The 84,515-nt window shown below is 65.8% G+C and carries 69 protein-coding genes, 1 pseudogene and 1 riboswitch (1 of these 71 cut by a window edge); of the genes and pseudogenes, 40 read left to right on the top strand and 30 right to left on the bottom strand.

Annotation, left to right across the window (positions count from 1 at the left end; translation table 11 throughout):
* Nucleotides 1-554: 554 nt before the first annotated feature.
* The 5 genes from J7J08_RS08830 to J7J08_RS08810 form a co-directional block, all read right to left on the bottom strand.
* A complete protein-coding gene (locus tag J7J08_RS08830) occupies nt 555-1,364 on the bottom strand; it encodes a hypothetical protein (RefSeq protein ID WP_214904097.1) in 810 nt (269 codons plus the stop codon).
* 242 nt (nt 1,365-1,606) lie between these two features.
* A complete protein-coding gene (locus tag J7J08_RS08825) occupies nt 1,607-3,997 on the bottom strand; it encodes a hypothetical protein (protein ID WP_214904094.1) in 2,391 nt (796 codons plus the stop codon).
* A 908-nt stretch (nt 3,998-4,905) separates the two neighbouring features.
* A complete protein-coding gene (locus J7J08_RS08820; protein WP_214904091.1) occupies nt 4,906-6,894 on the bottom strand; it encodes a UvrD-helicase domain-containing protein in 1,989 nt (662 codons plus the stop codon).
* Nucleotides 6,891-9,161 (bottom strand): AAA family ATPase, encoded by a 2,271-nt coding sequence (locus tag J7J08_RS08815; protein WP_343237720.1) that lies wholly within the window; start codon nt 9,159-9,161, stop codon nt 6,891-6,893. Before J7J08_RS08815 ends, J7J08_RS08820 begins: the two co-directional genes overlap by 4 nt.
* A 675-nt stretch (nt 9,162-9,836) precedes the next feature.
* Nucleotides 9,837-10,169 carry a helix-turn-helix domain-containing protein gene (locus J7J08_RS08810; RefSeq protein WP_214904085.1) on the bottom strand — a complete coding sequence of 111 codons (333 nt, stop codon included), beginning with the start codon at nt 10,167-10,169 and terminating at the stop codon, nt 9,837-9,839.
* Between the two features lie 123 nt (nt 10,170-10,292).
* Here J7J08_RS08810 and J7J08_RS08805 point away from each other — a divergent pair, with 123 nt between their 5' ends.
* The 7 genes and pseudogenes from J7J08_RS08805 to J7J08_RS08780 all read left to right on the top strand — a co-directional run bounded on the left by J7J08_RS08805 (nt 10,293) and on the right by J7J08_RS08780 (nt 18,127).
* Complete coding sequence (locus J7J08_RS08805) at nt 10,293-11,276, top strand: NADPH:quinone reductase (RefSeq protein WP_285230673.1); 984 nt, start codon at nt 10,293-10,295, stop codon at nt 11,274-11,276.
* Between the two features lie 230 nt (nt 11,277-11,506).
* Nucleotides 11,507-11,887, top strand: a complete 381-nt coding sequence (locus J7J08_RS08800) for a DUF4180 domain-containing protein (RefSeq protein WP_214904079.1) — start codon at nt 11,507-11,509, stop codon at nt 11,885-11,887.
* A 28-nt stretch (nt 11,888-11,915) separates the two neighbouring features.
* Nucleotides 11,916-12,854 (top strand): annotated as a pseudogene (gene chrA / locus J7J08_RS08795) (chromate efflux transporter); the annotation flags it as partial.
* Nucleotides 12,781-13,173: a chromate transporter gene (locus J7J08_RS13390; RefSeq protein WP_251006532.1), complete on the top strand. Its 393-nt coding sequence runs from the start codon at nt 12,781-12,783 to the stop codon at nt 13,171-13,173. The pseudogene chrA and the gene J7J08_RS13390, both read left to right, overlap by 74 nt.
* Before the next feature lie 105 nt (nt 13,174-13,278).
* Entirely contained in the window at nt 13,279-13,911 is a 633-nt protein-coding gene (locus J7J08_RS08790) for a TetR/AcrR family transcriptional regulator C-terminal domain-containing protein (RefSeq protein ID WP_214904076.1), read from the top strand.
* 62 nt (nt 13,912-13,973) lie between these two features.
* A complete protein-coding gene (locus tag J7J08_RS08785) occupies nt 13,974-15,065 on the top strand; it encodes an efflux RND transporter periplasmic adaptor subunit (protein WP_214904073.1) in 1,092 nt (363 codons plus the stop codon).
* On the top strand, nt 15,062-18,127 hold the full coding sequence (locus J7J08_RS08780) for an efflux RND transporter permease subunit (protein WP_214904070.1): 3,066 nt from the start codon (nt 15,062-15,064) through the stop codon (nt 18,125-18,127). Before J7J08_RS08785 ends, J7J08_RS08780 begins: the two co-directional genes overlap by 4 nt.
* A 13-nt stretch (nt 18,128-18,140) precedes the next feature.
* Here the strand turns inward: J7J08_RS08780 and J7J08_RS08775 are convergent, their stop codons facing one another.
* The 6 genes from J7J08_RS08775 to J7J08_RS08750 all read right to left on the bottom strand — a co-directional run bounded on the left by J7J08_RS08775 (nt 18,141) and on the right by J7J08_RS08750 (nt 23,807).
* Nucleotides 18,141-18,551 carry a VOC family protein gene (locus tag J7J08_RS08775; protein ID WP_214904067.1) on the bottom strand — a complete coding sequence of 137 codons (411 nt, stop codon included), beginning with the start codon at nt 18,549-18,551 and terminating at the stop codon, nt 18,141-18,143.
* Entirely contained in the window at nt 18,548-19,018 is a 471-nt protein-coding gene (locus J7J08_RS08770; RefSeq protein ID WP_214904063.1) for an AraC family transcriptional regulator, read from the bottom strand. Before J7J08_RS08770 ends, J7J08_RS08775 begins: the two co-directional genes overlap by 4 nt.
* 10 nt (nt 19,019-19,028) lie before the next feature.
* Nucleotides 19,029-19,601 (bottom strand): nicotinamide riboside transporter PnuC, encoded by a 573-nt coding sequence (gene pnuC / locus J7J08_RS08765; RefSeq protein WP_214904061.1) that lies wholly within the window; start codon nt 19,599-19,601, stop codon nt 19,029-19,031.
* 8 nt (nt 19,602-19,609) lie between these two features.
* Nucleotides 19,610-21,781 (bottom strand): TonB-dependent siderophore receptor, encoded by a 2,172-nt coding sequence (locus tag J7J08_RS08760; protein WP_214904059.1) that lies wholly within the window; start codon nt 21,779-21,781, stop codon nt 19,610-19,612.
* Between the two features lie 67 nt (nt 21,782-21,848).
* Nucleotides 21,849-21,944, bottom strand: a riboswitch (TPP riboswitch).
* A gap of 41 nt (nt 21,945-21,985) precedes the next feature.
* Nucleotides 21,986-23,122: a phosphotransferase gene (locus J7J08_RS08755; RefSeq protein WP_214904056.1), complete on the bottom strand. Its 1,137-nt coding sequence runs from the start codon at nt 23,120-23,122 to the stop codon at nt 21,986-21,988.
* 46 nt (nt 23,123-23,168) lie between these two features.
* On the bottom strand, nt 23,169-23,807 hold the full coding sequence (locus tag J7J08_RS08750) for a response regulator transcription factor (protein ID WP_214904054.1): 639 nt from the start codon (nt 23,805-23,807) through the stop codon (nt 23,169-23,171).
* 78 nt (nt 23,808-23,885) lie between these two features.
* On the opposite strand from J7J08_RS08750, the gene J7J08_RS08745 reads away from it, so the two are divergent.
* Entirely contained in the window at nt 23,886-27,467 is a 3,582-nt protein-coding gene (locus J7J08_RS08745) for a transporter substrate-binding domain-containing protein (protein WP_214904052.1), read from the top strand.
* A gap of 134 nt (nt 27,468-27,601) precedes the next feature.
* Here J7J08_RS08745 and J7J08_RS08740 read toward each other — a convergent pair whose 3' ends face one another.
* Both J7J08_RS08740 and J7J08_RS08735 read right to left on the bottom strand, forming a co-directional pair.
* Nucleotides 27,602-29,278: an electron transfer flavoprotein-ubiquinone oxidoreductase gene (locus tag J7J08_RS08740; protein ID WP_214904049.1), complete on the bottom strand. Its 1,677-nt coding sequence runs from the start codon at nt 29,276-29,278 to the stop codon at nt 27,602-27,604.
* A 392-nt stretch (nt 29,279-29,670) separates the two neighbouring features.
* Nucleotides 29,671-30,198: an N-acetyltransferase gene (locus tag J7J08_RS08735; RefSeq protein ID WP_214904046.1), complete on the bottom strand. Its 528-nt coding sequence runs from the start codon at nt 30,196-30,198 to the stop codon at nt 29,671-29,673.
* A gap of 86 nt (nt 30,199-30,284) precedes the next feature.
* Between J7J08_RS08735 and J7J08_RS08730 the strand changes: the two genes are divergently transcribed.
* The gene (locus J7J08_RS08730) at nt 30,285-31,448 is read left to right on the top strand and encodes an acyl-CoA dehydrogenase family protein (protein WP_214904043.1); all 1,164 of its coding nucleotides are present in this window, start codon (nt 30,285-30,287) and stop codon (nt 31,446-31,448) included.
* 250 nt (nt 31,449-31,698) lie between these two features.
* On the opposite strand, the gene trmL is transcribed toward J7J08_RS08730, so the two are convergent.
* Together trmL and J7J08_RS08720 are read right to left on the bottom strand one after the other, a co-directional pair.
* Nucleotides 31,699-32,178 carry a tRNA (uridine(34)/cytosine(34)/5-carboxymethylaminomethyluridine(34)-2'-O)-methyltransferase TrmL gene (gene trmL / locus J7J08_RS08725; RefSeq protein ID WP_214904040.1) on the bottom strand — a complete coding sequence of 160 codons (480 nt, stop codon included), beginning with the start codon at nt 32,176-32,178 and terminating at the stop codon, nt 31,699-31,701.
* 80 nt (nt 32,179-32,258) lie between these two features.
* A complete protein-coding gene (locus tag J7J08_RS08720; protein WP_214904037.1) occupies nt 32,259-32,729 on the bottom strand; it encodes a hypothetical protein in 471 nt (156 codons plus the stop codon).
* Nucleotides 32,730-33,135: 406 nt separating this feature from the next.
* Here J7J08_RS08720 and J7J08_RS08715 point away from each other — a divergent pair, with 406 nt between their 5' ends.
* From J7J08_RS08715 to J7J08_RS08700, 4 genes are all read left to right on the top strand, one after another.
* Nucleotides 33,136-35,979, top strand: a complete 2,844-nt coding sequence (locus J7J08_RS08715; protein ID WP_214904034.1) for a pitrilysin family protein — start codon at nt 33,136-33,138, stop codon at nt 35,977-35,979.
* 287 nt (nt 35,980-36,266) lie between these two features.
* Nucleotides 36,267-36,584 carry a DUF4156 domain-containing protein gene (locus tag J7J08_RS08710; protein WP_214904032.1) on the top strand — a complete coding sequence of 106 codons (318 nt, stop codon included), beginning with the start codon at nt 36,267-36,269 and terminating at the stop codon, nt 36,582-36,584.
* A 113-nt stretch (nt 36,585-36,697) separates the two neighbouring features.
* Nucleotides 36,698-37,714: a 3-oxoacyl-ACP synthase III gene (locus J7J08_RS08705; protein ID WP_214904030.1), complete on the top strand. Its 1,017-nt coding sequence runs from the start codon at nt 36,698-36,700 to the stop codon at nt 37,712-37,714.
* An 80-nt stretch (nt 37,715-37,794) separates the two neighbouring features.
* Entirely contained in the window at nt 37,795-38,685 is an 891-nt protein-coding gene (locus J7J08_RS08700; protein WP_214904028.1) for an alpha/beta fold hydrolase, read from the top strand.
* Nucleotides 38,686-38,824: 139 nt separating this feature from the next.
* Here the strand turns inward: J7J08_RS08700 and J7J08_RS08695 are convergent, their stop codons facing one another.
* Nucleotides 38,825-39,193, bottom strand: coding sequence for a YkgJ family cysteine cluster protein (locus J7J08_RS08695; protein WP_214904027.1), 369 nt, complete (start codon nt 39,191-39,193; stop codon nt 38,825-38,827).
* Between the two features lie 112 nt (nt 39,194-39,305).
* On the opposite strand from J7J08_RS08695, the gene oleC reads away from it, so the two are divergent.
* From oleC to J7J08_RS08680, 3 genes are all read left to right on the top strand, one after another.
* Nucleotides 39,306-40,961: an olefin beta-lactone synthetase gene (gene oleC / locus J7J08_RS08690; protein WP_214904026.1), complete on the top strand. Its 1,656-nt coding sequence runs from the start codon at nt 39,306-39,308 to the stop codon at nt 40,959-40,961.
* On the top strand, nt 40,958-41,968 hold the full coding sequence (gene oleD, locus J7J08_RS08685; protein WP_214904025.1) for a 2-alkyl-3-oxoalkanoate reductase: 1,011 nt from the start codon (nt 40,958-40,960) through the stop codon (nt 41,966-41,968). The genes oleC and oleD overlap by 4 nt, the downstream gene beginning before the upstream one ends.
* 61 nt (nt 41,969-42,029) lie before the next feature.
* Nucleotides 42,030-42,185, top strand: coding sequence for a DUF1328 domain-containing protein (locus J7J08_RS08680; RefSeq protein ID WP_214904138.1), 156 nt, complete (start codon nt 42,030-42,032; stop codon nt 42,183-42,185).
* A 181-nt stretch (nt 42,186-42,366) separates the two neighbouring features.
* Here the strand turns inward: J7J08_RS08680 and ddlA are convergent, their stop codons facing one another.
* The gene (gene ddlA / locus J7J08_RS08675; protein ID WP_214904023.1) at nt 42,367-43,470 is read right to left on the bottom strand and encodes a D-alanine--D-alanine ligase; all 1,104 of its coding nucleotides are present in this window, start codon (nt 43,468-43,470) and stop codon (nt 42,367-42,369) included.
* Nucleotides 43,471-43,662: 192 nt separating this feature from the next.
* Here ddlA and J7J08_RS08670 point away from each other — a divergent pair, with 192 nt between their 5' ends.
* From J7J08_RS08670 to J7J08_RS08660, 3 genes are read left to right on the top strand one after another with little or no spacing between them, the layout of a single operon-like run.
* On the top strand, nt 43,663-44,304 hold the full coding sequence (locus tag J7J08_RS08670) for an SCP2 sterol-binding domain-containing protein (RefSeq protein WP_214904021.1): 642 nt from the start codon (nt 43,663-43,665) through the stop codon (nt 44,302-44,304).
* Nucleotides 44,301-45,959 carry a ubiquinone biosynthesis regulatory protein kinase UbiB gene (gene ubiB / locus J7J08_RS08665; protein WP_214904019.1) on the top strand — a complete coding sequence of 553 codons (1,659 nt, stop codon included), beginning with the start codon at nt 44,301-44,303 and terminating at the stop codon, nt 45,957-45,959. The genes J7J08_RS08670 and ubiB overlap by 4 nt, the downstream gene beginning before the upstream one ends.
* Before the next feature lie 11 nt (nt 45,960-45,970).
* Nucleotides 45,971-46,693 carry a pseudouridine synthase gene (locus J7J08_RS08660; protein ID WP_214904136.1) on the top strand — a complete coding sequence of 241 codons (723 nt, stop codon included), beginning with the start codon at nt 45,971-45,973 and terminating at the stop codon, nt 46,691-46,693.
* Between the two features lie 123 nt (nt 46,694-46,816).
* On the opposite strand, the gene J7J08_RS08655 is transcribed toward J7J08_RS08660, so the two are convergent.
* Complete coding sequence (locus J7J08_RS08655) at nt 46,817-47,365, bottom strand: DUF2059 domain-containing protein (RefSeq protein ID WP_214904016.1); 549 nt, start codon at nt 47,363-47,365, stop codon at nt 46,817-46,819.
* Between the two features lie 199 nt (nt 47,366-47,564).
* Here J7J08_RS08655 and arfB point away from each other — a divergent pair, with 199 nt between their 5' ends.
* The 3 genes from arfB to dcp all read left to right on the top strand — a co-directional run bounded on the left by arfB (nt 47,565) and on the right by dcp (nt 50,865).
* Nucleotides 47,565-47,996, top strand: a complete 432-nt coding sequence (gene arfB, locus J7J08_RS08650; RefSeq protein WP_214904013.1) for an alternative ribosome rescue aminoacyl-tRNA hydrolase ArfB — start codon at nt 47,565-47,567, stop codon at nt 47,994-47,996.
* A 46-nt stretch (nt 47,997-48,042) separates the two neighbouring features.
* Entirely contained in the window at nt 48,043-48,603 is a 561-nt protein-coding gene (locus tag J7J08_RS08645) for a lysophospholipid acyltransferase family protein (protein ID WP_251006530.1), read from the top strand.
* 105 nt (nt 48,604-48,708) lie between these two features.
* Nucleotides 48,709-50,865, top strand: coding sequence for a peptidyl-dipeptidase Dcp (gene dcp, locus J7J08_RS08640; protein ID WP_214904007.1), 2,157 nt, complete (start codon nt 48,709-48,711; stop codon nt 50,863-50,865).
* Nucleotides 50,866-51,023: 158 nt separating this feature from the next.
* Here the strand turns inward: dcp and J7J08_RS08635 are convergent, their stop codons facing one another.
* Together J7J08_RS08635 and J7J08_RS08630 are read right to left on the bottom strand one after the other, a co-directional pair.
* Nucleotides 51,024-51,467, bottom strand: coding sequence for a 3-dehydroquinate dehydratase (locus J7J08_RS08635; RefSeq protein ID WP_214904004.1), 444 nt, complete (start codon nt 51,465-51,467; stop codon nt 51,024-51,026).
* A 3-nt stretch (nt 51,468-51,470) separates the two neighbouring features.
* Nucleotides 51,471-51,875 carry a hypothetical protein gene (locus tag J7J08_RS08630; RefSeq protein WP_214904001.1) on the bottom strand — a complete coding sequence of 135 codons (405 nt, stop codon included), beginning with the start codon at nt 51,873-51,875 and terminating at the stop codon, nt 51,471-51,473.
* Nucleotides 51,876-52,075: 200 nt separating this feature from the next.
* Between J7J08_RS08630 and lepB the strand changes: the two genes are divergently transcribed.
* Nucleotides 52,076-52,705, top strand: a complete 630-nt coding sequence (gene lepB, locus J7J08_RS08625; protein WP_214903998.1) for a signal peptidase I — start codon at nt 52,076-52,078, stop codon at nt 52,703-52,705.
* Nucleotides 52,706-52,990: 285 nt separating this feature from the next.
* On the top strand, nt 52,991-54,262 hold the full coding sequence (locus tag J7J08_RS08620) for an MFS transporter (RefSeq protein ID WP_214903995.1): 1,272 nt from the start codon (nt 52,991-52,993) through the stop codon (nt 54,260-54,262).
* Here J7J08_RS08620 and J7J08_RS08615 read toward each other — a convergent pair.
* The gene (locus tag J7J08_RS08615; RefSeq protein ID WP_214903992.1) at nt 54,252-55,157 is read right to left on the bottom strand and encodes a LysR substrate-binding domain-containing protein; all 906 of its coding nucleotides are present in this window, start codon (nt 55,155-55,157) and stop codon (nt 54,252-54,254) included. The two genes, J7J08_RS08620 and J7J08_RS08615, sit on opposite strands and share 11 nt — an antisense overlap.
* 9 nt (nt 55,158-55,166) lie before the next feature.
* Complete coding sequence (locus tag J7J08_RS08610) at nt 55,167-56,135, bottom strand: LysR substrate-binding domain-containing protein (protein ID WP_214903989.1); 969 nt, start codon at nt 56,133-56,135, stop codon at nt 55,167-55,169.
* 106 nt (nt 56,136-56,241) lie between these two features.
* On the opposite strand from J7J08_RS08610, the gene aceB reads away from it, so the two are divergent.
* From aceB to J7J08_RS08590, 4 genes are all read left to right on the top strand, one after another.
* On the top strand, nt 56,242-57,891 hold the full coding sequence (aceB, locus tag J7J08_RS08605) for a malate synthase A (protein WP_214903986.1): 1,650 nt from the start codon (nt 56,242-56,244) through the stop codon (nt 57,889-57,891).
* A gap of 97 nt (nt 57,892-57,988) precedes the next feature.
* Complete coding sequence (gene aceA, locus J7J08_RS08600; RefSeq protein WP_214903983.1) at nt 57,989-59,272, top strand: isocitrate lyase; 1,284 nt, start codon at nt 57,989-57,991, stop codon at nt 59,270-59,272.
* Between the two features lie 329 nt (nt 59,273-59,601).
* A complete protein-coding gene (locus J7J08_RS08595; protein ID WP_214903980.1) occupies nt 59,602-60,645 on the top strand; it encodes a GGDEF domain-containing protein in 1,044 nt (347 codons plus the stop codon).
* 12 nt (nt 60,646-60,657) lie between these two features.
* Nucleotides 60,658-63,138 (top strand): putative peptide modification system cyclase, encoded by a 2,481-nt coding sequence (locus J7J08_RS08590; protein ID WP_214903978.1) that lies wholly within the window; start codon nt 60,658-60,660, stop codon nt 63,136-63,138.
* Between the two features lie 24 nt (nt 63,139-63,162).
* On the opposite strand, the gene J7J08_RS08585 is transcribed toward J7J08_RS08590, so the two are convergent.
* The gene (locus J7J08_RS08585; RefSeq protein WP_214903975.1) at nt 63,163-63,465 is read right to left on the bottom strand and encodes an NHLP-related RiPP peptide; all 303 of its coding nucleotides are present in this window, start codon (nt 63,463-63,465) and stop codon (nt 63,163-63,165) included.
* Nucleotides 63,466-63,647: 182 nt separating this feature from the next.
* Here J7J08_RS08585 and J7J08_RS08580 point away from each other — a divergent pair, with 182 nt between their 5' ends.
* Complete coding sequence (locus tag J7J08_RS08580; RefSeq protein ID WP_214903972.1) at nt 63,648-64,823, top strand: putative peptide maturation dehydrogenase; 1,176 nt, start codon at nt 63,648-63,650, stop codon at nt 64,821-64,823.
* 25 nt (nt 64,824-64,848) lie between these two features.
* Complete coding sequence (locus J7J08_RS08575; protein WP_214903969.1) at nt 64,849-66,009, top strand: putative peptide maturation dehydrogenase; 1,161 nt, start codon at nt 64,849-64,851, stop codon at nt 66,007-66,009.
* Nucleotides 66,010-66,013: 4 nt separating this feature from the next.
* Here the strand turns inward: J7J08_RS08575 and J7J08_RS08570 are convergent, their stop codons facing one another.
* From J7J08_RS08570 to J7J08_RS08550, 5 genes are all read right to left on the bottom strand, one after another.
* On the bottom strand, nt 66,014-66,358 hold the full coding sequence (locus J7J08_RS08570) for an NHLP-related RiPP peptide (protein WP_214903966.1): 345 nt from the start codon (nt 66,356-66,358) through the stop codon (nt 66,014-66,016).
* Between the two features lie 39 nt (nt 66,359-66,397).
* Nucleotides 66,398-66,751: an NHLP-related RiPP peptide gene (locus J7J08_RS08565; RefSeq protein ID WP_214903963.1), complete on the bottom strand. Its 354-nt coding sequence runs from the start codon at nt 66,749-66,751 to the stop codon at nt 66,398-66,400.
* A gap of 230 nt (nt 66,752-66,981) precedes the next feature.
* Complete coding sequence (locus tag J7J08_RS08560; RefSeq protein ID WP_214903960.1) at nt 66,982-68,967, bottom strand: acetyl/propionyl/methylcrotonyl-CoA carboxylase subunit alpha; 1,986 nt, start codon at nt 68,965-68,967, stop codon at nt 66,982-66,984.
* Nucleotides 68,968-68,999: 32 nt separating this feature from the next.
* The gene (locus J7J08_RS08555; RefSeq protein ID WP_214903956.1) at nt 69,000-70,610 is read right to left on the bottom strand and encodes a carboxyl transferase domain-containing protein; all 1,611 of its coding nucleotides are present in this window, start codon (nt 70,608-70,610) and stop codon (nt 69,000-69,002) included.
* Between the two features lie 10 nt (nt 70,611-70,620).
* The gene (locus tag J7J08_RS08550) at nt 70,621-71,784 is read right to left on the bottom strand and encodes an isovaleryl-CoA dehydrogenase (protein ID WP_214903953.1); all 1,164 of its coding nucleotides are present in this window, start codon (nt 71,782-71,784) and stop codon (nt 70,621-70,623) included.
* Between the two features lie 102 nt (nt 71,785-71,886).
* Between J7J08_RS08550 and J7J08_RS08545 the strand changes: the two genes are divergently transcribed.
* The 3 genes from J7J08_RS08545 to J7J08_RS08535 all read left to right on the top strand — a co-directional run bounded on the left by J7J08_RS08545 (nt 71,887) and on the right by J7J08_RS08535 (nt 74,816).
* Entirely contained in the window at nt 71,887-72,492 is a 606-nt protein-coding gene (locus J7J08_RS08545; protein WP_214903950.1) for a TetR/AcrR family transcriptional regulator, read from the top strand.
* Nucleotides 72,493-72,627: 135 nt separating this feature from the next.
* Nucleotides 72,628-73,146, top strand: coding sequence for a c-type cytochrome (locus tag J7J08_RS08540; RefSeq protein WP_214903947.1), 519 nt, complete (start codon nt 72,628-72,630; stop codon nt 73,144-73,146).
* A gap of 230 nt (nt 73,147-73,376) precedes the next feature.
* Entirely contained in the window at nt 73,377-74,816 is a 1,440-nt protein-coding gene (locus J7J08_RS08535; protein WP_214903944.1) for an ExeM/NucH family extracellular endonuclease, read from the top strand.
* 86 nt (nt 74,817-74,902) lie between these two features.
* Here J7J08_RS08535 and J7J08_RS08530 read toward each other — a convergent pair whose 3' ends face one another.
* Nucleotides 74,903-75,760, bottom strand: a complete 858-nt coding sequence (locus J7J08_RS08530) for an EamA/RhaT family transporter (RefSeq protein ID WP_214903941.1) — start codon at nt 75,758-75,760, stop codon at nt 74,903-74,905.
* A gap of 55 nt (nt 75,761-75,815) precedes the next feature.
* Between J7J08_RS08530 and J7J08_RS08525 the strand changes: the two genes are divergently transcribed.
* The 7 genes from J7J08_RS08525 to J7J08_RS08495 all read left to right on the top strand — a co-directional run bounded on the left by J7J08_RS08525 (nt 75,816) and on the right by J7J08_RS08495 (nt 84,350).
* A complete protein-coding gene (locus tag J7J08_RS08525; protein ID WP_214903938.1) occupies nt 75,816-76,490 on the top strand; it encodes an alpha/beta fold hydrolase in 675 nt (224 codons plus the stop codon).
* On the top strand, nt 76,487-77,587 hold the full coding sequence (gene zapE / locus J7J08_RS08520) for a cell division protein ZapE (protein ID WP_214903935.1): 1,101 nt from the start codon (nt 76,487-76,489) through the stop codon (nt 77,585-77,587). Before J7J08_RS08525 ends, zapE begins: the two co-directional genes overlap by 4 nt.
* A 534-nt stretch (nt 77,588-78,121) precedes the next feature.
* Entirely contained in the window at nt 78,122-80,506 is a 2,385-nt protein-coding gene (locus J7J08_RS08515) for a ribonucleoside-diphosphate reductase subunit alpha (RefSeq protein WP_214903932.1), read from the top strand.
* Between the two features lie 149 nt (nt 80,507-80,655).
* On the top strand, nt 80,656-81,675 hold the full coding sequence (locus J7J08_RS08510; RefSeq protein WP_214903929.1) for a ribonucleotide-diphosphate reductase subunit beta: 1,020 nt from the start codon (nt 80,656-80,658) through the stop codon (nt 81,673-81,675).
* Nucleotides 81,676-81,815: 140 nt separating this feature from the next.
* A complete protein-coding gene (locus J7J08_RS08505) occupies nt 81,816-82,229 on the top strand; it encodes an acyl-CoA thioesterase (protein ID WP_214903926.1) in 414 nt (137 codons plus the stop codon).
* A gap of 48 nt (nt 82,230-82,277) precedes the next feature.
* Nucleotides 82,278-83,099 carry an NAD-dependent protein deacetylase gene (locus J7J08_RS08500; protein WP_214903923.1) on the top strand — a complete coding sequence of 274 codons (822 nt, stop codon included), beginning with the start codon at nt 82,278-82,280 and terminating at the stop codon, nt 83,097-83,099.
* 141 nt (nt 83,100-83,240) lie between these two features.
* On the top strand, nt 83,241-84,350 hold the full coding sequence (locus tag J7J08_RS08495) for an NADH:flavin oxidoreductase/NADH oxidase (RefSeq protein WP_214903920.1): 1,110 nt from the start codon (nt 83,241-83,243) through the stop codon (nt 84,348-84,350).
* A 42-nt stretch (nt 84,351-84,392) separates the two neighbouring features.
* On the opposite strand, the gene J7J08_RS08490 is transcribed toward J7J08_RS08495, so the two are convergent.
* Nucleotides 84,393-84,515, bottom strand: partial view of a LysR family transcriptional regulator gene (locus J7J08_RS08490; protein WP_214903917.1) — the 3' end only. The gene runs 804 nt beyond the window's last position; 123 of the gene's 927 nt are visible here — the last part of the coding sequence; its start codon lies off the right edge, out of view — the gene reads right to left on this strand; its stop codon occupies nt 84,393-84,395.

Here is an 84,515-nt window from a genome sequence, read left to right as displayed (position 1 = left end):
AAAAGCCTGGGCGATTCACCCTGTCCTGTAGCTGGCAAAGGCTTCGCTCACAGCGCGAGCATGTGCCAGACGACACATTCTGCAATCGCTTAAAGCCGCAGCTCGCGCACGCGCTCTCCAACCGCACGCCATGAATGGAGCAATGCGAGTACGCAAGGAAAGTCCAAATCAGTCTTGTGGCTGCTACCCCATCATGATCCCTGCTCTGAACACAAACCGGACACCAAGCCGCATAAGTGTCCAGTGAGGTAGAAGAACAGTCGAGGATCCCCGAGAACGAATGCAGCGTAGCACCGAGCAATGACTGCCCGGTCAGGCGCTCGAGCGCTTTAGCTCGACGAAGAGATACATTGCCGGGCTTATGAAAACGTTGTGGTTCCGCCGCGTATGCACGCCCACGGCCGCACTCCGCGTCAATCATTTCCAGAAAATGGCCCCATCGCATACCGCTTAAGCGGGCCAGTCGTCGGGCGTAGCTTCCCAATGACTCGGTGTAGAACGTACCTCCGTCGACGATCGGTGAGGGAGGGAGAGTAGTCCATGTAGGAGGAAAGTCAGTCATTGTTCGACCCATTCAGGCGCTTTGTACCAGAAGGACCCACGAATCTCTCAAGCGAGACAGGTCGTCTTGCATCCGCAAGCCTATTGAACGCATCGATGTCGGACCAAAGAGACGTGTGATTGCGAGCGGTCCCCGACGCAGTGCGAAGATGCTTCTCTGTTAGCACGCGCTCACTGGTCTTGCATCGCTCTGCGTCAGCCTGCCTGAGGAATCTGTATGTCGGGCCGAAGATGCCACCTCCGTTTAGTGCGATCAGATCGAGGTTGTCCTGCAATAGCGTTTTATGGGAAAGCGGGATCCCGCTGCCTATCGCCTTCACCATAGACGCATATGCAACAACATCTTCTTCAATTTTGAGACTGTATGGCCTCATGTACAGGACTTCGGAACGATTTAGTATCTCCTGTGCATCCTCAAAAAGTGGCGCTGCCTCATGAGTTCCGATCATGATGGCGCAGCATCCAATCTCCTCAATTAGCGCCATTATCCCAAGCATGTAGTTCCTGGCGCTTTGATTCTTGCCAACGCGGGATATGTTGGCTGCTTCCTCGATGATGATGTACTTGAGCCCGCGGACCTTGGACATCCTCTCGAATGAGAGACGAAGTACACGCTCTGGCGTACGCGCTCGCACCTCCCGCCAGATCGAGGACGCGGCACGAGCCTCAGCGGCGGCATGGGCTGCATCTGGGTTGCCAACTCGGGAGCTGGCAGACGTCCAGGCTTCATCAGGTTCAGTGATCTCCTGATGAAGCCTAAGAGCGAAATCCTTGGGGTTGAACTTATCGCCCTGGTTCAGCACGGCCCTTACGGACACAAGCGGGAGATGCCCACAAGGCCAATAAACTGGATCTCCACCTAGAGCTGGCAGCAGCTGCCTACGAATCTCGCTCTTCCCTGACCACGACGGACCGATCAACCAAATGAACTCACCCGGACGCACCCTAGCGACTGCCTGCATGAGGTGGCGTTGGGTGGTTACGAATCTCTCATGTGGGATGAACGTATGCGTACTCTGTTCCGCTTTGTCGTGCGTCACCATCGCTACTTCACCTCAGAACGGATGCACAGCAAATCCGGAAGACCATCGAAGTCAACGCCGAGCAGCCGAGCGCCAACTTCCGACGTGTTCTCACTATCTAGATCGGGCCTAGTGGTGGGCAACTCTTGACTCTCTTCGGCGGTTCGCTGTCTTTGGTTAGCTAGGCTCGTACGCTCGTAGTTGTCTCGCTGGATTCTCTCTTTAACCGCGTCAACGTCAGGCCGGATGAAGCGATCCCACATAGCCTCAAAGTGACGGTCCTCTGCCGAGTAGTGGCCGATCGAAGACACCTTGGAGCACCATGCCTTGTATCTTCGCAGGCTGGTTTGGATCCAAACGAACGAGGTGTCCTCCGGGTCGCGTCGGGCTTCCAGAATCTTCTCGACCTCGGATCTCGCGGCCAGCTCGGAATTGGTGTAACTGATTCCAATATGACGGAATCCGCGCACACGATCGTACGTCCTCGAGTTGAGCTTAATGGATGTGTTGAACCGAAAGTCATCGTCGAATGCGACTGGGATCCCTGAGGTCGGTGCCACAGACTGAAGCGCGCCAAACCGCTCCTCAGGCGTGTGTAGATCGCCCGCAGGAAGTCCCGGGAGTACCTCATAGAGAAGTGAGCAGATTTGGCTCTCTGTGACTGAGAACTCCATTCTCGCGGTGGCGCGACTCTTAAACTTCCCATCCACGCTCCGCCCGGCTTGGTCTGGCTTGGTGCTACCGATTAGCTTGTGGCTGACCATAGCGTTTATCTGGCCCTGAATGGTCTCGCATTGGGAGTTGAAACGACATCCGCCCGTCGGAACGGTGAGGATAGAGATACCGTAAATGCGGCACATCTCACTCAGTCCAGACTTGAGGTCGGTCCCGCGGTCTATCACGACCGTGTGCGGAGCTTGTCCGTGCTTACGAACGTAGTTGCGGATCAACAGCAATGGACCATCACGCCTGGCTGGACCAAAGACGAAAGCGTGTGCCATGACCAGGCCAGATGCCTCATCGCGTCCGCAGTAGAGAAGTGGGCATATATCCTCCATGCCGTCCTCGCCCTGTATGAAGGTCCTATGATCAATTTTGGTTGCATCCAGGTGCAAAACCGCATGCACGGCAAGCGCTGTGCCTGAGCGGAACCGAGCGTCTGAACGAGGCCTGTTGGCCTGATACTGGCGTTTGCCGCCGACTGCAAGATCGTGAACTGCGCGAGATGTCATGCGTACCCTTCTGACCAGTGCTTTTCGGCCAGGGGGTTGTATCTCTTCCTTGTGGCACTGGAGTACAAGCTCCCTGTGTAGCTCAGAGATCGTTGATACGACGCCCTTAAGCCAGTGGGTCCGAATTACCCCGGAGATCATGTTTGTCTGAGGGACCGTCAGCCGGCTCGAACGGTTCCCAGATCGCACATACCTTGTAACAGTCTCATGGAGGGGGTTGCGGCCTTCTGCGCGCGCGAGCAAGACACTACGATGCATCCTACGCATGGATCGCGGAATAGGACTTCCTTCGCGATCGCATTTGTCAAGCTTCGCGAGGCGTAGGCGACCACGCTCGGCGTCCGTTGCGCTAGCGGTCGAGGCCGGGCCACTTGCATCGAGGTAGAGATCCGTGATGCTGTTAGAGATATCTTTTGCAATCAATGCAGCTTGATCGGCGTTAAGTGTGAGGATGAAGCTGCGCGTGTCGGTGATAGGCACATGTTCAATCGGTCCGTAGAGCAATCTGTCTGCGATGAAGCCTGCCGCTACGCCTGCATTGAACCAAGCGATCCTCAGCATCAGGTCCTCAATGCTCATCGGGCCAGCCGCTAGCAACCTTTTGACATCGGCGAACCCCTCTCTGCGGACAAGCGAAAGCTCCTCATCCCAGTTCTGGTAAATGAATTGAAGATTTCGGTGGTATCGACCTATGTTGGCTGGCGATGCCCAAACCCGATGACTAAGGCCGTGGGATGTTGCCCATCGCTCGTATACCAGGTTCCGGTATCTACCATCATGCTTCAGCCACTCTTCTGGCTTGGTCGCGATCAGGCGGTCCAACTTGGAGATCGGCTTGCACTCGATGACTTCTGCGGATGACTTCCTAATTACGAAGAAGTCAGCATGTGCTGCGCTTACGTGTCGCCCCCTACGAACTCCGCGGCATGTGACTTGGCAGACGTAGGAGATTACGTCTGGGTCGAGCTCCAGCTCGAAGGCAAACGTCTGTTCAACTGTATGGCTCTCAAGCTGGCGTACGTCACGGCACTTCCTTGAATGGAAGTCGACGATCACATTGTCCAGCGCATATGTCCCGACCCTTCGCCCGGCGTCTTGACCATACAGTTCAAGGGCAAATGCCCTATCTTCCTCGCAAAGATCCAGTGTCCTGAGGTGGTTACGCAGTTCATCCAGCGTCATCTACGTGTCCCTGGTGGCGGGAGGAGGGCAATGCCTCTCCCTCCCGAAGCAACGGGTACTTGAAAGAAGTACGGGTCGGGGGTAGATTCAGCTACGCGAAACCAACGCTAGCTGCACTCAAGCCCCGGCCTGCCAGCCGGGGTTTGTTGTTTCTACCCTAATTGAGGATCTAGTTCAGTTCATGGGTCTCTCCTACGGGGAGGCAGCTGCTAGTTCACGATGAACCTAGCTGGATCCGACTCGCGATGCTTCGAAGAGCCAGCGTGCTAGAGCTTGGGAGGTGACCATGCGGCCCCTCCGGCCTGGTACACGCACTACCTCGATGCCCAGACGGCCTTGAACGGCTGCACGTCTGGCAGCCTCAAGGCTGCGAAACCCCAAGGCATGCCAAGCGTCTGCAATCCGGACGTAGAGTCCAAATTGATCCACGATCGTGCCTAGCAACTCATCCTCGGAGTTGCATCGAAGTGCCGCTCTTGGCAGCGAAAGGGTGCTCATGACGCTAAAACATACGTAATTCACGCGCTGTTGCAAGCATTCTAGAATTCGCGAGCGCGAGAGCCGCATAAATGGTTATGCCGGCTTTAGATTCAATGATTTACGGGCCATGTTTCGTGACTGGGCCGCCTTAAGACGTGGCGACGCGTGCTCGCATTAAGCACGTATTGCGCCAATTCAACATGATGCAGGCCCCTGATCGTTAGTGAGAATGATCTGGGAGCCACTAAGGTTGACGGAGGCGAGGTAGCGACCCAAAGGCTAGCCGGAGCGGCCGGGGCGGCGGGTTCGGCACCCCGGAGGTCCCTCCGCACCCTAGACGTGTTCGAGGGGCGCCCACATAACAACCGCGCAGGTTGCTGTTGGTAGGGACTCCCCATCGGGCAGGCCGCCTCGCGCAAGGTGTTGGCTCAGTCAGGTATGACAAGCACCTCACCCGGCTTGAACCACCTACTCTTCTCCGCGTACTCCAGCGCTTGGGCCGCATCCCGTGCCCAAAGCACCAATGCCAGGCTTTCCTTTGCTCGGCTGCAGGTCACATAGAGGAGTCGGAGCGTTCGGTCTATCGACGTCTCGTTACCGTCCTTCACGTTCCTGACGTCTGACTCGCCGAGAGGCGCGCCGAATAGGCGGTCGTACGCAAACAAAAACCCAGCAGCATCCTCATCGTCCATGACTACCATTACATGTTCGAACTCCGATCCCTTGACCACTTGGTGAGTTGCAAAATGCGAATTTCCGCTTAGATAGGTCTTGAATCGTCGAAGCTGAATCCAGGGAGATGCGAAGAGCCTATACCAACCGCGGGCTAGCCTACTTTCTACGGCCTCTGACTGTCGCGGCTTTGGTGCCGGCGGGGGCAAGTTAACATCGTTGAATGCTGCTACGAGCCGCTGGTCGGGCTCGAACAGGCCGCCATGAAGGATAGGCGCGAGGACCTCGCGCACAGTGGCCCGCGGATTGGCGCAGGCTGTAGCGAAGCCCACAACTGCTAGTTGATAGGATTTTAGTCGCTGCGAACGTACGTCGCCGTCCTCAGGAAGCGCTTGAAGTCTTCCGTAACGTTGGAGCACTTCTGTGACAGCAAAGTCGGATAGTCCGCCTTCATCGTCGACGCAGTCGGCCAGGTCCGCCATCTCCCGCAAGAGGATCTGAACTGCAGCAGGCCCCGCAGCTTCGCTATTAGCGTCAGGGCGTACCGACTCTGGGTCGAGCAGCGAGAGAGCCTCGAACGCCTCGAGGAAATCGCCACGCCGAGCCACCAGCGCATGCTCCAAGGCTAGGACCTTGTATCCGGGGCTACCTGTCATCCAGGCATCAGCACCCGTAACGGCCTGCATTTCTGACTCGCAGAGTCTCTCACGTCGGAGCTTATCTTCAGGCGAAGTCAGCGTGCTGCCGATGAATACGCGCACCATTCCGCCCGAATTCTCTTTGCGCGGATGTTGGGGGGGCGCCTTGGTGAACTGGGTTCGGCCTTCCAATTTGGAGTCCCAGATCTCGTTGATGAGGTCAACGATACGCTTCTGGCTTCTGTGGTTCATCTCCAGCGTCGGTGTTGCCCAAGTCGGCGGAATGCTGCTAGGAAGGTCTGCGTGTCCCTCCAGATAGATGCGCTGACGGTGATCACCGACTAAGCCCAGCATCAGCTTGGACGGTTCCTCTGCAACGACCTCTAATAGTGAATCTAGGATGCTCTTCATCGTGTCTTGGGACTCATCGATGAGGATTAGAGGATGTTGATCCCGAAGGATGCGGCGAAGCGTCGGCTTATTTCTAAGCAGCCAAGACGCAACTGCCAAGACCTGAGAGTGGCTCAATGCGCCCTCTCCATAGCGTTTCCGGTCTGGGCTGTAGGTGAATTGTTGGGCCGAGCTGAAACCTGCAGACCTGGCTTCAAGCTCAAAGATCGTCAGCTTGTCCTTGTCGGTCGCACCATTTTTTCGTCCAGCTGCAGAGGCGCGTGCCTTGTCCAATGCGATAGCGTTCAATCCAAGCAGCGCTTCACGGATGTCGTCATCGAAACCCGCTACCAGGTCCCAGCAAAAGGAATGGATGGTCGCGACCTGTGCCAGATCGTTGTTGCCCAATCTGCCAGTGACCACTAACGCGGCGTTCTTTGTGTAAGTGATGACACGAATCGTTTGGCCGCGTGCCCTCAGGTTTCTTGCGAACCTTACAGCTGGGACGTCTGCCTCCGGCGGCGCTTGTCCCAGTGAGTTGCCTGGCTTGACGCCAGTTAGCTCGCGAAGCGCAGAGACCAAGGTACGTGTCTTGCCGGACCCAGCTCCAGCGAAAAGAAAGAAACTCCGCGGCGGCTTGCTCGTAGCGTAGCCGACGATTTCCTCGACTACGCCAGAGTCGCGCTTATTCGGGTCGGCCTTCGGGTCACCCATCATGGGCTCGCCTTCTTCGAGGTCGCCAGCTCTTTGTCCAACCAAGTCAGTGAATCAGCTATGTACGCGGGGCAGGCTACTGTGTCGCCTAGGCTTATACGCTCGAACATGGTCGCAGCAAACTCCGCCTTAGGGAATTTTGCTCGAAGCATTCCGTGCAGCGCCCTACAGAGATCCCGGTTATCTGGATTCGCAGTGACGATGTCTACTACCTTACGCAGTGAGCCGATCAACTTCGGCGGCGGAAGGCCGCCTTCAAGAAGCTTCTTCCTTGAGTTTCGATCAATACTTTTGAACCAATCAATGTTAGTCAGGATTAATGAGTCCTCAAATGAAGCTGGCCAAGGTCCGTCCTTGGGAATCGGGGCCTGCCAGGCAAATCGAACCCGCCCTCCGTTTCCATCCGTCCAGACCTGGTCTGTTTCGGCGGGCTCCGCCAGCAGGTTTAACTCCCTTTTCTTGGGGTGCCAGCCATTGAGGGTATCGTTTCCACACTCCAGCAGCTTTGGGTCGACGATTGCCGCAGCTCTACGTACCGCGTCACCCTTTGAGTCCTTTCCTAGCTCAACGGGGTCAATGTCGGTGATGACAACCGTAGGTATCCCAAGCCTCTCAACGAGCGGACGCAGTCGATGGGCGTGACGACCACCAAGGTCGAGGAAGGAGATGTAGCGTTTGTCGAGTTCTGGAAAGTCTCGCTCAATGAAGAGGGGTACTAGCATCCTCTCTGAGGAACCCTCTACAAAGATCGCGGCGTCGGAGAATAGAAGGTCCGTATGTTGCACTCGAAAGTACCTTTCGGCAAAGGTCTTGGTCTCTTTGTCGGTGCCAAAGGCAGTGGCTAAGTCGATGACATCTGAAGACGGCATTGTTTTCGCCGCCGCTGGGATCCGGCGGACGTAGCGCAGCCGATCGAAGTCCTCTGCGTGTGCCAGATGGCTCGAATGTGTACTTATTACTAATTGGCTGCTTAGATGCGCATGCTCGGGGGCAGAAGGCCTTATGAGCTCACAAGCTCGCCGCGGGAAGATGCGCTGAACCTGGACATGAAGGTGTGCCTCCGGCTCCTCTACCAAAACGAGGTGCACAGCAGCGGGGCTACCTTTGGTTGGCCTCAGCCTTTCATCTCTGAAGGAGACCAATTGATAACTGAGCGATTGAAGGTTCTGATAGCCCAGCCCGATTGCGTACTCAGGGAGGTAGTCTTCAGCATTCTGGCCGTCGAGACGGTATTGCACAGCAGTACTATGGTCGAGCAGGTCGCCCGTTTGGATGCGAGTTCTGAAATGTATATCTTGCGGATCATGCAGCGTCGGATATCCAAGCTTCTTAACATCCTCAATGGAAGATGTTAGGGCGACTTTTATGCGAGCATCAAGCTCAATTTGTGCCTTTGCGATCGCTTCGATGAGCTCGGGCTGGTTGCTCTGCCCTGTGGTCGCGACGTTAAGATGTTGACGTGCGTACTTCAATAGCTGGTTAGAGAACAAGCCGACCTTGTGCGTTCCGGAAGCCGATCGCGTATCTGCTTCCTCTGTTCCGAGGCCCCGCTGTGCAGCAACAAAGTCCACCTTAATCAGCTGCGAGAGCTTCGTTCGGTCAATCGGTGCCGCTTGGGGGGTCAGGGTCTGGGAAGCACCACCGGGCAGGTCCGCTGGAGGGCCCTGAGTCGGATTCAGTTTGTAGACTAGTACGCTACCCAAGTCGGCTGCATGACGAAGCCAATAGTCGATTAGGTCAACGGGCCAAGCTTGAGCTTCCTTACTAAGTTCTTTCACGGGTTGCCTAGCCTCACGGTATCGCCAGGCTAGTCGCTGCAGTGTTTCAACGGAGGATGCGGGCTCTAAGCGAAGGCGAACTCCCACTAGACCTCCGTCCCAATCCAGAGAAGTGATAAACGGGGCGACAAGATTGTAAGATCCAATCTTTGCGTCAAACCACAAGTCCAGTGTAGGCATGCTGGTCAGAAGCGCAGCCAGCTGCCCCTCCCACTTGGCGACATCGTCCGCAGCAGACGCTGGATCTTCGGTGAGCTTGTCCCACTCTTCTCCGAGAGCTCTCAATGCCGGCCACTGGTCGAGGCTTATGTCAAAGGCACCGAAAGCCTGCCCTGCACTGAGGAAGTTGCGGATGGCTACTAGGGCGGAGGTCTTGCCACTGTTGTTGGCACCGACCAGTACCGTGGTTTGCTTGTCGATCTTAACCAGAGCCCGACTGAACCTCCGGAACCGGTTCAGTTCGACACAGGCTAGGCTGACATTGGGGGACACAGAGAATTCTTGAGGTTGGGCACTCATCGTCGGTCCTTGAAGAATCGAATTCGTAAGGTGGCGTGCTGCGTTAGCGCGTAGCTCCAGGCTGTTGCTAATGGTTGGCGAGCATCACGGGGGACACAAATTGGCTGAGACGTTAGGCCCGCCGCATAAGTCCGATTCAGGACCGCGAAGTCCTTGACCCGAAAGCGAGGAAGCTTCGCCCCATCAGCGGGTGCCGTGCAGGGTACAAGATCGTTACCCAACGCATTAGTCGCTAGCTGAACAGGAGTATCGCCCATCTCGTCGGGAACGGCAGCCATTGGTCCTAAAGTCGATGGTTTAGACTCCGTTGCTGAATGCTTCGAAAAAAGGGCTTGCAAATCAATTGGATAGAGATCGGCTGGGCTAACTATGGCTACAAGATGCCCATAGTTGCTGCAGCTTCGCCTGTCGAAAGCAATGTCTGTGGGGCCAATTGCCGTCCTGACTATGGGGACATGGCTATTCGTAGCAGCCACGGGCAAATAGCTCGAGCAGGCTGCACGAGCTATTGGATCAACGACGCCTACAAACTATTGCTATTGGCTCAATTCGCCGGTAGCGGATGTGCCGCCCATCCCCTCACGCTCCGCAGGGAATCGACGCCCCGGTCCTGTTGCTTTGCCTGCAGCGGGCTCAAGCTCTCCGCTGCTAGCCGTTCTTGCTGGCCAGATAGTGTTCTCCCCAGGACTTCATTGCTTCCAGCGTCGGCGCCAGCGTGGTGCCCAGCGCCGTCAACGTGTATTCAACGCGCGGTGGAACTTCTGCAAACACTTCGCGCCGGACGATGCCGCTTGCCTCAAGCTCGCGCAGCTGCAAGGTCAACGAGCGCTGAGTCACTCCGCCGATCAGCTTTCGCAGCTCCCCAAACCGTTTGGTTCCGCTCAACAGGTAGTGAACGATCAACGGCTTCCACTTGCCACCGGCGATGTCGACGGTGACTTCTACTGCGCATCGGTACTCAGAAGGCGTGCCAGTGGGCATCATTACTCCAATGGGATACTTTGTATCTCTATATATACAAAGTGTGCCTGGTTGTAAAATGGTTGCTTGCCTCTGATAGTACTGGCCCGGAAGGGAACCCCTTCGCAATCAGAGAGAAAGGTCATGAGAGCTGCGTATTACGACCGCCAGGGCCCGGCCGATGAGGTGCTTTGTGTCGCAGAGTTGCCGACCCCGCAACCGGGACCCGGCGAAGTTCGGGTTCGGGTGTACATGTCCGGGCTGAATCCCACAGACCTCAAGGCCCGCACAGGGTTCTCTTCGCCGATGCCATTTCCACGAATCATTCCCCATCAGGACGGGGCAGGTGTCATCGATGCGGTTGGCGACCCGGAAGAGGTGGGCCGTGTGGGGCAGCGGGTCTGGATCTATGAAGCCCAGTACGGAAGGGCGAGTGGGACCGCTGCAGCGTTCGTGACGGTGCCGGCTGGGCACGCCGTGCCGCTGCCTGACGATGTCTCCTTTGAGGTGGGTGCATCGCTGGGTATCCCGGCACTGACAGCCCATCGCTGCCTCTTCGCGGATGGTGACATCGACGGCCGAAGGGTGTTGGTGCAAGGGGGGGCGGGCGTGGTCGGCACCGCCGCCATCCTTCTGGCAAAGTGGGCGGGAGCCTGGGTTGTGACCACGGTCATGAATCCCGAGCAGGCCATCATTGCCCGCGCGGCCGGAGCAGACCTGGTGCTGGACCGTCTGAACGACGATGTCGCTGGCGCGATCAACGCGCATACCCAGAATGCAGGCGTGGATCGCATCGTAGAGGTCAATGTGAAGGCGAACCTCGACCTTGACCTCGCATGCCTCGCCCCTGGCGGAGTTATCAGCGCTTATGCGACGGCGCACGCGACCGATGCGCTTTCAATGCCGCTGTTGCGTGCGATGGTGCGCGGATGCGTGCTCCGCTTCGTGTATATCTATTCGGTCCCCCAGGAAGCGAAAAACAACGCGATCAGGGACATCAATGCATGCCTTGCCAGCGGCGCCTATTCGCCCCATTTCGGCTTGAAGGTGGGTCTGGAAAAGATCGCTGAAGCGCATCGCGCACTTGAAGCCGGATCTGTCATGGGTAAAGTCCTCATCGCCATATGAGCGAAGCGACGTGCGTGTTCGATTCCAGGTAGCGCGCCGCCTCCACGCCGTTCTGGAACCGCGATGAGGCATCCGGGCACTGGTTTGCAATGTTTGGAGGGAGGGGTAGTTGGTCCGCGCATAAGCCGCTTGTTGGCCGGACCTGGCGGACCTAAGATCGCGCTGTAACAAGTAGCAGTCCACCCTGTGGTGAGCTGCAGGTCCGTCCATCAGGCGGTTTGGCGGTGCGCATGAAATTTCAGCTGGTCAACAATGCCGATTCAAACATCGTGGCGTGCACTGGCGGCATCACCGACGTCCGGGATGCCATGGCGCTGGCGTATGCCTGCAGCGACGCTCATACCGATTTGCTGCTCCTGGATGCCGGAGCGCTGCCCCTGGCGTTCTTTCAGCTCCACACCGGGTTCGCGGGTGAGTTCGTACAGCGCCTGGTCAACTATCGCCTGCGTGCCGCTGCGGTTTTTGATCCAGCTGAGTCCTATTCCGGGAGATTCCGCGAGTTCCTGCTGGAGGCGCGTGGCCACCCACAGTTCCGCGCGTTCGATAGCCAGCCGGATGCGCTGGCATGGTTGGCGGCGTCCCCAGCACTATGGAACGGGATGGCCAGGTAGATCGGCGCCATGATTCTGGAATAGGGGTATGAAAGGGTGGGACAACCCATGCAGGAGAATCCCAACCACCATGAAGGCAGCTGAATCCCAAGGCCCGGCAGGCGCGCCGGGGCGCACGAGCGAAGTCTTCGTTGCGTTCCTCAAGCTCGGACTGACCTCTTTCGGCGGCCCGATCGCGCACATCGGCTACATGCGCGAGGAGTTCGTCAGGCGTCGTGGTTGGCTGGACGACGCCCGCTTCGGGCAGTTGCTGGCGGTGTGCCAGTTCCTGCCAGGTCCCGCCAGCAGCCAGATGGGTCTGGCCATCGGTCTGTTCCGCGGTGGTTGGTCCGGCGCTGGCGCCGCCTTCCTGGCATTCACGTTGCCCTCCGCACTGTTGATGTTCGGGCTGGTGTCTCTGGCCCCATTGCTGGGCCACGGTGTCGGTGCCGCCGCGTTGCATGGTTTGAAGCTGGTTGCCGTGGCTGTCGTCGCGCACGGCCTGATCGGCATGTCGCGACAACTTGCTCCAGATGCCCGGCGATTGTTGATCGCCGGTGGCGTGGTGGTGCTGACGTCGTTGGCCGGCAGCGCATGGGTGCAACTCGTTGCCATTGTCCTGGGCGGCTTCCTGGGCGCCTGGCTGTGTCGCCACGTCCGTCCGTCCGATCCCGCTGTGTTCCCCGTTCGTTACGATGGCCGCGTCTCCGTCGCCTGTCTCGCGCTGTTCGCGATCGGATTGCTTGCCGCTGTGGTATTCCCGCCGTCGGCGGTGCCGACGACGTCCGGCATGGCGAGTGCGTTCTACCAGGCGGGGAGTCTCGTGTTCGGGGGTGGGCATGTCGTCCTGCCGTTGCTGCAGACCAGCGTCGTCGACAGTGGCTGGCTGAGTTCGGACACCTTCCTGGCCGGGTATGGAGCGGCGCAGGCGGTGCCTGGGCCGATGTTCTCACTGGTTGCCTTTCTCGGCGCCGAAGTGCCGTTGGGGCTGCCTGCTATCATCGGTGCCGTGGTCGCGCTGGTCGCGGTGTTTCTGCCTGGTGCTGCTGCTGGCGGTGCTCCCGTTCTGGGCGCAGGTCTGTCGGCACCGCCTTGCTACGAGCGCCATGGCCGGCGTCAATGCGGCGGTCGTGGGGCTGTTGGCCGCGGCGTTCTACGATCCGGTCCTGACCGCAGGACTGGACGGGCCGATGGATGCAGCCATCGCTGCGGTTGGTTTCGCGTTGCTGGCATTCGCACGGTTGCCGTCGCTGTGGATCGTACTGTGGTGTGTGGCCACCTCCATCGCATGGCGTCTGCCTGGCTGATGCGGTGCCGGCTTCCATCCCGTCGCGGTGAGGTCCCACGGCGCTTGCGCGAGCAAACCTAACACTGTTAGATTCGCCCCCTAACAACGTTAGGTAGCCCCCCAATTGCGCAAGCCCATCGCCCGGGACAACATCGTCGCGGCCGCCTTCAAGCTTCTCGACGAAGCCGGCATGGAGGGCGTGACCCTGCGCAAGGTGGCCTGCATGCTGGGCATCCGCGCGCCGTCGCTGTACTGGCACTTCAAGAGCAAACAGGCGTTGGTGGACGCCATGGCCGACGCCATGATCGTGGAGGTGGCCCGCCACATCCCCGACGGCCAACCCTGGCGGCAGACGCTGCTGCAGATCGCCCGCGAGTTCCGCACGGCCTTCAAGGCACGCCGCGATGGCGCGCGGGTGTACGCCGGCACCTTCCTGGCCACCGAGAACGTGCTGCGGGTAGGCGAAGCCAGCATCGCCGCGCTGGTCGGCGCCGGGGCGTCGGTGCGCTTTGCCGCGACCGCGTCGCTGGACATGGTGTATTACGCGATGGGCTTTGTGATCGAAGAACAGTCCTGGCCCGGCGACGGCAGCATGGAGGCGCTCGGCGAGGCATTCATGGCCCTGGCCGAGGCGCGCTTCCCGCATTGCTGGAGCGCCCGCGAGGTCTGGAGCGAGGTCGATTTCGACGCGCGCTTCGAACAGGGCCTGGGTCTGATGCTGGACGGCATCGAACAGCGCCTGGCCCGCGCAACCTGATTCCCTTTCCCTTTCCCTTTCCCTTTCCCTTGTTACCGCAGTTCCGACACGGAAGCTCACTGATGCGCGCCTCTCTTTTCCGCTGCACTTCCCTCCTGCTGGTGGCCGCGTTGCTCGCGGCCTGCGGCAACAAAGACGACAAGGCCGACGCTGCCGCAAGCTCGGCGCTGCCGGTGTCGCTGGCACCCGTGCAGCAGCAGACCATGGCGCGCACCGTGCTGGTCTCCGGCCCGGTCACCGCCTATGAGGAAATGCAGCTGGGCGTGGAAATCAGCGGCCAGCGCGTGACCGCGTTGCCGGTGGAGGTGGGCCAGTGGGTGAAGAAGGGCCAGGTGCTGCTGCAGCTGGACCACCGCACCCTGGACAGCGAACTGGCCCAGGCCGATGCCTCGCTCAAGCAGGCGCAGGCGGCGCAGGAACTGGCGCGCCTGAACTACCAGCGCAGCGAGAAGCTGGCGGCGCAGAAGCTGATCAGCGAAAGCAGCCTGGACGAACTGCGTGCCAACCGCATCAACGCCGAAGCGCAGACCGCCACCGCGCGTGCATCGCGCGATGCGGCGCAGCTGCGCCGTGACTTCGCCGACCTGCGCGCGCCGGCTGACGGTCTGATCTCCAAGCGCCTGGTGCAGCCCGGCCAGGTGGTCTCGGCCGGTACCGAGCTGCTGCGCCTGATCCGCGATGGCCGCCTGGAATGGCGCGCCGAGCTGCCGGAAGACCAGCTCACCGGCGTGGCCGTGGGCAATACCGTGGAGCTGCCCTATGCGGATGCGGTGGTCACCGGCCGCATCCGTGCGGTCACCCCGGGCGTGGACGCGCAGACCCGCACCGGCACCCTCTTTGCCGACCTGCCCGAACCGGGCACGCTCAAGCCCGGTGTTTATGTGGAAGGCCGCATCGTCACAGGGGAAGGTCCCGCGTTGACCGTGCCGACCGCCGCGATCGTGCAGCGTGACGGCCACAGCTACGTGTTCAGCGTGAACGACAAGCAGCAGGCCGCGCGCCTGCGCGTGCGTACCGGCCAGGCCGTGCAGGGTCGCACTGCGATCGTGGAAGGGCTGAAGGCCGGCGACCGGGTGGTGGTGGAAGGCGCCGGCTTCCTGGGTGAAGGCGACCGCGTGCGCGTAGTGGCCGATGCCAAGGCTGCCGCCAAATGAATATCTCCGCCTGGGCGATCAAGCGCCCGTTGCCTGCGCTGCTGATCTTCTTCGTGCTGTGCGTGGCCGGTCTGTGGGGCTTCTACCAGTTGCCGGTGGCACGCTTTCCCGACATCGCCTTCCCGATGACCACGGTCACCGTGACCCAGCCGGGCGCGTCGCCCAGCCAGCTGGAGGCCGAGGTCACCCGCAAGGTCGAGGACTCGGTGGCCACCGTGAACAACGTCAAGCGCGTGATCTCCTCGGTCAGCGAAGGCGTCAGCACCACCACCATCGAGTTCCAGCTGGAAGCCGACCTGGCCACCGCGCTGGACGACACCCGTGATGCGGTCACCCGCATCCGCACCGACCTGCCGCAGGACATCCAGGAACCGGTGATTTCCAAGGTGGACATCGGCGGGTCGCTGATGACCTACGCGCTGGTTGCCCCGCACATGACCCCCGACGAAGCCAGCTGGTTCGTCGACCGCGACATCGCGCGCGCCATGTACGGCGTGCCGGGCGTGGCCCGGGTGACCCGCGTGGGGGGCGTACAGCGCCAGGTGCGGGTGGACCTGGACCCGAATGCCTTGATCGCAATGGGCATCACCGCCGGTGATGTGTCGCAGCAGCTGGCCCGTATCCAGGTCGAGCGCGCCGGCGGCAAGGCCGAGATAGAAGGCGCGCAGCAGACCATCCGTACCCTGGGCACGGTGGGCGACGCTCAGGCGCTGCGCGATTACTCCATTGCGCTGCCGGACGGCCGCGCGGTGCGCCTTTCCACCCTAGCCAAGGTGACCGACGCGGCGGCCGATCCGACCGAAGCGGCGCTGCTGGATGGCGAAAAGGTGGTCGCGTTCTCGATGTCGCGCACGCGTGGTTCGAGCGAAGTGAAGGTGGAAGCCGGCGTGCACGCCGCGCTGGACAGGATCAAGGCCGAGCACCCGGGGATCGATTTCCGGCTGGTCACCACCGCGATCGATGAAACCCACCGCTCCTACGATTCGTCGATGACCATGCTGTGGGAAGGCGCACTGCTGGCCCTGCTGGTGGTGTGGCTGTTCCTGCGCGATTGGCGCGCGACCTGGGTGTCTGCCCTGGCGCTGCCGCTGTCGATCATTCCCACCTTCGCGGTGATGTACTTCTTCGGCTTCACCCTGAACATCATCACCCTGCTGGCGCTGTCGGTGGTGGTGGGCATCCTGGTGGACGATGCGATCGTGGAGATCGAAAACATCGTGCGCCACCTGCGCATGGGCAAGCCACCGCTGGAAGCGGCGCGCGAAGCGGCGGGCGAGATCGGCAACGCGGTGATCGCCACCTCGCTGACCCTGGCGGCGGTGTTCGTGCCGGTGGCGTTCATGCCCGGCATTGCCGGCAAGTTCTTCCGCGAATTCGGCTGGACCGCCGCCACGGCGGTGCTGTTCTCGCTGCTGGTGGCGCGCCTGCTCACGCCGATGATGGCGGCCTATCTCCTGAAACCGCATGGTGAGGAGAAGCCCGAATCGAAGCTGATGACCTGGTACCTGGGCTGGGTGGACGCCGCACTGCGCTACCGTGGCCGCACGCTGTGGCTGGCCACCGGCCTGTTCGTGGCCTCGCTGGCGCTGGTGCCGTTCATCCCGGCCACTTTCATTCCGCAGTCGGACCTGGGCCGCAGCAACCTCAATCTGGAACTGCCGCCGGGCACCCGCCTGCAGGAAACCGTGGCGGTGGCCGAGCGGGCGCGCGCGCTGCTCAAGGACATGCCCGAGCTGAAGCAGGTCTACACCGCCGTGGGCGCCGTGCTCGACCTGGGCGACCCCAGCGCCACCGGCGTGGGTGAACCGCGCAAGGCCACGTTGATCCTGGATTGGGGCGTGGCTGACGACCGCGACCGCGACCAGCGCGCGCTGGAACGCGACGCGCGCGAGCGCTTGGCCAACCTGCCCGGCGTGCGCGTGAGCTATGTCAGCTCAGAGCCGGGCAACCTGCTGCAGCTGGTGCTGTCCGGTGATGACCCGCAGCGCCTGCAGGACGCCTCCACCGCGCTCGAACGCGACCTGCGCGGTATCCAGGGCCTGGGCAGCGTGACCTCCACCGCCTCGCTGCTGCGCCCGGAACTGCAGATCGTGCCCAATGCCGCGCGCGCCGCCGACCTCGGCGTGGCCACGCAGGACATCGCGGAAGCCGCGCGCATCGCCACCGCCGGCGATTACGAGCAGCGCCTGGCCAAGCTCAACCTGCCGGACCGGCAGGTGCCGATCCGCGTCGGCTTCGCTGAGGCTACGCTGGCCAACCCGGCGCTGATCGGGCAGCTGCGCGTACCCGGCCGCGACGGCCCGGTGCCGCTCGCGGCGGTGGCCGAGATCCGCCAGGGCAGTGGCCCGTCGCAGATTTCGCGCTACCAGCGCCAGCGCAACGTGACGCTCACCGCCGAGCTCAACGGCCGCCCGCTGGGTGATGTGATGACCGAAGTGCAGGCGCTGCCCAGCGTCAAGCAGCTGCCGCCGGGCGTGACCTTCCTCAACACCGGCGATGCCGAAGTGTTCGTGGAGCTGTTCATCGGCTTCATGCTGGCCATGGCCGCCGGCCTGATCTGCATCTACATGGTGCTGTTGCTGCTGTTCAACCACGTCTTGATGCCGGTCACCATCCTGGCGGCGGTGCCGTTGTGCGCGGGTGGTGCGTTTGGTGCGCTGCTGATCACCCAGAACATGCTCTCGCTGCCGGCGTTGATCGGCTTGCTGATGCTGATCGGCATCGCCACCAAGAACTCCATCCTGCTGGTGGACTACGCGGTGATGGCCGAAGACGAGCAGGGCATGAGCCAGCACGATGCGCTGATCGACGCCTGCCGCAAGCGTGCCCAGCCGATCGTGATGACCACGCTGGCGATGGGCGCCGGCATGATGCCGATCGCGCTGGGTTTTGCCGGCGATTCCAGCTTCCGCGCACCGATGGCGATTGCCGTGATCGGTGGTCTGATCACCTCCACGCTGCTCAGCCTGATCGTGATCCCGGCCGCGTTCACCGTGATGGACGACCTGGGCGAATGGCTGTCGCGCAGGTTCCGCCACAAGTCCACGCACAAGACCGCGTAACCCCAGCAGGAATTCAACCCGCCGCGCGCTGGATCAACTTCCACCCATTGCCCGACGGATCGCGGAACCCTGCATCCATCGTGCCGTAGCGTTCCACCGGTTCCTGGTTGAACTCCACCCCGGCGGCCGACCAGCGGTCGTAGGTGGCCTGGCAATCGTCCACCGTCAACACCAGTGGCGGCATCGCGCCTTTGGCCACCAATGCGTTCAACGCCTGCGCGGTGGCCGCATCGTGCACCGGCGGGCCCGGGCGGAACAGGCCGAGCTGGAAGCCCGGCTGGTCCGGGTGCTGCACGGTCAGCCAGCGGTAGTCGCCATTGCCAGCGTCGGTGTGTACCGCAAAACCCAGCTTGCCCACGTAGAAATCCAGCGCTTCCTGCTGGTCGCGCACATACAACCCCACTACTTCAATGCCCTGGCTCATGTGACCTCCGGTGTGTGAGCGTCCTTTTTACTCCCGCCGCCACCCAGCCGCTTCTCCGAAACTGAGGTCTTGAGGTCGGGTCGGCTGGCGGCCCGCGCGATGCACTCCGGCGCCGGCACGGCGGTACCCGGCAACAGGCGGGCGCGCAGCTCGCCCGGGCTCTGCCCGGTGATGTCGCGGAAGATCCGCCCGAACGTGCCCAGGCTGCTCCAGCCGGTCTGCAGTGCGATCTCCGTGATCGGCAGGTCGGTATCGCGGCACAGCGCCACGGCGCGTTCGATGCGCCGGGTGAGCAGGTAGCGGTGTGGCGGCAGCCCGAACGCCTGGCGGAACTGCCGCGCGAAGTAGGCCTCCGACACCGCACTGACCTGCGCCAGCCGTGCGATCGGCCACGTTTCCTGCGGGGCACGATCCATGTGGTCCTTGGCCCGCAGCAGTCGGCGCAGCAGTTCGGGGGTCTGGTTCATGCCGTACAGGCTAACGCGGTTTCAGCACGGCCCCTTCATCGCGGGCCGCCGACCACGCGCGCAGCCCCATCACCGCCAGGCCGATGAAGACCAGGTACAGGCCGGCGGTAACGTCCAACGACTTGACCAGGTACATGCCCACGTACACCACGTCGACCACGATCCACAGCCACCAGGTGGCCACGTGCCGCCTTGCCTGCCACCACTGCGCCACCAGGCTCAGCGCGGCCAGCATGGCGTCCAGCCACGGCAGCGCGGCGTTGGTCCAGGTGTGCATGGCCGCGCCCAGCGCCACGCCGAAGCCGATGCCCACGGCCAGGTCGCGCAGCAGCAGCTGGCGCGGCAGCGGCACGATCACGATGGCACCGTCCTGTTCGGCGTGCCGGTGCCAGCTCAGCCAGCCATACAGCAGGAAGCCCCCGAAGGCCACCTGCAGCAGGCTGTCCGAATACAGCCGCGCTTCGATGAACACCGTGGCGTACAGGCCCACCGCAAGCAGCCCGACCGGCCACGCCAGCATGCGCCGGCGCGCCATCAGCCACACCCCGAGCAGGCTGGCCACCACTGCCGACCATTCGAGCACGGCCGCGCTCACAGCCCAACCGTGACCGACAGGCGCGCCTGGCGCGGAGCGCCGGCGAACAGGTAGTAATCGCCGGCGCTGCTGCCGGTGTCGCGCCAGTAGAAGCGGTCGAACAGGTTGTCCACCGACAGGCTCCAGGTAACCGGGTGTGCGTGCAGCGGGTGCTGGAAGCGTACGCCGGCATCGAACACCGAGTACGCCGGTGCCTTCACGCTGCCATCCACGGTGGCCGCGTTGGAGGAGGCGTAGCGCCAGCCGCCGCTCACGGCCAGCCCGGCCACGAACGGCAGGGCGTAGTCCACGTGCAGCGCGGCGCGCACCTTGGGCACGTTGACCAGCTGCTGGCCGTCGTAATACGCGGTGCCGGCATCGCGCGCGCGCGCCTGCAGCAGGCTGGCGCTGGCGTTCACCGCCAGGCCTTCGCTGAGCTGGCCATTGGCGGTGAGCTCCAGCCCGGTGTGGGCCTGGGTGCCTTCCTGCACGAAGGTGAAGCCGGCATCGCTGGCGTCGGGCCTGGCGTACTGGAACGGCTGGGTGATGCGGAACAGCGCCGCGCCCAGCATCAGGCCGTCGGCGGCAGCGTACTTGACCCCCAGCTCGCGCTGGCGCGATTGCATCGCCGGCAGGAAGGTGCTGCCGTTGCTGGTCCAGAACGGCGCTTCCTGGCCCAGCGACAGGCCTTCCACGTAACTGGCGTAGACGTTGAGGTGTTCGCTGGCCTGCCAGACCAGCGCGGTCTGCGGCAGGAACTGCGACAGGCGGCTGTGCCGCTCCGGAACGCCGCGCTTGTCGTAGGCGCGCTCATCCAGGCGCACGTAACGACCACCGGCCAGGAACTGCCAGTCATCGCCGAAATGCATGCGGTCCAGTGCGAACACCGCGCGCTGCCAGCTGTCCAGGCGCCGCGCGGACGGGCCCGGCTGCAGCGGCGAGGGATCGAATACCGGCACCTGCGCATCGGCAATGTTGGCCGTGCCCACGTACTCGTTGACGTTCTGGCGCTTGTCCACGGTGCGGTGGAACGCGCTCAGGCCAACCGACAGTTCGTGTTCGACCGCGCCGGTGGCGAAGCGGCCGCGCAGTTCGCCGCGCGCTTCATCATTGCGGCGGGTGTCGTCGGGGCTGCGGTAATCGTAGATGTCGTAGTCGCCGTTGGGCGCGAAGTAGTTGCCCGGCACGCTGCCATCGGCGCAGCCTGCAGCGTAGTAGCAGCCGTAGGCGAAGGCGACGTTGTCGTCGATCACCGAACGGCTGTGGCCCACCGACAGCCGCGATTGCCAGTCGGGGTTGAAGTCGTAGGTGTGCAGCGCGGTGATGTTGGTGCTGTCGATGCCCACGGGCTGCTGCCACGGCTGGTGGCCAAGCATGCGGCTGCGGTCCACGCCGCGCGGCAGTTCGCTGCCGCCCAGCAGCTGGTAGCCGCTGGCCGAGCGCTGCGCGCTGGTCTGGTAGTTGGCATCCACTTCCAGCTTGCCGTGTTCGCCGATCAGCCAGTCAGCGGCCAGCGAATAGAAGTTGCGGCGGCCGTCGGCATGTTCGATGTACGAGGCGCTGTCGTCCCAGGCGGCATTCACGCGCAGGCCGAAGCGCGGAGTGATCCAGCCGCCCACGTCGACAGCAACGTAGCGCGAGCCTTCCGAATCGGTGGCCAGGGTGACGGTGCGCACATCGGCCGGGCGCTTGCCCACGTAGTTGATGATGCCGCCCGGCGCCATCACGCCGGCGGCAAGACCTGCCTCACCCTTGAGGATTTCCACCTGCTGCACGTTCTCCAGCGCCAGGCGCTGCTCACCGGCGATGGACAGCCCGTTGAAGCGGTAGCCGGTGGCCGGGTCCAGCGCGAAGCCGCGGATGGCGATGTTCTGGTAGTAGCCGACCGGCGCATAGCTGTCGCCGAGCGAGGCGTCCTGCCGCGCCAGTTCAGACAGGGTGCGGACCTGCAGCTGGTCCAGCAGCGCGCGGTCGAGCACGTTGACCGAGGCCGGGGTGTTCTTCCAGTCGGCGCTGCCGAAACTGCTCGACGGCGTGGACGCCGCCGCAGGTTTGTTGGCCTGCACGCGGATGCCGGCCAGGTCGGTGGGCGAACGTTCGGCCGCCGCAGTGTCGGCGTCACTGGCATGCAGCGGCAGTGCGGCGCAGAGGGCGGCGGTCAACAGCGTGAGGCGGTAGCAGCGGTTCATTCGATTCGTCATCAGCCAAAGGAGACGAAGCGAAGGCATGCACGCGCACCGGCCCGGAACGGGGATGCGCCTGCTGCTCAAAGCTCCCTACGCCGGTGCAAACCGGATCAGGTTCCAAGGGACTCTCTCAGCCTGGCAACGCCAGGCACCCCCGCTTCAGCGGTCATTTTCACACCAATCGGCCGCCGTTGCGACCCCGCCGGTTCAGGCAGCGGCGCGCAGGGTGTCCAGCAGGGCCCGGCCCGGGCGGCGGGCGAACCAGTCGGCATGGCCCAGCAGGAACGTGTGGTAGGCCACGTCGGCATTCGCCGGGGAGCGGGTAACCCCTTGGAAGTACTCGACTTCCGACAGCGCGAAGTCCAGGTGCACCACCGGCAGCAGGTCGGCCAGCAGCTGCACCTGGGCGGCCGACAGCGGGCGCACCTGGTGGTACCCGGCCAGCAGCGCCAGCGCGATATCGGCATGCGCCACCGGCCCGTCGCCGCCCGCGTCCAGCCAGGCGATGGCATTGCGCTCGATCGCGGTGGCCAGGTCGAACAGCGCGCTGGCCGGGGAGGCCAGGCCAAAATCAAACACCGTGCCGACCGTTGCTGCCGGGCCCTGGCCATGCCAGAGCAGGTTGGATACATGCCAGTCGTTGTGGCCCCACAGCACCGGTTCCATGTGCAGGCGGTCGGCCAGTACGGCGTGCCAGGGCAGGATCGCGCGTTGCAGATCCTGTTCCCAGTGCTGCCGTGACAGGTAATCGGCCAATCCGGGACGGGCCGGCAGTTCGCTGCGCAGCAGTGCCAGCGGATCGCGCGCGCGGATCAGATCGTCGCGTGCCACCAGCAGGTGCGTGCTGCGCTGGGGGGCGTGATGATCCGCTGCGGCCAGGTGCAGGCGGGCGAGCATGGCGCCGGCTTCGCGGGCGTGCGCGGGTTCGGACGGCGGCGTCCACGACGGGCTGTCGCGGTATAGATCGTGGCCGTCACCGTCGGCGTGCAGTTCGTAGGTCCAGCCGCCGTGTTCCATCGCGGTTGCGCCATCGTACGCGCGCATCACCGTCACCACCGGTACGCCGGCAGCAGCCAGGTGGGCGATGAAACGATGCTCTTCGGCCAGCACATCGGCCGAGCGCACATTGCAATGGTGGCGTTTGACGAAGTACCGCCGCGGTCCGCATTCCACCAGTGCAGCGGCAGAGAACGGGCGCGGACTGTGCCACAGCACGCGGATTTCCCCGTCGAGCGCGGGGTACCGGCCGCGCAACCACGCCAGTTCGGTGCCGCTGATCGCCGGCCAGTCGGCAACGACGTCGTCGTTGTCCAGGCCCTGCACGCGGTGATCGGTGTTCATCATGGAAACGGACTTCTTCAGCAGCAGGCTGGCGGCCTGTGGGGCAGGGTCAAAGCGGGCTGTCACGCAGCCAGTCGAACAGCTGTGCATCATTCCGCAGGCCGAGCTTGAGCATCGCATCGCCCTTCTGCCGGCTGATGGTGCTCACGCTCTTGTGCAGCTTCGCGGCGATTTCCTTGACGATCAGGCCACTGGCGAGCAGCCGCAGCACTTCCACCTCGCGCGGCGACAACGCGCGCGTGCGTTCATCGCCCAGGTTCTGCGTGCCCATGCGGTCGATGAGGTTCTTGAGCGTGCGGCTCACGTACGGCTGGCCGCGGTGCACAGTCTGGATGGCCACCGGCAGCTCCTCCATCGAGGAGGTCTTGTCGACCAGCCCCAGTACGCCGGTGGAAGCCACCATGCGCAGGATCGCCAGGTTGGTGGAGACGCTCAGCATGAGCACCGGCAGGTCCGGATAGTGACGGCGGACCTGCCCGATCATGGCAAAACCGTCAGGCTGTGCGCCGCCGGGCATGGAGTAATCGGTGACCAGCACATCGCAGGGATGGACCTTCAATGCGGCCAGAAGCTCATCAACACTGCTTGCTTCGGCCACCACCCGGCCCACGCCGCTGAGTTCGATCACGGATTTGGTGCCGATCCGGACCACCGGGTGGTCGTCGGCAATGATTATGCGCAAGCTCATGGAATAGTATGGCCGTTAAGGCAGCGGCCCCTCGGGGCACGTCGCGGTGGGCGGATCACTCCTGGGAGAACTGACAGCATGCGTACCTCGGTTGTCCGCTGGCTGGTCGTGCTTGGTCTGGTGATCGCGCTGGGCGCCGCCGCCAATGCGGCTCCGGCGCCGGCACCGTCGCTCTCACCGCGCCAGGCTGAATGGATCGACCGGAACCCTACCATCTTACTGGGCCTGTACGACAGCGGCTGGCCACCATTCGAATTCATGCAGAACGGCCGGCCGGATGGTCTTGGCTACGACTACCTGATGTTGTTGACCCGCCAGCTCGGCGTGCGGGTGAAGGTGAAGGTGTATCGCGATTGGGCCGACGTGCTGGATGCGGCATGTCGCGGTGAGGTCGATGTGGTGATGAACATCACCCTGACCCCGGACCGGACCCGCTGCATGGTCTATACCGGCTCCTATGCCGATGCGCCGCTGGCCCTGGTGGGCCGGATCGGCGATACCCGCACCTCGTCCGACCCGGACCTGGCCGGGCTGCGCGTGGTCACCGAACAGGAGTTCCTCACCAGCACCCAGGTGCGGGCACGTTTCCCGGCTGCCCGCCAGGTGACGGCCGCCAACACCCGCGCAGCGCTGGCGATGGTGGCCCAGGGAAAGGCCGACGTGTACATCGGCAATGCCCACGTCGCCAGCACGCTGATCCGCCAGCAGGGCATTGACGGCATTGCCCTGCTGCGCCCCAGCGACCTGCCACCCGAACGCCTCCACTTCGGCGTACCCAACGCCCGCCAGCCGCTGGCCGAAGCACTCGACAGCGCGTTGTCGACCGTGACCGCCGCGCAGCGCGAGGCGCTGTACAAGCGCTGGCTGCCGCCGCTGCAGTGGTCGGCGCAGTCGCGCCTGATCCTTGGCGAGGCCGAACGCCGCATCCTGGCCACGCCGATGCGGATGGGCTATGCCCCCACGGGTGCGCCGCTGTCGTTCATCGACGCGGCCGGCGAGCCCAGCGGCGTGGCCGGCGACTACCTGCGCCAGTTGCGCATGGTCGGGGCGCAGTTGAACCGCGTGCCCGCGCACGACTGGTTCGAAGTGCGCGAGCAGATGCGCAGGGGCGATGTCGATGTGGTGATGGGCATGCCCAACGATGCGCATTACCTTGGCGATGACTGGGTGTTCAGCCAGCCGTTCATCAGCGTGCCCAACGTGATCGTCACGCCGAACAACAGCCGTTCGGTGCTGGGCCTGGGCGACCTGGACGGGCGCAGCATCCTGCTGTCCGATCCCGAGCGCCTGCGTGGCTATATCCTCCAGTACGCACCCAAGGCGCGCATCGTGCCGGCGCGCAGCGTCGACCAGGCATTGTCGCGACTGGCCAATGGCGACGCCGATGCCTACGTCGGCAACCTGGCCATGGTCGACCGCGTGGTGCGTGAGGTGTACCCGGCAAAGCTGCACGTGGCCGCGCCGGCAGGGTTCAGCGACCAGTTGTCGCTGGCGGTCAAGCGCCAGTACGCGCCGTTGGCCACCACCTTCGACCGGGTGTTGGCCAACATCACCCCGCGTGAGCATGCCGCCATCCGCGGCGACTGGTTGCTGGCCGAATACCGCACCGGGCTGGACTGGCGCTCGGTTGCGCGCTGGGCGGTGCCGCTGTCGCTGGTGCTGCTCACCGGCATCATCGTGCACGGCTGGGGCTACTGGCGGTTGCGCCGCGAGGTCGGCATGCGACGCCGGCTGGAACAGCGCCTGGTGGAAGTGACCGACAACCTGCCGGCGATCGTCTACCAGGCCCGCCGCGACAGCGATGGCCGGGTCACCTTCCCGTACATCACCGGCGATCTGCAGGCGATGTTCGGGGTCAGCACCGCCGAGGTCATCGCCGATGAAACGCGTTTGGCCGACCAGATCGACCCCCGCGACCGCGAGGCGGTCAACCGCGCGCTGAACGAGGCCGCGCGCGATTTTTCCGCGCTGGACATGGAGTTCCGCACCAGCCCGCACGGCGTGGTGCGCTGGGTGCGCACCCGCGCGTTGCCGTATGCCGCCGAACACGGTGTGGTGCTGTGGAGCGGGTACTGGGTGGATGTGACCGAGGCGCGTGCGCAGGCCGATGCCTTGGCCGCTGCCAAGTCCGATGCCGAGCGGGCCACTGCGGCCAAATCCAATTTCCTGGCGACCATGAGCCACGAAATCCGCACGCCGATGAGCGGCGTGCTGGGCATGGTCGAAGCGCTGTCGCACACCGGCCTGGACGGCGAACAACGGCGCATCATCGGCGTCATCGAAGATTCCGCGCAGATGCTGCGGCAGATCCTCGATGACATCCTCGACTACTCCCGCATCGAAGCCGGCGCGCTGCCGCTGGAGCCACAGCCGGTCCTGCTGCGCAGCCTGCTCGACAACGTGCAGCAGTTGTTGTCGCCGCAGGCATCCAGCAAGGGCCTTTCGCTCAGCCTGGAGGTCGATCCGGCAGTGGCGCAGCAGCACCTGGTCGATGGCATGCGCCTGCGCCAGATCGTGTTCAACCTGCTCAGCAATGCCATCAAGTTCACCAACAAGGGCTCGGTGGCGATCGCGTTGAGCGTGGACCGCGATGACGAGATGGCGCAGTCGCTGCGCCTGACGGTGACCGACACCGGTATCGGCATTTCCCCCGAGCAGCGGGAACGGCTGTTCAAACCGTTCGCGCAGGCCGATGTCGCCATTACCCGGCACTACGGTGGAACCGGATTGGGGTTGAGCATCTGCCAACGCCTGGTGGGATTGATGCGCGGGCGGCTGGAGATGCACAGCGTGCCGGGTGAAGGCACCCGGGTGGACGTGCTGTTGAGCCTGCCGCTGGTGCCCGGCGAGGAGACCGTGCGCGACGAGCAGCGCCCCGGCGGTGATGTCGACCCGCTGCCGCCAGGCCAGGCGCGGCGCCGCGTGCTGGTGGTGGAAGACCACCCGACCAACCAGGCGTTGATGCGCTGGCGGCTGCAGCAGCTTGGCCTGCAGCATGAACTGGCGGTGGACGGCGAAGCCGCGTTGGCACTGCTCGACGCCTCGACCTTCGACCTGGTCATCACCGACTGCCGCATGCCGGTGATGGACGGCTACACCCTTACCCGGCACATCCGGGAGCGCGAACGCGGCAGCGGCAAGCGCATGCCGGTATTGGCGCTGACCGCCAGCGCGCTGGCCGAAGACGTGCAGCGCTGCCGCGAGGCCGGCATGGATGACCTGCTGGCCAAGCCGGTGGCGCTGGCCACGCTGCGCCAGGCGCTGCGCCGTTGGTTGCCCACCGATGACGCCACCGAGCAGCTCGGCCGCGAAGGTGCCCCCGCAGCGGAAACGGCGGCGCCGGCCGCCGCCCCCACGCGCGCGGCGATCGTGCGCCGTTTCGGCTCCGAACACGTGGCTACCGTGCTGATCGACAGCATGCGCCAGGCCACCGCCGACGACCTGCAGCGTGGAAGGGAAGCGCGCGAGCAGGGCGACAGCAACACGGCGGTGGAAGTGTTGCATCGCATCGTCGGCGGGTTGGGCACGCTGGGGGCCGAAGCGCTGGCCATGCAGGCGCGCGCGCTGATGCAGCGGATTCCGGAACAGGGGCTGGCGGGCAGCCTGGAGGATATCGATGCGTTCGAAATCGCCCTTCAATCCTATCTGGAGGACCTGTAGCGACACGCCACGCGTGTCCCAGGCATTCCGTCACCGTGATGGACAACGCGTAACCAGTTTCCGCGCGGGACACGCATGGCGTGTCGCTACGCTTGCCGGCGCTGCGGATCGACCGCAGCTACCGGATGGCCGGCTTACATGCCCGAATAGTTCGGTCCGCCGCCGCCCTGCGGGGTCACCCACACGATGTTCTGGGTGGGGTCCTTGATGTCGCAGGTCTTGCAGTGCACGCAGTTCTGCGCGTTGATCTGCAGCTGTTCGTTGCCTTCGCCACCGACGAACTCGTACACGCCGGCCGGGCAGTAGCGCGCTTCCGGTCCGCCGTATTCGTGCAGGTTGACCTGTACCGGAATGCTGGCGTCCTTCAAGGTCAGGTGCGAAGGCTGGTCTTCTTCGTGGTTGGTGCTGCTCAGGAACACCGAGCTGAGCCGGTCGAAGGTGAGCACGTTGTCCGGCTTGGGGTAGGCGATCTTCGCGTGCTGCGCGGCCGGCTCAAGGCATTCGTGGTCCGGCGTGCTGTGGCCGATGGTCCACGGCGGGTTGCGGATGCCCAGCTTGGGCAGCAGCCACTGTTCGATGCCGGTCATCAGGGTGGCCACGTTGCGGCCCTTCTTGAACCACTGCTTGAAGTTCTTGGACTGCTTCAGCTCATCGTGCAGCCAGCTGCTGTCGAAGGCGGCCGGGTAGGCGCTGAGTTCGTCGCGCTGGCGATCGGCCGCCAACGCATCGAAGGCGGCATCGGCGGCCAGCATGCCGGTCTTGATCGCCGCGTGGCTGCCCTTGATCCGGCTGGCGTTGAGGTAACCGGCTTCGCAGCCGACCAGCGCGCCGCCCGGGAACACGGTCTTGGGCAGCGACAACAGGCCGCCGGCGGTGATCGCGCGCGCGCCATAGCCAATGCGCTTGCCGCCTTCCAGGTGCCTGCGGATCGACGGATGGGTCTTGAAGCGCTGGAATTCCTCGAACGGGCTCATCCACGGGTTGCGGTAGTCCAGCCCGACCACGAAGCCCACCGCGACCTTGCCGCCCTCGGCGTGGTACAGGAACGAGCCGCCGTAGGTGTCGCTGTCCAGCGGCCAGCCGGCGGTATGCACCACCAGGCCCGGCTCGTGCTTGGCCGGGTCCACCTGCCACAGTTCCTTGATGCCGATCCCGTAGGCCTGCGGGTCCTTGCCGGCGTCGAGCTGGAAACGCGCGATCAGCTGGCGGCCGAGGTGGCCGCGCGAGCCTTCGGCGAAGATCGTGTACCTGGCATGCAGTTCCATGCCGCGCTCGAAGTTGGGACCGTGCGAGCCGTCCTTGCGGATGCCCATGTCGCCGGTGGCCACGCCCATCACTGCGCCGTTCTCGTCGTACAGCACTTCGGCGGCGGCGAAGCCGGGGAAGATCGCCACTTCCAGCGCTTCAGCCTGCTGCGCCAGCCAGCGGGTGACCTCGCCCAGGCTGATGATGTAGTTGCCTTCGTTGTGGAAGCACTCCGGCAGCAGCGCATGCGGGGTGCTGCGCGCGCCGCCTTCGGACAGGAACAGGAATTCGTCGCGGGTGACCTTCTGCTTCAGCGGCGCGCCGCGTTCGGCCCAGTCCGGGAACAGTTCGGTGAGCGCGCGGGTATCCATGATTGCGCCGGACAGGATGTGGGCGCCGGGTTCGGAGCCCTTCTCCAGCACGCACACCGACAGCTCGCGGCCGGCCTCGATGGCGCGTTGGCGCAGGCGGATCGCGGTGGCCAGGCCGGCGGGGCCGGCGCCGACGATCACCACGTCGAATTCCATTGCTTCACGCGGGGGCAGGGCGGTGGTTTCTTCGGTCATGGTGGTGCGTAACTCGTGGGTAGTGCCGTCCCGGCTGGAGCCGGCGGCGGTTGCCTGGGAATCGCGCGCGGCAGGTCACTGCGCAACGGCTGGATCAGGCCATCAGGGTACCGGCAGGAGCCGTTGCCGCCTAGTTCGCAGACGATGGGCGTCGTCCCACGGCCAATGCTGCAGTGCGTCAATGCGCCTGACGGATACGTGCGTTGTTGGCACCTCCTGGGCCGGCCAACGGCCGGCGCTATCGGTATCACACCGGGGATGCCAAGGCGTCCATCACATCCGGATGCCAAGGCGTAGAGCCACGCCCTGCGTGGCTGCGGGTGCTCACCCGCTGGCCCTGCATCCCGAACCCCGGTAGCGCCGGCCGTTGGCCGGCCCAGACGGTGCACCCGTCAGACTGTGACCCCGAAGCCCGCGTGGTAACTCACTTCCGCATCCGGCCACTCCCCTTGCAGCTGCAACGCCTGGAAATATTCCGCCGGCACGCCCGCCAGCCGCAGCCGTGGATCGGCCCGGAAGCCAAACCGACCGTAGTACCCCGGATCCCCCAGCAACACGCAACCGGCGGCACCGCGCGCCTGCAGCGCCTTGATCGCCGCCCGCATCAGCGCGCTTCCGATCCCTTCGCCCTGCCTGTGCGGCGCCACCGATATCGGGCCGAGCCCATACCAGTCCGTGCTGCCATCGCTGAGCTGGACCGGCGACAGCGCCACGTGGCCGATGATGCCGCCTGCGTCTTCGGCCACCAGCGAAATCGACAGCGCGCCGGCCGCGCGCAATGCATCGACGATGTGCTGCTCCGTGCCGCTGCTGTGGGGCGCGGACAGGAATGCGTCGCGGGTGACGGTGTGGATGGCGGCGATGTCGTCGGGACGCTCGTTGCGGATCATCGGCGATACCTCTGCTGTGGAGACCTTCATTGTAGGGCGTGTTGCGGTCTGCCTTGGCCGGCACGGGGGGCAGGCATCACAATGGGGTCTGTTCCCGCCCTGCGATGTCGTCGACCATGGCCCTCAATCCGTACGATCTGTTTGATGTCCACGCGCTGCTCAGCGAAGAGGAGCGGGCAGTGCGGGCCGCGGTGGCGCGCTTCACCGATGAACGCGTGCTGCCCATCATTGGCGATGCGTTCGACCAGGGGCGCTTCCCGGATGAGCTGATCCCGGAAATCGCCGCGCTGGGGCTGCTGGGTTCCAGCCTGCCCGAACAGTATGGCGGCGGCGGTCTCAACGCGGTCAGCTACGGATTGATCTGCCAGGAGCTGGAGCGCGGCGATTCGGGCCTGCGCAGCTTCGTTTCGGTGCAGAGCTCGCTGTGCATGTACCCGATCTTCGCCTACGGCAGCGAGGAGCAGCGCCTGCGCTGGCTGCCGGACATGGCGGCCGGGCGGGTGATCGGCTGTTTCGGCCTGACCGAGGCCCACGGTGGTTCTGACCCGGCGGCGATGAAGACGCGCGCGGTGAAGGACGGCGGCGACTGGCTGGTCAACGGCAGCAAGATGTGGATCACCAGCGGCCCGGTGGCCGATATCGCCATCGTCTGGGCGCATACCGAAGATGGCATCCAGGGCTTCGTGCTGGAAAAGGGCATGCCCGGTTTCACCACCCAGGAAATCAAGCACAAGATGAGCCTGCGTGCCTCGCTCACCGGTGCATTGTTCTTCGACAACGTGCGTGTGCCCGAGCGCAACCGCCTGCCCAACGTGCAGGGCTTGAAGGGCCCGCTGGGCTGCCTCAACCAGGCGCGTTACGGGATCAGCTGGGGTCCGATCGGTGCGGCCGTGGCGTGCCTGGACGAGGCGCTGAACTACACCAAGGAACGCGTGCTGTTCGGGCGGCCGGTGGCGGCCACCCAGAGCGCGCAGATCAAGCTGGCCGACATGGCCCGGCGCATCACCACCGCGCAGTTGTTGTCATTGCAGCTGGGCAGGCTGAAGGATGCCGGCCAGCTGCAGCCGCAGCAGGTCAGCCTGGCCAAATGGAACAACTGCCGCATGGCGATCGACATCGCCCGTGAGTGCCGCGACCTGCTGGGCGGCGCCGGCATCACCACCGAGCACGTGGCGATCCGGCATGCGTTGAATCTGGAATCGGTGATTACCTATGAGGGGACCGAGACCGTGCACCAGTTGGTGATCGGGCGGGAATTGACGGGGATCAACGCGTTTTGACGGGATACGGACCGGTAGCGCCGGCCGTTGGCCGGCTGCTCTTCGATCCGGGGTCATGAACGCGTGATGGGTGGCTTCGGATCGTCTAAACGTCGGGCGAATCATCGGGGCCGCGTTTTGCCGTCTCCGGATACTTGGGCCGCGCTGCGCGCGGTGTCCGGCCAACGGCCGGGGCTACGAATTGTTACGGGCCCATCGGGATCGGGATCAATCAACCAAGAGCCCGCCAATCGTTGCGGGTCGATCAATGTCATGACCCGCCCGCGAACCCGGATTGGCGCCAGGCTTCGTACATCACGACCGCAACGGTGTTTGACAGATTCAGGCTGCGGTTGTCCGGTTGCATCGGCAGGCGCAGGCGGCGGCCGTGCGGCAACGCATCGAGCACGTCCTGGGGCAGGCCACGGGTTTCCGGGCCGAACAGGAACGCATCGCCGTCTTCAAACTGCGGGGTGTCATAGCGCACGCTGCCGCGGGTACTGAGGGCGAACAGGCGCTTGGGCGCGATGGCCTGCAGGGCGGTATCCAGGTCGGGGTGGACCCGCAGCCGAGCGTATTCGTGGTAATCCAGGCCGGCGCGCTTGAGCTGCTTGTCGCTCAGGTCGAAACCGAGCGGCTCGATCAGGTGCAGTCGCGCGCCGGTGTTGGCGCAGAGCCGGATCACATTGCCGGTATTCGGAGGAATTTCCGGCTGGAACAACACAACATGGAACGTAGGATTTGCAGTCATCGGCAAAGTGTACGCCGACGCGAAACATGGCAGGAACCGACGGTAGATACCGACTCTTGGTCGGTATTCCTCAGCCGCTTTTACGGACGCACCAGCACCGAGGCGGTTTCCAGTGCGAAGGCCTGCAGGTCGTTCGGCGACGGGCGCACCTGCAGGGTCGGCAGGTTGATGATCACGTCGCGGGCGATCGTGCCGGCGGCCGTGGCCAGGGCACCCATGTAATCCGTGCTGCGGTCGTTCTGTTCGGCGGCCAGCGCTTCGCGCTGCTCGGCGGTCGGGCGGACTTCGACGGCGGCCAGGGTGGTGACGCGCTGGCTGTTGGCCAGTTCGGCACGGTATTCGGCGATCTGGCCGGCGGTCGGGCGCACTTCCACCAGCGCCAGGGTCGGGATGCTGCTGGTGCGCTCGACTTCGGCCTGGGCCAGCTGGTCGGCGGAGGGGCGGACCTGCACGGTCGGCAGGGTGGTGATGGCGGAAGCGGCATGCACGTTCGAAACAAACGCGGAGCCGGCAACGAGGGCGATGGCGATTGCGATGGTCTTGGTGTTCATGACGGGGCCTGTTTAGTGTTGTTGAGCGGTGGTGTGGTAGTAAGGTAGTACACCGAATCTGGGGATGCAAGAGAAATTTTCAGATTCCGTGTTGCGTTCAGCGATCAGTCAGCTTGTGTTTGATCGCGTTCTTTCCGCACCGGGATGCAAGCAGGCACCGTGCCAACTTTTAGTTGTTGATTTGAAAGGGTTTTGTTCGGGTCGCGGAGTGTCCGCTGTCCGGACACCTGTCCGATCCGGCTGTGCGCAACTGTCCGGACGGGGGTTCAGGTAGCCGCTGATGGGCTCCGCCCGGTGTAGGGATTGCCCGGAAAGTTCCCCTACATGGGCAATGACTGTTGGCCGATGCCCTTTCCCGGACTCCCGGGCTAGCATCTCGCTTCACTTTCATGACCAAGGAAACGGAATGACCGCCCAACTTCGACCGCGTGCCGCGCTGCTGGCTGTAGCGCTTTCCGCCGCCCTGGGCAGCCTTGCCCCGGCACCGGTGATGGCCAGGCCGGCCCAGGTCGCCAAGGTCGACATTCCGTACGAAGAATTCACCCTGCCCAACGGCCTGCGCGTGGTGGTGCACACCGACCGCAAGGCGCCGATCGTGGCGGTGAACATCTGGTACCACGTGGGCAGCAAGGACGAACCGGCCGGCCGCACCGGGTTTGCGCACCTGTTCGAACACCTGATGTTCCAGGGCAGCGAAAACCACGCCGGTGAATACTTCGAACCGTTCAAGCAGGTCGGCGTGACCGGCCAGAACGGCACCACCAACACCGACCGCACCAACTACTTCGAGAACGTGCCCACCACCGCGCTGGACATGGCGCTGTGGATGGAATCGGACCGCATGGGCCACCTGCTGGGCGCGATCGACCAGGCCGCACTCGACGAGCAGCGCGGCGTGGTGCAGAACGAAAAGCGCCAGGGCGAGAACCAGCCGTATGGGCAGGTGTGGGACAAGCTCACCCGTTCCATGTACCCCGAAGGCCACCCGTACCACCACAGCGTGATCGGGTCGATGAACGACCTCAACGCGGCTTCGCTGGACGACGTCAAGAACTGGTTCCGCACCTGGTACGGCCCCAACAACGCCGTGCTGGTGCTGGCCGGCGACATCGACGTCGCCACTGCCAAAGAGAAGGTTGCCCGGTACTTCGGCGACATCCCGGCCGGCCCGAGCATGGCCCAGCCGGCGGTCAACGTGGCCAAGCGCGAGAAATCCACCCGCGAAACCATGACCGACAAGGTGCCGCAGGCGCGCATCTACCGCGTCTGGAACGTCGCCCAGACCGGCACCACCGACATCGACCAGCTGCAGTTGTTCGCGCAGGTGCTGGGCGGGGCCAAGTCCTCGCGCCTGGACCAGCGCCTGCTGCACCAGGACAAGCTGGTGGACAACATCAGCGCTGGCGCCTACACCTCGCAGCTGGGCTCCAACTTCGTGATCATGGCCACGGTCAAGCAGGGCGTGGACCCGGCCAAGGTCGAGGCGATCATCGACGAGGAAGTGCGCCGCCTGGTCAAGGATGGCCCGACCGCCGATGAGCTGAGCCGCGGCAAGACCGCGTTCCGCGCCGGCTTCATTCGTGGCATCGAGCGCATCGGCGGGTTCGGCGGCAAGGCCGATGCCCTGGCCGAGTGCACCGTGTTCGAGGGCGACCCGGGCTGCTTCCGTCGTTCGCTGGCGAACATCGATGCGGCCAGCGCCGCTGACGTGCGCGCGGCCGGCGCCAAGTGGCTGGGGGTGGGCGACCACACCCTGGTGGTCGAACCCGGCGCGCGCGTGGCGCTGCCGGAGCTGCCGTCGGCCACCCCCAAGCCGTTCACCGTGCCGGGGGTGGACCCGAAGTTCACGACTGGCCCGACCGTGGTCGACCGCAGCACCGGCGTGCCGCAGACCAAAACCTTCCCCGAGTTGAAGTTCCCGGAGCTGCACCGCGCCACGCTCAAGAACGGTACCCAGGTCATCCTGGCCGAGCGCCATGACATTCCCGTGGTGCAGTTCAGCTATGAATTCCCCGGTGGCTTCACCGCCGACCAGGGCCGCAAGTCCGGCACCGCCAACTTCACCATGGACCTGATGGGCGAGGGCGCCGGCAAGCTGGGCGCGCTGCCGTTCGCCGATGCGGCTGACGCGCTGGGCGCCAGTCTGGGCGCGTCGGCCTCGCTGGACAGCGCCAGCGTCTACCTGTCGGCGCTGAAGGAAAACCTGGCCCCGTCGCTGGCGCTGTACGCGGACATGCTGCGCCAGCCGCGCTTCGACCAGGCCGAGATCGACCGGGTCAAGGCGACCTGGATCGCCGGCATCCAGCAGGAGAAGGTCAACCCGAACGCCTCGGCAATGCGCGTGCTGCCCACCCTGCTGTACGGCGCCGGCCACCCGTACGCCATCCCGTTCACCGGCAGCGGCAACGAAGCCGACATCCAGTCGCTGACCCGTGCCGACCTGGTCGATTTCCACCGCGACTGGCTGCGTCCGGAGCAGGGCACCCTGATCGTGGTGGGCGACACCACCCTGAAGGAAATCGTGCCGCTGCTCGAGCGCCAGTTCGGCGACTGGAAGAGCAGCACCCCGGTGCCGCAGGCCAGGCCGCCGGTGGATGTCGCGCGGCCGGCCAAGGCCCGCGTCTACCTTATCGACCAGCCTGGCGCGGTGCAGGCCAACCTGTTTGCCGGCCAGGTCGTGCCGTCCACCATCGACCCGGGCGCCACCCGCTTCGACATCGCCAACGGCGTGCTGGGTGGCGACTTCACCTCGCGCCTGAACATGAACCTGCGCGAGGAGAAGCACTGGTCCTACGGCGCGCGCACCATGGCCAGCAGCACCCTGGGCCAGCGCCCGTGGATGGCCGTGGCGCCCGTGCAGATCGACAAGACCGCCGAGGCGATGAAGGAGATGCAGAAGGAGATTGCCGATTTCGCCTCCGGCGCCGAAACGATCACCCCGGCCGAAGTCACCCGCATCCGCAACATCCAGAACCTGAGCCTGCCGGGGGCCTACGAGACCGCCAGCGCGGTGCTGGGCACCATCAGCGGCATCGTCCGCTACCAGCGCCCGGACGACTACGTGTTCAAGCGCAAGGCCGAGATCGAAGCGATGACCCCGGCCCAGGTGCAGCAGGCGGCCGCCGCGCTGGATCCGAAGACCCTCACCTGGGTGGTGGTGGGCGACCTGAAGCAGACCGAAGCCCCGGTGCGCGCGCTGAACCTGGGCGAGGTGACGATCATTGATGCCGACGGCAAGCCGGTTCCGTAACGGCTGACGGGTGGCTTCGGTGGGTGCAAACGCCGGTCGCGGTAATTCGACCGGCGTTTATCCGGCTTCGGATGGCTGGGCCGCGCTGCGCGCGGTGTCCGGCCAACGGCCGGACCTACGAATTGTTACGTGGTGGTTGGGATCTGGATCAATCAACCAGCGGCTCCGGACAGTTCGATTTGCGCCGTCCGGGTAGCGCCGGCCGTTGGCCGGCCCTCGGAATCCATCTACCCGCGATTCAGCCCGTTCAGGCACACTTCCATCCTGCCCTTCATGAGCCTCCCACCATGCGCCTTGTCCTGCTCTCCGCCCTTGTACTCAGCGCCACCGCCTGTACCTGGGTGCCGATCGAACCGGTGGGCAAGGTCGTGCGGGTGCTGCCGGCCGGGCCGGTTCCCACCGGCTGCGTGAACAAGGGCGAGGTGGTGGTCACGGTCAAGAGCAAGGTGGGCTTCTACAACCGCAACCCGCTGCGCGTGCAGGACGAGCTGGAGACCCTGGCCCGCAACGAGGCTCCCAGCGCCGGTGCCAACGCGGTCCAGGCCTCGGGCCAACCGGCCGATGGCAGCCAGCGGTTCGCTGCCTTCCAGTGCCCGCCACGCTGAACCCGTCAGGTCCGGGCCCGTACCATACGCCCGGACGTGAATTCGTAAAGGTGCGGTGAAGGCGCGGGGGGCTTACAATAGCGCCCCCTTTGCCTGAGCCTTGGCGCTAACTGATGCTCTTCAAGAATGTATCGATCGCCGGCCTGGCGCACATCGACGCGCCGCACACGCTGACGTCCAAGGAAATCAACGAACGTCTGCAGCCGACGCTGGATCGTCTGGGCATCCGTACCGACGTGCTGGGCGATATCGCCGGCATCCACGCCCGCCGTCTGTGGGATGCGGACATGCTCGCTTCCGACGCCGCGACCCTGGCTGCCCGCAAGGCGCTGGAAGACGCCGGCATCGGCGCCGACAAGATCGGCCTGCTGGTCAACACCTCGGTCAGCCGCGACTACCTGGAGCCGTCCACGGCCAGCATCGTCTCGGGCAACCTGGGGGTGGGCGACGAGTGCATGACCTTCGACGTCGCCAATGCCTGCCTGGCCTTCATCAACGGCATGGACATCGCCGCCCGCATGCTTGAGCGCGGCGAGATCGATTACGCGCTGATCGTCGATGGCGAAACCGCCAACCTGGTCTACGAGAAGACCCTCGAGCGCATGGCCCTGCCGGGCGTGACCGCCGACGACTTCCGCAACGAGATGGCCGCCCTGACCCTGGGCTGCGGCGCGGCCGCCATGGTGATGGCGCGCACCGAGCTGGTGCCCGACGCGCCGCGTTACCGCGGTGGCGTGACCCGCTCGGCCACCGAGTGGAACCAGCTGTGCCGCGGCAACCTGGACCGCATGGTCACCGACACCCGCATGCTGCTGATCGAAGGCATCAAGCTGGCCCAGAAGACCTTCCTGGCCGCCCGTGAAGCGCTCGGCTGGGCGGTGGAGGAACTGGACCAGTTCGTCATCCACCAGGTCAGCCAGCCGCACACCGCCGCCTTCATCAAGAACTTCGGCATCGACCCGAAGAAGGTGATGACCATCTTCGGTGAGCACGGCAACATCGGCCCGGCCTCGGTGCCGATCGTGCTGAGCAAGCTCAAGGAGCTGGGCCGCCTGAAGAAGGGCGACCGCATCGCGCTGCTCGGCATCGGCTCGGGCCTGAACTGCTCGATGGCCGAAGTGGTCTGGTAAGCGGCCACTACAGCGCTGCTGCGCGGTTCTTCCCATACTCGAGGGCCGGTTCTACCGGCCCTTTTCACAGGTGCGCTTCCATGCCCATGCTTCCCGGTTACCCCGCCCATCCCCAGCGTTTCGAAGTCCGCCCGGGCCTGACGATGGGCTATCTCGACGAAGGCCCGCGCGATGGCGAGGTGGTGGTGATGGTCCACGGCAACCCGTCGTGGAGCTATTACTGGCGCACCCTGGTGGCCGGGTTGTCGGACCGCTACCGCTGCATCGTGCCCGACCACATCGGCATGGGCCTGTCGGACAAGCCCGATGACGCGCACTACGAGTACACCCTGCAGTCGCGCGTGGATGACCTGGACGCGCTGCTGGTACATCTGGGCATCACCGGCCCGGTCACCCTGGCCGTGCACGACTGGGGCGGCATGATCGGCTTCGGCTGGGCGCTGTCGCACCATGCGCAGGTCCAGCGCCTGGTGGTGCTCAACACCGCCGCGTTCCCGATGCCGGCCGCCAAGCAGATGCCGTGGCAGATCGCGCTGGGCCGGCATTGGAAGATCGGCGAGTGGATCATCCGCACCTTCAACGCGTTCTCGTCCGGTGCCTCGTGGCTGGGCGTGGAGCGGAAGATGCCGGCCGACGTGCGCCGCGCCTACGTGTCGCCGTACAACAGCTACGCCAACCGGATCAGCACCATCCGCTTCATGCAGGACATTCCGCTGGGCCCGGCCGACAAGGCCTGGTCGCTGCTGGAACGTGCCGGCCAGGCGCTGCCCTCGTTCGCCGACCGCCCGGCGTTCATCGGCTGGGGCCTGCGCGACTTCGTGTTCGACCACCACTTCCTGGCGGGCTTCCAGGCCGCGCTCCCGCAGGCGCAGGTGCATGCCTTCGAGGACGCCGGGCATTACGTGCTGGAAGACAAGCATGAAGTGCTGGTGCCGGAGATCCGCGCGTTCCTGGACAAAAATCCGGTCTGATCCGCCGGAAAACCGCGTGTTCCCCGACAAACATCCGGTTTGTCCGGTAGCGCCGGCCGTTGGCCGGCCCTCGTGAACGCTGGCCGCATCCGTGGGCCGGCCAACGGCCGGCGCTACCCGACCGAACAAGGCATGCTTTTTACGCGGCGTCCGGCGTGTCCCGCCACACCCAGCTGTCCAGGCTCAACGCCGGCAGCCCATGAATCGCCCGCGCCTTGTCGCACTGCGGGCTGGCCTTGCCGTACTCCCACGACGCATCCACCTCGCGGCACACGCTGGGGCGGTTGGGGTGGATGCTGCAGCGCGAAAACACGCCGATCTCCGCATCCAGCGCCACGCAGCGCACCGGCGTGGAATGGGTGCCGCGCATGCACAGGCGGTGCGGGTCCAGCACCAGGGTCAGCGCGTGGGGCACCCCGCCGGGGGTGACCTCGTCCGATTCCATCCAGTGGAAAGCCACGCGGTACTGGGTACAGCACGCGCCGCAGGTCATGCAGGGATGGGACATGGGTAGGGGCCGGTAGATCCACGCGCTGCGTGGATGGGGGACAACGAGGTGGCGAATTTTCCACGGCTGCAGCCGCCGCGCAAGATTTTTCTGCAGCGGCGACAATGAACGGATGAACAGCCCGATCAACATCGCCGCACGCCTGCCCCAACTGGCCCGCGAACGCCCCGACCAGATCGCCATCCGCTGCCCCGGCAAGCCCGGCCCGGACGGCATGGCGCGCTATGACGTGACCCTGGATTACCGCACCCTGGATGCCCGCAGCGACGCCATGGCGGCCGGCCTGGCCGCCTACGGGATCGGCCGTGGGGTGCGTGCGGTGGTGATGGTGCGGCCCTCGCCGGCGTTCTTCCTGCTGATGTTCGCGCTGTTCAAGAACGGCGCGGTGCCGGTACTGGTCGACCCAGGCATCGACAAGCGCGCGCTGAAGCAGTGCCTGGACGAAGCCCAGCCGCAGGCCTTCATCGGCATCGGCCTGGCTCACCTCGCGCGGCGGGTGCTGCGCTGGTGCCCGTCTGCCACGCGCCTGGTCACGGTCGGTCGACGCTGGGGTTGGGGGGGCACCACCCTGGATCGGTTGGAGCTGCAGGGCGCGCGCCAGCCGCAGCCGATGGCCGCCACCGATGGCGAGGATGTCGCCGCCCTCCTGTTCACCAGCGGCTCCACCGGTGTGCCCAAGGGCGTGGTCTACCGCCACCGCCATTTCGTTGGCCAGGTGGACCTGCTGCGCTCGGCCTTCGGGATGGAGGCCGGTGGGGTCGACCTGCCGACCTTCCCGCCCTTCGCGCTGTTCGATCCGGCGCTGGGGCTGACCTCGGTCATCCCGGACATGGACCCGACCCGCCCGGCCAAGGCCGACCCGCGCAAGCTGCACGACGCGATCACCCGCTTCGGGGTGACCCAGTTGTTCGGCTCGCCCGCGCTGATCCGGGTGCTGGCCGACCATGGCCAGCCGCTGCCCGGCGTGCGCCGGGTGACCTCGGCCGGCGCGCCGGTGCCGCCGGACGTGGTGGCGCGCATCCGCAGGCTGCTGCCCGACGATGCCCAGTTCTGGACCCCCTACGGCGCCACCGAATGCCTGCCGGTGGCGGTGATCGAAGGCCGCGAGCTGGAAAGCACCCGCCAGGCCACCGAGGCCGGCGCCGGCACCTGCGTGGGCCGGGTAGTGGCACCCAACGAGGTGCGCATCATCGCCATCGATGACGCGCCGCTGCCGGACTGGTCTCAGGCGCGCGAGGTCGCGCAGGGTGTGGTGGGCGAAATCACCGTGGCCGGCCCGACCGCCACCGACAGCTACTTCAACCGCCCGCAGGCCACTGCGGCGGCCAAGATCACCGAGACCCGCGCCGACGGCAGCACCCGCGTGGTGCACCGCATGGGCGATGTCGGCTACTTCGATGCGGAGGGCCGGTTGTGGTTCTGCGGACGCAAGACCCAGCGCCTGGAAACCGCGCACGGCCCGCTGTACACCGAACAGGTGGAGCCGGTGTTCAACGCGTTGGACGGCATCGCCCGCACCGCGCTGGTCGGGGTCGGCGCGGGCGGTGCGCAGCTGCCGGTGCTCTGCTATGAACTGCAATCAGGCACGGCCGATTCGCTGGCCCTGCAGCAGCGGCTGCGCGACGAAGCGGCCGCGCATGCCGGCACCGTGCGCATCGAACGCTTCCTGCTGCACCCCGGCTTCCCGGTCGATATCCGCCACAACGCCAAGATCGGCCGCGAGAAGCTCGCGGCCTGGGCCGCAACCCGCATGGAACAACCCGCATGAAGATCCTTGTCACCGGTGGTGGTGGTTTCCTTGGCCAGGCGCTGTGCCGTGGCCTGGTCGCGCGCGGCCATGAGGTGCTGAGTTTCAACCGCGGCGACTACCCGCCGCTGGCTGCGCTGGGCGTGGGCCAGATCCGCGGCGACCTGGCCGACGCCGACGCAGTGCGCCACGCAGTGGCCGGGGTGGATGCGGTCTTCCACAACGGTGCCAAGGCCGGCGCGTGGGGCAGCTTTGATAGCTACCACCTGGCCAACGTGGTCGGTACCGACAACGTCATCGCCGCCTGCCGCACGCATGGCGTGCGCGCGCTGGTGTACACCTCCACGCCGAGTGTCACCCACCGCGCCACCCATCCGGTGGAAGGCCTGGGCGCCGACGAGGTGCCGTACGGCGAAAACTTCCAGGCCCCGTATGCAGCCACCAAGACCATCGCCGAGCAACACGTGCTGGCCGCCAACGACGCCACCCTGGCGACCGTGGCGCTGCGCCCGCGATTGATCTGGGGCCCGGGCGACCAGCAGCTGGTGCCGCGCCTGGCCGAACGTGCCCGCGCCGGGCGTCTGCGCTTTGTTGGCGATGGAACGAACCTGGTCGATACCACCTACATCGACAACGCGGCGCTGGCCCACTTCCTGGCCTTCGAACACCTGGCCCCGGGCGCTGCGTGTGCCGGCAAGGCGTACTTCATTTCCAACGGCGAGCCGCTGCCGATGCGCGAGCTGCTCAACAAGCTGATGGCCGCGGTCGGCGCGCCGGCAGTGGAGAAGTCGATCAGCTTCAAGACCGCTTACCGCATCGGCGCGGTGGCGGAACGGCTGTGGCCGCTGCTGCGTCTGCGTGGCGAACCGCCGATGACCCGCTTCCTTGCCGAGCAGCTGTGCACGCCGCACTGGTACAGCATGGAACCGGCGCGGCGCGACTTCGGTTACGTGCCACAGGTCAGCATTGACGAAGGTCTCACGAGGCTGAAGGCTTCATCGCGCGGCGAGGAAGCCATCACTTCCTGAACACCGGGGCTTGGTGAAGATGGCAGCACGCCAATCCGGCACGCACGACGCGAGGATCGACATGCTGCATTACGCCGTAATCTTTTTCGTTATCGCCATCATTGCGGCGGTGCTCGGCTTCTCCGGCATCGCCGGTACTGCCAGCAACATTGCCTGGATCCTGTTCGTGGTGTTCCTGATCCTGGCCATTGTTTCGATGTTCCGTAAGCGAGGGTAGTGCGCAGGCCGGCATGATCCAGCGCAATCCGCCGAGGGCCTGGCGTTCGAAAGAGCGCCAGGCCCTCGTTGCGTTGGGCCCTGGTCTGCAGGACGCGTAGAGCCACGCCCTGCGTGGCTGGAATTGCCGACGGTGCGTCAGCCACGCAGGGTGTGGCGCTACGTCCCAGACCGCCCGCGGTTCAGGGCGCCCCGATCGAGCTGCGCAATGCGCGCTCGCTGGCATGGCGCTCCAGCGCCAACTCCAGCAGCCGGGTGATCAGCGCGGTGTAATCCAGGCCACTGGCAGCCCACAGCTTTGGGTACATGCTGATCCGGGTAAAGCCGGGCAGGGTGTTGATCTCGTTGATGACGACCTCACCGTTGCCGGTGAGGAACACATCCACCCGCGCCAGTCCGGCGCAGTCCAGCGCCTGGTAGGCGCGCACCGCGATGTCGCGGATGCGCTGCTGGTCGGCCGCACTGATGTCGGCGGGAACCACCACATCCGCGCCGTTCTCGCTGATGTACTTGGTGTCGTACGAATAGAACTCGTCATGTACCACCACTTCGCCGCACACGCTCGCCTCGGGCGCTGCATTGCCCAGCACCGCGCATTCGATCTCGCGGCCGTCGATGGCAGATTCCACCAGCGCCTTGTGGTCGTAGTCCAGCGCCAGTGCCAGCGCCTCCTGGAATTCCTGCGCGCTGCGCACCTTGCTTACGCCCACCGACGAACCCTGGTTGGCGGGTTTGACGAACAGCGGGCTGCCCAGCTTCGCTGCAAGCGCGGCGTAGTCGGCAGAACCGGCGGTGGCCCGCGTGAAGCAGGCGAATGGTGCCACCGCCAGCCCGGCGTCACGCAGCAGGCGCTTGGCCACATCCTTGTCCATCGCCACCGCAGAGCCCAGTACGCCGGAGCCGACGAAGGGCAGGTTGGCCATGCGCAGCAGTCCCTGCAGCGAGCCGTCCTCGCCCAGCGTGCCATGCACGATCGGGAACACCACATCGATCTGGGCCAGCGCAGCGGCCGGGGTGGCCGGCACCAGCTGCTGGCGCTCGGCGCCGGGCAGCACCGCCACGCCCTGGCCGGAGCGGTTCAGCGCGATGCGCGCGGGGTCGGCGGCGTGCAGCAGGAATCCGTCCGGGTCGCTCACGTGCCACTGGCCCTGCTTGTCGATGCCGATCAGGGTGACCTCGAAGCGGTCCTTGTCCAGCGCATCCAGAATGTTCTTCGCCGACTGCAGCGAAACCTCGTGTTCGGCCGAACGGCCACCGAAAATGATGCCTACCCGGATCTTGCCCATGCCTGCCGCCACTCCTGCCATACGTGTGACGATTGTAGAGCCACGCCCTGCGTGGCTGGAATCGCCGACGGTGCTTCAGCCACGCAGGGCGTGGCTCTACGCCAGAATGGGCAGGCCGCAGCAACATCACGCCCTATGCGTGTGGCGACGCGTTCATCGGAACGGCGGGTCCGGCGCGGGTAGAATGACGCAATGCCCCGCTCCCTGCTCTCCTCCCTCAAGCCCCTGGCTGGCAACGCGCTGCAGCTCGCGCTCAACCGCACCCTGGCGCTGGACCCCGATACCCGCCGCGCGCTGGCCGCGCTGGATGGCCGCCACATCGCCCTGACCCTGGAATCGCCCGCGCTGGCGATGCGGATCGGGGTCGATGGCGAGCGCCTCACCGTGGGCCCGGTAGACCCGCAGCAGGAGCCGGACCTGGCCGTGCGCAGCACGCTGGGGGGAGTGCTGGCGCAGCTGCCGTTGCTGGCCAACGCGCGCCGTGGCGGTGATGCTCCGGCGGGGCGGGTCAAGGTGTCCGGCGATGCCGAACTGGCGCGCCGCCTGCAGCAGCTGGCCAGCCGTTTCGACCCGGACTGGCAGCTGCCGTTCGTGCGGGTGTTTGGCGAAATTCTGGGCGTGCAGGTGGCCAATGCGCTGCGTTCGGCCCTGCAGCATGCGCGCCGTGGCGCGTCCGACCTGGCGCACAGCGCCGCCGATTTTGTCACCGAGGAGTCGCGCGACGTGGTAGCCCGAGCCGAGCTGGATGCCTTCCACGACGATGTGGATGTGATGCGCGACGACGTCGAACGCATCGCCGCCCGCGTGCAGCGGCTTGCCCAGGTGCGCGCATGAAGGCGGTGTTCCGGGCAAGCCGCATTGGTCGGGTGATCCTGCGCTACCGCCTGGACGACCTGCTGGAAGGTACCCCGCTGGAAGGCTGGCTGCGCCTGGCCAAGCCATTCGTGCCGCGTGCCTCGGCCGACATTGCCGCGCAGTCGCGGGGCGCGCGCCTGCGCCTGGCACTGCAGGACCTGGGCCCGATCTTCGTCAAGTTCGGTCAGATCCTGTCCACCCGTCGCGACCTGATTCCGGCCGATATCGCCAACGAACTCACCTTGCTGCAGGACCGGGTCAAGCCGTTCGATGGCGCCACCGCACAGCGCATCGTGGAACAGGCACTGGGCCGCCCGGTCGCCGAGGCGTTCGCCAGCTTCGACCTGCAGCCGCTGGCCTCGGCCTCGATCGCCCAGGTCCATGCGGCCACGCTGGCCGATGGCCGCCAGGTGGTGGTCAAGGTGTTGCGCCCGGATATCGAAAAGCAGATCGACGCCGACATCGCGCTGCTCAAGTCGGCTGCCGCGCTGGTCGAACGCACCCACCCGCGCGCCGACAAGATCCGTCCGCGCGAAGTGGTGGCCGAAGTCGAAAACACCCTGGCCGCCGAGCTGGACCTGCAGCGCGAAGGCGCCAATGCCAGCGTCCTGCGCCGCAACTGGGTGGACTCGGACGACCTGTACGTGCCCGAGGTGATCTGGAGCCACACCGCCGAGCGCGCGCTGACCCTGGAACGGGTGTGGGGTATTCCGTCGGACGACATCGCCGCGCTGGACAAGGCCGGCATCGACCGCAGGGCGCTCGCGGCCAAGGGCGTGCGCGTGTTCTACACCCAGGTGTTCCGCGACAACTTCTTCCACGCTGATGCGCACGCCGGCAACATCTGGGTCGACACCGATCCGGCGCGCCGCGACAACCCGCGCTTCATCGCGCTGGATTTCGGCATCATGGGCCAGCTGTCCGAAGAAGATCAGTACTACCTGGCCGAAAACTTCATGGCCATCTTCAACAAGGACTACCGGCGCATGGCCGAGCTCCACGTCGAAGCCGGCTGGATGCCCAACAACGTGCGCATCGATGAACTCGAAGCGGCCGCGCGTTCGGTATGCGAACCGTACTTCACCCGCCCGCTGTCGCAGATCTCGCTCGCCGAGGTGCTGATCAAGCTGTTCCGCGTGGCCCAGCGCTATGAGCTGACCCTGCAGCCACAGTTGATCCTGCTGCAGAAGACCCTGCTCAACATCGAAGGCGTGGGCCGCCAGCTGGATCCGGAACTGGATATCTGGGCGGTGGCGCGGCCGGTGCTGGAACGCATCCTGCGCGAGCGCTACAGCCCGCGCCGGGTGTTCAAGGAACTGCGCAAGCGCCTGCCGGAAATCATGACCCACACCCCGGACATGCCGCGCCTGGTGCACGCCTGGCTGCGCCAGCAGGTGGAAGGTGGGCATGAACTGTCGATGCGCTCGCAGGACCTGGTGGCGCTCAACACCAACCTGCAGAAGCTGCAGAAACGCGCGGTGGCTGCGATTGCCGGCGTCGGCCTGCTGATCGTCGCCGCCGTGCTCTACGGCATGCAGCCGGGCGGTTGGTATTTCGGCGATGCGCCGGTGTGGAGCTGGGTGAGTGGTGCGGCGGGCCTGTTCTCGCTGGCCAGCGCGTGGTGGCGCCGGTGACCGATATCGAGATGCCCGCCGACGCCGCGGTCGAGGCGCCGGTGGCGCTGCCGCCGCTGCAGCTGCTGCACGTGGACGAGCGCCTGGCGGTAGTGAACAAGCCTGCCGGGCTGATGGTCCACGACAGCAAACTGGCCCGCGGCGAGGATGATTTCCTCGCCGACCGCCTGCGCGAGCAGCTGGGCAGGCCGATCTTCCTGGTGCACCGCCTGGACCGCGCCACCAGCGGTTGCCTGCTGCTGGCCTTCGACCGCGAAAGCGCCAGCGTGCTGGGCAAATCGCTGATGGGCGGCGATGTCACCAAGGATTACCTGGCCATCTGCCGTGGTTGGCCGGCCGAAGCAGCGTTCACGGTTGACCACGACCTGGACGGCGGCCCGGGCAAGCCGGTGAAGAAGCAGGCCATCACCCATTTCCAGCGCGTGGCCGTGGGTGAAATCAGCGTGCCGGTTGGCGAGTTCGCCACCTCGCGCTACGCGCTGCTGCGCTGCCAGCCGCAGACCGGGCGCTTCCGCCAGATCCGCCGGCACCTCAAGCATCTCTCGCACCACCTGATCGGCGATACCAGCCACGGCGATGGCCGCCACAACCGCAGCTTCCGCATGCAGGGCATCCACCGCATGCTGCTGCACGCCGAACGCCTGCGTTTCCCGCATCCGGACGGCACGCCGATGGATGTCAGCGCGCCGGTCGAAGGCGAATTCCGCAAGGCGATGGATCTGTTCGGCTGGTAATGCCGGTGCCCGGGGCCGGGACCGCGGGGACACGCATGGCGTGTCACTACGCGGGATTGGCCGGGCTGATCGGGGCGTAGCGACACGCCATGCGTGTCCCACGCGCGCCCGGCAGCGTTCGACCTATCGGGTTGCCGGTGCCGGTGCTGCGGGCGTCTCGTTCACGATCGCTTCCAGGTCCTTCTGCAGGTCCACGAACAGCGGCTGCATCCGGTCCTGGATGGCCACCATTGCGTTCTGCATCAGCGCCGGGGTCTTGTCCAGCAGGCTCTGCCCGGCCGAACTCTCGTAGAACTCGGCCATGGCCAGTACGTCTTCCTTGGTGAAGGTTTTCTTGTAAAGGTCCACGTACATCGGCCGCAGCTGCTGCCATGACAGTGCCTTGCGAATGGTTTCACTGCTGCGCTGCTCGATCTTCTGCAGCTGCACCTTCTGCTGATCATCCAGCTTGCGCTGCTGCGCGATCTGCAGGAACTGCTGGCGCTGCATCTCCTCCATCCTGGGCACCATCGAATCCAGCATGTTCTGCGCGCGCGAAGCGGCCAGCAGGCGGTTGATGTCCGCATCCGACGGCGGCGCGGCCAGGGCCGGGGCGATGGCGGCCAGGCCCAACGCGAGGGTCAGGGCCAGGCGGGTCAGGCCACGGCGGGCCAGCGAGCGGGTCGAAATCATGTACGTGCATCCTGCGTTGCATGGAACGCCGAGCATACCTTTGATGCGGTCAAGCGGCCGTGCGTGCGTTGCAACCGCCGCCGCGCCCGCGACCGGGCGGTCGATTCCAGCCCGTACCCGGCTTTTGTATGCCTTATCGGCGTCATTGGTGAACATTGCGGTCACCTCAGGCAGCGATACTGCCTTTACAATGCCGCCCATGGGAAACGGGCCTGTCACCATCAACGCGCACCTGGCGATTCCGGACACGGAGATCGTCGAACGTTTCGTGCGCGCCAGCGGGGCCGGCGGGCAGAACGTGAACAAAGTGTCCAGCGCCGTCGAGCTGCGGTTCGACGTGGCCGGCTCGCCCTCGCTGCCCGAGCCGCTGCGCACCCGCCTGCTGGCGCGGCGCGACCGGCGCATGACCGGCGAGGGCGTGCTGGTCATCGATGCCCAGCGTTTCCGCACCCAGGACCGCAACCGCGAAGATGCGCGCGAACGCCTGGCCACCTTCATCCAGGCCAGCCTCAGCGTGCCCAAGCCGCGCGTGGCGACCAAGCCTTCATACGGCTCCAAGCTGCGCCGGCTGGATGAAAAAAAGGGCCGCGCGCAGATCAAGCGCGGCCGCACCACACGCAATTGGGAGTGATTGCTTGAACAACCGAAGTCCGCTGCTGCCGGCCGTGCCGCCCAACATGCCGCAGGTCAAACCGAACCGTTTCCTGCGCTGGCTGGCACGCTGCACGCTGCGCCTGGGCGGCTGGAAAGTCACCGGCACCTTCCCGGACGTGCCCAAGCTGGTCTTCATCGTCGCCCCGCACTCGTCCAACTGGGATGGATTCTGGGGCATGGCGGCCAAGATCGCGCTGGGCATGCAGGTGAAGGTGCTGGGCAAGGCCTCGCTGTTCTGGTGGCCGCTGTCGCCGCTGCTGCGCACCCTGGGGGTGATCCCGCTGGACCGCAGCTCGCCACAGGGCACGGTGGAGCAGGCGGTCAGCCTGCTGCGCAATTCCGACCGCCTGTGGTACGCCATCACCCCCGAGGGCACCCGCAAGGCGGTGACGAGCTGGAAAGCCGGCTTCCTGAAGATCGCCCGGATGGCCGACGTGCCGGTGCTGGCCTGCTACTTCCACTACCCGGAAAAGACCATCGGCATTGGCCCGCTGTTCTACTCCACCGGCGACGACGTGGCCGACATGGCCGCCATCCGCGAGTACTACCGCCCCTGGCAGGGCAAGAACCGCGGCACCGCCTGAGGCAAGCCCAGGCGCCACGTCCGGCACATGCCGGGCGCGGGCAATGGGAGTAGGGTGATCGGCTGCGGTTGTGTGCCGCGTCACCTCATTCCAGGAGCCCGTTTCATGTCGCGTACCGTTATCTTGGCCGCCGCCATCAGCCTGGCGCTGGCGGCCTGTTCCGGCAAGGAGTCCACCCCCGTGTCCGACGCCCAGACCCCCGCTGCGCAGCAGCCGGCCGACGCCTCCACCAACCCCCTGCTGAGCGCCAGCACGCTGCCGTTCCAGGCGCCGCCTTTCGACCGCATCAAGGACAGTGACTACCTGCCGGCCTTCAACGAAGGCATGAAGCAGCACCTGGCCGACGTGCGCAAGATCGCCGACAACCCCGAACCGGCCACCTTCGACAACACCATCGAAGCGCTTGAGCGCGGCGGCGAAACGCTGGACCGCGTGTCGCGCGTGTTCTTCGGCCTGGTCCAGGCCGATACCAACGAAGCGCGCCAGAAGATCCAGGAAGAAGTCGCACCGAAGCTGGCCGAACACCAGGATGAAATCAGCCTGGACCCGAAGCTGTTCGCGCGCATCAAGACCATTTACGACCAGCGCGCCTCGCTCGGCCTGGACCCGGTGCAGACGCGGCTGGTTGAACGCGATTACCAGGAATTCGTGCGCGCCGGTGCGCAGCTCAATGATGCCGACAAGGCCAGCCTGCGCAAGCTCAACGTGGAAGAAACCACGCTGGCCACCAAGTTCCACACCCGCCTGGTCGCCGCCACCGCCGCCGCCGCCGTGGTCGTGGACGACAAAGCCAAACTGGCTGGGCTGAGCGAAGAAGAAATCAACACCGCGGCTGCCGATGCCAAGGCGCGCAACCTGGAAGGCAAGTTCCTGTTGCCGCTGCAGAACACCACCCAGCAGCCGGTGCTGGCCTCGCTGACCGACCGCGACCAGCGCGCGGCCGTGCTCAAGGCCTCGGAAACCCGTGCCGAGCGTGGCGATGCCAACGACACCCGCGAAACCGTGCAGCGCCTGGCCCAACTGCGTGCGCAGAAAGCCAAGCTGCTGGGCTTCGAGAACTACGCCGCCTACAGCCTGGCCGACCAGATGGCCAAGACCCCGGCCGCCGCGCTCAAGCTGCTGACCGACACGGTGCCGGCTGCCACCAGCAAGGCGCGTGGCGAAATCACCGAGATGCAGAAGGTGATCGACGCCCAGAAGGGTGGTTTCCAGCTGGCCGCCTCGGATTGGGACTTCTACGCCGAACAGGTGCGCAAGGCGCAGTACGACCTGGACGAATCGCAGATCAAGCCGTACTTCGAAATGGACAACGTGCTGCAGAACGGCGTCTTCTACGCCGCCACGCAGCTGTACGGCATCACCTTCAAGCCGCGCACCGACATTCCGACCTACCACCCGGACATGAAGGTGTATGAAGTGTTCGACAAGGACGGCACCTCGCTGGCGCTGTTCTACACCGACTATTTCAAGCGCGACAGCAAGTCCGGCGGCGCCTGGATGGATGTGTTCGTCGAGCAGAACGGCCTGACCGGCGCCAAGCCGGTGATCTACAACGTCTGCAATTTCACCAAGCCCGCTGCCGGCCAGCCGGCGCTGCTGAGCTTCGACGACGTCACCACCATGTTCCATGAGTTCGGCCATGCACTGCACGGCATGTTCTCGAACGTGAAATACCCGTCTATCGCCGGCACCAGCACCTCGCGTGACTTCGTCGAATTCCCCTCGCAGTTCAACGAGCACTGGGCGCTGGACCCGAAGGTGTTCGCCAACTATGCCAAGAACTACAAGACCGGCGAACCGATGCCGCAGGCGCTGGTCGACAAGATCCTCAAGGCACGTACCTTCAACCAGGGCTACGCGACCACCGAGTACCTGTCGGCCGCACTGCTCGACCTGGCCTGGCACACCCAGCCGGCCGACGCCAAGCTGCAGGACGTGGCACCGTTTGAAGCAGCCGCGCTGAAGAAGTTCAAGGTCGACCTGGCGCAGGTGCCGCCGCGTTACCGCACCACGTATTTCGACCACATCTGGGGTGGCGGCTACTCGGCCGGTTACTACGCCTATTTCTGGGCCGAAGTGCTGGATCACGACTCGTTTGAGTGGTTCAAGGAGCATGGCGGCCTGACCCCGGGAAACGGCCAGGTATTCCGCGACAAGATCCTGTCGCGTGGCAACAGCGTCGAGCTGGCCGACCTGTACCGCGAATTCCGCGGCAAGGACCCGTCGGTGGAACCGCTGCTGGTGAACCGCGGGTTGAAATGACGACCGCGATGCCCGATCGGTAGGGTCGGTCGCAAGACGACTGCCGATAGCAACGCCACGCCCGGTAACGCATGACCGCGAACGGAGAGACGCCTCCGTTTTCGGTTCATGCGTCACCGGGCGTTTTTCATTTACGTGCGGTCGTTTGGGAACCGACTCTACGTCCCCACCCGATACCCCACCTCGCTACACCCCAGGTGATCCAATGCGATCTCCAGCGCGTGCATGTAACTCTGCGCGCAGTAGCCATGCGCCACACCGATGCGCTGCCCCACATCCTCCGGCAGGCACGCTTCCGGCGCCGCGCTGTCATCGTCATGCACCTCCACGTAGGCGTTATGCAGATGCGGCAGCAACCGCTGCAACCGCGTACTGCCCACGCACGCACCCGGATCCAGCAGCGTCACCTCGCCCCGGCTGTGGTCGGCCACGCGCAACGCATCCAGCAGTTCCTGCTCCGAACCACACGCGCGGATCGCCACGGTGGTGCCGGCCTCGATGGCACGGTGCACCAGCGCCTTCAACACCGGCGGCGGCAACGGCTGCGCCGTGCGGATCAACTGCCCGGCCGCTTCCGGGCCACGGATGATGAAAATCGACATCGCTCACGCCCTCCCGGCCGCGGACAGCAGCCGGCGCTCGGCAATCGCCAGCGACAAGCGGCAGGCGTCGGCGCGTCCGCTGCTGCATACCACCGTGGCTGCTGGCGCATGCTGCGGATGCAGGTGCGCATCCAACCCGCCGTCGTCGTTGGCCGCCATTTCGATGTAGGGCGCCGACAGCGCATCCAGCGCCGCGCACAGCGCATGCCCATGCTCGGCCCACTGCGATGGATCGGCGTCGGCCGGTTCAATCAACACCCAGTCCGGCGCGGTGTGTCGTGCCTCCCGCAGGCACTGCACCAGCGCGGGAAGGGTGGCGCAGTGCTGGCAGTGCACCGCATGCCCGGCCAGCTCGACCGGTGCCGGGAGAGGCTCCGGCGATGGTTGCCGGATCAACAGGATGGCCATGGAACATCTCGACAAAGCGCCCGGGGCGCGGTGTCGCTACGATGCGCGCGTGGGGTATAAAGCATCCATGCCGTTCCGGGCGCCCGGGCGTAAACAACGTGTAGCTTTCAAGGGTGAGGTGGCACGACCGTTGGTCGTCACGCGGGGAACTCAGGGCCATGCAGCTGGTCACACCTTTCTCTCACCGCAAGGAACGCCCCATGCCCCAGGTCGCCCCCGCCGCCGAAGCCCCCAAAGGCCTGCTCCACTGGCTGAAAAAGGAAGCCCTGCCGCTGCTGGTCATGCTCGGCCTGCTCGCCGCCGCGCGCGACAGCCTGGCCAACCACTACCAGGTGCCCAGCGGTTCCATGCAGTACACCCTGATGCCCGGCGACCGCGTGGTGGTGGACATGCGCGCCTATGGCCTGCGCCTGCCGTTCACCGGCGTGGAGCTGCTGCATACCGGCCAGCCGCAGCGCGGCGACGTAGCCGTGTTCGATTCGCCGCAGGACGGCACCCGCCTGATCAAACGCATCGCTGCCGTTGGCGGCGACCGTGTGGAGCTGCGCGAGGGTCACCTGAGCATCAACGGCCAGCCGCTGGCACAGGCTGGCACCGATGAGGTGGAAGACTTCGGCCGCACCCTGGCCCAGCTCGACCTGGGGCAGGGCGGTGGCCCGGACATCGCCGGCCTGACCGTACCGGCCGGCAAGGTGCTGATGCTGGGCGACCATCGCGGCAACAGCGCTGATGGACGCTACTTCGGGTTGGTCGAGGCGAACGCCCTGTATGGCAAGGCGGCGCGCGTGTATTACCGGCGCGGCGAGGGATTCACCTGGCAGGCGCTCTGAGGTTGACGCGAAGAGCGGCCGGGCAGAGCCCGGCGCTACGAGGTCGCCCGCAGCATGATCCGCCGGGCACCGCAACGCCGCCGTAGCGCCGGGCTCTGCCCGGCCCACGGCCAACCGGGACCGTCGCTCACTGGTAGCGCCGGCCGTTGGCCGGCCCTCGTAAACCTGGATTGATACGTAAAACATCTCAATCCAGACCCGTCAGGTTATGGATCGACCTGTACCCGCTGCCTATCCTGAGCGCTGATCCTTACGCACCGGCCCGCCCCCACGGGCCCAGACGCAATGAACGGCGACACCGCAGCGCTGCCCGAGCGCAGTTCCACCCACCACCCGTCCACCCCCTCCCAGCACATCGAGCAGGGCACCCCCGCGTTCCGGCGCACGGCCGTGGCGCTGTTCCTGGCCGGTTTCTCCACCTTCGGCCTGCTCTACACCGTGCAGCCGCTGCTGCCGGAGTTCAGCCGCCACTTCGGCGTGTCCGCCGCCAACAGCGCGCTGGCGCTGTCGCTCAGCACCGGTCTGCTGGCGGTATCGATGCTGGTGGCCGGGTTGATCTCGGACCGGCTCGGGCGCCGGGGGGTGATGATTACCGCCCTGCTCGCCTCCACCGTGCTGTCCGCGGCCAGCGCGATGGTCGACGACTGGAGCACGCTGCTGGTACTGCGCACTTTGCTCGGCATCGCGCTCAGCGGCGTGCCGGCGGTGGCGATGACCTACCTGGTCGAAGAAATGGACAGCCGCGCGCTGGGCCTGGCAATGGGCCTGTACATCGGCGGCAATGCGGTCGGCGGCATGAGCGGGCGCCTGATCGCCGGCATCGTCGCCGACCACTGGGGCTGGCGCTGGGGCATTGGCGCGGTCTCGCTGATCGCCGTCATCAGCACCGCGCTGCTGTGGATGCAGCTGCCCGCGTCGCGCCATTTCCAGAGCCGCCGCGGCGGCCTGCGTGAACTGCCCACGCGCTGGCGCCGGCTGTTCGCCGACCCGGGCCTGCCGTGGCTGTTCGCCACCGCCTTCGTGCTGATGGGCGTGTTCGTCACCCTCTACAACTACCTCGGCTACCACCTGCTGGCGCCGCCGTACCGGCTCAGCCAGACCGTGGTCGGGCTGATCTTCAGCGTGTACCTGGTGGGGACCTTCAGCTCGGCCTGGATGGGCCAGCAGGCCACCCGGCATGGCCGTGGCCGCGTGCTCGGGATCTGCTACGCGTTGATCGCACTCGGCATCGTCATGCTCGCATTGCCCTGGCTGGGCTGCATGGCGGTGGGCATCGCGCTGGTCACGTTTGGCTTCTTCGGCGGCCATTCGGTGGCCAGCAGTTGGGTCGGCAGCCGCGCCGGGGTGATGCGCGCCGAAGCCTCGGCGCTGTACCTGTTCGCCTACTACCTGGGGTCCAGCCTGGCCGGTGCCGCCGGCGGCGTGTTCTACACCCGCTGGGACTGGTGGGGCGTCTGCGCCTTCACTGCCGTGCTGACCGCGATCGGTGCCAGCATCGCCTGGCGGCTGGGACGACGCGCGCAACCACTGCCCGCGGCGCTCGCGCTCAGTCGCTGAAGCCGCCCTGCAGCAGCTGGGTGAAGTGGGTGATCAACGGCGATGGGCCACCGCGCCGGTAGGCCACATGCACTTCCGAACTCGCCGCGCGATCACTCAGCGGCACGAAGCGCGCGCCTTCCACATGGATGTGGCTGCACGACGCCGGCAGCACCGTGACACCCAGGCCTGACGCGGCCAGGCTGATCAGCGTGGACGCCTCGCCGGCCTCCTGGATGATGCGCGGGGTGAAGCCGGCGCTGCGGCACAGCGCGATGAAGTGGTCGTGGATGCCGGCGCCCACCTCGCGCAGGAAGCCCACGAACGGTTCGTGCGCGAACTGGCGCAGCGCCAGCGGTGCGCCCTCGGGCAGGCCGCGCAGCAGCGGGTGCTGGTCATGTACCACCAGCGCCAACGGGTCGCTGAACAGTTTGCGCGAGGTCAGCGGTGCGGGCAGCGCACGCTTGCGGATCAGCCCCACGTCCAGCTCATTGGCTACCAGCGCATCGATCTGCTGCAGCGTGTTCATTTCGCGCAGCTTCAACTGCACCTGCGGGAACTGCTGGCGGTAGGCGAAGATCGCGCGCGGAATCTGCGTGGACAACGGCGTGGCACGGGTCAACCCGATACGCAGCTCGCCGGTTTCGCCGCGCTGCGCGCGCTGGGTGAGTTCGATGGCCTGGTCCACCCGCGCCAATGCCTCGGTGGCCTGCGCCTGCAGCACCCGGCCGGCTTCGGTGAGTTCCACCCGGCGGTTGCTGCGCAGGAACAGGCGCGCGCCCAGCAGCGTTTCCAGCTGGCGGATCTGCTGGCTGAGCGGTGGCTGCGACATGCCCAGCCGCTCGGCCGCACGCCCGAAGTGCAGCGTATCGGCCACTGCCAGGAAGTAGCGCAGGTGGCGCAGTTCAATCGACATGGCAGTGCGTCAGCGTTCGGAATGACCGCTTTCATCATAGCTGCGCGGACTGAACAGGTCCGGCTGGATCAGCTCGATGAAGGCGCGTGCCTGCGGCGACAGGAAGCGGCCCCGGCGCACGATCACCCCGTAGCTGCGCTCGGGGAACCAGGCGCTCATCGAGCGCGTCACCAGCCGGCCGCGGTCGGCATCGTTGAGGCACAGCGCCGGCACGATCGAAATGCCCATGCCCATCGCCACGTACTGCTTGATCACCTCCCAGCCGCCGACCTCCAGCGCCACCGTGTAGGGCACGCGCTGGCGCTGAAACACCTGGTCCACCAGCCGGTAGGTGATCTGTCGTTTCGGGGGCAGCACCAGCGGGTAGGCCGAAATCGCCTGCAGGGTCAGTTCGGGCGCGGTGGCCAGCGGGTGGTCGGGCGGGGCGATCAGCACCTGCTCGAACCGGTAGGCCGGCGCATAGCTCAGGTCGGCTGGCACCTCGGTCATCGAGCCCACCGCCAGATCGGCCGCGTCGCTGCGCAGCAGGTCGGTGCCGTCGGCGCTGATCGCATTGTGCAGGGTCAGGCGCACATCCGGGTGGCGCTGGCGGAAGCGTTCCACGATCCGCGGCAGCAGGTACAGAATGGTCGAACTGTTGGCGGCAATGTTGAGCTCGCCCGCGTCCAGGCCTTTGACCTTGTCACGGAAGCTGGCCTCCAGCCCGTCCAGGCTTTCCACCAGCGGCTGGGCCATCTCGAACAGCAGCTGGCCCTCGCGGCTGGGCACCAGGCGCCGTCCGCTGCGCTCGAACAAGCCCACCCCCAATTCGCGTTCCAGCGCCTGCAACTGCTGGCTGATCGCCGGCTGGCTGACGAACAGCGCCTCAGCCGCACGTGAGACTGAGCCCAGCCGCACCGTCTGGCAGAACGCCCGCAGCGGTTTGAGCCGGTCAGACTTGTAGGAAAAACGCGGACTTGGCGGTCGCGGTGTGGGCATGGCGTAACGAATATAAGTTTTGCTTATGTAAAGCATTGCGATTACTGTTTTGTCAAATACCACACTCCGGCGCACGGTGGCATCACCCGCAACGCAGGAGTTGGACATGTCCGCTGTCGCCGCCTTCGCCACCGCCCAGCCCACCCCGGCCGATGCCCCGGCCACCCCGGGGATTGCCCTGACCACCCAGCTCGCCGGCCAGTCGGCCCTGCTGCCGGCGGGGGTACTGGCGCTGCTGGTGTCGCTGCACCGCGCGGTGGAACCCGAACGCCAGCGCCGCCTGCAGGCGCGCCGCGAGCGCCAGGCGTTCTTCGACGGCGGCGGCCTGCCGGACTTCCGTACCGACACCGCTGCGATCCGCAGCGAGGACTGGCGCGTGGCAGCGATTCCGGACGCCCTGCAGGACCGCCGTGTCGAGATCACCGGCCCTACCGACCCGAAGATGGTCATCAACGCGCTGAACTCCGGCGCCAAGGTGTTCATGGCCGACTTCGAGGATTCCACCGCCCCGGCCTGGCGCAACCTGTTGGCCGGCCAGCAGGCGCTGATCGGCGCGGTGCGTGGCGACCTGACCCATACCGCGCCCGGCGTGGACGGCAGACCGGGCAAACAGTACGCGCTGCGCCCGCTGGATGAGCAGGCGGTGCTGATCGTGCGCCCGCGCGGCTGGCACCTGGATGAGAAGCACGTGCGCATCGATGGCCAGCCGCTGGCCGGTGGCCTGTTCGACGCAGCGGTGTTCGCCTTCCACAACGCCCGCACCCTGATGTGCCGCCAGCGCGGCCCGTACTTCTACCTGCCCAAGCTGCAGTCGATGGAAGAGGCCGCGCTGTGGGAGACCGCGCTGTCGCATATCGAAGGCATGCTTGGTCTGCCGCACGGCCAGATCAAGGTCACCGTGCTGATCGAAACGTTGCCGGCGGTGTTCGAAATGGACGAAATCCTGCACGCGCTGCGAGATCGCATCGTCGGCCTGAACTGCGGACGCTGGGATTATATTTTTTCGTACATCAAGACCTTCCGCGCGCACGCCGACAAGGTGCTACCCGAACGCGGCCAGGTGACCATGACCCAGCCGTTCCTGAAGGCCTATTCGGAACGGCTGATCCAGACCTGCCACCGCCGCGGCGCGCATGCGATGGGCGGCATGGCCGCGCAGATACCGATCAACCACGACGCCGCCGCCAACGAACAGGCCATGGCACGGGTGCGCGCCGACAAGCTGCGTGAAGTCACCGCCGGCCACGATGGCACCTGGGTGGCGCACCCGGCGCTGATTCCGGTGGCGCAGGCGATCTTCGACGCGCACATGCCGGGCCCGAACCAGCACGCGGTGCTGCGCCGCGATGTGCGGGTGGGCCGCGACGAGCTGATCGCGGCGCCCACCGGCACCATCACCCGCGCCGGTTTCGAGGGCAACGTGGAAGTGTGCGTGCGCTACCTGGCCGCCTGGCTGGACGGCAACGGCTGCGTGCCGATCCACCACCTGATGGAAGACGCGGCCACCGCCGAGATCAGCCGCAGCCAGCTGTGGCAGTGGCTGCACGTGCCAGGGCAGCACCTGGATGACGGCACCGCCATCGACCTGCCGCTGCTGGACGCCACCCTGGCTGCGCTGCCGGCACGGTTGGGCGAGCGCAGCGCGCTGCCGGGTGGGGCGCGTATCGAGGAGGCCATTGCCTTGCTGGGCGAGCTGAGCCGCCGCGACGACCTCACCGATTTCCTGACGTTGCCGGCGTACGACCGCCTGGCCTGACCCCAGCAGCCGGGCAGAGCCCGGCTCTACCTCCGAACGCCCACCACCGCCGTAGAGCGGGGCTCTGCCCGCTGCCGACCCACCCTGGAGAACCGCCATGACCAAGCTGCCAACCGCCGAACAGATCCAGCACGAATGGGACACCGACCCACGCTGGGCCGGGATCCAGCGCAACTACAGCGCCGCCGACGTGGTGCGCCTGCGCGGCACCGTGCACGTGGAGCATTCGCTGGCCCGGCTGGGCGCGGAGAAGCTGTGGAGGTACCTGCATGAAAAGGACTTCGTCAACGCGCTGGGCGCACTGACCGGCAACCAGGCCATGCAGCAGGTCAAGGCCGGCCTCAACGCCATCTACCTGTCCGGCTGGCAGGTCGCCGCCGACGCCAACCTGGCCGGCCAGATGTACCCGGACCAGTCGCTGTACCCGGCCGATTCGGTGCCGGCGGTGGTCAAGCGCATCAACAACACCCTGCTGCGCGCCGACCAGCTGCACCACGCCGAAGGCAAGGACGAGATCGACTTCCTGCAGCCGATCGTGGCCGACGCCGAAGCCGGCTTCGGCGGCGTGCTCAACGCCTTCGAGCTGATGAAGGCGATGATCGAAGCCGGTGCGGCCGGCGTGCACTTCGAAGACCAGCTGGCCTCGGTGAAGAAGTGCGGGCACATGGGTGGCAAGGTGCTGGTGCCTACCCGCGAGGCCATCGAAAAGTTGAACGCCGCGCGCCTGGCCGCCGACGTGCTGGGCGTGCCCACCCTGCTGGTGGCGCGTACCGACGCCGAAGCCGCCGACCTGCTGACCAGCGACATCGACCCCAACGACCAGCCCTTCGCCAGCGGCGAGCGCACCCCGGAAGGCTTCTACCGCACCCGCAATGGGTTGGACCAGGCGATCAGCCGTGGCCTGGCCTACGCCCCCTATGCCGACCTGGTGTGGTGCGAGACCGGCAAGCCGGACCTGGCGTTCGCCCGCCAGTTCGCCGAAGCGATCCATGCGAAGTACCCCGGCAAGCTGCTGGCCTACAACTGCTCGCCCAGCTTCAACTGGAAGAAGAACCTGGACGACGCCACCATTGCCAGGTTCCAGCAGGAAATCGCCAGCTACGGCTACAAGTTCCAGTTCATCACCCTGGCCGGCTTCCACGCCCTGAACTACTCCATGTTCAACCTGGCCCACGGCTACGCCCGCCGCCAGATGAGCGCCTTCGTAGAACTGCAGGAGGCTGAATTTGCAGCCGCCGACCGCGGCTTCACCGCGGTCAAGCACCAGCGCGAGGTGGGCACCGGCTACTTCGACGCGGTCACCCAGGCCATCCAGCAGGGCCAGTCTTCCACCACCGCCCTGACCGGTTCCACCGAAGAAGAGCAGTTCCGGGCGGCATAGCCGCCCGGAACCGGCGGCAACCGCCGCAGCCGGGTGGCGCCACCACCCGGGGTAGCGCCGGCCGTTGGCCGGCTCCCCGTGAACCCACCGAACCAGACCGCCCCTGTAGGGGCGGCCCTTCTGTTATATGCCACCGCCAAGTGCTACGGTCCGCCCAAGCCCCTCGGACTAAAGAGTGGCCGGAATCGGCCGATAACCGCGTTGTGGGAGAACGGGCCGAGGCGCCGGCTGGATTGCGGGCGCCGAAGTAAAACTGTGATGAGGCGCACTCTTTAACGGGGTGATATCCTCATCCGCTCACCGGGGACGCTAGGAAGCGGGTGTACGGGATGACCGGCAAGTTGGCCACACGTGTGTGCGAATCCGAGTCAGGCATCGCCCAGACCGCGATGGCTGAGATCGTGCACGCCGTCCTGAGCGCCGGCGAATTCGCCCTGTTCGCTGAATTCGGCCAGCACCGCCCGCTGCGCGCAGGCGAGCACCTGTTCCTGCGCAACCAGTCCGGCAACACCATGTATGTCATCGTCACCGGTGCCATCGAGCTGGATTTCGGCGAGGACCTGGTGGTCAAGACGCTGGGCCAGCATGAATTCTTCGGCGAACTGGGCCTGCTGATCGGCGACCACCCGCGCAGCGCCGATGCCCGCGCCACCACCGAAACGCTGGTGCTGGAGCTGGACCACACCGATTTCCAGCGCCTGGTCGACCGCGACCCGGGCCTGGTGGCCTACTTCCTGCGCCGCACGATCATGCGCGTGGTGAGCAACGAACAGGTCCTGATCCGCCAGCTGCGCCGGCGCAACCACGACCTCGAAACCGCGCTGGACAACCTGTACGTCACCACCCACCAGCTCACCCACACCCGCGAGCTGGTGCGCACCGATGAGTTGACCGGCCTGCACAACCGCCGCGGCCTGGCGCTGTACCTGCAGGAATGCCGCAACCACGGCGACGGCGCGCCGCAGGGCCTGCTGCTGATCGACTGCGACCACTTCAAGCAGGTCAACGACGAGCACGGCCACCAGGCCGGCGACCGCGTCCTGCAGAGCGTAGCCAACATCCTGCGTTCGGTGGCCACCGAAAACGACCGCGCCTGCCGGCTGGGCGGCGACGAATTCTGCCTGCTGCTGCGCGAGGCAGAGCCCGACACCCTTCAGCACGCGGCGGAGTTCATCCTCAGCGCGGTACAGGGCCTGATGGGTCGGCCTGGCGGCCAGCCACATGTCTGCCCGGTCAGCATCGGCGTATGCCTGCTGCAGCCGGACACCGACTGGAGTGACTGGTACGCCCACGCCGATAATGCGCTGTACCAGGCCAAGCGCCTGGGCGGCAACCGACTGCACTGGTCGCGTGCCGCGACCGCCACCCCCTGACGGAACACCCGCATGAACGGCGACACCGGAACGTCGACCCAGGCCCCGCAGCTGCGGGCATTGCTGTTCACCGATCTGTGCGATTCGCTGGTCCTGGTCGAACGCATCGGGGATGGCGCGGCGGCCGAGTTGTTCCAACAGCATGACCGGTTGGTGCTGGCCCTGCAGCAGCAATGGAATGGCCAATTGATCGATCGTTCCGACGGCTTGTTCCTGCTGTTCGAGCGCGCCATCGACGGCCTGGGGTTTGCCTTGGACTACCAGCGTGAACTTCAGCAGCTCGGGCGGCGTTGCAATGTGACGCTGCGCGCCCGTGCCGGGCTGCACGTGGGCGAAGTACTGATCTGGGACAACAGCCCGGAGGCAATCCAGGCCGGGTCCAAGTCGGTGGAAGTGGAAGGCCTGGCCAAGCCGATGGCGGCGCGACTGATGGGTCTGGCGCGGCCCGGGCAGATCCTGCTGTCCTCGGTGGCCGAGTCGCTGACCCGGCGTGCCAGCAGCGAGCTGGGCGAGCGCGCTGCGCAGTTGCAGTGGCGCTCGCACGGCCCCTGGCTGTTCAAGGGTATTCCCGCTGCGCAGGAGGTATTCGAGGTCGGCGAACCGGGTTTCGCGCCGCTGCGCATGCCCAAGGCCCATCCCAAGGCGCAGCGAAAGCTGCCCATCTGGCGCAGGCCGGTCGCGCTGGCGGCCGAACTGAGCCTGCTGGCGGTGCTCGCCATCGGCGGCTGGATGCTGCTGCGTCCCGAACCGGCCATTGCCTTCGCCGAGCGTGACTGGGTGGTGTTGGCCGACGTCGACAATGCCAGTGGCGAGCCCTTGTTCGACGACGGCCTGCAGCGTGCCCTGCTGCTGGGCCTGGAGCAGTCGCGCTACGTCAACGTGCTGTCCGCCAGCAAGGTGAAGGAATCGCGCGAACTGCTGCGGGTGCCGGCAGAGCATGCGTTGGATCGGGAGCTGGCGGGCGACGTGGCGTCGCGCGAGGGCGCACGGATGGTGCTGGCACCCAGCATTCGTCGCGCCAGGGGCCAGTATGTAGTGGCCGTGGACCTGATGGATCCGGTTACCCGCGCGGTGGTGCGCACCTACCACGCCGACGCACCGTCCCCCGGGGATGTGGTGGCCGCCGTAGACGACGTGGTCGGTCGCCTGCGCGCCGGCCTCGGCGAAACCGTGGCCTCGGTCCAGCAGTCGGTGCCGTTGCCGCAGGCCTCCACCGACAATCTGCAGGCATTGAAGTCGTTTGCATTGGCCGAAAGCGCGATGGGCCAGCGTCGCTTTACCGAAGCCGCCAAGCTCTACGAGGCGGCGCTGGACGCCGACCCGGACTTCGCCATGGCCCACATGGGCCTGGCCAGGCTGCTGGTGCGGGTGGATCAGCGCGCCGAAGCCCTGCCGCACCTCCAGCGTGCGTTGGCGCTTAATGATCGGTTGCCGCACCGCGAGCGCCTATACCTGAAGGCGTGGAGCAGCGGGTTGCGTCCGGATGGCTGGCCGCTGGAAGACTGGCGGGTGCTGGCGGAGGTGTATCCTGACTCCTTTGCCGGGCAGGCAAACACCGCCCAGTACTTGTTGCTGGATAACCGTTTCGCAGAGGCCGAGCGCTATGCGCGCGCCGCTTCGGTACCGCAGGCTCCCCTGCGCGCCTCCACTCTCGGATACCTGGGTTGGAGCCAACTGGGTACCAATCGTTACGACGAAGCGCTGCGCAGCTTCCAGTTGTCCGAGCAGCTGAGCGGTCGAGTCGCCAGCGACACACGGGTAGACGTGCTGATAGCCCAGCGCCGTTACAAGGAGGCACAGGCGCTGATGGCGCAGCTGCCCAAGGCCCGCGACGAACTGGAGGCCATCATGTACCAGCGCGTCCGCGTGCTGCTCGCCGCCGACCAGGACGACTGCACCGGCATGGCCGATGCCCTGGCCAGCGAAGACTTTCCGACCGAATCGGTCGACTTCCGCACGCATGTATTGCTGATGCAGGGGGTGGTGGACACCGCCTGCGAGCGGTCGAATCCCGCTGCACTAACTGCGGTGTCCGACCAGCTGCTTCCGTTGTTGAAGGACACCGCCAACCCGAATCTGTCGGACCGGGTGCTGCGCATGCTATCGCTTGCATATCTCGCACAGCGCCAGGGCGACCTCGCGCGCGCCGATGCGCTGCTGCGCGAGCAGGGGCCGCTCATCGCGGCCCAGAAAAGTCCGGTAATCGATAAGTGGCATACGGTTGTGCTCGCCATGCAGCAGCTCGGCAGGAACCAGCCCGCCAAAGCCGAGGCCCTGCTGCGGCCGATCCTGGATGGAACCGAACCGGTCCAGGCACGGGTGGTGCTGCGCGACGCGCAACGCCGGCTGGATAATGTGGAAGGGTTCCAGAATCAGAACGAATGGCTATTCGACCATCGGGGACAGGCGTTTACCGAACCGGCGGCGATGCAGCTGATGCAGCCGCTGAGCGTGCGCGACACGCTTGCCGACGCCAGCCTGCGTCCCCAGTAAACCAGACGCAGGCTGGCGGCGTACTCATTCCAGCGAGTCGGCGGCCTTGCCTGCCTCGAAGCAGTGGGGCACGAACATCGCCTGCAATGAGGTGCTCAAGTACTGCTCCAGCTGTGCCTGCACTGCGCGAAGTTCATCCACGCTGGCCAGCTGCTGGATATCGCAGCACTCAGGCTGAGCGTCCACATTGACGCCAATTTCGGCCAGTGCCTTGGCCGCATCCTTCTGGAACAGCTCCCGGAAAGCGGGGTCCTCGATCAGCCTGCCAACCAGCCGCGCCGCGATTTCAGGGGAGATCTTGTTCGTTTCCGGCTTGTCACTGCTCATTGCGTTCAGTCCTCCAGGTTGAATCAGGTATATCGGCCGGGGCGACAGCTAATGTAGCCCCGGGCATCCAGGTGAATCTGCGGTCCCCCGCAGAACGCAGGTTGGGTCGATTACCGGACACGGTCATCGCATCGCCTGGCGTGCGTCCTAGAATGTCCCCGCCCTTCCAAGGTTATTCCGAGATGAAACTGCGCCGTTGCACCACCGTCATGTTCGAACCGAGGGAGGAGGTCAGCCTCGGCCTTCAGGCCATTCTTGCCGGACGTGCAGAGGTGACCACCCAAACCACTTGGCTGGCCCTTGCCGCACACCTGGACCAGTCCGTACCGGTGAGTGTCGCGCAGCGTGAGCTGCTCGGTTCGCTCAGTTCCCGTCATTGGAAGGACGCGAGCGAAGTGGCTGCCACGCAGGCAGACTGGCAAGCCTTGCTGGGGGCGGGACTACTGATATCGGACGGCGACGAACACGCAGAGCACCGCCGCCGTGACGAAAGCATGCGTGACGGACACTGGTGGCCGCTGGCCGCCCTGGCACACCGCCACGGCCGCTGGAGCGGGGTGGACAGCGCCGCGCAGATGCGCGAGAGCAACATGGTCACCGCGCAGGACCTGCGACAGCAGCTGGGTGCACCGCCGCCGGCGGTGCAGACCCAGCCAGGCCGCTATCAAGCATTGCCCGCAGTGGAAGCGACCGAGTACGACCGGATGCTTGAACGTCGCACGACCTGTCGCAATTTCGACGTCCAACGCAGTATGTCGCGCGAGCTGCTCGCGCAGCTACTCCACCGCACGGTGAAGGCCCAGGCGGTCGTACGGGTGGAAGCCGACACCGAGTTTCTAAAGAAGAATGTTCCATCAGGCGGCGGTCTTCATGCCACCGAGACCTATCTGCTGATACAGCGCGTGGAGGGACTGGAACCGGGTCTTTATCACTATCATCCCGTGGAGCATGCACTGGTGGCACTGCCACGCCAGTGCGGTCGCCCACTCCAGGAGGTGGCCAACGCCATGCTTTCCGGGCAGGACTGGTTCGCCGACGCCGCCGTGCACCTGGTGTTGGTACCTCGTTATGCACGTACATACTGGAAGTACCGCAACCACTCCAAGGCCTACCGGGCCCTGCTGCTGGACGTCGGGCATATCTCGCAGGCAATTTACATGGCGGCCACCGAGCGTGGCATGGCCGCCTTCGTAACCGCGGCCATCAATGACGTGGATACTGAAGCGGTGTTCGACCTTGACGGAATCACCCAAAGTCCGATTGCCATCGTCGGCGTGGGTTGGCGGAGTGAAACGCTGGATACGCTTGAGTTCGACCCGAATCGCATCGTCTGGGGCCAGTCGACTATAGTTGCCTGACATCAATTGATCGCAGGCCGCTTGCATGAAGTTCCGCCGCTGCCAGGTGCTGTTCGTAGAGCCGCAGGAACGCGCCGGGTTCAGTCTGCAGAACCTGCTCGAAGGTGGTAGTGGCCTTCATTTCGAGCGGGAGATCATGGCGCTGACAGGCCATATGGACGAGCCCTGCAGAATCGACACCAGTGATGCCCAGCTGCTGTTGGAATGCAGTGCGCAACACTGGCAGGCGCTGCCTGACGATCCTTCCAGACGCGAGCAGGTTTTGCGCCTTGTTGATCGCGGGCTTCTGGTCAGCGATGCCGACGATCAGGGTTCGCACGGCGCAGCGGACAGGGTGATGCGTGCTTCCAACTGGTGGCCTCTCGGTGCCCTGTTCCATCGTCACTCCCGATGGGCGGGGGTGGATAGTGTGTCCGAGATGGAGCGACATCAGCTTGTAACCGCACAGGACCTCGTGCGCCAGCTGGGCGTTCCGCCCGAAGAAGTGCTGCCTCGATGCGATAATGCAGTTGCGCTGCCCAGGCATTGCGGCACGCAGTTGGACGAAATGCTCTCCGGCCGTACTACGTGTCGCAACTTCGATGTCTCGCGTCCGTTGCCAATGTCTTTGCTGGCAGCAATGCTGGAACACGTCCTGATGGCGCAATCGCACGTGGACCCGGAGCCGGGCGTGCGTTTCCTCAAGAAGAATGTGCCCTCTGCGGGTGGTCTTCACCCGATGGAGGCATATGTCCTTGTCCAGTCCGTGGAAGGATTGACGTCTGGTCTCTATCACTACCACCCGGTCGCGCACGAACTGGGGTTGGTTAACCAGCCGGAATCAGCGTCCGGTTTTGCCAAGCGGCTGCTGTCGGGACAGCACTGGTTCGCAGATGCACATGCGCTGGTCATTCTGGTATGTCGATTTGAACGGAATTTCTGGAAGTACAGGCAGCATGCCAAGGCCTATCGCGCAGTGGTGCTGGATGCAGGGCATATTTCCCAAGCCATCTACACGCAGGCCACGCTTCATGGCCTGGGCGCATTCGTGACCGCTGCCATCAATGAGGAAGAGGCGGAACGGCTGCTTGGCTTGGAGCCCATGCGAGAAGGGCCACTGGCGGTGTGTGGCTTTGGTTGGCGTTCCACGCGGATGCAGACGGCGGAAATGGATCCCGCCGGCCGCATATGGAACGTCCAGTCCTGAAGCGTTACTCCGCTGAGTTTGCTGCCTCGCTGCCGTGGCCATGCGCGAAGGTGAAAATCACGGTCATGGATGCGCGGGTGGCTCCGGTCAGGTGCGAGTAAAGGGCGTCGTATGCATCCAATATTTCTTCCTTGCTTGCCAGTTCGCCAACCATCATGCACATCGGCGTCGCTGCTCCGACGGGCAGCTTAAAGCCCACCTCGCTCAACGCACTTCGCGGGTCCGACTTGAACAGTTGCCGGAAGGCGTCGTCGCTGCTCAGCGCCTTCAGCAAGGCGATCGCAACGTCTGGCGGAATGGCGGGCTTGCTGGATGCTTCGGGGGCGGGGTGCATGGAAACAGCGTGCATTGAAGACTCTCCTTGTATATCGAGACTACGGGATGCGCATCAGGCGCGGGCAGATACCGATGACGCGTGGTCCAGGCGAAGATCGGAAACTACCGGCTGCCACCCCAGCTGCGGCGCCGGGCCGCCGGCCTCGAAGCAGAACACAATGCGGAACGCGGCCTTTACCTGGAGCTGCTTGGTGATCTCATCGCGCATTGCCTGGAATTCGTCCTTGGACGCAAGACTGGCAATCGGGTCACAGCAGTTCCGGGTCATGTCCGTGTCGACGCCCAGCGTCGCGAGCGCTTGCGACGGGTTGGCGGAGAACGTCTCGCGGAATCCATCATCGCTGGTCAACAGGTCAAGAAGCTGGCGAACGGTGTCTGCCGGTAGAGGTGCGCTTGTCGAGGTCATCTGAACATCCCTGCGTTCGAATGAGTCAAGTCGCCATCGGCCGCCACGGCAGTACATCGAGCCAACCGCAAGGGCGAGACTTTGGCTACCAGTGATGGGGCACCGGCCACGACGGGTGGAGACGCTGAGGGGGCCCCGCACGGATCATACATCCTGCGTCCGCCAACGCCAGTTCCGCCAAGCCCCCTCAGCGGCCACCCATTGAACGCGGGTGGCGATCCTGCCGCATGTCACGCCAAGGCTTCAAAATCCACCAGCACCGCGCCGTCGGCCACCTGGTCGCCCGCCTTCACCCGGTACCCCTGCACCGTGCCATCGGCCGGCGCCTGCAGCGTGTGCTCCATCTTCATTGCCTCCAGCACCAGCAACGGCGTGCCGCGCACGACCTGGGTGCCCGGCACCAGCAGGGTCGCCACGATCCGGCCCGGCATCGGCGCGACCAGGCTGCCGGCGTCGGCCACGCCCTGGTCAGCCTCGCTGACCGGGTCATGCAGGGTGAAGCGCTGCACGCCGTTGCTGCCGAACAGATACAGCTCGCTGCCGTCGCGTACCACGCGGGCGCGGTGCAGGTTCTCTCCTACCTGCAACGCCAGCTGTTCGCCGGTCATCCGGCCCTGTGCCGATACCGTGGTGCCGGCCAGCTCGATCGACCACACCTCGCCGTGCCCTTCAACCGCCACCACCTGCTGGTCGCCACGATGCTCCAGCGTCAGCCGGCGCGCCGCGCGCTGGCCCAGCCGCCAGCCATCACGGGCCTGCCACGGCGAATGCGGGTCGCGTGCATCGGCAGCAGCAGGCGCATCGGTACCCAGCGCCGCCACTGCCGCCAGCGCCCACAGCGCGGCATCGGTGTCGCCCACACGCGGCGCCAGCGCGGCCTGCTCGCGTTCGATCAATGCGGTATCCAGCTTCGCGTTCGCGAACGAATCGGTCATCACCAGTCGGCGCAGGAACGCGGCATTGGTGGTCACGCCCACCACCTCGCACTCGGCCAATGCCTGCTGCATGCGGCGCAGTGCGGCATCGCGGTCCACGTCCCAGACGATCAGCTTGGCAATCATCGGGTCGTAGAACGGGGTGATCGCATCGCCCTGTTCCACACCCGCATCCACGCGCACGTGCGCGCTGCCGGATGGCAGGCGCAGGTGGCGCAGGGTGCCCGTGGAGGGCAGGAAGCCCTTGTCGGCATCTTCAGCGTACAGCCGTGCTTCCAGCGCATGGCCGTTGATCTGCAGTTGTTCCTGCTGCAGCGGCAGCGGCGCACCGCTGGCCACGCGCAGCTGCCATTCCACCAGGTCGGTGCCGGTGATGCACTCGGTGACCGGGTGCTCCACCTGCAGGCGGGTGTTCATTTCCATGAAGTAGAAATCGCCATCCGGCCCGGCAATGAATTCCACCGTGCCTGCGCCCACGTAGTTCACCGCGCGCGCGGCATCCACCGCCGCCTTGCCCATCGCGGCGCGGCGCTCGGCGGTCATCCCCGGCGCCGGTGCTTCTTCCAGCACCTTCTGGTGGCGGCGCTGCACCGAGCAGTCGCGCTCGAACAGGTACACCACGTTGCCGTGGCTGTCGCCGAACACCTGGATCTCGATGTGGCGCGGGCGCTCCACGTACTTCTCCACCAGCACGTGCGCATTGCCGAACGCGGACTGCGCCTCGCGCTGGCAGCTGGCCAGCGCCTCGACGAAGGCGGCGTTGTCCTCCACCTTGCGCATGCCCTTGCCGCCGCCACCGGCGCTGGCCTTGATCAGCACCGGGTAGCCGATGGCATCAGCCTGCCCGCGCAGGAACGCAGGATCCTGCGCATCGCCGTGATAACCGGGGGTGAGCGGAACGCCGGCCTGCTGCATCAGCGCCTTGGCCGCGCTCTTGTCGCCCATCGCGCGGATTGCCGCAGCAGACGGGCCAATGAACACGATGCCGGCCTCCGCGCAGGCCTGGGCGAAGTCCGCATTTTCGGAGAGGAAGCCGTAGCCGGGATGGATCGCCTGCGCACCGGTGCGGCGCGCCGCCTCCAGAATGGCGTCGGCACGAAGGTAGCTTTCGCGCGCCGGGGCCGGGCCGATGGCCACGGCTTCATCGGCCAGTCGCACATGCCGCGCGTTGCGGTCGGCGTCGGAATACACCGCCACCGTGGCAATGCCCAGGCGCTGGCAGGTAGCGATGACACGGCAGGCAATCTCGCCACGGTTGGCGATCAGGATCTTGGTGAACATGGAAGTCTCGTTGCGCATGCCAATGGGCCGGATCACATCCGGAACACGCCGAAGTCGGTTTTGCGGGCCGGGGCGTTGAGGCTGGCCGACAGCGCCAGGCCCAGCACCCGGCGGGTGTCGGCCGGATCGATCACGCCGTCGTCCCACAGCCGTGCACTGGCGTAGTAGGGGTGGCCCTGCTGCTCGAACTGGTCGCGGATCGGCGTCTTGAACGTGTCTTCGTCCTGCGCCGACCACTGCCCGCCCTTGGCTTCGATGCCATCGCGCTTCACCGTGGCCAGCACGCTGGCGGCCTGCTCGCCGCCCATCACGCCGATGCGCGCGTTCGGCCACATCCACAGGAAGTTGGGCGAATACGCGCGGCCGCACATGCCGTAGTTGCCGGCACCAAACGAACCGCCAATCACCACGGTGAACTTGGGCACCTTCGCGCACGCCACCGCCATCACCAGTTTGGCCCCGTCCTTGGCGATGCCGCCGTGTTCGTACTTGCGGCCAACCATGAAGCCGGTGATGTTCTGCAGGAACACCAGCGGAATGCCGCGCTGGGTGCACAGTTCGATGAAGTGCGCGCCCTTGAGCGCCGACTCGGAGAACAGGATGCCGTTGTTGGCGATGATGCCCACCGGGTAGCCGTGCAGGTGCGCGAAACCGGTCACCAGGGTGTTGCCATAGCGCGGCTTGAACTCGTCGAAGCGCGAATCGTCCACCACGCGCATGATCACTTCGCGCACGTCGTAGGGCTTGCGCGTATCGGCCGGAATCACCCCGTACAACTCGTCCGCGGCGTAGCGCGGTGCCACCGGTGCCTGCACCGCCAACGCCGGCTCGGGCTTGCGCCAGTTGAGCTGGGCGATGATCGCGCGCACCCGCGCCAGCGCCTGCAGGTCGTTGTCGGCCATGTGATCGGCCACGCCGGAAATGCGCGTGTGCACGTCGGCACCGCCCAGTTCCTCGGCCGTGACCACTTCACCGGTAGCGGCCTTCACCAGCGGCGGGCCGCCCAGGAAGATGGTGCCCTGCTCGCGCACGATCACCGTTTCATCGCTCATCGCCGGCACGTACGCACCGCCGGCGGTGCACGAGCCCATCACGCAGGCGATCTGCGGAATGCCCTGCGCGGAGAGGTTGGCCTGGTTGTAGAAGATGCGGCCGAAATGGTCGCGGTCGGGGAACACCTCGTCCTGCAGCGGCAGGAACGCGCCACCCGAATCCACCAGGTAGATGCACGGCAGGCGGTTCTGTTCGGCCACTTCCTGCGCGCGCAGGTGCTTCTTCACCGTCATCGGGTAGTAGGTACCGCCCTTGACCGTGGCATCGTTGGCCACGATCACGCATTCCACCCCGGACACGCGGCCGATGCCGGCCACCACGCCAGCACTGGCGATGTTGTCGCCATACATGCCGTGCGCGGCCAGCGGCGCGATCTCCAGGAACGCGCTGCCCGGGTCGAGCAGGGCATCGATGCGGTCGCGCACCAGCAGCTTGCCGCGCGCGGTGTGTTTCTGCCGCGCCGCGTCGGTGCCGCCCAGCGCGGTCTGCGCCAGGGTGGCGCGCAGGTCGTCCACCACTGCCTGCAATGCGGCGCGGTTGGCCTCGAAGGTCTCGCTGCCCGGTTGCAGCTGGGTGCTCAATACAGTCATGGTGTCGCCCTTACTTGGTGCGCTGGAACAGTTCGCGGCCGATCAGCATGCGGCGGATCTCGGAGGTGCCCGCACCGATCTCATACAGCTTGGCATCGCGCCACAAACGTCCGGTCGGGTATTCGTTGATATAGCCGTTGCCGCCCAGGATCTGGATCGCCTGGCCAGTCAGCCAGGTGGCCTTCTCGGCCGAATACAGGATCGCACCGGCCGCGTCCTGGCGGGTGGTGCGGCCCAGGTCGCAGGCGCGTGCCACCGCATATACATAGGCGCGGCAGGCGTTGAGGCCCACGTACATGTCGGCCAGCTTGGCCTGGATCAGCTGGAACGTGCCGATCGCCTCGCCGAACTGCTTGCGCGCGTGCACGTAGGGCATCACCACATCCATGCCGGCGGCCATCAGCCCGAGCGGGCCGCCCGAGAGCACCACGCGCTCATAGTCCAGCCCGGACATCAGCACGTTCACGCCACCGCCGACCGTGCCGAGCACGTTGGCTTCGGGCACTTCGCAGTCCTCGAACACCAGCTCGCAGGTGTTGGAGCCGCGCATGCCCAGCTTGTCCAGCTTCTGCGCGGTCGAGAAACCCTTCATGCCCTTTTCGACCAGGAACGCGGTGATGCCCTTGGCGCCGCCATTCGGGTCGGTCTTGGCATACACCACCAGCACGTCGGCGTCGGGGCCGTTGGTGATCCACATCTTGTTGCCGTTGAGCACGTAGTGGTCGCCGCGCTTGTCCGCGCGCAGCTTCATCGACACCACGTCCGAACCGGCGCCCGGTTCGCTCATCGCCAGCGCGCCGACTTTTTCGCCGCTGCACAGGCCGGGCAGGAAGCGCTGCTTCTGCTCTTCGGTGCCGTTCTTGCGCAGCTGGTTCACGCACAGGTTTGAATGCGCGCCGTAGGACAGGCCGATGCCGCCGGAGGCGCGCGAGATTTCTTCCATCGCCACCACGTGGGCCAGGTAGCCCATGCCGCTGCCGCCGTATTCTTCTTCCACGGTCAGGCCGAGCAGGCCCTGCTCGCCGAGCTTGCGCCACAGCGGATGCGGGAACAGATTCTCCTCGTCAGCCTTGGCCGCCAGCGGCGCGATCTCGGCCGAGGCAAAATGGGCCACGCTCTGGCGGAGCATGTCGATCTCTTCGCCGAGGTCGAAGTTCATGGTGGGGACGTGCATCAGGCGGCTCCGCAACGGCTGGAAGGGGTCGAATGCTCCCAGCCTAGTCCTCCCGGGGGTAAAAGTGAACACAAATTCAAAAATTGAACATAGAATCAACAAATGGCCTACAAACGCTCAGCTTTGATGGAAGAACGCCTGGCCGGAGCCCGCGAACGGATCCTGCTGGCCACCCGGCGCCTGGTGGCGGCCGGCGGCTACCGCAATGCCCCGGTGACCGCCGTGGCGGCAGAGGCGGGGGTATCCACCGGCCTGATCTACCGGCACTTCCCGTCCAAGGCCGAGTTGTTCGTGGAGGTGCTGACCGACGCGGTCGAACACGAACTGCGCATCTTCGAGGCCATTGCGGCCGAACCGGTGCCCGCGCCGGAGCGCCTGCGCCGGGCGATCACCGCGTTCGTGCGCCGCGCACTGGCCGGCCCCGGGCTGGCCTATGCCTTCATCGCCGAGCCGGTCGACCCGGAAGTGGAAGCCGAGCGCATCCGCTGCCGTCGCCTGTTCGGTGATGTGTTCCGCCGCATCGTCGCCGATGGCATCGAAGCAGGCAGTTTTCCCGCGCAGGACACCGATGTGGCCGCCGCTTGCATCGTCGGGGCATTCACCGAAGCGCTCGTTGGGCCCACCGCGCCCAGCCGCGATGCGCACGGTGACCAGACCGCGCTGGTCGAATCGATCTGCGTTTTCTGCCTGCGCGCGGCGGGCGCTTGAACGCCGCAGATGTTGCATTGCGGCAGTCAGCCGCTGGCCCTTACCTGGGTGATCGGCTTGCAGATCGCTGCCGACGCTGGTCATACTCGACCGACAAGCCGTGGTCCAACGACTACCAGCCAGGGGTAACAGAGAGTGCGGAATTACGACCTCGAGTTCCTGAAACGCTTTTCCATGGTCATTGCCCTTTTGGTGGCCATAACGCTCGGATTGATCCTGTTCGCCGCGTACCTGCACACCCGTATTCCCCCTGAAGTCTCGCCCCAGGCGGCCAAGCGCACCGAACTGCGCATTGCCCCGGCCGGTGCGGTCTATGCCGGCGCCACCGGTGCCGCTGACCAGGCTGCTGCCAAGGCTGCTGCATTGGCCAAAGCCGCATCGCAGGTCGCTTATGGCGGCACCACCGACGGCAAGGTGATCTTCGACAACCTGTGCACCGCCTGCCACACCACTGGCGTCGGCCAGGCACCGACCCTGGACCACGCCCATTGGGACGAGCGCCTCGCCCAAGGCAAGGACACGCTCTATAAGCACGCCCTTGAGGGCTACACCGGCCCGGATGGCGGGATCATGCCGCCCAAGGGCGGCAACCCCGGCCTGAGCGAAGAGCAGATCCACGCCACCGTGGATTGGATGCTGGCAAACCTGAAATAACCGGCGGGGCGGGTACCGCCTGGCATCCGGCATCGCGTGGGACACGCATGGCGTGTCTCTACGCCAGGCCGGGCCGCGGCGCGCCCTGTGCACCACCGGCGACCCGCCATGCGTGTCCCACGCGGTCCCACCCCGCGCGGCTTTGCCAAACCCGCCCAAATTCCCACCCGCGACCGCTTCCCGCCACAATTCCGCATTACCCTGTGCACCCGTTTCCGGAATCGCCGTCGATGCGCCGTCGCTCCCTCGCCCTTGCCCTGTCGCTGCTGCTGCCCGCCACCGCGTTCGCCCAGGCTCAGCCGCAGGTCAAACCGACCGCATCGACCCCGGCCGCCTCCGCCTCCATCAACCTCACCGCCGCGCCCAGTGACTGGCGCGCGCTCGACGGCCAGCACGTGCGCATCGCCGCCCCGCTGACCCTGGCCGGCACCGACGGGCTGGCCCGCTTCGGCGAACTCACCGTGGCCTTCAATGGCCGGCTCTGGCAGCCCAGCGAAGTGGCCGCCCCCGGCACCGACGCGCATGCCAGGGTGATCGCCGACAACCAGCGCCGCCGGTTGGTGCTCGATGACGGCAGCGACGCGCGCGACCCCGGCGCGGTGGCGTACCTGCCGGCCAACCCCGACCTGCGCACCGGCACCGTGCTGCGCAACGTGGAAGGCATCGTCCGGGTGGACGCCAAGGGCACCCCGCGCCTGCAGGTGACCACGCCGCTGCAGCTGCCGGCGCTGGGCCGCCCCGCCGCCCCGGTGGTGCCCGGCGCGCTGAAGGTGGCCGCCTTCAACCTGGAAAATTTCTTCAACGGTGACGGCCAGGGCGGCGGTTACCCGACCCTGCGCGGCGCCCGCACCCTGGCCGAACACCAGGCGCAGACCGCCAAACTGGTGGCCACTGTCAACGCGCTCGGCGCGGACGTGGCGGCGCTGATGGAACTGGAAAACGACGGCTACGGCCCGCAGTCGGCGGTTGCCGAATTCGTCCGCGCGCTCAATGCCGCGCCGGGCGGGCAGGGCGACTGGAGCTTCATCGACGCCGGCAAGGGCCCCGGCGGGAACCCGATCCGGGTCGGCATCATCTACCGCAGCGCGCGGGTGACCCCGGTCGGCGCTCCCGCCGTGCTGGAAACCGGCCCGTTCGGCCCGCACAGCCGCGTGCCGCTCGCCCAGGCCTTCCGCGCCGGCAAGGGCGCGCCGTTCGTGGTGGTGGCCAACCACTTCAAGTCCAAGGGCTGCTCGGAAGCCGCAGGCGCCGATGCCGACCAGAAGGACGGCCAGGCCTGCTGGAACGCTACGCGGGTTGAATCGGCACGCCTGCTCAACCAATGGCTGGGCACCGACCCGACCGGCGCCGGCACCACCGATGCCATCCTGCTGGGCGACTTCAATGCCTATGCGATGGAAGCGCCGATCCGCACCCTGCACGATGCCGGCTGGCGCGACGCCTTCGCCGTGGCCAAGGTCGAGCGCCCCTACAGCTACGTGTACAACGGCATGACCGGCCGCCTCGACCACGCCCTGCTCAGCCCCGGCATGGCCAAGCGCCTGCGCGGCGCGGCCGAATGGCATATCAACGCCGACGAAGCCGACGACGTGGGGTACCGCGACCGCAACGAAGCCGGCCCGTGGCGCAGTTCCGACCACGACCCGTTGATCCTGGGTTTCGACAAGTAACGATCAGCCGGGCAGAGCCCGGCTCTACCGCCATGGTGTGGTCCGATCGTAGCGCCGGGCTCTGCCCGGCCGCCTTTCGCGCGCACCTACCCCCACGCAATAAACCCGATCGCCACCACCGCCAACACCAATCCCGCGCGGTTCCACCGCGTGGTCGGCTCGCCAAACGCGAACACCCCCACCAGCGCCCCCAGCACCACCACGCCGATGTTCATCCCGGCAAACACCGTGGCCGGGCTGTCCGGCATCGCCTGGTGCGCGTGCACATAGAAAAGAATGTTGCCGCCGTTGAGCAGGCCCAGCAGCGCCCCGGCGCCGACATTGCGCGCGCTCAACCGGCTGCGGCCACTGGCATGCCGCCACAGCTGCATCCCCAGCATCAGCACGAAGGCGATGCTGAAGCACGCCAGCAGCGCCGCCATCGACGGCGTACCCGACAGCGCCACCTGCTTGAGCAGCACATCCACCAGCGCAAAGCCCACCCACACCGCCAGCAGCCAGCGCCAGCTGCCGGCGTCGCCGGCCACGGCCGGCCCACGCGGACGCAGGCTGATGCCCAGCATCGCCACCAGCCCCAGCCCCAGCCCGAGCAGCTTCAGCGGGGTCGCGGTCTGCCCGAAGAACAGGAACGCAGCCAACAGCGACAGCAGCAGCGACAGCCGCTGCGCCACATCGGTGCGCACGATCCCGGCCACCGCCACCGTGCGGCCCAGCACCAGGAACAGCGAGGGCAGCACCACCGCCAGCACCAGCAGCGCCGGCCACGGCGCGTGCCCGGCCTGCAGCGCGTCCAGCGGCGGGCGCAGCACCCCGGCGGTGAGCGCGGCGGCCACCAGGTAATTCCAGGTCACCATCTGGGCGACATCCAGCTGGCGGCGCGCGGCCAGCTTCAGCAGCACCGACACCAGCACGCTGCAGACCACGCTGAAAAGCAGATAGAACATGGGGTTCCAGGCAGGCGCGGCCGTGCAGCCCGCGGGGGAGCGGTATTATGACGCCATGCACAATCCCTCATTCCCCAATGAAAGCACCACCCTGCAGCTGGCCGGCCCGGTCGGCGCGCTGGACGTGGCGGTCGACCTGCCCAAGGCCGATGTGCCCGCGCAGCCGGTGGTGGCGGTGATCTGCCACCCGCTGTCCACCGAGGGCGGCAGCCTGCACAACAAGGTGGTGACCATGGTTGGCACCACCCTGCGCGAGCTGGGCATCGCCACCGTGCGCTTCAACTTCCGCAGCGTGGGTACCTCGGCCGGCGAATTCGACCACGGCGTGGGTGAGCAGGACGACCTCAAGGCCGTGGTGGCCTGGGTGCGCGAACAGCGCCCCGACGCCACCCTATGGCTGGCCGGCTTCAGTTTTGGCGCCTTCGTCGCGCTGCGTGCGGCCGCCGAGCTGCAGCCGCAGGTGCTGGTCTCGATCGCCCCGCCCGCCGGGCGCTGGGATTTCGATGGCGTGCAGCCGCCGGCCAACTGGCTGGTGATCCAGGGCGAAGAGGACGAAATCGTCGACCCGCAGGCCGTCTACAACTGGCTGGACAGCCTGGGCGCGCCGCATGAGCTGGTGCGCATGCCCGACACCAGCCACTTCTTCCACCGCAAGCTGATCGACCTGCGCGGCGCGCTCACCCACGGCCTCAAGCATTGGCTGCCCAACCCGGACAGCGCCACCGCATGAGCGACACCGCAATGACCCCGTCGCAGCGCTACGCCGACGGCGTGGCCCGGGGCGAATGGCAGAACGACCCGGCCCAGCACGCCGCCCTGGCCGAGCTGGACCGCATCCACCTGGCCCTGGTCGACAGCGCCCAAGACGGCTGGCTGGACCGTCTCTCGGCGTTCTGGAAGAAGCCGGACCCGGTCAAGGGCCTGTACTTCTGGGGCGGGGTAGGGCGCGGCAAGACCTTCCTGGTCGACCTGTTCTATGACGGGCTGCCGATAGAGCAGAAGTACCGCACCCACTTCCACCGCTTCATGCGCGGCATCCACGAGCGCCTGCGCGAGCACCAGGGGCAGAGCGACCCGCTGGCCCGGATCGCCCAGGAATGGCGCAGCAAGCTGCGGGTGCTGGTGCTGGATGAGTTCTTCGTCACCGACATCGGCGATGCCATGCTGCTGGCGCGCCTGCTCGAGCGCCTGTTCGCCGAAGGGGTCACCCTGGTCACCACCTCCAACACGGCGGTGGAGAACCTGTACCTGAACGGCCTGCAGCGCGACAGCTTCCTGCCTGCCATCGGCCTGCTGCAAACCTACTGCGTGGAGCTGTACGCCGAAGGCACCGAAGATTACCGGATGCGCGCCCTGACCCATTCGCCGGTGTACCAGGCCCCGCGCGACGAACACAGCGATGCCTGGCTGGCCACCCGCTGGGCCGCGCTGAGCGGCGGCCAGCCGCCCAAGCCGGGCAACATCGAAATCGAGGCGCGCAAGATCCCGGTGCGCGCACGCGGCAAGAGCATTGTCTGGTTCGACTTCAAGGCCCTGTGCGAAGGCCCGCGCGGCCCGTCGGACTACATCGAGATCGCCCGCGAGTTCAACACGCTGCTGCTGGGCGACATCCCGCACTTCGACCGCATGAATGAAGATGCCGCGCGCCGCTTCGTAAACCTCATCGACGAACTGTACGACCGCCACGTCAATCTGGTCTGCACCGCCACCGACGCCCCCGTGGCGCTGTACACCGGCACCCGCCTGCAGGGCGCCTTCGAGCGCACCGCCTCGCGGCTCATAGAAATGCAGAGCGCTGAATACCTCGGTACGCCCCACAGGGCGTAACGAGGTATTCAGCCGTAGAGCCACGCCCTGCCTGGCTTCGCGGAACCCGAACACGCCCATTTTGTTACGCCCGCGTGACGCCCGATCGTTCCGTTTTTCGAACCCTTGAATCGCATCAAAAGTCGCCCTGAACCCTTGACTGCGCATTCGCTTTGGACAGGTCGCGACCGTCCGTCGGACGTCCCGAACGACGAATCCTTGCGCCGCAAGGGATTGCCCCGTTTCACTACATTTGGCGTTGACGCGTCCATATACCCCCACTATCTTGTGGCTGTCGGTCCTTTCGACCACAAGTCGAAGGGTCCAAGGGCCCCAACACCCACCGACAACCGCATGCCGTGCAGGGTGCGGCGCTGGTAGCGCCAGTCTCCGGGGGGAGATGACCGGTGAAGCAAGGAAGCGACCGCAGCGCCGTTGCGCCGGTCGCGTCCCATGCGACACCGACAGTCCACCCTGAGCGCTGAGCGCACCGGTCCCACGCCTACCGAGCAGGCGACCCCGCACCACTCCAAATCACGCCAAGAGGAAACCGCCGTGAGCACCGAAACCAGCGCAGCCACCGACCAGGAAAGCGAATTCCTGCTGACTTCGCCGCCGACCAATACGGCGATGAGCGTCACCAAGCGCAACGGCACGACCGAACTGGTGGATCTGAACAAGATCGTGCGCGCGGTGCAGCGTTCGGCTGAAGGCCTGCACGCGGTCGACCCGATGCGCGTGGCCACCCGCACCATTTCCGGCCTGTACAACGGCGCCACCACCCAGGAGCTGGACGAGCTGTCCATCCGCACCGCCGCCCTGCTGATCGGTGAAGAGCCCGAGTACGGCCGCCTGGCCGCGCGCCTGCTGGCCAACTACATCGCCAAGGAAGTGTCGGGCCAGGAAATCCACGCGTTCTCGCAGTCGGTCGGCCGTGGCCACGAAGTGGGCCTGATCAACGACCGCCTGCTGAACTTCGTGCAGACCAACGCGCGCAAGCTCAACGATGCCATCGACATCGGGCTGGACCTGAACTTCGATTACTTCGGCCTGCGTACCCTGTACGACCGCTACCTGCTGCGCCACCCGCATACCCGCAAGGTGATCGAGACCCCGCAGCAGTTCTTCCTGCGCATCGCCAGCGCGCTGAGCGAAGACGTGGCCGAAACCCTGGCGCTGTACAAGCGCATGGGCAACCTGGACTACCTGCCGTCCAGCCCGACCCTGTTCAACTCCGGCACCACCCACGAGCAGCTGTCCTCGTGCTTCCTGCTCGATTCGCCGCAGGACTCGCTGGAATCCATCTATTCCAAGTACGGCGACATCGCCCAGCTCTCCAAGTTCAGCGGCGGCATCGGCGTGAGCTACACCCGCGTGCGTTCGCGCGGCTCGCTGATCAAGTCCACCAATGGCCATTCCAACGGCATCGTGCCGTGGCTGAAGACCATGGATTCGTCCGTGGCCGCGGTGAACCAGGGCGGCAAGCGCAAGGGCGCGGCCTGCGTTTACCTGGAAACCTGGCACGCCGACATCGAGGACTTCCTCGAACTGCGTGACAACACCGGCGACGAATCGCGCCGTGCGCACAACCTGAACCTGGCCAACTGGATCCCGGACCTGTTCATGAAGCGCGTCGAAGCTGACCAGGAATGGTCGCTGTTCGATCCGCGCGTGGTGCCCGAGTTCACCGACCTGTTCGGTGAAGCCTTCGAGCAGGCCTACCTGCAGGCCGAAGCACAGGGCAAGGCCAACCGCACCATCTCCGCGCGCAAGCTGTACTCGCGCATGATGCGTACCCTGGCCGAGACCGGCAACGGCTGGATGACCTTCAAGGACAAGTGCAACCGCGCCAGCAACCAGACCCTGCGCGCGGGCAACGTGATCCACCTGTCCAACCTGTGCACCGAAATCCTGGAAATCACCTCGGCTGAAGAAACCGCGGTGTGCAACCTGGGCTCGATCAACCTGGGCAACCATTTCGATGCCCACGGCGAGTTCGACTACGACAAGCTGGCCGACACCGTGCGCCTGGCCGTGCGCCAGCTCGACCGCGTGATCGACCTGAACTTCTACCCGATCGAATCGGCCCGCCGCGGCAACCTGCGCTGGCGCCCGGTCGGCCTGGGCTGCATGGGCCTGCAGGACGTGTTCTTCCGCAAGCGCCTGGCCTTCGACAGTGCCGAAGCCCGCGCGCTGTCGAAGAAGATCGCCGAGACCATCTACTTCCACGCCCTGGAAACCTCGGTTGAACTGGCCCAGGAACGCGGCAAGCACCCGTCCTTCGCCGACACCCGTGCGGCCAGCGGCGAGCTGCAGTTCGACGCCTGGAACGTGGTGCCCGAAGACAGCGCGCGCTGGGATGCCCTGCGTGAGCGCATCAAGGAACACGGCCTGCGCAACTCGCTGATGATCGCCATCGCCCCGACCGCGACCATTGCTTCCATTGCCGGCTGCTACGAGTGCGTCGAACCGCAGGTATCCAACCTGTTCAAGCGCGAAACGCTTTCGGGCGATTTCCTGCAGGTCAACCGTTACCTGGTGAACGAGCTGAAGAAGCTGGGCCACTGGACCCCGGAAATGCGCGACGCCATCAAGCTGGCCGAAGGCTCCATCCAGGGCATCGCCCAGATTCCGGAAACGCTGCGCCACGTATACCGCACCGCGTGGGAGCTGCCGATGCGTTCGCTGATCGACATGGCCGCAGAGCGCGGCGCGTTCATCGACCAGTCCGCCTCGCTCAACCTGTTCATGGAAAGCCCGAACATCGGCGCCATGTCCTCCATGTACATGTACGCCTGGAAGCAGGGCATCAAGACCACCTACTACCTGCGTTCGCGCCCGGCCACCAAGATCGCCAAGACCACCGTCAGCAGCTACACCCCGGTCGAAGCCGTGTCCTGCTCGCTGGAAAACCCGGAAGCCTGCGAGGCGTGCCAATAAGAGGCGTGCCGGCCCACGGCCGGCACACCGCTGGACCGGAAACCCGGTAGCGCCGGCCGTTGGCCGGCCCTCCGCCAACCCTGGCGACCCCAAACACACGGCGTGTACCCATCGTTGATCGGTGCATGCTTTTGAAGGACGAAACACCCATGGCCGACAAGCCCAGCCAAATGCTGCTCGATCCCGGTTTTGAACTGACCCTGCGCCCCATGCGCTACCCGCAGTTCTATGACATGTATCGCAACGCGATCAAGAACACCTGGACCGTGGAAGAGATCAACTTCCAGATCGACATCAGCGACCTGCACGGCAAGATGTCGCCGGGCGAACGCCACCTGATCCACCGCCTGGTCGCGTTCTTCGCCACCGGCGATTCGATCGTCTCCAACAACCTGGTGCTGAACCTGTACCAGCACCTGAACGCGCCCGAAGCGCGCATGTACCTGTCGCGCCAGCTGTACGAAGAAGCGCTGCACGTGCAGTTCTACCTGACCCTGCTCGACAACTACCTGCCCGATCCGGACGAGCGCTCCAAGGCGTTCGACGCGGTGGAGAACATCGACTCGATCAAGAAGAAGGCCGACTTCTGCTTCAAGTGGATCGACTCGATCCAGGGCCTCAAGCGCATCGAAACCCGTGACGAGCGCCGCCAGTTCCTGCTCAACCAGATCTGCTTCGCCGCGTGCATCGAAGGCCTGTTCTTCTTCGCCGCCTTCGCCTACGTGTACTACTTCCGTTCGCGCGGCCTGCTCAACGGCCTGGCCTCGGGCACCAACTGGGTGTTCCGCGACGAAAGCGCGCACATGGAGTTCGCCTTCGAATGCGTGGACGTGATCCGCGAAGAAGAACCGGACCTGTTCGACGACGCGATGAAGCAGCAGGTCTATGACATGCTCGCCGAAGCGATCGAATGCGAAGTGCAGTTCGCCGAGGACGTCCTGTCCGGCGGCGTGGCCGGTATCTCCACCCGCGACATGCGCCAGTACCTGCAGCACTGCGCCGACAACCACTTCCATCGCCTCGGCATGGAAAAGAAGTACAACGTGCGCAACCCGCTGAGCTTCATGGAACTGCAGGACGTGCAGGAGCTGACCAACTTCTTCGAACGTCGTTCCTCGGCCTACCAGGTCGGCGTGAAGGGTGAAGTTTCCTTCGACATGTCGTTCTGATCCCGCTCAGATCGTGTCCCGACGAACCCCGGCGCCTCCGGGGTTTTTCATGTCCGTAGCGCCACGCCCTGCGTGGCTGTTCACCGCCTCACCGCCGCTGCCGTATCATCCGCCCGACCCCCTTCTTACGGCCGCCCCCCATGACCGCCAGCCCAGATGTCGTCCCGCCCACCGAAGTGCGCATGGCCGAAATCGTCTTCCCCAACCACACCAACCACATGGGCACCCTGTTTGGTGGCCAGGCGCTGGCGTGGATGGACAAGGCCGCGTTCCTGGCCGCCGCGCGCTACTCGCGCCATACCGTGGTCACTGCCCGCTCGGACCAGGTCGATTTCAAGCTGCCGATCAACGTCGGCCAGATGGTGGAAACCGTGGGCCGCATCGTCGAAGTAGGCCGCAGCTCGATGAAGGTGGAAGTGGAGCTGATCGCCGAAGACCTGCATACCGGCGAGCGCAGGCTCTGCACCCGCGGCCATTTCGTCATGATCGCCCTGGACGAGAACCGCAACCCCACCGCCGTGCCCGCACTGCCGGCCGATATCGCCGGACCCTGAACGGGCAGGGGCGATTGCGAAGCCTGCAATCGTCCCCATCTTGCTGGCATGCCCACGCCCCTGGCCGACTTCATCCACCGCGCCCGCCGCCTGTTCGTCCTCACCGGCGCCGGCTGCAGTACCGATTCGGGCATTCCCGATTACCGCGATGCCGACGGCCAGTGGAAGCGCACCCCACCGGTGAACTACCAGGATTTCATGGGCGAGGCCGCCACCCGCCAGCGCTATTGGGCGCGAAGCCTGCTCGGCTGGCCGCGCTTCGGGCAGGCCCGGCCGAACGCCACCCACGCCGCCTTGGCCGCGCTGGAAGCGCGTGGCCAGGTGGAAGTGCTGCTCACCCAGAACGTGGACTGCCTGCACCAGCGTGCCGGCAGCGCGGCGGTGATCGACCTGCACGGCCGCCTCGATCAAGTGCGCTGCATGGGCTGTGAAGCCCGCAGCGCCCGCGAGGGGTTCCAGCGCGCATTGCTCACCGCCAACCCCGGCTGGGACCGGCTCGACGCCGCCCAGGCTCCCGACGGCGATGCCGACCTCGAAGGCGTGGACTTCAGCGCCTTCAACGTGCCGGCGTGCACGCTCTGCGGCGGCATCCTCAAACCAGACGTCGTCTTCTTCGGCGAAAACGTACCGCGCGCCCGGGTCGACGCAGTGCACGCCCACCTGCAGAACGCCGACGCGGTACTGGTAGTCGGCTCCTCCCTGATGGTCTACTCCGGCTACCGCTTCGTCCAGACCGCCGCCAAGGCGGGCTTACCGGTAGCCGCCCTCAACCTCGGCCGCACCCGCGCCGACGACCTGCTAACCCTGAAAGTAGAACAATCCTGCGCAGAAGCCCTGTCCTTCCTCCTCCCAGCCACCGTATCGGTCTAACGCGCGGCCAACTTCGCGCGACCCCCGGTAGAGCGGGGCTCTGCCCCGCTACCCACACCGTTCCAAACAAACGGTTGCCTGCACCCCCGCTTCCGGGTGCAATACCCCCCCGGTTTCATCATCCCCCCGAGTCGCCCGCCCGTGAGCCAGCTCTTCTCCCCCGTTTCCTTCGGACCGCTGACGCTGTCCAACCGCATCGTCATCGCCCCGATGTGCCAGTACTCCTCCACCGACGGCCTGGCCAACGACTGGCACGTCCAGCACCTCGGCCAGCTGTCCCAATCCGGCGCCGGCCTGCTGATCCTGGAAGCCACCGCCGTGTTGCCGGAAGGGCGCATCAGCTACGCCGACCTGGGCCTGTGGGACGACGCCACCGAAGCCGCCCTCACCGACGTCATCGCCTCGGTCAAGCGCTGGTCGCCCATGCCGGTCGGCGTGCAGCTGGCGCATGCCGGCCGGAAGGCCTCCTCGGCGCGCCCGTGGGACGGCGGTGGCCCGCTGCCGCCGACCGATCCGAACGGCTGGACCGTGAAAGCACCTTCGGCGCTGCCGTTCGCCGCCAACGGCCCCACCCCCGAAGCCCTCGACGAAGCCGGCATCGACGCCGTGGTCGAAGCCTTCGCCGTTGCCGCCAAGCGCGCCGAACGCGCCGGCCTGGACCTGATCGAACTGCACGCCGCGCACGGCTACCTGCTGCACCAGTTCCTGTCGCCGCTCAGCAACAAGCGCCAGGACGAGTACGGCGGTTCGCTGGAAAACCGCATGCGCCTGCTCATCCGCGTGTTCGACGCCGTGCGCGCAGCGGTCTCCGACCGCATCAGCGTGGGCGTGCGCATTTCCGCCAGCGACTGGGTAGACGGCGGCTGGGACATCGAACAGAGCACCACCCTGGCCCAGATCCTGGACCTGTGTGGCTGCCAGTTCCTGCACGTCTCCAGCGGTGGCCTGGATGCGCGCCAGAAGATCGCGCTCGAACCGGGTTACCAGGTGCCGTTCGCCGCCGCGATCAAGGCGGCCAAGGTGCGCATGCCGGTCATTGCGGTGGGCCTGATCACCGACCCGGCGCAGGCCGAATCGATCCTGCGCCACAACCACGCCGACGCCGTCGCGCTGGCACGCGGCATCCTCTACGAACCGCGCTGGCCGTGGCACGCCGCCGCCGCGCTGGGCGACTCGGTCACCCCCGCCCCGCAGTACCTGCGTTGCGAGCCGCGTGAAGCGCGCGGCGTGTTCACCGCACCCACGGCGTAGCACCCCGGTAGCGCACGACCGTTGGTCGTGCGTTGCCCGACCTCACGCAACATCCACCCGCCACGCGGCCGGCAACCCCCCCGCCACATGCTGCATCAACGCCCGCACCTTCGGCGTAAGATCCCGCCTGTCGCTCACACACAAAAACACCCGCATCGGCTCCGG

Origin of the sequence: Stenotrophomonas sp. ISL-67, assembly GCF_018612915.1 — a bacterium.
Lineage (GTDB): Bacteria > Pseudomonadota > Gammaproteobacteria > Xanthomonadales > Xanthomonadaceae > Stenotrophomonas.
This window is presented reverse-complemented; position numbering and strand designations above follow the sequence as displayed.

What these genes read in the sequence shown, in the direction of transcription:
- J7J08_RS08825 (WP_214904094.1), bottom strand. Translation starts at nt 3,997, where the DNA reads ATGACGCTGGATGAACTGCGTAACCACCTCAGGACACTGGATCTTTGC.
- J7J08_RS08820 (WP_214904091.1), bottom strand. Translation starts at nt 6,894, where the DNA reads ATGATGGGTGACCCGAAGGCCGACCCGAATAAGCGCGACTCTGGCGTA.
- J7J08_RS08810 (WP_214904085.1), bottom strand. Translation starts at nt 10,169, where the DNA reads ATGCCCACTGGCACGCCTTCTGAGTACCGATGCGCAGTAGAAGTCACC.
- J7J08_RS08805 (WP_285230673.1), top strand. Translation starts at nt 10,293, where the DNA reads ATGAGAGCTGCGTATTACGACCGCCAGGGCCCGGCCGATGAGGTGCTT.
- J7J08_RS08800 (WP_214904079.1), top strand. Translation starts at nt 11,507, where the DNA reads ATGAAATTTCAGCTGGTCAACAATGCCGATTCAAACATCGTGGCGTGC.
- J7J08_RS13390 (WP_251006532.1), top strand. Translation starts at nt 12,781, where the DNA reads ATGGAGCGGCGCAGGCGGTGCCTGGGCCGATGTTCTCACTGGTTGCCT.
- J7J08_RS08785 (WP_214904073.1), top strand. Translation starts at nt 13,974, where the DNA reads ATGCGCGCCTCTCTTTTCCGCTGCACTTCCCTCCTGCTGGTGGCCGCG.
- J7J08_RS08780 (WP_214904070.1), top strand. Translation starts at nt 15,062, where the DNA reads ATGAATATCTCCGCCTGGGCGATCAAGCGCCCGTTGCCTGCGCTGCTG.
- J7J08_RS08775 (WP_214904067.1), bottom strand. Translation starts at nt 18,551, where the DNA reads ATGAGCCAGGGCATTGAAGTAGTGGGGTTGTATGTGCGCGACCAGCAG.
- J7J08_RS08770 (WP_214904063.1), bottom strand. Translation starts at nt 19,018, where the DNA reads ATGAACCAGACCCCCGAACTGCTGCGCCGACTGCTGCGGGCCAAGGAC.
- J7J08_RS08760 (WP_214904059.1), bottom strand. Translation starts at nt 21,781, where the DNA reads ATGAACCGCTGCTACCGCCTCACGCTGTTGACCGCCGCCCTCTGCGCC.
- J7J08_RS08755 (WP_214904056.1), bottom strand. Translation starts at nt 23,122, where the DNA reads ATGATGAACACCGATCACCGCGTGCAGGGCCTGGACAACGACGACGTC.
- J7J08_RS08750 (WP_214904054.1), bottom strand. Translation starts at nt 23,807, where the DNA reads ATGAGCTTGCGCATAATCATTGCCGACGACCACCCGGTGGTCCGGATC.
- J7J08_RS08745 (WP_214904052.1), top strand. Translation starts at nt 23,886, where the DNA reads ATGCGTACCTCGGTTGTCCGCTGGCTGGTCGTGCTTGGTCTGGTGATC.
- J7J08_RS08740 (WP_214904049.1), bottom strand. Translation starts at nt 29,278, where the DNA reads ATGACCGAAGAAACCACCGCCCTGCCCCCGCGTGAAGCAATGGAATTC.
- J7J08_RS08735 (WP_214904046.1), bottom strand. Translation starts at nt 30,198, where the DNA reads ATGAAGGTCTCCACAGCAGAGGTATCGCCGATGATCCGCAACGAGCGT.
- J7J08_RS08730 (WP_214904043.1), top strand. Translation starts at nt 30,285, where the DNA reads ATGGCCCTCAATCCGTACGATCTGTTTGATGTCCACGCGCTGCTCAGC.
- trmL (WP_214904040.1), bottom strand. Translation starts at nt 32,178, where the DNA reads ATGACTGCAAATCCTACGTTCCATGTTGTGTTGTTCCAGCCGGAAATT.
- J7J08_RS08720 (WP_214904037.1), bottom strand. Translation starts at nt 32,729, where the DNA reads ATGAACACCAAGACCATCGCAATCGCCATCGCCCTCGTTGCCGGCTCC.
- J7J08_RS08715 (WP_214904034.1), top strand. Translation starts at nt 33,136, where the DNA reads ATGACCGCCCAACTTCGACCGCGTGCCGCGCTGCTGGCTGTAGCGCTT.
- J7J08_RS08710 (WP_214904032.1), top strand. Translation starts at nt 36,267, where the DNA reads ATGCGCCTTGTCCTGCTCTCCGCCCTTGTACTCAGCGCCACCGCCTGT.
- J7J08_RS08705 (WP_214904030.1), top strand. Translation starts at nt 36,698, where the DNA reads ATGCTCTTCAAGAATGTATCGATCGCCGGCCTGGCGCACATCGACGCG.
- J7J08_RS08700 (WP_214904028.1), top strand. Translation starts at nt 37,795, where the DNA reads ATGCCCATGCTTCCCGGTTACCCCGCCCATCCCCAGCGTTTCGAAGTC.
- J7J08_RS08695 (WP_214904027.1), bottom strand. Translation starts at nt 39,193, where the DNA reads ATGTCCCATCCCTGCATGACCTGCGGCGCGTGCTGTACCCAGTACCGC.
- oleC (WP_214904026.1), top strand. Translation starts at nt 39,306, where the DNA reads ATGAACAGCCCGATCAACATCGCCGCACGCCTGCCCCAACTGGCCCGC.
- oleD (WP_214904025.1), top strand. Translation starts at nt 40,958, where the DNA reads ATGAAGATCCTTGTCACCGGTGGTGGTGGTTTCCTTGGCCAGGCGCTG.
- J7J08_RS08680 (WP_214904138.1), top strand. Translation starts at nt 42,030, where the DNA reads ATGCTGCATTACGCCGTAATCTTTTTCGTTATCGCCATCATTGCGGCG.
- ddlA (WP_214904023.1), bottom strand. Translation starts at nt 43,470, where the DNA reads ATGGGCAAGATCCGGGTAGGCATCATTTTCGGTGGCCGTTCGGCCGAA.
- J7J08_RS08670 (WP_214904021.1), top strand. Translation starts at nt 43,663, where the DNA reads ATGCCCCGCTCCCTGCTCTCCTCCCTCAAGCCCCTGGCTGGCAACGCG.
- ubiB (WP_214904019.1), top strand. Translation starts at nt 44,301, where the DNA reads ATGAAGGCGGTGTTCCGGGCAAGCCGCATTGGTCGGGTGATCCTGCGC.
- J7J08_RS08660 (WP_214904136.1), top strand. Translation starts at nt 45,971, where the DNA reads ATGCCCGCCGACGCCGCGGTCGAGGCGCCGGTGGCGCTGCCGCCGCTG.
- J7J08_RS08655 (WP_214904016.1), bottom strand. Translation starts at nt 47,365, where the DNA reads ATGATTTCGACCCGCTCGCTGGCCCGCCGTGGCCTGACCCGCCTGGCC.
- arfB (WP_214904013.1), top strand. Translation starts at nt 47,565, where the DNA reads ATGGGAAACGGGCCTGTCACCATCAACGCGCACCTGGCGATTCCGGAC.
- J7J08_RS08645 (WP_251006530.1), top strand. Translation starts at nt 48,043, where the DNA reads ATGCCGCAGGTCAAACCGAACCGTTTCCTGCGCTGGCTGGCACGCTGC.
- dcp (WP_214904007.1), top strand. Translation starts at nt 48,709, where the DNA reads ATGTCGCGTACCGTTATCTTGGCCGCCGCCATCAGCCTGGCGCTGGCG.
- J7J08_RS08635 (WP_214904004.1), bottom strand. Translation starts at nt 51,467, where the DNA reads ATGTCGATTTTCATCATCCGTGGCCCGGAAGCGGCCGGGCAGTTGATC.
- J7J08_RS08630 (WP_214904001.1), bottom strand. Translation starts at nt 51,875, where the DNA reads ATGGCCATCCTGTTGATCCGGCAACCATCGCCGGAGCCTCTCCCGGCA.
- lepB (WP_214903998.1), top strand. Translation starts at nt 52,076, where the DNA reads ATGCCCCAGGTCGCCCCCGCCGCCGAAGCCCCCAAAGGCCTGCTCCAC.
- J7J08_RS08620 (WP_214903995.1), top strand. Translation starts at nt 52,991, where the DNA reads ATGAACGGCGACACCGCAGCGCTGCCCGAGCGCAGTTCCACCCACCAC.
- J7J08_RS08615 (WP_214903992.1), bottom strand. Translation starts at nt 55,157, where the DNA reads ATGTCGATTGAACTGCGCCACCTGCGCTACTTCCTGGCAGTGGCCGAT.
- J7J08_RS08610 (WP_214903989.1), bottom strand. Translation starts at nt 56,135, where the DNA reads ATGCCCACACCGCGACCGCCAAGTCCGCGTTTTTCCTACAAGTCTGAC.
- aceB (WP_214903986.1), top strand. Translation starts at nt 56,242, where the DNA reads ATGTCCGCTGTCGCCGCCTTCGCCACCGCCCAGCCCACCCCGGCCGAT.
- aceA (WP_214903983.1), top strand. Translation starts at nt 57,989, where the DNA reads ATGACCAAGCTGCCAACCGCCGAACAGATCCAGCACGAATGGGACACC.
- J7J08_RS08595 (WP_214903980.1), top strand. Translation starts at nt 59,602, where the DNA reads ATGACCGGCAAGTTGGCCACACGTGTGTGCGAATCCGAGTCAGGCATC.
- J7J08_RS08590 (WP_214903978.1), top strand. Translation starts at nt 60,658, where the DNA reads ATGAACGGCGACACCGGAACGTCGACCCAGGCCCCGCAGCTGCGGGCA.
- J7J08_RS08585 (WP_214903975.1), bottom strand. Translation starts at nt 63,465, where the DNA reads ATGAGCAGTGACAAGCCGGAAACGAACAAGATCTCCCCTGAAATCGCG.
- J7J08_RS08580 (WP_214903972.1), top strand. Translation starts at nt 63,648, where the DNA reads ATGAAACTGCGCCGTTGCACCACCGTCATGTTCGAACCGAGGGAGGAG.
- J7J08_RS08575 (WP_214903969.1), top strand. Translation starts at nt 64,849, where the DNA reads ATGAAGTTCCGCCGCTGCCAGGTGCTGTTCGTAGAGCCGCAGGAACGC.
- J7J08_RS08570 (WP_214903966.1), bottom strand. Translation starts at nt 66,358, where the DNA reads ATGCACGCTGTTTCCATGCACCCCGCCCCCGAAGCATCCAGCAAGCCC.
- J7J08_RS08565 (WP_214903963.1), bottom strand. Translation starts at nt 66,751, where the DNA reads ATGACCTCGACAAGCGCACCTCTACCGGCAGACACCGTTCGCCAGCTT.
- J7J08_RS08560 (WP_214903960.1), bottom strand. Translation starts at nt 68,967, where the DNA reads ATGTTCACCAAGATCCTGATCGCCAACCGTGGCGAGATTGCCTGCCGT.
- J7J08_RS08555 (WP_214903956.1), bottom strand. Translation starts at nt 70,610, where the DNA reads ATGACTGTATTGAGCACCCAGCTGCAACCGGGCAGCGAGACCTTCGAG.
- J7J08_RS08550 (WP_214903953.1), bottom strand. Translation starts at nt 71,784, where the DNA reads ATGCACGTCCCCACCATGAACTTCGACCTCGGCGAAGAGATCGACATG.
- J7J08_RS08545 (WP_214903950.1), top strand. Translation starts at nt 71,887, where the DNA reads ATGGCCTACAAACGCTCAGCTTTGATGGAAGAACGCCTGGCCGGAGCC.
- J7J08_RS08535 (WP_214903944.1), top strand. Translation starts at nt 73,377, where the DNA reads ATGCGCCGTCGCTCCCTCGCCCTTGCCCTGTCGCTGCTGCTGCCCGCC.
- J7J08_RS08530 (WP_214903941.1), bottom strand. Translation starts at nt 75,760, where the DNA reads ATGTTCTATCTGCTTTTCAGCGTGGTCTGCAGCGTGCTGGTGTCGGTG.
- J7J08_RS08525 (WP_214903938.1), top strand. Translation starts at nt 75,816, where the DNA reads ATGCACAATCCCTCATTCCCCAATGAAAGCACCACCCTGCAGCTGGCC.
- zapE (WP_214903935.1), top strand. Translation starts at nt 76,487, where the DNA reads ATGAGCGACACCGCAATGACCCCGTCGCAGCGCTACGCCGACGGCGTG.
- J7J08_RS08510 (WP_214903929.1), top strand. Translation starts at nt 80,656, where the DNA reads ATGGCCGACAAGCCCAGCCAAATGCTGCTCGATCCCGGTTTTGAACTG.
- J7J08_RS08505 (WP_214903926.1), top strand. Translation starts at nt 81,816, where the DNA reads ATGACCGCCAGCCCAGATGTCGTCCCGCCCACCGAAGTGCGCATGGCC.
- J7J08_RS08500 (WP_214903923.1), top strand. Translation starts at nt 82,278, where the DNA reads ATGCCCACGCCCCTGGCCGACTTCATCCACCGCGCCCGCCGCCTGTTC.